Consider the following 112,969-nt stretch of genomic DNA (forward strand, 5'->3'; position numbering starts at 1 on the left):
GTGCGGATGTGATCCATGTCGTGGAGGCCGGTCGCATCGTGGAGAGCGGGACACATGCCGACCTGCTCGCAGCAGGAGGCTCGTACGCCCGGCTCGTCGCCCACCAGCAGGAGGCTGCGCTGTCGTCGCTGTAAGGATCGTCTCGGCCGCGCCGCGCCGCGCCGCGCGGCGAGGTTCCCTCGACGCTTGCCGTCGCGGATGCCCGCTGGGATGCTGGGATCGCGTGAGCTCCCGTATCCGCGGGCCGCGCGTGAAGGGAAGACCATGGCCGCCAGGTTCGACTTGGACACGACGACTCTCGGGCAGCTGCTCGATGACCCCGAGGCGCGGGCCGTCATCGAGGAGCTGGTGCCGGAGCTGCCCGGTCATCCGATGATCGGGATGGCCAAGGGGATGCCGGTGAACACCGTCCTCTCCTTTGCGGGCGGGCAGATCGACCCGCAGCTGGTCGCCACGCTCAAGGAACGCATCGCCGCGCTCTGAGCGGTGTCCACTGGCGCCGCATGTGCCGCCGCCGCTGTCACCGAAGCGGCGCAGCACTACGCTGAGGGCCCATGAGCGATGTCACCCAGCCGGCGCGCCCGGCCGGTGTGCGCGAGGTCGCCCGTCTGGCGGGGGTGTCGACCCAGACGGTCTCGCGGGTCATCAATGACTACCCCCACATCCGTCCCGAGACGCGGATCCGCGTGCTCGACGCGATGCGCGTCCTCGACTACCGGGTCAACAACGCCGCTCGGGCGCTGGGGACCGCGTCGACGCGCACGATCGGTGTCATTGCCACGGATGCCACGCTCTACGGCCCCACCGTGGGGATCACCGCGCTCGCGGAGGCAGCGCGGGAGGCTGGTCGCTGGATCGCCACGGCGTACGCGGATGCCAGCGACCCCGCCGCGATCGACAGCGCGGTCGCCCACGTTCTGGCTCAGGGCATCGACGGTCTCGTGCTCGTCGCGCCGCATGCGCGGATGGTTTCCCTGCTTCGCGAGCGCGCGCTGGGCGTGCCGGTGGCCGCGTTGCACGCTGACGAGGGTGCGGCAGCGCAGCACGAAGGGGCGGCTCTGGCAGCGAGGCATCTGCTCGACCGCGGTCATCGCAGGATCGGGCGACTGGGAGGCCCGGTCGACTGGCTCGAAGAGGCAGCGCGCGCCGAGGGGGCAGTTGCCGCGCTCGAGCGGGCCGGTACAGCGCTGTCCCACCAATGGCGCGGTGACTGGTCGGCGCGATCAGGTGCCGCGGTGGCGCGGGAGGTCGCTGCGGCGGTGCGCGCGGGCGAACTGACGGCTGTCCTGGCCGCGAACGACCAGATGGCGCTCGGTCTCATGGCCGGGCTCGCCGAGGAGGGCATCCGGATCCCCGACGAGCTCGCCGTCGTCGGGTTCGACGACAACCCGGATGCTGCCTTCTATTCGCCCGCGCTGACGAGCGTGCGCGTCGATGTGCTCGGCGATGCGCGTCGTTGTGTGGCGCATGTGCTGGGCTCGGCCCGTCCCGCCGCGCCCAGGCACGCGTCGGGGCGGGAGGGTGCCCCCCGCCTCGTCGCTCGCGCCTCCAGCGAGCCCGGTCGGGGATAGGCCTTTCCCGGTCTACTCCGGCGGACTGGTGCGTCCGATGTGTTACCGGTAACATTCCCAGGGAGCCTGGTCGGCGCATCGACGCGCGGCGACGAGGGCGTCTCGGAGGGAAAGCAGCCATGACCGAACTCGACAATGACCTCGCCGCCGCGATCACGCGTGTACGGGCCGACGTCGCACGGCTGCACAGCGAGCTCGTCCGCTACGGACTTGTCGTCTGGACCGGCGGCAACGTCTCGGGCCGCGTCCCCGGCGCCGACCTGTTCGTGATCAAGCCGTCGGGCGTCTCGTACGATGACCTCGCCCCCGAGAACATGATCCTCTGCGACCTCGACGGCAACGTCGTGCCCGGAAGCGAGGGCAGCGAGCGCTCGCCCTCCAGCGACACCGCCGCTCACGCCTACGTGTACCGCCACATGCCCGAGGTCGGCGGTGTTGTGCACACCCACTCGACCTACGCCGTCGCGTGGGCCGCGCGCGGCGAGGAGATCCCCTGCGTCATCACCGCGATGGCCGATGAGTTCGGTGGACCCATCCCCGTGGGTCCCTTCGCGATCATCGGAGACGACTCGATCGGCCGTGGCATCGTCGAGACGCTGCGCGGTCACCGCTCGCGCGGCGTGCTGATGCAGAACCACGGCCCCTTCACGATCGGATCGAGCGCGAAGGATGCCGTCAAGGCAGCCGTCATGCTCGAGGATGTCGCCCGCACCGTGCACATCGCGCGGCAGGCGGGACCCGTGATCCCGATTCCCCAGGAGGCGATCGACAGTCTCTACAACCGATATCAGAACGTGTATGGCCAAGCGACGGATGACCGTCGATGAGCGCTCTGGACACCGCATCGGCCCGCGATGCCATCGCCGCGGGACGCGCGAGCCTGGGGATCGAGCTCGGCTCTACGCGCATCAAGGCCTGTCTTGTCGCTGCCAACGGCGCCGTGCTCGCCGTCGGCAGCCACGAGTGGGAGAACAGCTTCGTCGACCGGATGTGGACCTACCCTCTCGACGAGGTCTGGGCGGGCCTCCGCGCTGCCTACGCGGCACTGGCCACCGCGGTGCGAGAGCGCTACGACGTCGCGCTCGAGTCTTTGGCGAGTGCGGGCGTTTCGGCGATGATGCACGGTTACCTGGCCTTCGACGCGCGCGGCGAGCTCCTCGTTCCCTTCCGCACCTGGCGCAATACCACGACAGGTGCCGCCGCCGAGGAGCTCAGCGAGCTCTTCGGGGTCAACATCCCGCTGCGTTGGTCGATCGCCCACTATCGGCAGGCGATGCGCGACGCCGAGCCGCATGTGGCTCGCATCCATCGGCTGACGACGCTCGCCGGGTACGTGCACGAGGCGCTCACCGGTCGTGACGTTCTGGGGGTGGGGGATGCCTCCGGGATGTTCCCGATCGATCCCGCCACCGGCAGCTACGACGCGGAACTCGTCGCGCGGTTCGATGCCCTTGCCGGGGATACTGCCCCGCGACCCTTGCTCGAGCTGCTGCCCGAAGTGCTCACGGCCGGCGCGGACGCGGGGGAACTCACGCCCGCAGGCGCCGCGTTGCTCGATCCGGCGGGCGCGCTTCGACCCGGGGCGGTGTTCTGTCCACCCGAGGGCGATGCGGGGACGGGGATGGTCGCGACCGGCGCCGTCGCTCCCCGCACCGGCAATGTCAGCGCCGGCACGAGCATCTTCGCCATGATCGTGCTCGAGCGTCCGCTGTCCGCTCCCCACGACGAACTCGACATCGTCACGACTCCGGCGGGAGACCCCGTCGCCATGGTGCACTGCAACAACGGAGCGTCCGAGCTTGCCGCGTGGGTCGGGGTCTTCCAGCGCTTCGCCGACCTCATCGGCTCGCCGTTGCCGCCGGATGTCGTCTACCAGGCGCTGTTCACCGAAGCGCTTGCTGCCTCTCCGGATGCCGGTGGCATCCTGTCGTACAACCACCTCTCGGGAGAGCCGATCGCCGGCCTGGAGGAGGGACGCCCCCTCGTCCTGCGGACGCCGGACAGCGAGTTGACACTCGCGAACTTCCTGCGTTCGCAACTGTCCGGGGTGTTCGCCACGCTCAGCCTCGGCATGCGGGTGCTCGACGACGAGGGTGTCGAGGTCGACCGGATGCTGGCTCACGGCGGGATCTTCCGCACCGCCGGGGTGGCGCAGAAGGTGCTCGCGGCCGCCCTCGATGTCGCCGTGTCGGTCGAGCGCCGCGCCTCCGAGGGTGGAGCGTGGGGAATCGCCGTCCTCGCCGCCTACACCGCCGCCCGCCGCGGGGGCCAGACGGATGCCTCGCTACCCGACTACCTCAGTGAGGTCGTCTTCGCGGACGCCCAGTTCACGACCGTGCAGCCCGACCCTTCCGATGTCGCCGGCTACACCTCCTACCTCGAGCGCTACCGCGCGGGCCTCGCGGCCGAGCGTGCGGCAGTGACCGCCCTGTGATTCCCCCTTACCCCTCACCGAAGAAGGACCCCATGACTTCTCTTCACACGTTCGCCGCCCGCGAGGTCTGGTTCGTCACCGGCAGCCAGAACCTCTATGGGGAAGAGACCCTCCGCCAGGTCGCCGAGCAATCGAAGGCCGTCGTCGCCGGTCTCGACGGACTGCCGATCCGCGTCGTGTGGAAGCCCGTCCTCAAGGATGCCGACAGCATCCGCCGTCTCGCGCTCGACGTGAACGCGCGCGACGAGGTCATCGGGATCATCGCGTGGATGCACACCTTCAGCCCCGCCAAGATGTGGATCGGTGGGCTCGAGGCGCTGCAGAAGCCCCTGCTGCACCTGCACACGCAGGCCAACGTCGAGCTTCCCTGGGCGGAGATCGACTTCGACTTCATGAACCTCAACCAGGCTGCGCACGGCGACCGCGAGTTCGGGTACATCCAGACCCGGCTCGGGGTGCCCCGCAAGACCGTCGTCGGTCACGTCTCGAACCCCGCCGTGCGCGACCAGATCGAGACGTGGCAGCGTGCTGCGGCGGGCCTTGCCGCCATCCGCAGCCTCAAACTCGCGCGATTCGGTGACAACATGCGCTACGTCGCAGTCACCGAGGGCGACAAGACCGAGGCCGAGATCCGCTTCGGTGTGCAGGTCAACACGTGGGGTGTCAATGAGCTCGCCGACGCCGTCGCGGCGGCATCCGACACCGCGGTGGATGCCCTCATCGACGAGTACGAGGAACTCTACGACGTCGTTCCCGAGCTGCGTCGCGGTGGCGAGCGCCACCAGTCGCTGCGCGACGGTGCGGCGATCGAGGTCGGGCTGCGGTCGTTCCTCGAGGCCGGCGGCTTCGGGGCGTTCACCACGAGCTTCGAAGACCTCGGCGCCCTGAAGCAGCTCCCGGGTCTGGCAGTGCAGCGCCTCATGGCCGAGGGCTACGGTTTCGGCGCCGAGGGCGACTGGAAGACCGCGATCCTCGTGCACGTCGCCAGCGTCATGGGCGAGGGGCTGCCCGGGGGAGCGAGTCTCATGGAGGACTACACGTACGACCTCGTCGCCGGAGACGAGAAGATCCTCGGCGCGCACATGCTCGAGGTCGCCCCGACCCTGTCGAGTCAGAAGGCGAGCCTCGAGATCCACCCGCTCGGCATCGGCGGTAAGGACGACCCGGTGCGCTTGGTCTTCACGGCCGACCCCGGCCCCGCCGTCGTGGTCGCCATGAGCGACATGCGCGACCGGTTCCGTCTGGTCGCCAACGTCGTCGAGAACGTCGCTGCGCCCGATCTTCCCCGACTCCCCGTCGGACGCGCCGTGTGGAAGCCCGCCCCCGACTTCGCGACCTCGGCCGCGTGCTGGCTCACGGCGGGGGCTGCTCACCACACCGTCATGTCGACCGCGGTCGGGATCGACGTCTTCCGTGACTTCGCGGAGATGGCCCAGACCGAGCTCCTCGTCATCGACGAGGACACGACGGTGCGCGGCTTCCAGAAGGAAGTCCGCTGGAACCAGGCGTACTACCGCCTTGCGCAGGGCCTGTGAGCGGCGCGGAGACCGGTGAGCTCGCCGTCGGGCAGACTGGGGACATGAGCGTCGAATCCGCAGCGGTGGTTCCCGCATCCGGGGTGCAGCACACGATCACCGCCGGCGACTACGAAGCGACGATCGCGAGTGTGGGCGCGACCCTTCGCACCCTGACCTATCGCGGACGCGATCTGGTCGTGCCGTTCGAGGCCGACACGGTGCGCCCCTTCTTCCGCGGCGCGACCCTCGCGCCGTGGCCCAATCGGATCGTGGATGGGCGCTACGAGTTCCGTGGGCGGCCGTACGAGGTGGCTCTCACCGAGCCCAGTCGCCAGCAGGCACTGCATGGCCTGGCATCCTGGTTGGACTTCTCGCCGGTGGAGAGCGCCGACAGCTGGATCACTCTGAGTGCGACGATCCAACCGCAGCAGGGCTACCCCTGGCGCATCCGGGTCGACACCACGTTCGCGCTCGGTGCCGATGGACTCACCCAGCGGGTCACGGCGACCAACCTCAGTCGCGATTTCGCGCCGTGGGGAACCGGACCGCATCCGTATCTCGTGGCTCCGCACGGGGAACTCGACGAATGGTCGCTCACGCTCCCCGCCGCGCACGTGCTCACCGTGACGCCCGATCGGCTTTCGCCCGTCGGCCTGCAGCCGGTCACCGCGGATGCCGAGCGATTCGACTTCCGCGAGGCCCGAACGATCGGTGCCGTGAAGATCGACCATGCCTACACGGACCTGGTGCGGGACCGTGACGGGCTCGTCACGGTGAGGGTGGCTGACGCGCAGGGCGCGGGGGCCTCGATCACGTGGGATTCGCGGTGCCCATGGGTGCAGATCCACACCGCCGACCAGCCCGGCGGCGCAGGCGCGCCCGGTCACCGCGCGGGACTTGCGGTCGAGCCGATGACGTGCGCGCCGGATGCCTTCAATGACGGCCGCTACCCCTTCGATACCGGGCTCGCGGTGATCGCACCGGCCGACTCCCACAAGGCATCCTGGCGGATCTCGGCGCTTTCCTGAGAGTTCGCTGGAAGCCGAGACGGCTTTCCCTCTAGGCTGTGGCTCATGCTTGCAGCTTCCATCACCGATCAGGCCAGTCTCGCGTCCGCCTGGACGTCATCGATCATCGGCCTCGCGTTCTACGTCGTCATTGCGGTCGCACTGTGGCGCGTCTTCACCAAGGCGGGTTGGCCCGGCATCCTCGCCATCATCCCGATCGTCAACCTCTTCATCCTGGTGAAGATCGCCGGCTACTCGGCGTGGCTGGGTCTGCTCTACTTCATCCCGATCGCCAACCTGATCCTGATGATCATCGTCGCCATCAAGGTCGGCGCGGCGTTCGGCAAGGGCGGCGCCTTCTCGTTCTTCTTGCTGTTCCTGCTGCCGTTCATCGGCTACCTCATCCTCGGCTTCGGCGACGCCCGCTACAGCAAGCCCGCCTGAGCTTCACACCCTCGATGCCGCAGGCCCCCGAGCGATCGGGGGCCTGCGGCGTTCGTCCGGGACGCTGGCGCCCGCCGCCCGATACCCTCTATCGAGGAGGTGGCGATGGGAAAGACCGCCGACGCGATCGCGGAGGGCGTCATCATCGCTATCGCGGCGGCCCGCCTCGCCATCCGCAACCGGATCCTCGTTGACGCGATCCGGCACGACGCGACCTTCTCGTTCGACGCTCTCAAACCGTTCGCGCGCCAGACTCTTGAGGCGCTCGCCGACGAGCAGTCCGCTGCAGCCGAGCGCGCCCGCGCGGACTGGCGGCGGGCATGGGGGCGGCAATCCGATCCGAGCGGCACGCACGACTATCGAGGGCGGGACTCCCGAAACCTGCGTCGGCGGGCACGGCAGTACACGGGCGTCGCGAAAGAACTCAGACTGCGCGCGACCGACGATGCAGCGCTGGAACAGCTGATCGCTCAGGCGCGCGATGCTGCGTGGGGCGATGTCGAGTCGAACCTTGAGCGGCGCCTGATCGTCGAGGCGATGAGACCAGACCTCGATCCCGATTACGGTGCCATGCGGGCGGCGCGCATGCAGTCGATCAGGCTCATCGATCTGCCCCGGCTCGCGTCGCATCAACGGCGATTCAGCACCCCTGCGGCGCGGGCGCCGATCACGGATGCCGACGACGCGGATCGTTCTCGGGACCTCGATCTGCCGGAAGCGGAATGACCCGCGGCGAGAACCGCCACGATTCGCTGTCAGGGGCATTCGTGGGGTAACCTGGACGCTGGTTTGCTCGCGAAAGCGCGCAGATCATGCGCCCGTAGCTCAATGGATAGAGCATCTGACTACGGATCAGAAGGTTAGGGGTTCGAGTCCCTTCGGGCGCGCGTCTGGTTGAGACAGGATGCGGTCCCTGAGTCTATTGCTCGGGGACCGCATCGTTTCGTTCCGGCTCACCTCGTTCAGGGAAGCTTGCCCCGTCGGGACAGGACCAGTGTGACGGTGCCGTAGCCGACCGCGAAGCCGCCGACCATCGTGAAGACGTGCAGGAACGACGGACCGCCCCAGATGTCGCCGAGCAGGCACAGGATGCCGACGATCAGCCCGCCGACGATCAGCCCGAGCGCAATGCCTTCTTGGTTCTTCATGCGCGAGAACGTAGTGAATCCGCGCTCTGAAGGCACCCCCCTTGCGTCTGGATCACGTCTGTGTCAGAGGATGCTGACGGTGCGGAACCCGCGCACCCCGAAGGTCTCGGCTTCGGTGCGGTAGCCGCCGTCCTCGCTACAGTGAGGAGAGCATCTCCGCAACAGAGCGAGGAACCGGATGCCTGGTCCGATGCCCCTGGACGGCGTCATCGTCGCCGACTTCAGTCGTGTGCTCGCCGGACCGCTTGCCACCGTGACCCTCGCCGATCTCGGCGCTGACGTGATCAAGGTCGAGCGTGCCGGATCCGGCGATGACACGCGCCAGTGGGGCCCGCCATGGACGGACAACTCCTCGTCGTACTTCGAATCCGCGAACCGAGGGAAACGTTCGATCGCGCTCGACTTCGACGACCCCGCTGATCTCGACCTCGCACATCGTCTCGCGGCGCGCGCCGATGTTCTCGTCGAGAACTTCCTTCCGGGCACTCTCGACCGCTTCGGCCTGGACTACGGATCGGTGCGGAAGGCGAATCCCGGCGTCGTGTACGCCTCGATCACCGGCTTCGGCAGCGGCGCCGGTTCGCACCTCGCCGGATACGACTTCCTCATCCAGGCCGTCGGCGGGCTGATGGACATCACGGGCCCACCCGACGTGCCCTCCAAGGTCGGTGTCGCCATCGTCGATGTCCTGACGGCGAAGGACGCCACCGTCGCGATCCTCGCCGCCCTTCACGAACGCTCTCGAAGCGGCCAGGGTCAGTATCTGGAGGTTGCGCTCCTGACGAGCCTCCTGGCAGCGCTTGTCAATCAGGGATCCGCCTACCTTGCCACCGGTCACTCGCCGCACTCGCTCGGCAATCGGCATCCCTCGATCGCGCCGTACGAGACCCTCCGCACCGGAGACGGCGTCCTCGCGCTCGCCATCGGTAACAATGCCCAATTCGCGCGTCTGTGCGAGGTCCTCGACGCCGATGACCTCGCCGCTGATCCGCGTTTCGCATCGAACGCGCAGCGGGTCACGCATCGAGACGCCCTCGCGACGGCGCTGGAGTCGCGACTGCTGACCGACTCGGCGGCCTCATGGGCGGCGCGGCTGATGGATGCTGGTCTTCCGGCGGGAACGATCGGCACCGTCGCCGACGGATTCGCGCTGGCCGAGCGTCTCGGCCTCTCGCCACGGGCTCCGGTGGCCGAGGGGACCGATCAGATTCGGTCTCCCCTTCGGTTCGACCGCACGCCGATCACCCGGTATCGACGCCCGCCCCGGTTCGACGAGCACGGCGACGACATTCGCCGGTGGCTCGCTGCCGATGCTGACACTCCTGCTCACTCGACTGGATCTTCCGAAGGAGAAGCCCGTGGCATCCCTGCATGAGGCGATCGACATCGCCGATATCGACGCGTTGCTCAGCGACGACGAGCGGGCGACCCGTGATGCCGTCCGCGAGTTCGTGGAACGTCGCGTCACGCCCTCCATCGCCGAGTGGTTCGAGCGTGGGGAGATCGATGACCTTCGGGGTCTCGCGGCCGACCTCGGGCACCTCGGCGTTCTGGGCATGCACCTGGAGGGCTACGGCTGCGCCGGGATGTCGGCGGTCGAGTACGGCCTGGCCTGTCTGGAGCTGGAAGCCGCGGACTCCGGCATCCGCTCCCTCGTCTCGGTGCAAGGGTCGCTCGCGATGTTCGCGATCTGGCGCTGGGGGAGCGAGGAGCAGAAACAGCGATGGCTGCCTGCGATGGCGGCGGGCGAACTGATCGGATGCTTCGGTCTGACCGAACCCGATGCCGGGTCGGATCCGGCCAGTATGCGCACGTACGCACGGCGCGACGGTGACGACTGGGTGCTGCAGGGCCGCAAGATGTGGATCACGAACGGTTCCGTCGCCGACGTCGCGGTCGTGTGGGCCCAGACGGATGACGGCATCCGCGGGTTCGTGGTCCCGACGGATGCCGCCGGCTTCTCGGCGCCGCGGATCCACCACAAGCTGTCGCTGCGCGCATCCGTCACCTCCGAACTCGTCCTCGATGGCGTGCGGCTCCCCGCCGACGCCGTCCTCCCCGAAGTAGTCGGCTTGAAGGGTCCGCTCAGCTGCCTCAACGAGGCTCGATACGGCATCACCTGGGGCGCGCTCGGTGCGGCCCGGTCGTCGCTGCTGGCGGCCCTTGCCTACGCGGGGGAGCGGGTGCAGTTCGGCAAGCCGATAGCAGCGTTTCAGCTCACTCAGCAGAAGCTCGTCGACTGCGTCGTCGAGTACGAGAAGGCCCTGCTGCTGGCCTTCCATCTCGGTCGCCGGAAGGATGCCGGGCTGCTCACGCCGCAGCAGGTGAGTCTGGGCAAGCTCAACAATGTTCGGGAGGCTCTGGAGATCTGCCGCACGGCTCGCACGATCCTGGGCGCCAACGGCATCTCGCTGGAGTACCCGGTGATCCGGCACGCGGCGAACCTGGAGTCGGTGCTGACATACGAGGGCACCGTCGAGATGCACACCCTCGTGCTCGGACAGGCGCTCACCGGCGTCCCCGCGTTCCGCTGACCGGCCGGAACTGTTCGCTCACGGCGATGATCTCGCGCACCCAGACACCTGGCACTCGAGGGCTGCGAGTGCTAATCTGAGGTCAGTTGAGTCACCACGACTCAACTTTCAGAACTCGGCCGGATGTGGCATCCGGCCCCGCTCACAAAGGAGACGAGATGGCAACCTATGACCCGCTCCGCGAGATGGAGCGATTCGCGAACGCACTCTTCGACGGCAACCGGCGCGGCCCGCGTCAGATGCCGATGGACCTGTACCGTGACGGCGACCACTACGTGCTCTCGGCCGACCTGCCGGGCATCGACCCGGGATCGGTCGATGTCGACGTCGACGGTCAGCTGCTGACCATCCGCGCCGAGCGCACGCTCACCTCGCAGGAGGGCGTCAAGTGGATCACGCGCGAGCGTGAGGCCGGCAGCTTCCTGCGCCAGCTGAGCCTGGGACAGGGAATCGACACCGAGGGGATCGCGGCCAGTTACGCGCACGGCGTGCTGACGGTCACGATTCCGGTGAGCCCCAAGGCCCAGCCCCGCAAGATCGAGATCGCGACGGATGCCCCCGCCACGATCACGGTCGACGAGTCCAAGAGCGAGATCCAGGAGACCGGCGCGAGCGCCTGATTCCCGTGACCGACGTCCCCGGCACCGCGCGACGGTGGCGGGGACGTCTCCGTGCGGGGCGGCCCTGAGCGGGTCCGCGACCGGTGGTGGTCTCGCGCGTAGGCTGACGGCATGCCCGAGTACGCCGTTCCTGCACCCAAGCGGAGGCGGGGACGACCGCCCGGCGCGACGTCGACCGCCCGGGAACGCATCTTGGCGGCAGCGATCGACGAGTTCGGTGACCACGGATATGACGGTGCCACCATGCGCGCGATCGCGGCGCGGGCAGAGGTCGATGCGGCCCTCGTGCACCACTACTTCGGAACGAAGGCCGATCTCTTCAGCGAGACCATCGGTGCGCCATTCCGTCCCGATCTTGAGCTGCCCCGGATCCTCGCCGGCCCCCGCGACGGGGTGGGTGAGGGCATCGTGCGCTTCGTTCTCACCGCATGGGACAAGCCGGAGGTGCAGCGCCGCGGCGTCGTGCTCATGCGCGCTGCGCTGGGAAACAAACTGACGACTCCGCTGCTCACCGGCTACCTTTCCCGCGAACTCGTCGGTCGGATCGCCCGCGAGCTCGGGTCCGCGGATGCCGAGTTGCGCGCAAGTCTCGCGGCATCGCAGATCGCGGGCCTGATCGTCGCTCGATACATCGTGAAACTCCCCGGAGTCGCGGGTGCATCGATCGATGACCTCGCGTCGCGGGTCGGCCCCGCGGTGCAGCGCTACCTCCTCGGCTGAGGAGACTGCCCGGGGTCGAAGCGGCCCTCGATCAGCAGTCGTCGACGACGCGGGGTCGGCGCAGCTTCGTGGTCAGGGAGCGCAGCTGCCGGAGTTCGTCGTCGCTCAGACTCGACATCCGTTCGGCGATCGACCGACCATGAGCTGCCGCGACCTTCCGAAACAGCGCGGCGCCGTGGGGCGTGGCCGTCACGATCGCTCCCCGGCCATCGTCGGGGTCCGAGCACTTGGTGACCAGGCCGGAGGCGACCATCCGGTCGACCAGTCGGGACACACTCGGCTGGCTGATCAGCATGTTCGCGGTGACATCCCGCAGCCGCGCCGACATCTCGGGCGCGCGCGTCACGGTGAGCAGCACGTCGTACTCAGCCTGGGTGAGTTCTCCCACGACGAAATCCCCGCTGATCTCGGCGAGGACCTCGTGCTGCGCGCGGAACAGGCTTTCCCAGGCGTCGATCGCCAGTCGCCGGTCCGTCATGCACACCAGAGTACGACCCCAGCGGCGCCCTAGGCTGATCACATGGCAGCCCGGATACTCGTGCGGCGATCCCTCGGTGCCGCCGCCGCAACCCTCGCCGCACTGCTCACCCTCGTGGCGTGCTCCTTCAGCGTTGCGGTCGGCGACAGTGCGGCCGCGGTGTCGACCGACGTCGACGACTTCACGTTCCAGAGCATGGACGCCGACTACACGCTCGGACGCACCGACGACGGGGTGAGCACGTTGCGGGTCGTCGAGACCTTCGTCGCGGTGTTCCCCGAGTACGACCAGAACCGGGGGATGCGTCGAATCCTTCCTGACTCGTACCTGGGCGCGCCGCTGCATCCCGAGCTCGTCTCCATCACCGACGGCGAGGGAAACCCGCGACCTGCGGAGGTCGAGAGCGAGGATGGCGTCTACGCGATGACCTCGCGGTCCGATGACTATGTCCACGGCTCCCAGACCTACGTCTTCACGTACACGCTCGAGAATGTCACGCGCTTTTTCGAGGACACCGGCGTGGACGAGTTCTACTGGAACGTCAACGGCGTGGATTGGGCTCAACCCTTCGGAACGGTGACGGCGACGCTGCACGTGCCGGCCGAGCTGGCGCCCGAGCTGACGGGGGCGCAGGCCTGCTACGCCGGCAGCGCCGGTGCGACCGACCCCTGCTCGATCGCCTCGACGACGGATGCTGACGGCGGCGTCACGGTGACCGCATCCGCCACCGATCTGCAGCCCTCCCAGACCGTCACCGTTGCTGTCGCGTTCGCGGCGGGCACCTTCACGGCGTTCGACAGCTCCTACTTCGCCTCGCCCTACGGCTGGCTGCAGCTGTTCGCCTTCACGGCTGCCATCGGATCTTTGGTGTGGGCGATCGTTTTTCGGGTCAAGAGGCTGCGGGATGAGCCGGGCAGGCCGACGATCATCGCCGAATACACCCCGCCGCCGCGCATTGATGCACTCGAGAGCGCGGTACTTCTCGGCAAGTCGGCCAAGGCCATCCCCGCCGAAGTGCTGGAGCAGGCGGTGGTCGGCAGCATCCGCATCGAGGAGGCGGGACGCAAACTCTTCGGCGGAGTGAAGCTCAAGGCGGTACTGCGGGATCCCTCGCGTGCGGATCGCGACGGCGTGCTCCTGCTTCAGGGTCTGTTCCCGCACATGACCCCCGGCGACGAGTACGAATTCGGATCGAATGACACGCGGCTCTCGTCTGCCGCGCGGCGCATCATCAAGGCTGCCGAGGAGGAACTCAGCGCGGGAGGTCTTCGCCGCGTGGTCCCGAGCGCCGCGAGGTTCTGGCCGATGCTGGGGTCGATCGTCTTCGGCATCCTGACGATCGTGTTCGGGTTCATGGCATTCGGAGCCTTCGTGGACTCGCCGATCGTGTTCTTGTTCATGGTCGCGGCATTCGTCATGGTCTTCGTGGTCGCCGCCCTCGTCTCGCGCAAACCCCTGACTGCGGCGGGCGCCGAAACGCGCGACCACCTCAAGGGGCTGCAGATGTTCATCGAGTGGGCGGAAGCGGATCGGATCCGGATGCTGCAGTCTCCGCAGGGCGCGGAGCGGGTCGCGGTGGACGACCAGGGTGCGCGTGTCGACCCCGCGAACCCCCGCCAGATGCTGCGGATCTACGAGACGTTGCTGCCGTACGCCGTGGTGTTCGGGCAGGAGAAGGAATGGGCCGAGCGCCTGGCTGTGCTCTATGACCAAACCGGTGTCCCCGGCTGGTACATCGGGACCGCGGGCTTCAACGCGGCGGCCTTCTCCTCAGCGATCTCAACGCTGTCGACCACGACCACGTCGTCCACCTCGGGGGGCTCCAGTGGCGGCGGCAGCGCCGGCGGCGGTGGCGGTGGCGGTGGCGGTGGCGGCGTCTGACCCACGCCGGCGGCGATCAGGGATGGCCGCCGCGTCGTGACAAAGTAAGGGCCGGTCGGAGAGGCTTCCGACCGGCCCTTGTCCCTTGCACCAAGAGTGTCCTGCAATCACATGCCGGTAGCTGCCACAGCAAAACAACTACCGTGCAAGCACTCTATAACGGTGAGGTAACGGAAGGGAAGACCTTGCCGTTATCTTTTTGTGATTCTCTGCCACCCATGCCGCGGTCAGGGTTCGTGGAGGTTTCGTTCAGGAACAACACCCAGACTCGGACACTTGTGTGCCATCCCGAGGCACCCTCGTCCGGGCCCATCGATGCTGCCCGCCCCGATTCCCCTCATCAGGAAGCCGCTGACCTTCGTGCGTACACGCCCTTCGTCATCCATGTCCGCCTCTCACCCTCGCGCCCGGGCCGTTGCCACAGCAGCTCTCGGTCTCACCCTGCTGTTGGGAGCTCCGTCCACTGCCGCGTTCGCGCAGACGACAGCGCCGGGGAGTGCACCGCGGGCAGACAGCGCTCCGCCGTTGCCCGCGTCGATCCAGCCCGTCTCGGCCACGGTCCAGTCGCTGACCACGGATGCCGAGGCTGCACTCGCTGCCGCGGCATCCGTCATCGCCGACGCCGCCGCGCTCAACAGTGAGGTCGCTGCGTCGGGGCTGACCGTCGACGGGCCGACCACGGTGTCGGTCTCCGCGGTCGATGCGGCAGTTGCCGACCTCGACGACCTGGATCTCCTTCCGATCGTCCTTCTGCCCTCGCTGACCGCAGCGGTCGCCGATGTCGTCGCCGAGGCCGAGAAGGACGTCGACGGACTGCGCGAGCGGCTCGCTGCGGCAGTGGCTGCCGAGGAGGCTCGCCGCGCTGCTGAGGAAGCCGCGGCCAAGGCCGCCGCCGAAGAGGCTGCACGCGTTGCCGCCGAGGAGGCGCGGCGCGCCGCAGCGGCTGCCGCTCCGGCCGTGTCGGGGCCGGTGGCCTCCACCGGCGACAACTCACCGGGCGCTGCGCAGGCAGCGGCTCGCGACATCATGGCTTCCCAGTACGGCTGGGGCGACGGTGAGTTCTCGTGCCTCGTGTCGCTGTGGAACAAGGAGTCCGGCTGGAACTACGCCGCCTACAACTCCTCGAGCGGCGCGACCGGCATCCCCCAGGCCCTACCGGGCAGCAAGATGGCCTCGGCCGGCGGCGACTGGGCGACCAACGCCGTCACCCAGGTGCGCTGGGGTCTCGGCTACATCGCCGGACGCTACGGCTCGCCGTGCAACGCCTGGGGTCACTCCCAGTCGGTCGGCTGGTACTGATCGCGGTCGGTGTCGATCCCGTCGTGACAAAGTAAGGGCCGGTCGGAGAGGCTTCCGACCGGCCCTTGTCCCTTGCACCAAGAGTGTCCTGCAATCACATGCCGGTAGCTGCCACAGCAAAACAACTACCGTGCAAGCACTCTATAACGGTGAGGTAACGGAAGGGAAGACCTTGCCGTTATCTTTCTGTGACTGTCTTCACTCGACCCGCAGCGGCGCCAGGGCGGTGCCCGGCGGGTAGAAGCTCCCGAGCAGGAGTGAGCCGTCCACGGTCAGTCGCACGCCCTCCTCGCCGATCGTTGCGAACGGCACCCGGGCTCCCCGGCGGCCCGCGAGCGTCAGGCGGGTCCCGTTCTCGTCCAGCCGTGGTTGCGCGATGAGCCAGTCCATCAGCCCGCCGTGGGCGACAAACCGGACGAAGCCGGTGAACGCTCCCTCGAGTGAACCGTCTGCGGGGAAGACGACGTCATCCCCGTCCAGCCGCGCCCCGTCGCCGGCCTCGATCGTTCCCTCCGAGGAGCGCACATAGTCGTGCAGGCTCTGTTTGACGCCCCAGCGCAGCGCGCCGGTCATCAGCGCACCCGCCGGTGCACGGACTGGTAGGTGAGGTAGGCGTGCAGGCCCTCGATGCCGTACTCGACCCCGAGGCCCGAGTCGTGGCGACCGCTGAAGGGGGCGGCGTGGTTGGAGGCGAAAAAGTTCACGCCGATCGACCCCGTGTCGATGCGCCGCGCGACCTCGAAGGCGCGGTCCTCATCGGCGCCGAAGACGATGCCGCCGAGCCCGAACGGCGTGGCGTTCGCGATCGCCACGGCGTCGTCGATGTCCCGCGCCGGGATGATCGAGAGCACAGGCCCGAAGATCTCCTCTCGGGCGATGCGCATGTCGGGGGCGACGTCGGCGAACACGGTGGGGGTGACGAAGAACCCCTCGGCGATCGCCGGGTCGACGTCTCCTCCCGTTACCGGACGGGCGCCCTCGGCGATGCCGCTGCGGATGTAGCCGCGCACGATGTCGCGCTGAGCCCGCGTCGCGGACGGGCCGAACACCGTGGCGCCGTCGAGCGGATCGCCCTGGACCGCTTCGCGGATTGTCGTGGCGACGGCCTCCACGACCTCGTCGTAGCGCTCGGGCGTGACGATGAGGCGCGTCGAGATGTAGCAGGTCTGCCCCGTGTTGCGCATGCACGAGCGGATCAGCACCCGCCGAAGGTGATCGAGGTCGGCATCCGGCAGCACCAGCGCCGCCGACTTGCCGCCGAGCTCGAGGGTGACGGGGCGCAGGAGTTCACCGCAGGCAGCGGCGATGCGGCGGCCGACCGGGGTGGAGCCGGTGAACGCGACCTTGTCGACATCCGGATGCCGCACCAGGCGATCGCCGACCTGACCGTCCCCCGTGACGAGGTTGATGACGCCGTCGGGGATGCCCGCTTCCACGGCGGCATCGAGCACGAAGCGGATCGACAGCGGAGTGGGCGACGCGGGCTTGATGACGACGGTGCAGCCGGCGATCAGCGCGGGCGCGAGCTTGATCACGACGAGGTTGATGGGGAAGTTCCACGGGGCGATCAGCGCGCACACGCCGACCGGGTCGCGACGCACTGTCGTGGCCTGTGTGGGGTCGAGAGGGGCGATGCGGATGTCGTCCTGCTCGAGGAGGGGCGCGAGCTCCGCGAAATAGCGGATGATGCCCGCCGCGTTGGCGGCAGCTCCCGCCGTCTCGGAGATCGGCGAACCGTTCTCGAGGGTGCTGGTCACTGACAGTGGCCCGGCGCGGCGCTCGAGCGCGTCGGCCCAGCGGCGCATCCGTTCGGCGCGCTCGCTCGGCGACACGGCAGCCCACGCGGGGAACGCCGCCCGTGCGGCAGCGACAGCGCGGTCGACATCCTGCTCCGACGCCTTCGGCACCGACGCCCAGATCTCCCCGGTCGCCGGGTCCACCACCTCCTCGACGCCGTCGCTCGCATCGGACCGGCGGTAGTGGCCGCCGACGAACACATCGTCCACGTACCGGTAGGGGAGGGTCAGCGCCGCGGCGCGGTGGCTCGCCATCATCGGCGTTGCGGATGCTTCCCGCAGTGCGTCGGACATCGTCAATGCTCCTTGGTCACAGCAGGTCGATCTTGAGCAGCTCGATCGTGCGTCCCATCTCGGCCTCGGCCATGCGCCTGCCCGAGGCGGTGATGAGCTCGTCGAGCACGACAGCCTCGAGGTTCGCGACGATCTCCCGCGGCGTGACCCCGAACCACTCGGCAGAGAACGCGGTTCCGGTCGGCGTGAACCGCCAGAGCCGGTCGGCGTCGCGCACGATCGCGTCCTCGAGCGAGTGGTGGTCCAGCCGGGTGTCGTGCCCGTCGATGATGTCGGTGACCTGCGTGATGAACGCGTCGTCGAAGCCGAGTCCCGGCAGCAGTTCCCGGGCGATGTTGCAGCCCTCGATCTCGTGCTGGATGCGGGCGTCGGAGGTGCGCCAGTTCTCGGACCGGAACCCTTCGGCGATCGTCTTGTCCGCGTCGACCCGCGCCCACCCCGTGTCGTGCAGCAGGATCGCGACCCGGGTCACGAGCTCATCGGCGTCGGGATAGTCATCCAGCAGCAGCTCGGCGAAGTAGAACGAGAGCGGGATGTGGACGTCATTGCGTCGCGCCCGCATGTAGGGCTCGGCCGCGCGCCACAGGTCGTCGAGATCGGTGTAGCTGCGCCGCGGCGTCTGCCCGTTTCCGACGGTCTGCACCGAGTCGAACGTGTTCACATACTGGGTCATGAGGCCTCCCGTTGTGCCACCAGCGGTTCGGTGATCGACTGCTTCAGGGGTGTGGACAGGTCGGCTGCCGCCTCCGGCGCGATGGTGTGCCCCTTGCCGAGTGCCCCCCGGATCGCGAGGAACTCGGCCGGCTGGTTGACGCAGTCCGCCGCGATCAGCCGCCCGTCCCGGTAGTAGAGCACCGCGAAGCGCTCATCCTCGGGGCGGCCTCGCACCACGACCCTGTCGTATCCGGTGCTCAGTCCCGCGATCTGCAGCTTCAGGTCTGCCTGGTCCGACCAGAACCAGGGCACCGACCGGTACGTCGGGCGCTCCCCGAGCAGGCTCGCGGCAGCAATCTTGGCCTGTTCGAGGGCGTTGTTGACGCTCTCGATGCGGGTCGGGCCCGGGATCCCGAGTGCGTAGGGGTTGGGCATGACCGTGCAGTCGCCGGCGGCCACGGTGCGGCCGTCCGAGGCGAGGGCGTGCTCGTCGACGACCACTCCCCGGTCGACCTCGAGGCCGAGCTGGACGGCGAGTTCCGTGCGGGCGATGACCCCGATCCCGATCACGACGAGGTCGGCGGGGATCCTGGTGCCGTCGGCGAACTCGACGGCCACGACGCGAGAGCGTCGGCCGGCGGCATCCGCTACCCCGCCGACGATGCGCGTGAGCGAGGCGCCGAGAACGACCCTGGTCCCGCGGCGCCGGTGCGCGGCGAGGTAGAACGCGCTGGTCTCTTCGGACACGACACGCCCGATCAGGCGCGGCGCTGCCTCGAGGACGGTGACTTCCTTGTCCATGCTGCGGGCCACGGCGGCGATCTCGAGGCCGATGAAGCCGCCGCCGATGACCACGATGCGCCGGTGCGCGGGGTCATGGAGCGCTGCTTCGAGGGCGAGGGCGTCGTCGGCGTCGCGCAGGTAGTGCACCCCGTGGAAGTCGGTCCCGGGTATCGTCAGGCGCCGCACCGAGGATCCAGTGGCAAGGGCCAGACGGTCGAAGCCCAGGCTCCGGCCGCCCTGGGTCGTGGCGATCCCGCTGCCATCCAGATCGCGGTGCACCGTGACGACCCGGTCACCGCTGATGAGTTCGACGCCCTGCGCGTCGTACCACTCGCGGGTGCGCAGAATCACGTCGCCCGGGACGAGCTCGCTCTTGAGCCATTTCTTCGACAGCGGTGGTCGCTGATACGGACGATGCGGCTCCTCGCCGACCAGCACGATCGGGTCGGTGTCGCCGAGTTCGCGCAGGGTCGCCGCGATCTGGACACCGGCCTGCGAGGCGCCGACGATGAGCGTGGTGCCCATCAGATCTGCGCCTTCGGGGTGCGGACGCGGTACTCGACGCCTTCCTGCAGCGTGATCTGGCACGACAGCCGCGAGGTCTCCTCGCGCTCGACCGCGGTGCCGTCGAGCATGTCGTCCTCGAGGGGACCCGCGGGCCCGCCGACGAGCGCGAAGGTCTCGGGTTCGACGAAGACGTGACAGGTCGCGCAGGAGAGGCTTCCGCCGCACTCGCCGACGATCCCCTTCACGCCGTTGCGGACGGCGGTCTCCATGACCGAGTCGCCGGGGCGTCCCTGGATCGTCGTTTCGGTGCCGTCGTCGGCGATGTAGACCACAGTGCTCACGGGTGCTCCTTGTCAGATGAACTGCTTGCCGCCGTCGACGACGATCGTCTGCCCGGTGATGTAGGCGGCGTCGGGGGAGGTCAGGAAGAGGGCGGTGCCGACGATGTCCTCGGGAACGCTGGCCCGTTTGATCGCTCGCGCCGCGACACCGTAGGTCTCGGCATCCTCGATCTGAGCCAGGGACGCCTCGGTGAGGGTGAAGCCGGGCGCGATGACGTTCGCGGTGATCCCGAGCCCGCCGACCTCGCGGGCCAGCGTCCGGGTCATCCCGATCACGGCGCCCTTGGAGGCGACGTAGTGCATCCACTGCGGGGAGCCGCTGAAGACCGTCGCCGAGGCGATGTTGACGATCGCGCCGCCCTCGCTCATGCGCGAGACGGCGGATGCCGAGCACAGCCACGTGCCCTTGACGTTGACCGCCATGACCCTGTCCCACTCGTCGGGATCGATCTCGGCGAACGGGGCGCGATGGATGGTCGCGTAGATCGCGGCATTGTTGACGAGGGCATGGATGCTGCCGAACCGGTCGACAGCGGCATCCATGAGCGCGTCCGTCGAGGCGCGGTCGGTGACGTCCGTGCGCACCGCGAGCGCCCCGACGCCCCGCGCCCGCACGAGCTCGGCCGTCTCGGCGGCGCCCGGCTCGTTGACGTCGGCGATGACGACGTTCGCGCCGCGCTCCGCGAATCCGAGGGCGAACGCGCGGCCGAGGCCTGCCGCGGCGCCCGTGACCACGACAGTGCGGTCGGCGTGGGTGGTGCTCATGCGTCCAGCTCCCGGGGGGTCGTCTGGGTCCACTGCGGGCTCTCGGTCATGCATTCCCACGCGAGGAATGCGCGTGACATGGCTTTGGCTTCGGGGGTGAAGAGGTCATCGACCGCGCGGGAGGCGTTGAGGATCGCCGACTCCTCACGGGTCAGGCCGAATCGCGGGACGGCGACGTCGATGCCGTGCGGGGAGACCCGCCAGACCTTGTCGGCATCCTTCACGACCGAGTCGTTGAGACTGATCGCGGTGAGCCGGGTGTCGTGCCCGTCGATGATCGCGACGACCTCCTCGATCACCGCCGGCGCGTGCCCGAGGCCCCCGAGCACCTCGCGGGCGATGCGAGCGCCTTCCTTCTCGTGCTGGATGACGATGTGGTGCAGGCTGCCGTCCCGGTCGGGGGCGATCGCGTTGAACGCAACGACTTCATCGACAGTGGACCACCCGGTGTCGTGCAGGATGATCGCCGGCAGGACCACATCGGGGTCGGCATCCGGGATCATCTCGCACAACGCCCGGGCGATCCCATACGACACGAGCGTGTGGGCGTCGTTGTCGCGGGTGCGAAGGAAGGGGAGTGCGGCGTTCCAGACGGCGTCATCCCGCTCCCTCATCTCGAACATGCCCTTGGTGGCGTCGCGCGACGGGATGTGCGCGGAGACGTCTCGTCCGAGCAGATTGACGGGGGAGCGGGATGTACGCGTCATGGTGTTCGCCTCCTGACCCTCAGTCGAGGATCGTGACCTTGCCCTGGTTGCCGTCCACCCGCAGGCGGGTGCCGGTGGTGATGGTGGTCGACGCCTTGCCGGTACCGGTGACGGCGGGGACGCCGTACTCGCGGCAGACGATCGCGGCGTGGCTCATCATGCCGCCGATGTCGGTGACGGTCGCCGCGATCTTGCCGAACACCGGTCCCCAACTGGGGGCCGTGACCGGGGCGACGAGGATCTCACCCTGCTCGAGTTCGCCCAGCTGCGACGCGTTCGTGATCACCCTGGCGCGACCCTCGACGACGCCGCCGGAGGCAGCCATGCCGGTCAGGACGCCTTCTTCGGCGTCGTCGGTTCCCAGCCACTGCTGCACCTGCTCGGTGGTGATACCCCACAGCATGACGGTGAAGGGCTCGCTGATCTGGGCGGGCGGCGTGTTGAACGCCGGCTGCGGGCGTTCCTTCTCGAGCGCGGCGACGATGGCGCGACGGCGTTCGATCTCGGCAGGCCAGTAGGTCGGGCCGATCGGTTCCGTACCCACCGCCCACGCGCTGGCATAGTCGAACAGCACGGGGCGCACCTCGTCGCGGCTGAGGTAGAGCAGATCGTTGGGCTGCGGCCAGAAACCCTGCTCGTGCAGCAGGTTCGACAACTGGCGGACCTTGCGCCAGAACACGCCCATCGTCCAGTGCTCGATGTAGAAGTTGTGGTCTTCCACGTACGGGTAGACGGTGCGGGCAAGGCCCAGCTTGCCCTCGAACGTGGCGCGGGCCTCGTCGTCGAGCACGGAGGCGTACTCCTCGGCGATCCGGTCGCGCTCGGCGAGCAGCTCCTCCTTGGGCCGGCCGAGCGTCTCGCCTGCCGCCACCCGTTCGACGTAGTCGCGGATGTAGCCCATCGGGATGTCCAGGTCGTCGCGCCAGTACTTGTCGTCGCCGTAGAAGCCGTTCCCCGACGTGTAGTTGAACCACGGGTCCTGCGCGGCTTCCCATGCCTGGATCCACTCCTGACCGCCGGCGGTCTCGCGCAGGAGGGCAAGCGTCGCCTCGGCATTGCCGTCGCCCTGGGCGAAGGCATCCTGCACGCCCAGCTCGACGGCGAGCTCCGACAGCTTCTTGAGCTCGTCGTCGGGACGGAACAGCACCGAGTCGACGCCGGCGACCATCTTCGCGATCGCCAGGTCGGGGATGCCGGGGAAGGCCTCCTTGCAGAACTGGAACAGGTCGAGGTAGGCGACGTATCCGAGGTTCAGGAACTCCATGTGGTGCTCCCAGTTGCGATAGGCCAGCGCGAGGAGCTTGTCGTATGCCTCAAACAGGTCCACCGAGGGGTCATAGCCGACGCCGTCGGTGATCGTCTCCATCGGCACCATCTCGGGCAGCGGCGTGAACTCGATCGCCTCGAGCTCCCTGATGTTGTCGGTCACCTTGGTGTGCCAGTTCTCCAGCAGCGACTCCCAGTTCTGGAAGTAGTGGCCGGCGCGGGCCAGGAAGTGCGGCACACGATCGGCGATCTGCTCGGGCGGCACCGGTACGGGGCTGAAGTAGGTGTAACCGTTGTGGATGCGGTAGTCGATGCCGTTGGCCGGCGGGACCAGGTAATGCCGGGTGTTGTACGCGCCGAGGTTGCGGCTGGCGAACTCGACCGCGGTCACCTCGAACGGCTTGAACACGTTCGGCCAGTGCTGACTGTCGCAGAACCAGAAGCGGCTGTCTTCCTTCTCACGCAGCTCCTCGCGGAAGACGAGGTTATAGGGGTACAGCGACTCCCAGCCCTCCGACCCCGCTGGCGCGGTGAGTTCATACGGGGAGGGGAAGGACTTGGACGTGGTTGCGGTGTCGGACATTGCATCTCCTTCGATACGTCCGCGACGTGCTCGGCGAGCGACGTCGTCTCGGGTGGTGTGGGCGGTGGAGCAGTACGCCGGGTCAGCGGATGCCGAGACTCGAGAGCATCGAGGTGGCGATGGCCGCGATCCCGGAACCCTTCGACGTGATCGTGATCGTGTTGGTCGTCGACTTCGGCGACCAGATCGTCTCGGGGCGGGCCTGAAGCAGCAGGACATTGCCGCCGGCCGGAAGGTCGGCGTCGATCGCCCACTCGATGTCCTGCGGCCGGCCGTAGTGCTTCTCGGCGGCCTTGGCCAGGCGCGCGACGGCCATCAATTCGTCATCGCTCAGACTCGGGGCACCGGCCCGGTCCTCCGCCACGGCCCGGCGCACGATTCCGCCGCGGCCGTTGGGGACGAGTTCCTCGCCCTTGTGGCTGATCGCGCGGGTGACCACGGTCATCATGACCTTGTCGAGGAGGAAGTTGTCGGGGGTGACCTCGCCCGAGACGACCATTTCGCCGAGTCCCCAGCTGGATTCCACGACGATCTTGGTGCGATCGCCGGTCTGCGGGTCGAGGGTCATCGCGACGCCGGACGAGCGCGAGTTGACCATCTTCTGGACGGCCACAGCCATCGACAGGCCCTCGTCGGGGATGCTGTTGCTCAGGCGGTAGGTGATCGCGCGAGCCGTGTAGAGGCTTGCCCAGCACTCGCGGATCTTGTGCATGACGTTGTGTTCACCCACGATCCATAGGTAGGTGTCCTGCTGTCCGGCGAAGCTCGCATCGGGGAGGTCTTCGGCTGTCGCGCTGGAGCGCACAGCGACGGCGACCTCGCCGCCGCAGTGCTCCATGAGTGCCCGGTAGGCACTTACGACCTCTTCGCGGACGTCATCCGGGATCTCCTGCGTGAGGATGAGCTCGCGCACGTGCTCGGCGCGGCGTTCGACCTCTGCCACGTCGGCGACGTCGTGAACGTTGAGATCCGCGAGGATCTCGAGGATGCGCTGACGCAGGCCGGTGCCGTCCATGACCTTGTCGAAGGCATCGGTGGTCACGGCGAACCCGGGCGGCACGGGCATGCCGGCGGAGGTCATGATGGCCAGGCTGTTGCACTTGCCGCCGAGACGCCCGATCGAGGGCTGCTCGCCGGAGTCGAACGCGAAGGTGTAGATCTGGGGGAGGGCGGGACTCACGGCGATCAGCTCCAAAGGACGGGGACAGCGTCGGGAACGCGGAAGGACAGGTTGTCGCCGAACGTGATCTGCACGTCCGGTACGAGGCGGAGGTTCGGAAGGCGGCGGGCGATCTCCTCGACGGCGATCTTCGTCTGCAGCTTGCCCAGCATGTTGCCGATGCAGTAGTGGATGCCGTAGCCGAACGACAGATGCGAACGGGCATTGCTGCGTGTGATGTCGAACGTGTCGGGGTCGGGGAAGACCGCGGGGTCACGGTTGGCGGCGCCCATCAGCAGCAGGACTTTGGCGCCGGCGGGGATCGTGACGCCGGCGATCTGCCCCTCCTTCTCGGCGTGACGGCGCCAGGCGATGATGCTGCCGCTCACCCGCAGCACCTCGTCGATCGCCCCGGGGATAAGGGAGGGGTCCTCACCGATGCGGGCGAACTCGTCGTTCGCGAGCAGTTCGCGGACGGTGTTCGAGATCAGGGTCGTCGTCGTCTCATGACCGGCGAAAAGGAGGCTGTAGAGGAAGGAGGCGATCTCGTGATCGCTGATCTCGTCGCCCTCGGCCTGGAAGCGGACCATATCGGACACGAGGTTGTCGCCGGGGGAGGTCTTCGCGTCGGCCACGAGCTGGCGGCAGAAGCGCCAGTACGCCACGAGGTTCTCGGCGTGGGGAACCTGCTCCTCGTCGGTGAGGTCGCTCCAGGTGATCGCCGTGCGAGAGCTTGCCCACGCCTTGACCGTCTCGATCATGTCGACCGGCACGCCGATGAGGGTGAAGATCGTGATCGTGGGCAGATCCCAGGCGATGTCGGTGAGGATGTCGCCGGGCTCGCCCTTCGCGACCATCCGATCGATCAGCACGTTGACGTTGTCGCGGATGAAGGGCTCGAGCACCTTGTAGCGGCGCGGAGTGAAGGCTTTGGTCGCGATCGCTCGAATGCGTGTGTGCTCCGGAGGGACGCGCGCGGAGAGCCCCGAGTAGGCGGTGAAGTCGCCGTCGGCGAGCACCTTCTTGGCCGCTTCGCCGAGCGGTCGGATGGGCTGCTGCGCATTGGCCGACGAGAACGTCTCCCAGTCGTCGAAGACGCCCTTGACGTCCTCGTAGCGGGACACGACCCAGTAGCCGATCCGATCGTCGTAGAAGACAGGTGCCTCCTCGCGGAGCGCCTTCCACGACCCGAACGGATCGGTGAGCTTGAACGGTTCGAACCCGTGGTAGTCCCGTGCCGCAGTCGGTGCGGTCCTGCTCATGCTGTTCCTCCTCGAACGAGTGCCTCGACTCTTCAACGAGGATCGACGGCGTGCAACCGGGTTTTCTCACCGCCTGAGAAAGATGCGGCCTGGGGAGCGATGCGTCGCATCACGGCGCCGGCGCTTCCTCCGCGCATCGCACGGCTGATCTTGTCAGCGGTGCCCTTGACCGCGGGGCGGAGGCGCTCGATCTCGCCTGCCTGGCTGATGTCGAACACCAGGGCGACCGAGGCCACGGTCTCTTCCTCGTACACGATGGGGGCTGCCAGCGAGATCGCGCCGAGCCGCATCTGCTCGTACGTGACCGACAGACCCTCCCGCCGGACCGTGTGGATGATCTCGGCCAGTTCCCCGGGGTCGGTCACCGTGCTCGGGGTGGGGCTCTCGAGCTCGCGGGCGAGGTAGGCGTCGACGAACCAGTCGGGTTGTGCGGCCAGGAGCACACGCCCGACCGCCGTGGCGTGCAGGGGCAGCCGGCCCCCGATCCGTGACACGATCGGCAGCTTGCGTGAGTTGTAGACCTTGTCGATATACAGCGAGTACAGCCCGTCACGAATCGCGAGATGAACGTTCTCGTGAGTCAGGTCGAAGAGGTCCTGCAGGAACGGATGAGCTCGGTCACGCAATCGTCGTCCGGCCTGCTGGCCCAGCGACCACAGCCGGAAACCGATCTGATATCGCCCGTCGGAGCCCTTGCGCAGCGCTCCCCAGCCCTCCAGTGACGCCACGATCCGGTACGTCGTCGAGACGGGCAGCCCCGCCCGCTGGGCGATGCCGGCCACGGTGAGGGAACCCGTGGTCCCTTCGAAGGCGGCGAGGACGGCCAGGACGCGGTCGATCACGCCGTGGGGTCCGTGTTTGTCCTCGGCGTCCGTCATCCTGGCTCCTCCATCGCGCTCACGTCGCTGCCGGCACCTCGACGAGCTCGGGGTCGGGCTTGCGGATCTCCGCGTGCGGGTCGATGCCGAGATCCTCGGCGATCTGGTGCCAGGCATTGAGCGAGCTGCCGCGGCCGATACCGGAGCCGGAGTGGACGTTGGACGAGCAGTTGTACAGGTTCGGCAGGATCGTGCGATAGCCCGCGAGTTCGGGGATCGGGCGGAAGCGTCCCAGCTGGCTGGCCAGATGCGCTCCCTCGACGTAGCCGCCCTCGATCATGTCCGGGTGTGTGGAGCGCACGCGAGGCGGAAGGAACCACTCGATCGCGGCGATGTTGTCGGCGGTCATGTTCTTCGCGTACGTCGGCCACTGGGCGCGGATGCGCGCGTCGAACTCCTTCTCGAGGCGGGCCCAGCCGTCATCGTCGAAGAACCGGATCGGGGCTGTGAACTCCTCGATGCCCGTGATGTGCTGGCCCTTCGGCGCCCGGGTGGTGTCCCACTGCGAATCCGTGCTCGAGAGCATCAGCATCCTGGGCGAGATGCCCTCCGAGAAGATGTGTGCCTGATAGCGGGTCGCGAACCAGTCGGGATCCTTCGGACCCCAGTACAGGCGGGGCTGCGCACCGGCCTCGGCGACGCCGGTGGTGCCCGCGTAGTCCGGAGCCTCGTGGGTGACGACGTTGGCCCACACGAGCTGGCCCCGGTCGTACACGACGTTGCGGAGGCGGTGACGGATCCGCTCGGCCACCTCTCCGTGGCGCATGAGCTGGAGCACGGTCTGGGGTAGGCCCAGGTCCGAGACGACGATGTCCGCCCCGACGAACGAGCCGTCGGCGAGTCGGATGCCGGTCGCCCTGCCGTTTTCCTGCACGATCTCATCGACGCGCGCACCGGTGACGTACTGCACCCCGCGCATCCTGCCGGCCCTGACCAGAGCCGCGGTGATCGCCCCCGTTCCCCCGATCGCGATCGCCGCGGGTTCGAGCGAAAGCACGAGCGCGAGGTTATGGATGAACCCCTGCAGGCCAGGAACGTCATCCGGGTAGCACCCCGTGGAGGTGACCCCCGCGCGCATGAACAGCGTGCGCAACTCGTCGGACTCGAACATGTCGTAGGCGAGCTGACGCATCGTCATGAACTGGTGCACGGGTTCGATGAGCGACCCGGGCACGTCGATCAAGGCTTCGAGCGGGTCGGGGGTCCCCCACGGTGGCGGCGGAGTGAACCGCTGCCGACCGAATGCGCCTTTGATATGCGCGGAGTAGGCCTCGTGCACCCGCAGGTACGTGTCGGCATCCCGGCTGCTGAAGGCGCGGATGTTGGCCTCGGTGCGGGCGACGCCCTCATCCCACGGTTCTGCGCGGCCGGACTCGTCGACCACGCGGGCTGCGGAGTAGCCGATGAAGACGGAGCCGTCGTCGAACACCATGGCTTCGTTGCCTTCGGGGAAGACGTAGCTCAGGCCGAGATCGCCGAGTCCGAAGTCCTTATAGGCCGGATGCCCGTAAAAGCGCGTCCAGTGCGCACAGGGGTTCTGCGTCACCCCCGCCGTGGGCCCGGGCATGCTCTGTGCGCCGCCGCCGAGGTGCGAGCGCGCCTCGAAGACGGCGACGCTCAGGCCCGCCCGCGCCAGGTACGGCGCGATGATCGTTGCATGGTGTCCGCCGCCAATGATGACGGCGTCAAAGTGATCGGTCACGTTTCATCCTCGAAGTCGCGATCTGGTTCGTCCCTGGTAGGGCGATCAACGTAAACCGACCGCGTGTGCCGTGACCACGGCCCTTCTCATCATATGAGAACGGCTGTTGCCCCTGCCATGGGGTCCCCGCACGATGGTGCCTCAACCAGAAGGAGGGCGACGTGGCCCAGGAACCCCTGAGCTGGCAGCAGCTGCTCGACCTCGTCACCGCTATGGACGGCGGTCACTACGACGAGGTCGCGATCACGTGGGGCGAGGTGTCGGTGCGGCTCTCGCGCACCGGGCCCATCGATGCGCCGGTTGCGCCATCCGTCACAGCCGCCCCGGCGCCCGCCATGGCCGCGTCCCCTGCCCCCGCGTCTCCTGCCCCCGCGTCGCCCGCGCCCGTGTCGCCCGCGCCGGCCCCCGTCGTCGACGCCGCCGCGACGGAGAGCGCCGTCGGAGCGGCGATCACGGCACCGATGCTGGGCGTGTTCTACCGCCGACCCGCTCCCGGCGCGGCGCCCTTCGTCGAGCCCGGAGACGCCGTCGAGGCCGACACCACGATCGGGATCATCGAGATCATGAAGCTCATGAACCCCGTCGTGGCAGGTGCCGCCGGCACGATCGCGGCCTTCGAGGCGGAAGACGGCGCGCAGGTGCAGTTCGGTCAGGTCCTCGCACGGTTCGAGGCGTGACCGGTGAGTGCTGACCGACCCGTCGTCCTCGTCGCCAACCGGGGCGAGATCGCGGCGCGCGTCGTGGCCGCGGCGCAGCGGATCGGCGCCGAGGCGGTCCTGGCCGCCAGCGCCGCCGACACGGACTCGCTCGCCGCGCGCGCGGCCGATCGGGTCCTCGTGATCGGTCCTGCACCGTCGGCGCAGAGCTACCTCAACCCCGAACTGATCGCCCAGGCCGCCGTCAACGCCGGCGCGGATGTCGTGCATCCGGGGTACGGCTTCCTCAGTGAGCAGCCGCGCCTGTGCGAGCTGCTCGAGGAGGAGGGGATCGCCTTCGCCGGGCCCCGCCCCGAGACCCTCCGCGCGGTCGGCGACAAGGGCAGCGCGCGGGCTGTGGCAGTGGCGGCCGGTGTACCCGTCGCCCAGGGCAGGGTCATCAGCGACGTGCACGACGTCGCGGCCCTCGGCGCCGAGATCGGCTACCCGCTGCTGGTGAAGGCCATTCACGGCGGCGGCGGGCGCGGCATCCGTCTTGCCACCACCGAAGCCGAACTCGTCGCGCTCGCTCCCCAGGCGGCGCAGGAAGCCGCGGCGGCCTTCGGCAACGGGGACCTCTACATGGAGCGGTACTACGGCTCGGCCCGCCACGTCGAGGTGCAGGTCTTCGGCGACGGCGAGGGCGGCGCGCTGATCTTCGGTGATCGCGATTGCTCGGTGCAGCGGCGCCACCAGAAGCTCATCGAGGAGTGCCCGGCCCCCGGGATCTCGGTGGAACGTCGCCGCATCCTGCACGATGCCTCCCGGGCGCTGGTGGCAGCCCTGCGCTACCGCGGCGCCGGCACCGTCGAGTTCCTCGTCGACACGCTCAGCGACGATGTGGTCTTCCTCGAGGTCAATGCCCGCATCCAGGTCGAGCATCCCGTGACGGAGGAGGCCTTCGGGGTCGACCTGGTCGCCGCGCAGTTGCTGCTGGCCCTCGGCCTGCCCACCGGTCTGCCGGTGCCGCCCGCCGTACCGCCTGCGGCGGCGATCGAGCTGCGCATCAACGCCGAGGACCCGGCCGCAGACTTCCGGCCGAACGCGGGTCGGGTCACCCACGTGCGGTGGCCCCGCGGCCCCGGCATCCGCATCGACACGCAGATCGAGTCCGGATTCGACTTCCCGCCCTACTACGACAGCCTCGCCGCCAAGCTCATCGTCCGCGCCCACGATCGCGCCGCGGCCGTCGAGGCGGCCCTCGCGGCGGTCCGCGGCACCCGGGTGGAGGGGCTCACGACCACGCTGCCGATGCTCGAGGCGGTCCTCGCGCACAAGGACTTCCGGGCCGGCCCCGTGCCGACGACCTGGTTCACCCGGGAATGGGAACGCATGAGGGAGGACACCCGATGACGGAGCACTCGCGCGCCGCCCACCTGTCGCCCCTCGGGGGCCGTCGCACCCGGGGACCCGTGCGCATCGTCGACACCTCGCTGCGGGACGGAAACCAGAGCCTGTGGGGCGCGACCGGGATCACGACCGGGATGGCGGAGGCGGCGGCGGTCGATCTGGGACAGATGAACCTCGCTGCCATCGATTTCACCAGCTCCACGCACCTGTCGGTCGGGGTGAAGTTCCATCAGGAGAATCCCTGGGAGCGGCTCGACCGTGTCAGCGCCGCGGCGCCCGGCGCCCTGCTGTCGGCGATCACGACCGGGATGCGCTTCATGTCGTGGGAGAAGGCCAGCGAGCCGGTCATGCGCCTCGCGCTGCGGATGCTCGCCACCCACGGGGTGCGTCGCCTGCAGATCGCCGAGCCGATGAACGACCGGGATGCCACCATCCGGGTGGCCCGCTGGGCGAAGGAGGAGGGCTTCACGCAGATCGTCGCCGGAGTCGTCTTCACCGAGAGCCCCGTGCACACCGACGAGAGGTACCTGGCCAACGCCGCCGCTTACGAGGCCGAACCCGCGATCGACCGCGTCTACCTCAAGGACCCCGGAGGGCTGCTGACGGTGGAGCGGGTCCGCGATCTCGTCCCGCTCCTGCGGGGCGCTGTGCGCAAGCCGCTGGAACTGCACAGTCACACGACCACCGGGGCGGCATCCCAGCTCTACGTGACCGCCGCCGCCCTGGATGTCGATGTTCTCCACACCGGACTGGGTCCCCTTTCCAACGGCACCGCCCAGCCGAGTCTCGAGCACCTCCTGACCAATCTCGACGCCGTCGGGATCCCCGTGGACATCGACCGGGATGCCGCGGCACGCGCCGCAGAGACGCTGTGGGCGATCGCTCGCTCTCAGGGGCTCGCGGCGGGCGCGCCGACCGAGTTCGATCTGGGCGCGCACGTGCACCAGGTGCCCGGCGGGATGATGGGGACGCTGACGCGCCAGCTCGGCGAGATCGGGATGGCCGACCGCCTGCCGCAGGTGCTCGAGGAGTGCGTGCGCGTGCGCGCCGAGTTGGGGTACCCCATCATGGTGACGCCGTTCAGCCAGTTCGTCGGCAGCCAGGCGCTCATGAACGTGCTCGCCGTCGAGAGCGGGCAGCCGCGGTACAGCCGCATCCCCGATGAGGTCGTGCGGTTCGTGCTGGGGCACTTCGGCGTGCCGGAGGGGGCGATCGACCCCGATATCGAGGAGCGGGTCCGTGATCTGCCGCGCGCCGCGGAACTGGATCGCCCCGTGCCCGAGCCGTCGCTGGAGGAGCTGCGCCGGATGCACTCCGAGCGGCTCGGACGGGCGCTGTCGGATGAGGACCTGCTGCTGGCGATCGTGCTGCCGCACGACCAGTTGGCCGCGATGTATGGCGCCGGCCCCGCGCCGCGCTGGTCACCGACACCGTCGGTGCCCCCGCCCACCGATCTCACGTCCTTCGTGGCAGCCGCGAACGCCCTGCCCCGCTGGCGCTCGCTGCGCATCGACGTCGGCGGCACGCGCATCGCCCTCGATCGCCCCGCTGAGGAGGACCGATGACGTCCCACATCCTTCCCCGGCTCGCCGCCGTCGACGGCGTCATGTTCGATGTCGACGGATGCCTCGTCATCTCTGACGGTCCCGCCGGCCAAGGGGGAACCGCCTTGCCCGGCGCGGCGGAACTGATCGACCAGGTGCGCGCGTCGGGCCGTGCGGTCTGCGTGTTCACCAACGGCACCGCCCAGGCCCCCGAAGACATCGCCGCCCACCTGCGAGGGCTCGGCCTGGATGTCGCCGACGCCGAGGTGCTCACGCCCTCGGTCGCGGCAGCCCGCGCACTGCGGGAGCGCTACGGCGACCAGCCTGTGCTCGCGTACGGCGGCGACGGGGTGATCCCCGTCCTGCGTGACCACGGGGTGAACGTCATCGATCCCGCCGAGCACGCCTCGGGCGCGGCCACCGGTGCCGCAGCGATCCTCGTCGGTTGGGACACGGAGTTCACCAAGCCGAAGCTGCAGTTCGCCGCCGAGGCGATCCTGGCCGGCGCCGCGCTGTACTGCACCTCGGACGCCCCCGCGTTCGCGAGCAGGGATCGCCTCAACGTCGGCGTCTCGGGCTTCATCGTGGCGGGGCTCTCGCACGTGACCGGTCGGCCGTGGACCGTGCTCGGCAAGCCCTCGCCGTTCGCCCTCGAGACGGTCTGCTGGGCACTGGGAACCACTCCCGAGCACACGCTGGTGCTCGGTGACGACGTCTATCTCGAAAGCGGCATGGCCCGTCGCGGCGGCGCGGTCGCGGGCATCGTGCTCACGGGCATCACGACTCCCGAGAAGCTCGCCGACACCCCGGCATCCGACATGCCCGACCTGGTCGTGGCCTCGATGACAGAGCTGGCGGCCCTGCTCGCCGATGCGGACGGGCTGCGGATGCCGGTCTCCTCCGGGTCGGAGCGATGACGGTGCCGGCGCACGGCGGGGCGGCGCACGAGGTGCTGTATCGTCCGGCGGCGGTCGTGCGCGATGCATCGGTGATGGCGCAGTTCCTGCGGTGGCTGGAGCGCGAGCGCGGTCTCTCGTTCGCCGATACCGCGACCCTGCACGCCTGGTCGGTGCGGGAGCTGGAGGCGTTCTGGCAGAGCGTCTGGGACTTCTTCGAGGTGCGCGCGCACGCCGCACCGCGTGCGGTGCTGTCAGGACAGGCGATGCCCGGGGTCTCGTGGTTCGAGGGCGCCGAGCTCAACTACGCCGAGCACTGCCTCCGCCATGATCCGGGCAGTCTCGCGATCTTCGCCACCTCGCAGACCCGGGGGGAGATCGCGCTGACCTTCGGCGAGCTCGCCGAGCAGGTGCGTCGGGCGCGGGCGGGGCTTCGCCGGCTCGGGGTCGGGCCCGGCGACCGGGTCGTCGCCTACCTGCCGAACATCCCCGAGACGGTCGTCGCGTTCCTGGCGGCGGTGAGCCTCGGAGCCATCTGGGCCAGCTGCGCCCCGGAGTTCGGCGCGCGCGCGGTGCTCGACCGGTTCGGACAGCTCGATCCCGACATCCTGCTCGTCACCGGCGGATACCGGTTCGGCGACAAGCCGGTCGACAAGACCGAGGATGTCGCGGCCCTGCGCGCCGGGCTTCCCACCGTGCGGCACGTGATCGGGGTCCCCTATGGTGAGTTCGACGTCGAGGCCGACGTGGCGTGGGCAGAGGTTGCTGCGCCGACCGAGGAGCCGCTGACCTTCACCCCGGTGCCGTTCGCGCATCCCCTCTTCGTCCTGTTCTCGTCCGGCACGACGGGGGCCCCGAAGCCCATCGTGCACGGCCACGGCGGCATCCTGCTCGAGCACCTCAAGACGCTCGGACTGCACTGGGATCTGCGGGCCGGGGATCGGCTGCTGTGGTTCACGACGACGGCGTGGAGGATGTGGAACACCCTCGTCTCCACGCTGCTGCACGGTGCCGCGGCGGTCCTGATCGAGGGAAACCCGCTCTATCCGGACCTCGATGCCCAGTGGCGTCTGGCCGATCGGACCAGGGCAAGCCTCCTGGGTCTCAGCCCCGGATTCGTGACCGCCTCGCGCGCTGCCGGGCTCACTCCCACGGCGACCCACGACCTGTCGTCGGTGCGGCAGGTCGGGGTCGCCGGCAGCCCGCTGACGGCGGAGGGCTTCGTGTGGATCCACGACCAGTTCGGTGACGACGTCGTGCTCAACGTGGGAAGCGGCGGCACCGACGTCTGTTCGGCGATCGTGCAGGGCTCGCCGTTGCACGACGTGTGGCTGGGCGAGATCAGCGGTGCGTCCCTGGGGGTGGATGCCGCAGCGTTCGACGCCGACGGCGCAGCCGTGGTGGACGAACTCGGCGAGCTCGTCATCCGTCGCCCGATGCCCTCGATGCCCCTGGGCTTCTGGGGCGATGCGGACGGCAGCAGGTTCCGCGAGGCCTACTTCGACATGTATCCCGGGATCTGGCGCCATGGCGACTGGGTGCGATTCGGGCCCGGCGGCAGCTGCGTCATCGCCGGACGGTCGGATGCGACCCTCAACCGGGGCGGCGTGCGCCTGGGGACCTCGGAGTTCTACCGGGTCGTCGAGGAGCTTCCCGATGTGGCCGACAGTCTCGTCGTCCATCTGGAGGACGCGGATGGCGGACCCGGCGTGCTCGTGCTGTTCGTCGTCCCCGCCCCGGGAGCGGGGAACCGGCCCGGCGAGTCCGCGGTGCGCAGCGGGTGGGACCACGAGCAGCGCGTTCGCCGCATCAACGCCGCTCTGCGTTCGGCGCTGACCCCCCGGCACGTGCCCGATCACATTGCCGTCGTCTCCGCCATCCCGCGCACGAAGACCGGGAAGAAGCTCGAGGTGCCGGTCAAGCGCGTGATGCAGGGAAGCGATCCGGTGGAGCTGGCCGCGCTGTCGTCCCTGGACGACCCGCACGCTCTTGAGGAGTTCGCGGCCTTCGCCCGCGCGCACGGTCTGCTTCCGGAGCGGTAGTCCGGCCGGGTCCGGTGCGCCGCGGCCGAGCTGTCGCCTACGGATGCTGCGTGTTCGCGCGGGGTCAGTCGGCGTCGGTTGGCCCGGTCCTGTGTGCCGACGCGTAGCGGTCGGCGAGCGTCGCGAAGGCCGCGGTGAGCTCGGCCGGACCGACGACCTCCAGCTGCGCCTCGAACCTCCCGAACCACGCCGCCAGCGCTCCCCATGACCAGGATCCCGCCTCGAGGCTGCAGGTGTGCTCATCGATGGCCGTGACCGTTGCGTCGCCGGCGAAGGGGAGGACCTCGCGGGCGGGGAGGTGCACGATGACGCTACCGCGGCACGGCCAGGCGTTGACGTCGGCCCCCTTGAAGCGGGCTGCGACGAGGTCCTCGACATCGCCCCCGGGAACCGTGCGCGGCGCGAAACGCGGGCCCAGCGGGATACGCGGGCGCATGCGGTCGGCCCGGTAGAGGCGCCAATCGTCGCGATCGAGGTCCCAGCCGAGGAGGTACCAGCGTCCGTGCGAGGAGACGAGGTGGTGCGGTTCCACGCGCCGGGCCGGACGGGAGTCCTGGGGGGTTCCGCCGCCCGGGCCGGTGCCGGTGTCGCCCGAGGCCGAGTAGTCGAAGCGCAGTGTCTCCCGGTCGCGGATGGCATGGGCGATCGTGACCAGGGTCTCCAGCGGGATGTCGGTGGGCGCCGCCTCGCCGGGCCGGGCGACAGTGGTGACCTCGAGGGCGTCGAGGCGGTGGCGCAGGTGCGAGGGCATCATCTGGCGGATGGTGCCGAGGGCGCGGACCGCCGCCTCGGCTATGCCCGCGCCCATGGCTGGTGCCGTTCTCAGGGCGAGGGCGACCGCGAGTGCCTGATCGTCATCGAGCAGAAGCGGGGGCAGCTCGCTGCCCGCGTCGAGGCGGTATCCACCATCCGGGCCCTTGGTTGCCTGGACGCGATATCCCAGCTCGCGAAGACGGTCGATGTATCGGCGCACGGTGCGGTCGCTGACATCGAGGCGCGCCGCCAAGACCGACCCGGGCCAGTCCCGGCGGTTCTGCAGCAACGACAGCAGGGCGAGCAGCCGCGATGTCGTCTCCATGTCAACGACCCTAGATCCCATATAGGACAGAAGTTGACCTATACGGGTGCGAGCGTGGAGGTGTCGAGCCGATCGGGCCGACTCTCATCAAGGAGAAGACATGACCATTCAGACGACCCCGCACCTGAACTTCCGTGGCGATGCGCGCCAGGCGCTGGAGTTCTACCAGTCCGTCTTCGGCGGCAACGCCGTGATCAACACGTACGCCGACTTCGGCATGCCGGCCGAGCTGCCGGGCGCCGAGAAGGTGGTGTTCGGTCTGCTAACGGCAGAGAACGGCTTCCGGGTGATGGGCTATGACATCCCCGGCCAGACCGAGGGCTCGATCGCCGGCGGCGGCTCGACCCGCCGCGAAAACAACACCACCCTCACCGACCAGGCCCTGTTCGTCTCGATCGGGTCCGACAGCTTCGACGAGCTCCAGGGATACTGGGACGCGCTGGCGGTGGACGCCGTCATCGTCGAGCCGCTGGCCGCGTCGGCGTGGAGCGCCGGCTTCGGCATGCTCACTGACCGATTCGGGGTCACCTGGAGTGCCAGCGTCACCGCATGAGTCCCGTCGTCGCGGCGTGGGCTCACCGGGCCCGCGCCGCGGCGGACGGCCCCGCCGCGGCCCCGGCACGGGGGCGGGGACCGTAAACTGGCGCCGCGTAGCCGACCGAGGAACGAGACGATGAGCAGCCAGACGCACGCCCAGGATTCATCCCCGCTGGCCCACCGCCCGTGGCTGGCCGCGTATGCCGACGGCGTGCCCGCCGAGATCGACCCCGTCGATCAGACGCTCGTCGACCTGCTCACGGCATCCGTCGCCCGCTACGGCGATGCTGTCGCGCTCGAGTTCTTCGGGGCGACGACGACCTACAAGGAACTCGGCGAGCAGGTCGAACGGGTCGCGAACGGTCTGCGCAGGCAGGGCGTGAAACCCGGCGACCGGGTCGCGCTCGTGCTGCCGAACTGTCCGCAGCACGTGGTGGCCTTCTATGCCGTCCTGCGGCTGGGTGCGATCGTGGTCGAGCACAACCCGCTCTACACGGCGCGCGAGCTGCGCCACCAGTTCGAGGTGCACGGCGCGGTCGCCGCGATCGTGTGGGACAAGGTGGCCGACACCATCGCCGAGATGCCCTCGGACATCAGACCCAAGGCGATCGTGCCGGTCCGGATGCCTGACGCCCTGCCGTTCGTGAAGCGTCTGGCCCTCCGGCTGCCCTTGCCCGCGGCGCGCAAGACCCGCGAAGCGATGACGGCCGCTCCGACCGCCAAGAGGCTTGTCGCATGGAAGAGCCTCGCCGGTTCCCGCCCGTTGCCGGCGAAGGTCGCCACCCCGGGCCTTGATGACACGGCACTGCTGCAGCTGACCAGCGGGACAACCGGCATGCCCAAGGCGGCGATCCTGAGCCACCGAAACCTGCGATCGAACGCCGCGCAGGGCCGGGCGTGGGTGCCGGGGCTGAAGGAGGGCGCCGAGACGTTCTATGCGGTGCTGCCGCTGTTCCACGCGTACGGGCTGACGTTGTGCCTGACGTTCGCGATCTCGATCGGGGCGCGTATCGTGCTGTTCCCGCGGTTCGACGTCGACTCGGTCATCGCTGCCGCGAAGTCGTCGCCGCCCACCTTCCTGCCTGCCGTTCCGCCGATCTACGACGCCCTTGCGCGGGCTGCCGCTCATCGCCGGATCGATCTGCGCAGCATCCGATTTGCGATCTCGGGTGCGATGAGCCTGCCGATTCGCACCGTGACCCGGTGGGAGGAGGCCAGCGACGGGCTCCTGGTCGAGGGGTACGGGATGACGGAATCCTCGCCGGTCGCCCTCGGCAACCCCATCGGGCCCACCCGTCGCCCCGGCACCGTCGGCGTGCCGTTCCCCAGCACGGAAATCCGTGTCGTCGATCCCGAGGACCCGCGAACCGATCGCGCCATCGGCGAAGCCGGGGAGCTGCTCATCCGCGGACCGCAGGTCTTCCAGGGCTACTGGCAGCGCCCCGACGAGACGGCGGCGACGCTGCTGGAGGGCGGGTGGCTGCGCACCGGCGATATCGTGACGGTCTCGGAAGACGGCTTCGTCACGGTCATCGACCGGGTCAAGGAGCTCATCATCACGGGCGGCTTCAACGTCAGCCCGAGCGAGGTCGAGCAGGTCCTCACGCTGCATCCGGATGTCGATTCGGCCGCGGTCGTGGGGCTGCCGCGGTCGTCGGGGGGCGAGGATGTCGTCGCCGCCGTCACGATGCGCGACGGAGCTCACTTCGATTCGACCGCGCTACGTGACTTCGTGCGGCCGCACCTGGCCGCGTACAAGGTGCCCAAGCGCATCGTCGAGGTACCCGATCTGCCGCGCTCGCAGATCGGCAAGGTGCTGCGCCGCGTGGTGCGCGAGAACCTCATGTCTGCGTGAGTCCCGCCCCCGGGAGGATGGCGTTCCAGCGTGGCCGCTGCGCCGTGGAGTCGATGTCGGCGAGAATCGCCGCCGCATCCGCTACCGGGAACATCGTCACGATGCGCCGGCCCGTCGTCGGCGTCTGCAGCGCGTAGGCCAGCGCCGCCGCACCGTGCGTGCGGGTCAGGGCGATGTGGGCGATCACGTCGCCCAGATCCTGCATCCGGCACAGGTGTCGATCCAGAACCGCCTGTCCGGCTGCCGTGACTCGTTCGAGCAGAGTGCGTCGACTCGCCCAGGGGATGAAGCTGCTCGAAGGAAGGCCGCACAGGGCCGCGAGCTCGCCTCTCGTCCACCGTTCGTGCTTGCGTCCGAACGGCGTCATGACCGGCGACAGGAGATAGCCGTAGACGTGGAGGAGTCCGGCGTTGCCGACGGGCCACTGTGCGTCCAGGCGCGCACGTTCATGCAGTGCCGCGAACAGTTCACGGCTCAGCACCGGCTCGCGGGTGTTCTCGTCGATCACGGTGGATCGGCCCCACACGACGAACCGGCCGGCCGCTGCGTCGGCGTCGATCGCTTCACCGAGCCAGGGCTCCGAATCGAGAGCGGCGCCCGGGTCGTGGATCGCGAGCGCGGACGCGGCCTCCAGGATCTCCGGCACGCCCCCAGCGTAGACGGCCAGCGGGGGGCGCACCGCCCCGGATTTCACGAGCTGTTCACCTTCTCATGGCCGAAACGTCCACATGATGATGCAACCATGGACGCAACGTCCCAATCGTTGCGGGCGGGAAAGCAGATCTGTGACAGCGACAATCGTGTTCGACTTCGACGGTACTCTCGCCCTCGGTACGGGGCCGATCGTCGCCTTCGCCCGGGCTACGGCCCGCCTCGCGGGAGACCCCGGCTTCCTTGACCGAGCGCTGATCGCGCTTGCGGCCTTCGAGGCCGGCAACGCGGATTACCGCGACGGATATGACGTCGTCGGCTCGCTCGCGGAGGACGCAGGAATCGACGCGAGCGTCCTCAGCGAGTCCTACTTCGCGTCGCGCGCCCTGCTGGGGTCGGCTGACGCGCCCGTGGCGGCTCCCACGGGTCTCGCCCCGTTCCTGACGCGGATCACGCGTCATGCGCAGATCCTGTTGGCGACGAACGCGCCCAGCGACAGCATCCTTCCCCTCCTGTCCACCTGGGGGGTTTCTGAGGCCTTCGATGCGCTGCACTTCGCCGTCGGCAAGCCCGACGGGCTGCGGCCGATCCTCGCTCACGCCCTCGAGACGGGCCCCGTGCTCTCGGTCGGCGACATCGTCGACCTCGATCTGGCGCCTGCCATGGACCTCGGCGCTGACACCGCGCTCGTCGGCGCGACGGCGTCGCGCGCCACTGCCCCCGTGACGATGCGCGGGGCCACACTCCACGACCTCTACCCCGATATCGAAGCCTGGGCCGCATCCGCGGCATCCGGGTCCTCCCGCACCATCCCACTCGAAAGGCACTTCTGACATGCGCAAGTCCCTGATGGTCACGGGCGTCGCGGCCGTTGCCGCCCTCGCCCTCGCCGGCTGCTCCGCAGCCTCCGACCCCTCCGCGTCCGGCTCGACCGACACCGCCTGGCCCGAATCGATCACGATCTCGCTCGTCCCGTCCGTCGAGGGTGAGGACCTCGCGGAGGCGCTCGACCCACTCACGACCTACCTGTCCGAGAACCTCGGGATCGAGGTCAACGGCGTCGTCGCGACCGACTACGCCGCGACTGTCGAGGCGCTGGGAACCGACCAGGCGCAGGTCATCATCACCGACGCGGGTTCGCTCTACAACGCGATGAACCGCTACGACGCAGAGCTCATCCTGCGTGACGTGCGCTTCGGGGCTACCTCGTATGCGTCGGTCGCGTTCACCAACAATCCCGACAAGTACTGCGCCGAAGCGCCGATCATGTCGACCTACGCGGCCAGCGGGATCGAACTGTCGTACTGCAACGGCATCGAAGGCGACGGCGAGAACGCCACCGGGCAGGGTCCTGCGGCGCTGGATGCCCTCGAGAAGATCGATGAGGGCACGAAGGTCGCGCTGCAAGCGGCGACCTCGCCTGCCGGATACCAGTATCCGGTGGTCGCGATGCGCGAGGCAGGGATCGACACCGACGCGGGAATCGTGCAGATCCCCGTCGAGGGCAACAACAACGCGGTCCTGGCGGTCTACAACGGCGACGCCGAGGTGGGCTTCGCCTACTGGGACGCGCGCACCACGGTCGCCGAAGAGGCCACCGACATCGCCGACAAGGTTGTGGCCTTCGCCTACACCGACATGATCCCCAACGGCGGTGTCGCGGTCTCCTCCGCGCTCCCGGCTGACCTCGTCTCGCAGCTCACGGAGCTCATGGACGGCTACGCCGACTCTTCGGAGGAGGCCAAGACTGTCATGTTCGACCTGGTGGGCCTCTCGGACTGGACGGACCAGACTGCTCCGGAGGAGATCACGCGCTATGGCGAGATCCTCGCGCAGTTCCAGAACTGATCGAACCGCGCGGTTCCCGCACAGAAAGTCGCGGTGCATGCACACTGATCCGCAGCGCGCGGAGGCCGAGGACACCCCCTCGGCCTCCGCGCCCGCGCCGTCGCCCGCCGCGTGGGCGATCGGTCTCAAGGACGTCTCGGTCGTCTACCCCAATGGCACTCGTGCGCTGCGTGGCGTGAGTCTGGAGATCGCCGCCGGCGAGATGGTGTCGATCGTCGGTCTGTCGGGATCGGGCAAGTCCACCCTCATCCGCGCGATCAACGGCCTGGTGCCGGTGACGGACGGGCAGATCACGGTCGGACCATCGGTGGTGACGGGCATGCGGGGCAGGCAGCTGCGCCGGTTGCGCGGTCACATCGGCATGATCTTCCAAGGATTCAACCTCGCCGACCGGGCGAGCGTGTACCGCAACGTGCTCGTGGGGCGCTTCGCGCACACGCCGACCTACCGCACCCTTCTCGGACTGACGAGCGCCGCCGACCGCGAGCTGGCGCTTCGCTCGCTCGATGCCGTCGGGATGCTCGAGAAGGTGTGGGTGCGCGCCGGTCAGCTCTCGGGGGGACAGAAACAGCGCGTCGCGATCGCCCGCGCCCTCACCCAGCAGCCGAGCATCATGCTCGCCGACGAGCCCGTCGCAAGCCTTGACCCGCCCACCGCCCACGCCGTGATGGACGACCTGCGCCGGGTGAACGTCGAGGACGGCCTCACGGTGCTGGTCAACATCCACCTCATGGACCTGGCGCGCCAGTACACGACGCGCATGATCGGTCTTCGCGCTGGTGAACTCGTGTACGACGGCCTGGCCGCCGACGCCACGGATGCCGACTTCGAGCAGATCTACGGGCGTCCCATCCAACCGATCGATCGGCTCGACCGGTGAGCCAGGCGCTCTCGCGATACACGCTCCCCGCGCGTCCGCACGCGCGGGGACGGACAGCGCTGATCGTGCTCGCGGTCGTCACCTTCACGGTCGCGACCTGCATCCCGGCGATCGGCGGGATCGAGCTGGATTTCGGTGCGATCATCCGGAACTGGAGCAACGGCTCCGGCCTCCTCGCCCAGTTCCTGCAGCCCGACTTCTCGTTCCTTCCGCGCACGATCGGGCCGATGCTCGAGACGTTGCAGATGGCGGTTGTCGGCGCGTTCTTCGCGGCGCTCGTGTCGGTGCCGCTGACCCTGTGGGCGGCAGTCCCGACGAATCCCCACGCGATTTCGCGCCGTCTGGTGCGCGCCGTGATCAACGTCATCCGTTCCGTGCCGGATCTGGTGTACGCCACCGTGCTGGTGGCGATCATCGGCGTCGGCGTGCTGCCGGGTGTGTTGACCCTCCTTCTGTTCGACATCGGCATCGTCGTCAAGCTCGTATCCGAAGCGATCGATTCCGCCGACCACGCGTACATGGAGGCGGGGCGGGCCGCGGGCGGGACCCAGACGCAGATCAACCGCACCACTGCGCTGCCGCAGACGTGGCCGCTGTTTGCCAACCAATGGCTTTACACTCTCGAGCTCAACGTCCGCATTTCGGCGATCCTCGGCATCGTCGGGGCGGGCGGAATTGGTCGGCTGCTGGATGAACGGCGGGCGTTCTACGCGTACGACGACGTCTCGGTGATCGTCCTCGAAATCCTCGTCGTCGTCGTCCTGATCGAGGTGTTCTCGAACTACCTTAGAAAGCGGCTGACATGAGCGCATCCGCTTCCGCGCGCGAACTCGGGTTGGAGCTTCCTCCGCCACCGTCTCGCCTCGCCTCGACGCTCACCGCTGTCATCGTGGGTGCGGTCGTGCTCTGGGCCACCGCCGGGCTGCCGATCGACTGGAGCGACCTCGGCGCCATTCCCGGAGAAATCCTCCACTACGGCGCGCTGATGTTCGCCGATCCCAACTGGGAGAAACTCCCGCGCGCTCTGTTCGAGACGTGGCGGTCGATCTCGATGGCCTGGATCGGTGCGATCCTCTGTGTACTGGTCTCCATCCCGCTCGGGATGCTGGCAGCTCGGGGTGTCGGTCCCGCCTGGATCCGGCTGCCGCTTCGGGGCGTGTTCGCCGTCATCCGTGCCGTCCCGGAAGTGATCATCGCCCTGCTTCTGCTGACCGTGACCGGGCTGACGCCCTTCACGGGAGCCCTCGCCCTGGGGATCGCGGGAATCGGTACCCAGGGTAAGTGGGTCTACGAGACCATCGAGTCGGTCGAGGAGGGCGCCTCCGAGGCCGTCCGCGCGGCGGGCGGCGGCACGGCGGAGGTCACCCGGTGGGCGCTGTGGCCGGCCGCGGCTCCTGCGCTGATGTCGTTCGCGCTCTATCGCTTCGAGATCAACATCCGCACATCGGCCGTGCTCGGGCTCGTCGGTGCGGGCGGAATCGGAAGCATGCTGGCCAACTACACCAACTTCCGGCAATGGGATACCGTCGGAATGCTGTTGATCGTGGTGGTCGTCGCCACGATGACGATCGATGCGATCTCGGGAGCGATACGCCGTCGGATCACGCAGGGGGCCCGGGTGCGCGGAATCAGACGATCCTCGAAAGGACGCCAGGATGTGGTCGGGATCCGCTGAGACGCCGCCGACGATGAGAATCGCGATGCTCGCTCCGTCTCTTCAGCCGACCGAGCGCCGAGTCGCAGAGTCCATCGTCGCCGACGTGGAGGCTGCGATCGAGCGCACAGCGCAGGAGATGGCAGATCTCGTGGGCGTCGGGCGGGCAAGCGTCATCCGCACCGCGCAGTCATTGGGCTACGAAGGGTACCCGCAGCTGCGGGTCGCGCTGGCTCGTGAGGTATCGCTGGGTGGTGCTCCCGTCGCGCCATCCGATGGGACGATGCTCGGCGCGCTGCGCGGGGCGGTTGACCGGTTCGCGTCGCGGCTGAGTCACACCGTGTCTGCCCTCACCGAGGCGGGACTGGAGGCCTTCGTCCGCGAGATCGATCAGGCGCAGCGGTTGCTCGTCGCGGCGAACGGGCTTTCGTCGCCGCTGGGCATCGACCTCGCGATGCGGTTGACGTCCGCGGGCCGCCCGACGGAGTACATGCCCGACACACTCGGTCAGCAGATCGCCGCGAAGCAGCTGGGGCCGACCTCAGCGTGTCTGGTCGTCTCGGGCTCGGGGGCGAACCGTGCCTCGCTGGATGTCGTCACCGAAGCACGTGCGAGCGGGGCGCGTGTGCTCGCGATCACGTCCTTTCCGCGTTCCCCGGTCGCCGAGGCGGCGGATGTCTCACTCATCGTCGCTCCGGTCAACGACTCGTTCCACGAGGAGTTGGTCCACACGTCGCGTGCGGCCCTCATGCTCGTGACCGAGTCCGTGGTGGGTCTGCTCGTCGCCCGTCGCGGCGACAGCGCCCGAGCCGCCCAGGCCGCCACGCTCTCGGTCCTCAGCCGCTCGCTGTCCGAGTAGCGTCACGATCTCGCCCGCGGCATCCGGGGAGGCAGACGGCAGACCGACCCGGTGTTACCGTGGTGCGCAACGACGACGAGCGGAACGGTGGGTGCCATGGACCTTGGAGCGTTCTCCCTCAGCCTCGCGGTAGCCGACCTCGACGCCTCACGCGAGTTCTACGCGCGTCTCGGGTTCGAGGCCTTCGGCGGCGAGGCGGAGCAGGGCTGGCTGATGATGCGCAATGGGAGCGCGGTGATCGGTCTGTTCGCCGGAATGTTCGAGCGCAACATCCTGACATTCAATCCGGGATGGGATGAGAGCGGTCAGGCGGTGGATCCCTTCTCGGATGTGCGCGACATCCAGCGGCGTCTGCGCGAGAGCGGCGTGGAACTGCATGAGACGGTCGACGAGGAGAGCTCGGGGCCGGGGTCGATCGTCGTGGTCGATCCCGACGGAAACCCGATCCTGATCGATCAGCATCGGTGAGCCGCCCCGGTCAGCTCCTCGGGATGTTGCGCAGCCGCGCCCTCTCGTCGGCATCGAGGTGTTCCGAGGCATAGCTCAACGTCGTCCGCGACATGGCGCCGGCATGCTCGTCGAGGAACGCGACGAGTTCGGCGTGACTGACGCGTTTGCCGACTTCGCGCAGCATCCAGCCGGTGGCCTTGTGGATGAGGGGCTGGTCGTCTGCCCGGAGAGCCAGCGCCACCCGAAACGCGGGCCGGGGGTCACCCGCGCGCGTCCAGGCCAGCGTGGCGATCGTGGCGATCCGTCGTTCCCAGAGGCTCTCGCTGCCGAGGAGTCGATCGATAACGCTGCGTGCTACCGCATCGGGCTGGTCGCGCAGCCATGACCCGACGAGAACTTCGGCGCTCGAATCGACGATGTCCCAGTTGTTCACAGAGCCGCGCGTCGCTGCGGTCAGGTACGCCTCGTGCAGACGAGCACGTGCGCCCTCATTCCGGCTTCGCGGCCTGCTCGCCTGCTCGAACTGCCTGACCATCACCAGCACTGCGGCCAGCCGAAACTCGTGAATCGGGCTGGCGAGCAGCTTCTGGGTCTCCTCGAGCGGCAGGCGATCGAAGACCTTCACGGCGCCGCGGAGTGCGGGCAGACGCACCCCGAGGAACACCTCGCCCTCGCCGTACTCTCCCGGCCCGGTCTTGAAAAAGCGCCGCGACGTCTCGGCGTCGCGATCGCTCGCCGCCGACTCCAGCGCCGCGGCCAGCGCCGCGGCTGTCATCGAAGCGGTGCCCACGCCGCGAGCGTAGCAGCGCGTGATCGAGCGTCTGGCTCTGTGTAACCCGGGCGAAACGCTGCGCGCGTATCGTGACGAGCAACGCTCATGAAAGCGAAAGCCCACACCGGGTGGGCGAGTGGAAAGCATGAAGCGGCTCGAGAAGGAGTTGCTATGACATTCCAGGTTCCCCTCGTGGACATCACCGCCTACGTCGTAGACGGAACACCCGAGGCCAAAGCGGAGGTCGCCCGGCGCATCGACGATGCGTGCCGCACCGTCGGGTTCATCCAGATCACCGGCCACGGCATCCCGGATGCCGTCATCCGCGGGCTCACCGAGGCGATGGATGCCTTCTTCGCGCTCGACCTCGAAGCGAAGAAGGGGTACCGCACGCCGCCTCAGATCAACCGTGGGTACAGCCCGCCGAAGTCAGAGTCTCTCAGCCTCAGCCTCGGTGTCGAGCAGGCCAGTCGCATGAACGACTTCTTCGAGGCGTTCAACATCGGAGCATCGGCCGCCACGTATCCTCACATGGCGGAGCTCCCGCAGCCCGACTACGCCGAGAACATCTGGCCCGCGATCGACGGATTCCCGTCTCAGGTGCAGGCCTACTTCAGCGAGGCTGCGCGCGTCGCCCGTGTCATGACGCGGATCTTCGCCGACGCGCTGGGGCTCGACCCGGAGTTCTTCGCCTCCCGGACCGACCACTCTCTCGATGTCATGCGTATGAACAACTACGCGCTCCCGCCCGGCACGGATGTGACCCTGGACGGTGATCTGGTCGGTATGGGAGAGCACACCGACTACGGGATCGTGACGATCCTGTGGGCCGATCAGGTCAAGGGTCTGCAGGTGCTCGGCGCGGACGGCTCATGGAACGATGTGGCGCCGGCCGACGACGCGCTGCTGATCAACCTCGGCGATGTGACCGCTCGGTGGACCAATGAGCGGTGGATGTCGACGCTGCATCGCGTGAAGCCGCCCGTGATCGACGGCACCATCGAGCGGCGACGGTCCGCTGCGTTCTTCCACGACGGCAATGTCGATGCACTGATCGAAACGCTGCCCTCGTGCGTAGATGCGGACCATCCCGACCTGTACGAGCCGATCACGGTGGGAGAACACATCGCGGCAAAGCTCGCCGGATCCCGTGCCGGCGTGCGCAACGACTCGGCCGCGCGTGAGTACGCCAGGGTGCTGGCCAGCCAGCGGAGCTGAGCCGGGTCAGAGCCGCCGTCGGCGTTTGCCCGCCGCTGCGGCAAGGCCGGCTCCGGCGAGGACGATCAACGCCGCTGCGGGAAGCAGAACCGCGGGACTCTCGCTCGGTCCGGTCGCACTGAGCGAGGCCCGGGTGTTCACGGCTGCGGGAACTGCTGAGTCGGCTGCGACGCTCACGCCGGTCCATCCGAGCAGCGTGCCGTCGGCCGCGAGCACCGCGAGCCGGTGAGCGCCCGCCGGCACCGTTGCGGGGATCGTGAAGGTCGCGGTGCCTGACGCGCCCGTCCATGCCCATCCGAGCGACGTCGGCGTCGAGTACAGGTATCCGGACACCCAGTTCAGGGGAGGGAGGCCGGTGACGGTGACGCTGTCTCCGACAGTCAGCGCGCTGGGCGAGGCTGCGATACCTCCGGTGCCGCCCGGTGTCAGCGAATCAGGTGTCGGTGGCGTGGGTAGGGGGGTCGGTTCCGGCGGGCGCGGTGTCGTCACGGATGCCGTCACGCCCGTGCCGGCGTAGCCCTCGCCGTCGACGACCGAGACGGTCACCGCGTAGGAGGTCTCCGGGTTCAGGTCGGCGTAGGTGACGGCGGTCTCGTCGTCGGCGAGGGTTGCCGCATCGATCAGTTCGTCGCTCGAGCGCAGCTCGACGTGGTAGCCGCTCGCGGTCTCCACGGCATCCCAGCTGACGGCGATGCTCGTGGCCGCGATCGCCTCGGCGCTCAGTCCCGAGACCGTGGGCGTGGGAAGTGCGGCGAGCGTTCCGTAGGCGTCGGCCAGGCCGGCTCCGAACACCTCCTCATCCGCAAGGTACTCCGGAAAGGGGTTGGTCATCCCCGCGGCGGTGTCCAGGATCGCCGAGATGATCTCGTCGGCGCTGGATTCCGGTGCGTACTGGGCGGCGAGCGCGTGGATCGCAGCGACGTGCGGGGCCGCCGCTGACGTCCCGGAGAAGCGATGCTCTCCGTCGGTGGTGTCGGCAGGGAAAAAGCTCGTCTGCGTCGCGTCGACGCCCGTGATCGACGGTGCGGGTACCGTGACAAGCTCGTCGTACTCCTCGGACGGTTCACCCGAGGCGGGGTCCACAGGGGCGAACCGCAGGAATCCCGGGCCGGGGGAGGTGAACGACTCGGGTGAGCCCGCCCCGTCCCACGGCGCGGCGGCGACGCCCACCGCATCGCCGTGAGCAGGGTGGCCGAAGCTGACCGGTCCCACCAGGTCGTCTCCGGCGCTCTCGTCGTACTCGAGCCACGTCAGGTTCTCGACTCCGGTGAAGAACGTGATCCACACGGCGGGCGAGGTCACGTCTTCGTCAGCGAGGCCGGTGAGATCCCGCATCAGCACGAGCTGATAGTCGGCAGTGTCGGCATCCTCGGTGAAGCCCGACAGCTGCACCGGGACGGCAGGATCCACGACGCTCGGCGCGCTGACCGCGCGAGGTTCGGCATCCGTCGTGTACGCGAAGAGCCCGAACTCCGTCGCCACCGCGTACTGCGGTTCTGCCCAGCTCAGCTGCAGGACCGGTGCCGTGCTCTCGAACAGGCCGAACGTCAGGGTGGGGTCCGCGCCGACGCCGGGGTCGAAGTCGAGACAGTCGTAGCGCTCGACGCCTGCCCCCGGGTCCACCCAGTCAGGGCAGTCCATCCCCCGGTAGGCCGTCGTCTGCCAGGAGGAGATGGGCTTGCCCTCGCTGGGGGTGCCCTCGGCGCCCTGGACACCACTGTTGCCCGCGGAACTGTAATACGCCACTCCCTGATCCCGGACCTGGGCGATCGCGAGCGACACGACACTCTGCTGGTAGTACGGTTCGTCGGCGAATCCGAGGTCGTCGACGATGATGTCGGCTCCGGCGTCGGCGAGGTCGAGGATGGCATCGGCGGTCGCGGCACTGCCCGCGTAGCCGGTCGCGAAGACCAGTTCTGCGCCCGGCGCGATCCCGTGGATCAGCTGCGCCATGGCGCGACCCTCGTCCTTGCCCTCCTGCGAGTCGTCGAGCACGCGGACGGGTGTCTCGTATCCGCACGGGTTGCCCGGTCCCGGCAGCAATCCGGCGGCGACGTCCTCCTCGGGTGTCGTCGTCTCCGTGAACCGTGCGTAGGAGTCCGAGATGATACCGATCGTGATGCCGCTCCCGTCCACGCGATACACGTCGCGGGCACGATCGGAGCGGTGCGGCTCGTCGGCCTCGACGGGAAGGCTGCGACAGGATGCATCGGCGCTGGCGAACGGAGCAGCCCGCGTGAACTCGCTCCAATCGCCGGGCGGTAGGGCGCCGGCCGCCGCCTCGCGCCCCGTGCTCGGTCGGACGACCGGCACGACCGAACTCACTCCGGGCACCGCTGCGAGCGCATCGAGGTTCTGTGGCTCCACGGATGCCTCGACGGTCGGGGTCAGGCGGTGCACCCGGTTGACGGAGCCGATCGCTTCGACAGCGGCGATGTCTGCCGCTGTGGGACGCGAGGTGAAGGTGACGGTGACGGTCAGGCGGCCCGCACTGTCCGCGGCAAGACTTCCCGCGCCCTCGACCGGAAGCGCGGCGGCGGCGGACAGCTCCTCGGCAGAGGTCGCGCCCGCGCGGGTGGCCTCGGTGATCCTCTCCAGGACGGTGCTGGGTGCGGCGCCGGTGTCTTCGGGGTCGGTGGTGGCGGCCGCGGGGTGGGCGACACACACGCTCACGGTCAGGGCAGCGGCGGCTGCGGCGGTCGCGAGCGCGCGAGTAGCACGATGCATGACGATGTCCCCCCGAAAATGACTGCAGGCATACTCTTCCATAGGGCGAGCCGGCCGGTGAACAACTCCACGCGGGAGCGGCGAGCCGGGACAGGGACCTCCGCCCCTACATGTGGCCTGACCACAGCGGTACCGTGCCGATGTGCGCACGATCGAAGACACTCTCGACCTCCAGGCCGACGCCGCCCTCCACAAGATCGAGGGGATGCGGCATCCGATGCGGTTCGCGGTCTCGGGAATGCTCGCCGGCGCCTACGTCGGCGTGGCGGTCGTGCTGATGCTCAATGCGGCCGGACCGCTCGCCGAGGCGGGGGAGGGGTGGGCCAAGCTCGTCAGTGGCCTCGTCTTCGGCGTCGCGCTGACCCTCGTGGTGTTCGCGGGCGCCGAGCTGGTGACCTCGTCGATGATGACACTCACGCAGGGCACGCTCATGCGCGCCACGTCGCCCGGTCCGGCGTCCGGCGCGCTCGGGTTCACGTTCGGTGCAAACCTTCTCGGCTCCGCGCTGTTCGGGCTCCTCGTCGCGACCTCCGGTGTCCTCCACGCGAATCCCGCCGCTGGCGCGATGCTCGAGGGGATGCTCGATGCCAAGGCGCACGAGTCGCCGATCGAACTGTTCGTGCGCGGCATCCTCTGCAACGTGCTCGTCTGCCTCGCGATCTGGATGGTGGCCCGCTCCACGACCGACGGTCCGAAGCTCGTCGTCATCTTCTGGGCTCTGCTGGCGTTCATCACCTCGGGTTTCGAGCACGTGGTGGCCAACATGACGACGTTCACGCTGGGACTTGCGACCGGCGTTCCGAGCGCCACGTGGCTTGCCTTCGGCACGAACATGCTGTGGGTCGGGCTCGGAAACCTCGTCGGCGGCGCGGCGGTCGTCGGGCTCGCCTACTGGGTCGTCGGCGGTTCACCGCGCTGGCCCGAGGCCCACGCGCTCACTCCGGCCGATGCGGAGGCATCGGTGTGACGGATGCCGCCAGCTGCGACATCCGCCTCTGACGCATCGCCAGGAACAGCGGGAAGGTGAATGCGAACGCGGTGAGCCCCGACGCGAGGATGTACAGCCACGCCCCCCGCATCCCGAGCCGTCGCGCTTCGACCACGATGAAGACGCAACCGGCGATCGCGACCACCAGCAGATCGACCGTGATCGACGAGACCGCGGGCCCACTTGTGACGAGGTCGCCGATGAAGTCCCGCAGCTGGATGATCGCGAGGGTGTTGAAGTACCAGGTTCCTCCCAGGCCGGCGACCGCGAGCACGAGATAGGCGACGGCGAGGGGACTCCAGTGGCGGTTCATGGCTCGATCCTGGCAGGTGCGCGCCTCGGGCAGGATGGAGGCGTGACCGATGACCCCGCCGCCCGAACTCCGTCCGAGCCGACCGACCTCGATGCTCTGGCCGGCCGAGGCAGCGAGATCCGCCTGATCGCGGTGGACATGGACGGCACCCTGCTCGACGGCGACGGAAAGGTTCCGCCGGGGCTGTGGTCGATGCTCGACCGGCTGCGGGAGGCCGGGATCGCCTTCGCCCCCGCAAGCGGCAGGCAGCACGCGACGCTGCGCCGCGAGTTCGGAGCCCACGGTGACGAGCTCGTCTTCATCGCCGAGAACGGCACTCTCGTGACGCGTGGGGACGACGAGCTCAGCTCCGATCCCATGGACCGCGTGTTCGTCGACGAGCTCCTCGAGGACATCCGCGGTTTCCGCCACGACGTGGGGGTCGTCCTGTGCGGCAAGGCTTCGGCATACATCGAGCGGACGGATGCTGCCTTCCGCAGCCAGGCCGAGAAGTACTACGCCCGTCTGGCTGACGTCTCCGATCTGACCGCCGTAGACGATGAGATCCTGAAGGTCGCGGTGTTCGATGTCGAGGATGGCGAGAAGCACACGGCTCCTGCGCTCGAGCGGCACCGACTGACACACCAGGTGGTCGTATCGGGTCACCACTGGGTGGATGTCATGAACGCGGGCGTCTCCAAGGGCCGGGCCCTGCGGGCGATCCAGGATCTGCTGGATGTCACCCCTGAGCAGACCGCCGTGTTCGGGGACTACCTCAACGACCTCGACATGATGGACGCCGCCGACTTCTCATTCGCGATGGCCAACGCGCATCCGGACATCGTCGCGGCCGCCCGCTACCGCGCACCGTCCAACCTCGACCACGGCGTCATCCGGGTCCTCGAGCGCCTGCTGGGCTGACGGCCCTTCCTGTCGGCGCAACGCGGCAGGATGGAAGCATGATCTCGATCCCCACCGTGACCCTCGCCGACGGCAGCGCGTTTCCCGAGCTCGGTTTCGGCACCTACAACCTGCGCGGTGCCGATGGCACGGATGCGATCGTTTCGGCGATCCAGGCCGGCTACCGGTTGCTCGACTCGGCCGTCAACTACGAGAACGAGCGGGAGGTCGGTGAGGCGGTGCGCCGCAGCGGCCTTGACCGCGACGAGCTGATCGTGACGACGAAGATCCCGGGCCGTGACCACGGATACGACCAGGCCCGCCGCAGTGCGCGCGAGTCCCTCGAGCGACTGGGCCTCGACCGCATCGATCTGTATCTCATCCACTGGCCGAACCCGAGTGTCGACGCCTACGTCGACACGTGGCGGGCGATGATCGACCTTCGGGCCGAGGGTCTCGTCCGCTCGATCGGGGTATCCAACTTCACGGAAGCCATGCTCGACCGCCTCCAGGGCGAGACCGGCGTGATGCCGGTCGTGAACCAGGTCGAACTGCACCCCTACTTCCCGCAAGCGACGTTGCGCGCGTATCACGCCGAGCACGGCATCCGTACGGAGAGCTGGAGTCCCCTCGCGCGCCGCTCCGAACTGCTGAGCGAGCCTGTGATCACGGGCCTCGCGGCGGACCTCGGGGTCAGCCCCACCCAGGTCGTCCTGCGCTGGCATGTGCACCTGGGCTCGACGCCGATCCCCAAGTCCGGTCACGCGGGGCGTCAGCGCGAGAACGCGGATGTCTTCGGCTTCTCGCTCACCGAGGAGCAGGTCGCGGCGATCTCGGCGCTCGAGCGAGGGCGTCTCTGGGACGGGGACCCCGACACGCACGAAGAGATGTGACGGTCGGAGCCGGACGCCACCCACGGGTGTCAAGGCCCTCCCCGCGCTCGGTACCGTCGCGCACGCTGGTGCGATACCCGCTGCGCGGACGGCGCCAGGCGGGGGAGGGAGCCGACATGACAGACAGTGCCCGCGATCCGCTCGAGGAAGCTGACGTGGTCGAGCAGATCGCGCCGATCGAAGGAGCGGACTCCACGGTCGATCCGCAGCGTTCGTCGGAGGACGGTTCCGTCGAGGATGCCACGGTGGACATCGATCCCGATGTCCAGGCGAGCGGGGAACGGCCGTCAGACTCCGCAGCGGCGTCAGGACAGCACAATCCTGCGGCTCAGCCCGATGCGGAACCGGCATCGGACGTGCAGCCGGAGACGCAGGGGGAGGATCCCCTGCACGCCGACCTGGGCGAGATGGGACAGGGAGACCTCGCGCCGGAGGACGAGGCGTAACCTCGCCCGAAACTCAGCGGAAGCGGTGGTCTTCGGGGTGAAGCCGGGCGCCCCGCCTCGGCTCCCGGGGACCGCCGGACGCCAGGAGACGGATGACGCGCTGCCGATGACCTTCCCACGGGGCGAGGAGTTCGAGCATGCCGTCATCGTCGGTGCGCGATCCGGTGAGCGCGTAGCCCACGTCGTGCGCCAGGTGATAGTCCCCGACGCTGACGGCGTCGGGATCGCCGAACGCTTTGATGCGCGTTTCGGCCGCGGTCCACGGGCCTATCCCGGGCTGGCTGAGCAGGATCCGATCGATCTGCTCGGCATCCGGGGCTCCCAGAACGGCGCGGACGACCGATGCGCCGCGCTCAGCGATCCGCGCGATCGTCCGAGACTGCGGGGGTTCGAGGCCGGCGCGGTGCCATGCCCACGAGGGCACGCGTCGCCATCCGTCGATCGCGGGGGGTGCGAACAGTTGCCGCGGAGTCGGTCCCGGCGCTGGCGTTCCGTGCGTCGTCACGATCCGGCGCCAGGCGGCGAACGCCTGCAGTCCGGTGACCTTCTGCTCGACGATGGAGCTCACGAGCGCATCGAAGACGAGGTCGGTGCGGCCCAGTCGAAGGCCCGGGTTGCGGTGTGCGAGGTGCGCGACGACGGGATGCCGAGCGGCGTCGAACCCCGTCGTGTCGTCCTGGGCGCCGCACAGCGCCGGCGCCTGGTCGAGTGCCCATTCCGCTCCCGCGCCCCACGCTGCCACGCGCACCGAGCCGTCGGAAGCGCCACGCAACGCGATGGTCGCGACGCCGAGCGGCGTGCGGCTGGCGCGCCAGATGACGGAGCCCTCGACCGTCATTGTGGGGTCGTGCGCCCCGCGTCGCTGGAATCCGACCGTCGCGCGCAGGTCCAGCGGGTGTCGCGGGTGATAGACGGTCTCGATCGGACGTGCCTCACGCGCGCCGGTTGCGGCGCGCCGGTCGCGGCGTGCGCTCAGCGCTGCCGTCGCGGGAGTCGGCGCGAGCGATGTCATGCGATCACGATACGTGCGTGCGGAGACATCCGGCGGTGTGGCGATCGTTCGGTCGCGTCGTCGTGTGGGTGCGGGGCAGCGAGATCCGCGTCAGGGCGCGACCGAACCGAATGCATGGTGTCGCGCGTGCACCCGTGCGCTGCCAGGAGCGCTCAGAACCGGTCGGGCGAGGGGGTGCCGTGGCCGTAGCGGATGACGACGTCGGCATGGCGGTCGAATCGGTATCCGACGCCGCGCACCGTGCGCACGATGTCTTCATAGCGCCCGAGCTTGGAGCGCAGTCGGCGCACGTGGACATCGATCGTTCGCTCGCCGGGAACCTCGCCGTCCTCACCGCTCTGCCACAGCGACGACACGAGCTCAGACCGCTCGATCGTGCGCCCCTCGCGGAGGACGAGGTACTGCAGCAGTTCGAACTCGGTGAAGGTGAAGGGCGCTGTCTCCCCGTCGATCACCACGCGCTTGCGGGAGATATCGAACACCACGCCGCGAGCCGAGCGGTCAGTGTCCTCGGGTTCGGTCGCAGCGGTGACCGCGGCTACTGCGGAGGGCTCGCGCAGGGCGCGGCGCACGACGTCGACATCGCGGCCGCCGGCGCCGCGGGGAGCGAGGGCGACCGTGGCATAGGTCTCGGCGTCGGGAGCGAGCTCCGCGAGCGTGCGGCGGAGCGCATCGACGAGCACCGGGAGCGATACGCCCGCGGCGGCGGCTTTGGCTTCGTCGAGTCCGACGTAGAGAGCGAAGCCGCGCGGGGTGCGGGCGGGCGGTTCCTCGGTGATCGCGGGAACCGCGTGCAGGTGACGGGTGGGAGCGGGGCGGGTGAGAAGGGCGGTGTTCGACATGGGGATGATGGTCCTTGCGGAGGGCCCGGACGGTTCGGGCAGAGGTGTTGCGGTGACCCGTGAGGTCGGTGTCGAGCGGATCGGAGGGACGCGCTCGGGGAAGGGGCGAGGGGTCGCGCGATCTGGAGTGCAGAAGGCGCCCCGCTGACGTGTCGTCAGCGACACATTCGACAACACATGACTGCGCGGCCGGCCATCATCATGCCGGCAGTTCCGTTCGCCTCCCAGGCGGACAGGACATGCGCGTTGTCAGTCATGCGGCCGATTATGACCGAACGCGTCGAAGTGCGTCAAATCGCCACAATTGCGCCCGGAGCGGCGCCTCATCCTCACGCAATGTGCTCACTCCAGCCTCCTGGGGGTTCACATCTTGCGGACGGTCCCCGCGGGCGTGGCTCCGCGATGGGTCCGCCCGCCGGCGATCACGAACGCATCACGGTTTGTTGTTCATGGAGACAAAAGGTTGCGCTCGGCATCTTCTGTGCATAACATCGCCGTCGAAGCGTTTAGCGAAGCGCTTCGAGTACCCGGTAGGACAACAGCGGAGTCGTCATGGCGAAGATCAACGAGGTGGCAGAGGCTGCCGGCGTGTCGATCAGCACCGTGTCGTACGCACTCAGCGGAAAGCGCCCCGTATCGCCGGCGACCCGCAAGAGGATCGAAGACGCCGTCGCCAAGCTCGGGTACAGCCCGAATGCGAGCGCGCGGATGCTGGCGGGGCGCCGCACCAACATCTTCGCGCTCACCGAGCCGCTGCGCACCGACACCCATGTGCCGACTCACATGGCGTTCGTGCTGGCGACCGCGGTTGCCGCGCGTCGCCATGACTACGACATCCTGCTGCTGACCGAGGAGCAGGCCGTGTCGGGGATGAGCCGCGTCGCCTCGAGTGGTCTTGCCGACGCGATCCTGGTCCTGGATGTCGCGCCCGACGACGAGCGCGTGGCGTTGGCGCGCAGTATCGCCACGCCCACCGTGTTCATCGGCGTGCCCGACGACCACGACGGATTGGTGTGCGTCGACCTCGACTTCGAGGCGGCGGCGCGCACTGCAGTGGACAAGCTTGCCGCCCTCGGCCACACGCGCATCGGCATGCTCGGCATGACCGAGACGGCCTACGACAAGTCCAACTTCCCGCCCCGGGTGAGAGCAGCGTACGAGCGCCGGGCGGCTGAGCTGGGCGTCGAGACGTTCTTTCGGGCCAGTGGGCGGGTCCAAACCGATCGAAACGGATGTCGTGCAGCGCTGTCCGAGCTCCTGGCTGCCGGGGTCACGGCGCTGATCCTGCACTCGAACGAGGACGCGCACGCCATCGTGCTGTCCGAGCTCGATCAGCGCCAGATCAGCGTGCCGTATGACCTGTCACTCATCTCGGTCGGCAACAGCTTCGACATCGACACTCTGGCTCGACCGATCGACGCGCTTCCGCTCATCCCTGCCGAGTCCTGCAATCGTGCCGTCGAGCTCGCGCTTGAGAGCCTTGATGGAGACCGGCCGGAGCCGGGGCTTCACCTTGTTGCGCCCACGTATCTGTCCCGCGACTCGATCGGGCCCCGGGTCCGGTCGGCGGACGGCGCCTCGGAGACGGTCGCGGGTCCGTGAACCCACCACCGACCCCGCCCACGCGTGTCGTTTGTCGAAACGCTTCGATGACTTTCCACCCACAACTTCACAGCCCTTCCGATAACACCCGACCGACGCAGGTCACCAAGAAAGGAGTGCCACCGATGGCACGCTTCACCCGCACCACACAGCGAACACTGGTCGCCGCGAGCGCGATGACCGTAGCCGCACTCGCCCTGGCCGGATGCTCGGGCTCCTCCGAAGGCGAGAGCGGAGACACTCTCGTCCTCTGGCACTACGAAGGCGAAGACAGCGCGATGGGCAAAGCCTGGGATGCTGCGATCGAGGTCTTCCAGGAGGAGAACCCCGACGTGACCGTCGAGTTTGAGGCCAAGGGCTTCGAGCAGATCCGCTCCACCGCCAGCCAGGTCCTCAACTCCGACGAGGCCCCGGATGTCATGGAGTACAACAAGGGGAACGCGACCGCGGGCCTGCTCGCGAGCCAGGGTCTGCTGACCGACCTGAACGAGGTCGTCGCCGAGTACGGCTGGGATGAGCTGCTCGCGCCGTCGCTGCAGACGACTGCGAAGTACAGCGCCGACGGCGTGATGGGTGGCGACACCTGGTACGGCGTGCCCAACTACGGCGAGTTCGTCACGGTGTACTACAACGAGGACATGTTCGCGGCAGCCGGCCTCGAGGTGCCCACGACCTACGACGAGTTCATCGACGTGCTCGACGCGTTCGTCGCAGAGGGGATCACGCCGCTGGCCGAGGCCGGCGCTGAATACCCCCTCGGTCAGCTGTGGTACCAGCTCGCCCTGAGCCAGGCAGATCGTCAGTGGGTCGATGACTACCAGCTCTACGCGAACCCCGTCGACTGGCAGGGCGAGCAGATCTCCTACGCCACCGAAACCCTCAAGGAGTACATCGACGCCGGCTACATCTCGGCGGATGTCGCGGGCATGAAGGCCGAGGATGCCGGTACCGCATTCATCGCCGGGCAGTACCCGATCTTCGTGTCGGGCAGCTGGTGGTACGGCCGCTTCCTCAGCGAGATCACCGACTTCGAGCTCGGGCTGTTCCCCTTCCCGGGCTCTGACCTGAGCCTGGGCTCCTCGGGCAACCTCTGGGTCGTTCCCGAGAACGCCCAGAACAAGGAACTGGCCTACAAGTTCATCGACATCACGATGCGCCCCGAGATCCAGGCGATCATCGGCAACAACGGCGGTCTTCCCGTGGCCGCGAATGAAGCCGACATCACCGACGAGGCGAGCCTGAAGCTCATCTCCGCCTTCAACGCCGTGACCGCGCAGGACGGCCTCGCGTTCTACCCCGACTGGCCGACCCCGACGTTCTACGACGCCATCGTGGCGAACCTCCAGGAGCTGGCCAACGGAACGGCCACACCCGAGCAGGTGCAGACCTCGCTCGGCGAGGAGTACGACTCGTACGCCGAGCAGTACTGGCAGTAACCCGGACGCGGTGGGGGCGGGCAGCCCCCGCCCCCACCGTGCCACTTCCCCGGCCGGCCGCCCGGCCCCCCATCCACCCGAGGAATCGGAACATGACCGCAGCAGTCCCCTTCGTCCGGCGCAGCCGGACCCCGCGGCTCCCTCCAGAGGAGCCCCTGATCCCCCAGCGGGGACGCGCCCGCTCCGGTTCGTACTGGCTCTATCTGCTGCCGGGACTCGTGCTGCTGCTGGTGGTCGTGATCATCCCCCTGGTCTGGAACTTCTACCTCACGTTCACGGAGTGGCGCGGCATCCGCCCGCCGATCTGGATCGGACTGGAAAACTGGGCCGCGCTGATGCAGGACCAGAAGTTCTGGACGTCCTTCGGCAACAGCATCTGGATGATCGTCGCGATGGTCGTCGTGCCCACCGTCATCGGACTGATCCTCGCTGCGGTCCTCTTCGACCTCGTCGGCCGGAAGTTCGGGGGCCGCTTCGCGAGCTTCCTGCGTGCGACCTATTACCTTCCGCAGATCCTGCCGGTCGCCGTAGCCGGTATCGTCATCGGCTGGATCCTGCGCCCCCAGGATGGTGCGCTGAACACGATCCTCGAGAACATCGGCCTGGGCTTCCTCGCCCACAACTGGCTGGGAAGCCCCGACACGGCTCTGCCCAGCATCATGGTCGTCCTCATATGGGTGCAGATCGGGTACCCGGTCGTCATCTTCATGGCGGCGCTGCAGCGCGTGGACCCCGAGCTGTATGAGGCGGCCGAATTGGACGGAGCGAACTGGTTCCAGCGATTCCGCGCCATCACGGTCAGCATCATCCGTCCCGAGATCTATGTCGTGACCCTCACCACGACGATCGCTGCGCTGAAGGTGTTCGGTCCCGTCTATGTGCTGACCCGCGGTGGCCCCGGCACCTCCACGATCGTCCCCGCCTATTACGCCTACTCCGAGTTCTTCCAGGCTCAGCAGGTCGGCTACGGCGCCACGATCGCCACGGCGCTCACTCTCGTCATTGGCGTCATCGCCGTCGTGTTCATCCGGGCCCAGACGGCCTCGGAGCGCAAGGAAAGGGCGGGGCTGTGATGGCGACCGCAACCATGACCACCCCCGGAGCCAGAACGCCCCGGCGTCGTCGAGGCGGCATGAACACGCCGCGCGGGATCGACTGGCTGATGGTCGCGTTCGTCGTCATCGGCGCGCTGCTGGTCGTCGCGCCGTTCTATCTGATCATCGTCAACTCGTTCAAGTCACCCGCGGAGTATTCCAACAGCGGGCCGCTGTCGATTCCGACGGAGTTCTACGTCGACGGCCTCGTCGCCTTCTGGGAACGGGTCAACTTCCCCGAGAAGCTGTGGAACTCCTTCTTCGTCTCGGGCGCCGTGGCCGTGCTCGCCGTCCTCATCTCGATGCTCAACGCGTTCGCGATCGGGATCGGCCGCGTCCGCGGACGGAGCTGGATCGTGCTGCTGTTCCTGCTGGCGAACCTCCTGCCGCAGGAGGCGCTGCTGTACCCGCTGTACTACATGGCCAAAGCAGTCGGGCTCTACAACACCGTGTGGTCGGTGATCATCATCTTCACCGTCATCCAGGCTGCCTTCGGGACGTACCTCCTGGCATCCGTCTACGGCACCTTCCCGAAGGAAGTGCTCGAGGCGGCATCCATGGACGGCGCCTCCCGGTGGCAGATCCTGTGGCGGGTCGTCTTCCCGATCAGCAGGCCGACCCTCTCGGTGCTCCTGATCTTCTTCTTCATCTGGACCTGGAACGAGTTCCTCATCCCGTTGACGTTCCTCGTCTCCAACGCGACCCAGACGGTACCGGTCGCCATCAGCGTCCTGCAGGGCGACCGTCTCATGGACGTGACCACCACGAGTGCGTCGGCGCTGCTGGGCATCCTTCCGACCCTCCTCTTCTTCCTCATCTTCCAGCGCACGCTGACACGCGGCATCACGGCAGGAGCAGTCAAGTAATGAGATTCACCGACGGGTTCTGGCAGTTGCGCCCGGGCGTCACCGCGCTGTACGCGCAGGAGGCCTACGACATCTGGCAGGCCGTTCACCCCCAGGACGGCGACGCTCTGACCGTCACCGCTCCCACCGTCCGGATCGCCAAACGCGGCGACGTCCTGAACCGGCCGACCCTCACCGTCACGCTGTCCTCGCCGCTCGAAGGTGTCGTGCGCGTGCGGATCGCCCACCACGAGGGCGGGCACTGGCACGGCGGGTTCGCGCTCCCGGGTGCGACCGGCGGCGCGGGGACGGCTGTCGTGACGGATGCCGAAGGCACCCTCTCGACGGGAGCCCTCACCGCGCGAGTGACCCACGGTGCCCCGTGGTCGCTGTCCTTCGAGGTCGACGGCGTGCCCGTCACCGCGAGCGGACACAAGTCGGCCGGCTACATCCGTCTGGCGCCCGATGCCGACGTCGCGCACGGTGTGGCAGGAAACGCGCGCACGGGGCTTGCCGCCCCGGCATCCGACACCTACGTACACGAGCAGCTCGACCTCGGCGTCGGGGAGCTCGTGTACGGCATGGGCGAGCGGTTCGGCCCGCTCGTCAAGAACGGGCAGTCGGTGGAGATCTGGAACGCCGATGGCGGAACCTCCAGCGAGCAGGCCTACAAGAACGTCCCGTTCTACCTGTCCAACCGCGGCTACGGCGTGCTGGTCAACGACCCCGGACACGTGTCGTTCGAGGTCGGCTCGGAGGCTGTCGAGCGCGTGCAGTTCTCGGTGCCCGGCGAGGTCCTCGAGTACTTCGTCATCGCGGGACCGACCCCGGCCGACGTGCTCGGTCGCTACACCGCGCTCACCGGTCGCCCCGCGCACGTGCCGGCGTGGTCGTACGGGCTGTGGCTGTCGACCTCGTTCACGACCGACTACGACGAGCAGACCGTGACCTCGTTCATCGACGAGATGGCTCGGCGTGAGCTGCCCGTCTCGGTGTTCCACTTCGACTGCTTCTGGATGCGCGAGTTCAACTGGTGCGACTTCGAGTGGGATCCGCGGGTCTTCCCCGACCCCGACGGTATGCTCGCGCGCCTGCACGAGAAGGATCTGCGCGTGTGCGTGTGGATCAACCCCTACATCGCGCAGCGCTCGCCGCTGTTCGCCGAGGCCGCTGAGCAGGGATACCTGGTCACCCGTCCCGACGGATCGGTCTGGCAGTGGGATCTGTGGCAGGCCGGTATGGGGCTCGTCGACTTCACCAACCCCGACGCGACAGCGTGGTACCAGTCGAAGCTGCGCCGCCTCATCGACCAGGGGGTGGATGCCTTCAAGACCGACTTCGGCGAGCGCATCCCCCTCGATGTCGACTACTTCGACGGCTCCGACGACGAGCGGATGCACAACCTCTACACGCAGCTGTACAACCGCGCCGTGTATGACGTGCTCGCGCAGGCCCGGGGAGAGGGCGAGGCCGTGCTGTTCGCGCGGTCGGCCACGACCGGCGGACAGTCGATGCCGGTGCACTGGGGCGGAGACTCGACCTCGACGTTCACGTCGATGGCCGAGACGCTGCGCGGTGGGCTGTCGCTGGCGATGAGCGGCTTCGCGTTCTGGAGCCACGATATCGGCGGGTTCGAGGGAACCCCCGACCCGGCGGTGTTCAAGCGCTGGACCGCGTTCGGCCTCCTGAGCTCGCACTCGCGCTTCCACGGCTCGGAGTCCTACCGCGTGCCGTGGGCTTTCGATGAGGAGGCCGTGGACGTCACGCGGCTGTTCACGCGGCTGAAGATGCGGCTCATGCCGTACCTGTTCCAGGTGGGTCAGGATGCGGCATCCACGGGTCTTCCCGTCATGCGCCCGATGCAGCTCGAGTTCCCGGGCGACCCGGCCGTCGCCTACCTGGACCGTCAGTACATGCTCGGCTCCGACATCCTCGTCGCGCCCGTCTTCAGCGCCTCGGGTGAGGTGAGCTTCTACCTCCCGCCCGGAACCTGGACCCACCTGCTGACGGGGGAGCGGGTCGAAGGCGGCGGATGGCGCACCGAGGTGCACGGCTTCGACAGCCTGCCGCTGTACGTGCGGCCCGGCGCAGTGCTCCCGTGGGGTGCTCGGGACGACCGTCCCGACTACGACTATCTCGACGGACTCGCGATCCGCGTCTTCCCGGGGGGAGAGGGGATTGCTAGCGTCACCATCACGAACCCCGACGGTCACACCGAGACCTTCTCGGTCGACCGCGCCGCCGTCACCGAGCACGGACCGGTCGACGGGGAGCGCGCATGACCCCCGATGACGCACGCCTCAGCACGAAGGACACCCCCACGATGATCGGTTCCGCCGACTACCGGGATTCCGGTCTGGTCTTCCCGCAGGACTTCACGTTCGGTTCCGCGACCGCCTCCTACCAGGTCGAGGGCGGGTTCGACGAGGACGGGCGCGGTCCCTCGATCTGGGACACGTTCAGCAAGACGCCAGGCAAGGTGTGGAACGGCGACACCGGGGATGTGGCGTGCGACCACTACCACCGGTGGGAGAGCGACCTCGATCTGATGGCCGAGCTGGGTCTGGACGCCTACCGGTTCTCGATCGCGTGGCCGCGGATCGTGCCCACCGGTCGCGGAGAGGTCAACCCCGCGGGACTCGACTTCTACTCGCGCCTGATCGACGGACTGCTCGCGCGGGGCATCAAGCCGGTCGCGACGCTCTATCACTGGGACCTGCCGCAGCCGCTCGAGGATGCCGGCGGCTGGGCGAACCGCGCGACGGTCGACGCCTTCGAGGAGTACGCGCGGGTCGTCGGGGAGGCCTTCGGCGACCGGGTCCACACCTGGACGACCCTGAACGAGCCGTGGTGTTCGGCGTACCTCGGGTACGGCCAGGGTGGTCATGCTCCGGGCCGCCATGAGCCGGCCGCCGCGTTGGCTGCCGTCCATCACCTCAACCTCGCCCACGGTCGCGCCCTGCAGGCGCTGCGCGCGACCTCCACCGGCGACCCGCAGTACTCGGTGACGTTGAACTTCCACGTGCTGCGCGGCGAGGGCGAGCGTGCGTCGGAGGCGATGCGCCGGATCGATGCGCTCGCCAACCGGGCGTTCACGGGACCCATGCTCCGGGGGGAGTACCCGGCGGATCTGCTGGAGGATACGGCGTCGGTCACCGACTGGTCGTTCGTGCACGACGGCGACCTCGCCGACATCCACCAGCCGATCGATGTGCTCGGGGTGAATTACTACTCCACCGCGACCGTCCGGATGTGGGATGGCATCTCTCCCAAGCAGCAGAACGACGGGCACAAGGGCGCGGAGGGCGGCACCGCGTGGCCGGGCAGCGACCAGCTCGTCGAGTTCGTGGAGCAGCCCGGGCCGTACACCGCGATGGGGTGGAACATCGCTCCGGAGGGTCTCGAGGAGCTTCTCGTGTCGTTGCACGAGCAGTTCCCTGAGCAGCCGATGATGGTCACCGAGAACGGCGCGGCCTTCGACGACGCCGTGGCAGAGGACGGCTCGGTGCCCGACCCCGAGCGTCTGGACTACCTGCGGCGCCACTTCACCGCAGCCCATCGCGCAATGGCCAGGGGCGTGGACCTGCGCGGTTACTTCGTGTGGTCGCTGCTGGACAACTTCGAGTGGGGCTACGGCTACGCCAAGCGCTTCGGCATCGTGCGGGTCGACTTCGACACCCTCGAACGCACCGTCAAGGACAGCGGGCGCTGGTACCAGGAGCTCGTGCGTACACGGGTGCTCCCCGCGTCGCGCCCGACGACGTCATGAGGCGCAACACCGGCCGCGGGCTGGTCCCGCAGGCGTAGCCTGGGGGCATGAGCGAGACACGGTTCGCGAACGAGACGGATGCCTCCCGCTACACGCTGCACGTGGGCGATGACCTCGTCAGTGCGCTCGACTACAACGATGACGGCCGCTCGATCGCCCTGACGCGCGCATACACCGTTCCGACCTTCCGGGGGCACGGGTACGCCGCCGAGATCGTCGCGCGTGCCGTCGCCGAACTCGAGGAGCGCGGCGACCGCGAGGTGATCCCGGTGTGCTGGTATGTCGCTGAGTGGTTCGACCGGCACCCCGAGCACGCCGGCATCCTCAAGCCCCGCGTCTGAGCGTCCGATCGGGCGCCGTCAGGCGGGAACGCGCGCCGCGGCGAGTTGCCGCGTGAGCCACTGGACTCGAGCCGCTCGAGCCTGCTGGGAGAGAACCGCCTCCGGAGCCAGCGCATCGAACCCGTGCACGCCGCCGGCCCACACGTGCAGTTCAGCCTGTCCGCCCGCCGCCCAGATGCGTTCGGCGTAGGCGATGTCCTCATCGCGGAACGTCTCGGCACTGCCCACGTCGATGAATGTCGGCGGCAGTCCCGAGAGATCCTCCGCCAGGGCGGGGGAGGCGTAGGCAGAGATCTCGCCTGGTTCATCGCCCAGGTACGCCGACCAGCCCGTATGGTTGGCCACGCGATCCCACGCACCCCTCCCCGCCATCTGGTGACCGGATGCCGAGTCGTTGCGCGCATCCAGCATGGGGCACAGCAGCATCTGCGCGAACACCGCTGGCCCTCGCCGGTCGCGGGCCAGCAGCGCGGTCGCCGCAGCGAGCCCCCCGCCGGCGCTCACGCCGTGGAGCACGATCCGATCGGGATCCATGCCCAGCGAGGCCGCGTGCTCCGAGATCCAGGACAGGCCGGTGTACACATCCTCGACGGCCGCAGGAAAGGGGTGCTCGGGGGCCAGCCGATACGTCACCGACGCGACGGCGACCCCCGTCTGCGCGGCGAAACGCGCGAGGGCCGGCAGTTCGTCGTACGGGGTGCCGACGATCATGCCTCCGCCGTGGGCGTGGAACAGCACCGGCAGCGCCCCGTCGCGGGCCACCGGCCGCAGCAGAACCACCTCGGTGGCGGGGTGCCCGGCACGGGCGGCCAGATGCACCGTCAACTCGAACGCGCCCGACATCGTCATATCGTCGAGGCTCGGGCGCACGGCCCGTTCCCGAAGTGCGGTGATCTCGTGAGGGTGCAGTGTCGTCACGACATCCGGCGTCGATGCCAGCACCTGCTGGAGCTCGGGATCGATCGGGGGAGGTGTGCTCACCGCTCAGCCTTTCACGGAGCCCTGAAGCAGCGCCGAGACGAACTGACGCTGGAAGATCAGGAAGACGATGAGGGTCGGGGTCAGGATCAGCAGCGAGCCGGCGCACAGCAGCGGGATGTCGGTACCCCACTGCCCCTGGAACGCGCCGAGAGCGCCCGCCATGGTTCGCTTCGTCGGGTCGTCCACCAGCACGATCGCCAACAGGAACTGGTTCCACGTCCACAGGAACAGCAGGATCCCGAGCGAGGAGATCGCCGGCAGCGAAAGCGGAACGTGGATGCGCCAGAACAGCTGCCAGGTGGTCGCGCCGTCCATCCGGGCCGCCTCCGACAGGTCCTGGGGCATGTTCACGAAGTGCGCGCGCATCCAGGTGACGGCGAACGGCATGAACAGCCCGATCAGCGGCAGGATGATCGCCCAGCGCGTGTTGAGCAATCCCATGTCGCGGATCTGGTAGTACAGCGGCACGATGACGCCCTCGAAGGGCAGCGTCAGGCCCAGCAGGAACACGATGAACACGATGCGTCCGCCGACCGGACGCAGGTGTCCGAGAGCGAAGCCGGCCAGCGTGGCGATGATGATCGCGATTGGAACCACGCCCAGCTCGATGAGGATGCTCGACCACAGCAGGGCGGGCATGTTGGCTGCGTTGAAGGCGAGGAGGAAGTTCTCCCAGTGCGGCGTCTCCGGCAGGCTCAGGCCACTGGGATAGGTGCCGGGCTCGTGGAGCGCTGTCACGAACAGGCTGATGAACGGGACGATCGTCACGAGCATCATGAACACGAGCAGGATCCGGCCGAGCCACTTCTCGGTCGTCGAGACGATCATCCGTCGCGTCCTCTCAGTAGGCGTTGCAGCGGCAGCACGACCAGCAGCACGAGCGCCATGAGCGCGATACCCAGCGCCGAGGCGGTGCCGATCTCGCGCTCGAAGAAGGCCAGGTAGTAGATCTGCAGTCCCGGCACCAGAGTCGCGTTGCCCGGGCCGCCCTGCGTGGAGATGTAGATGATGTCGAAGCTTGCCAGCGCGGCGATGACGGTGATCGTGATCGCCACGGCGAGCTCCTGGCGCAGGCTCGGCAGGGTGATCGAGACGAACTCGCGCACCGGGCCGGCGCCATCGATGCGGGCCGCCTCATAGAGGTTGGGGTCGATCTTGGTCATTCCCGCCAGGAGGAGCAGCAGACAGAACCCGAACTGCACCCATGCTCCGATGACGCCCACGGCGGGCAGCGCCGTGGCGAAGTCGCCGAGCCAGGCGCGCGTGATCCCGCCGAGTCCGATCGCTCGCAGCAGCTGATTGACCAGACCGTCGGTGGCCAGCAGCCAGGTCCACATGATGCCTGCCGCCACCAGAGGGATCACCTGCGGCAGGAACAGGACGGTTCGGGAGACCCCGGCCAGACGCGAGGCGGCGATGCCGCGGATGATGTTCGCGGCGAACAGAGCCAGAACGACGGGGATGATGCTGAAATACAGGATCAGCTCGAACGAGTTGAGGATGGAGCCGACCAGCTTCGGGTTGGTGAAGACCTCGACGTAGTTGTCGAACCCGGCCCACGTCGCGGGGCCGATACCGTCCCAGTGATACAGCGAGTACTGCGCCGTCCGCCCGATCGGCAGGAGGACGAAGGTGACGTAGAAGAACGCGGCGGGAACCACGAGGAGGTAGATCCCCGCCGCGTTCCGAAACCGACGCGCGGGCTGCGTCGGGGTTCGGGGGAGTTTCGTGGCGGGGGCCGCGCCGGCGCGCGGCGCGGCCCCCGTGGGACGAGAGGTCATGAGCGTTACTCGCTCACTTCCTGCTCATAGTCGGCCTGCACGTTGCTGAGCAACGTCGCCGCATCCTCTTCACCGGCGGCAAGGCGCTGGACGTTCGGAGTCCAGCTCTGGGCGTAGATCGACCCGGTCGCGTTCGCGATGAAGTCCATCGCTCCGTTGACCTCGTTGATCGTGTTGCCCGCGGCCAGGGTCGCTGCGGTGACCGAGTCGGGGTCGACCTCGGGCATGAACGCGTCAGCGGGACCCATGGGGTGCGAGCCGCCGACCTCGACCGTGATGGTGCGCGCCGTCTCGTCGGTCGCGATCCAGTTGAGGAAGTACGCCGCGCAATCCGGGTGCTCCGCGCCGGCCGCGATGCCGTAGGTCAGCGGCGCGGACATCGCGCCCATCTGGCTGCTGCCCTCGAGCGGCGGCATCAGGAAGAAGCCGGCGTTGCCGGGCATCTGGGCGTCGAGGTTTCCGGACTCCCAGTCGCCGCTGAAGACGAACACGCTCTCGCCGCCGATGAACCGGCTCATCATCTGCGAGTAGTCGAGCGAGTTGATGTCGGGCGCGAAGTACCCGGCATCCACCCACTTCTGCAGGTGCTCGGCAGCGGCAAGGTTCTCGGGAGTGTCGATCGTGGCTCCGGGAGCCTGGAAGATCCAGTCGTTGATCGGCGCGGTGGGCCCGTATGACGCCATGAGGGCCTGGAGCGGGAAGAGCAGTCCGCCGGTAGCGCCGCCGTTGAACTGAGCCATCGGGGTGAGTCCGGCGTCCTTGGCCGCCTGCAGGTAGGAGTCGAACTCTTCGAGGGTCTGAGGAGGCTCGTCCATACCGATCTGCGCGGCCAGCTCCTTGTTGTAGAACACGCCGGTCATGGAGAAGTTCAGACCCATGCCATAGAGCGGGCCGGTTCCACGGCGGCCGTCCTCGTCCACCCGCAGCTGCTCGAGCTGCGACTCGGGCCAGTCGACCCAGCCGTAGGCCTCGGCGTACGGGTCGAGATCGAGCAGGAGACCGCCCGAGGCGAGCTCGGACATCTGCGGCAGGCGCATGAGGTCCGGCGGCGAGTCCTGCAGGACGCGGGGCGCGTTCTGCGTGATGACGGCGAACTGGTCCTCGCGGATGTCGAACGTGACGTTCGGGTGCTGGTTGGTGAACTCGGCGGCGAGCTCCTTGGGGAGGGGGAAGCCCGTCTCGATGTACATGTCGAGGACGACGTCATCGGTGCCGCATCCTGCGGCGGGGTCCACCGAAGCGGCGGAGGTCGGGGCGCTGTCGCCGCCGGGCGGGGCACAGGCGGTCAGCGCCAGGCCTGCGGCTGCGCCGACGGCGAGGATCGCGAGGGCTCGGGAGCGTGGGACTCGAGACATCGGTGTCTTCCTTCCGGTTGCGGGGAGGTACGGCGACGGCGCCATGGCTGTGTAACTTTCTGCGTCCGCGGAAGCGGATGCGGCATCCCTCGTCGTGCTAAATCGGATTAGCAAGGCCATCCTCCGTCACATCCACCGTTCTGTCAACCGCGGCGACCATACATCCCCGCGCACGGCCCGCGCGGCTCTCTCTGGCCCGGCGCTCTAGGATGCTGCGAACGAAGGAGATTCGTCGTGAAATCGAAGCGCGTGACCCTCGCCGATGTTGCTGCGGCGGCCGGGGTGTCCCGGACGACGGCTTCGCTCGTGCTGTCGGACCGCGGCGACGAACTGCGCATCTCGGAGGCGGCGCAGCAACGTGTGCGCCGCGTCGCCTCAGAGCTGGCCTACCGCCCGAACATCCTGTCATCGGCGTTACGCGGTGGGTCCAGCCGCACGATCGGTTTCGTCTCCGACACCGTGGCCACGTCACAACTCGCCGGTGACCTCATCAAGGGCGCTCTCGAGCACGCGCACCGTAGCGGCTACATGCTCTTCATCGGTGAGACCGAGGGTGCCCCCGATGAGGAGCGCCGGCTCGTCCAGGGGATGATCGATCGTCAGGTCGATGGGCTCATCATCGCGTCGATGTTCACCCGTGTGCGTGCGCTGCCGGCGGGCGTTGACCCGCGCAGCGCGGTCCTGCTGAACGCGCTGCCCGAAGACGGTGCCGCGGGGAAGGTCCCCGCTATCGTGCCCGACGAGTATTCCGCCGGACGCGCGGCGGTCGACGTGCTCCGGGCGGCGGGGCACTCCCGCATCCACCTCTTGGGTGCCGGTCCCGGCCTCGACGACGTCCCCGTGCAGACCGTCGCCGGAACCGAGCGGCTGCGGGGAATCCTCGATGCGCTGGCCGATGACGGTCTTGAGCCCGCCAGCGCCCGGCTCTGCTCGGTGTGGCTGCCCGAAGACGGGTGGGCGGCCACCCGGTCCCTCCTGGACACGGGTGCGCGCGGCGAGGCCCTCATCACCTTCAACGACCGCCTCGCCTTCGGTGCGTACCAGGCGATCCAGGAAGCCGGACTGTCGATCCCCGGGGATTTCTCGATCGTCTCGTTCGACGACCACCAACTCGCGAGCTGGCTGCGGCCACGGCTGACGACCTTCGCGCTGCCGCACTACGAATTGGGTGCCCTCGCGCTCCAGGTCTTGCTCGAGAACGACCCCTCGGAATGGGGGAGCATCCGGCGGGTGCCGATGCCGCTGCGCTCACGCGAGTCGGTGGCTGCTCCCGGGGCATGATCAGTCTCCGCGCCTGTCTCGTAGCCGCATCCCCGTGAGTCTTGGAACGGATGTCGGAGGCGCGCCGTAGCGTGTGAATATGCGCATCCTGCACACCTCCGACTGGCACATCGGGAGGTCGTTTCACGGCCACTCGACGCTGCCCGCGCTGCGCGAGGTGCTCGCCGCACTCGTCGGCCAGGTACGGGAGAACGCTGTCGATCTCGTCATCGTCGCGGGCGACGTCTTTGACTCCTCCACGCCACCCGCTGAGTGCTACACGCTCCTCACCGATACTCTCTCCGCACTGGCCGGCGCCGGAGCCACCGTCGTTGTGACCAGCGGCAACCACGATTCGGCGGCCCGGCTGGGGTTCCAGTCCGCTCTCCTGCGCGAGGGTATCCACGTCCTCACCGATCCTGCCCGCCTGAATGCCCCGGTCACGCTGGCCGACGCGGATGGACCCGTCCACGTCTACGGCATCCCCTTCCTCGAACCGGCGCTGCTGCGACGGGTGTGGCCCGGGGAGCCGCTGCGCACGCAGCACGACGCGATCGCCCATGCGATGCGGCTCATCCGTGCAGACCTCGCTACGCGGGGCGGCCGGTCGATCGTCGTGTCGCACTGTTTCACCGCGGGCGTCGATCCCACTCCCGGCCTCGAGCGAGACATCCAGCAGGGCGGACTCGATGTCGTCCCCCTCGCCGAGTTCGACGGCATCGACTATGTCGCTCTCGGGCACATCCACGGGCGCCAGCAGCTCGCGCCCTCGGTCCGCTACGCCGGCGCGCCCCTGCACTACAGCTTTGGCGAGGCCGACAAGCCCCGCGGCTCGTGGCTTGTCGATATCTCGGCATCCGGTGAGGTCTCGGCAGCCTGGCTCGATCTGCCGATTCCGCGCCGCCTCGTCACGATCCGGGGGACGCTCGATGAGCTGTGCTCCGCCGCCGAACACGAGCACGCCGCGGCCGCGTGGGTGCGCGCCGAGTACACGGATGCCACGCCGCAGCGCGACCCGTTGCGCCGGCTGCAGGAGCGCTTCCCGTTCTGCGCGTCGATCGTCCATGCGCCGCGACGGCAGCTCGATCACGATGGAAAGACGTACGCCCGTCGTGTGCGCGCCGCACGAACGGATGCCGACCTCATCGACGCCTTCCTCTCGCACGTCCGCGAGGGTGAGGGCGCAACCGATGCCGAGTCATCGTTGATCGCGCAGCTGCTGGAGGATCGCACCGTCGCGGAGGCCCTCGCGTGAGGATCCACCGGGTACAGATCGAAGGCTTCGGTCCGTTCCGCGAGGCGCAGCAGGTCGATTTCGATGCTCTGGCTCCGTCCGGTGTGTTCGTGATCGCGGGCCGGACGGGTGCGGGCAAGTCCAGCATCCTCGACGCGATCTGCTTCGCCCTCTACGGGACGGTCCCCCGCTACGACGGAGCCGAGCGCCGGCTGCGCAGCGATCACTGCGGCCCGGACGACCCGACGCGGGTGACCATGGAGTTCACGGCGGGAGCCGATCGATGGCGCATCACCCGTTCGCCGGACTACGAGCGCCCCAAGCGCCGCGGCACGGGCATGACCGTCGTCGCGGCGGATGCGTTGCTGGAGCGGCTGGAGGGGGTCGCTGCCCCGGATGGAAGCGGTGCAGAGCACTGGGTCGGCTACGCGGCGGGCCCGCGAGACGTGGGTCACGCCATCGACGACGTGGTCGGTCTTTCCCACCAGCAGTTCCTGCAGGTGATCCTGCTCGCGCAGAACAGGTTCTCGCAGTTCCTGCTGGCAGGAAACGCCGACCGGCAGCGGGTGCTGCGGACGTTGTTCGGAACGCAGATCTACGAGGACTACGAGAAGCGTCTCGACGAGCGTCGGCGAGAGTCCGAGCGTGAGCAGGAGCGGGATGCCGAGCATCTCGAGCGCCTTCGTCGTGAGCTCGAGACCCTCGGACGCGACTCGGGGTGGCTTCCCGAAGAGACGCCGATCGATCTCGAACGGATGGCGGCGCGCGCCGCCTATGACCTGCAGACCCGCGAGGAAGCTGTCGACCGCGCCGACGCGGCGCTGGCTGCCGCCGAAGCCGAGCATGCCCGCCTGCGGGCCGTGCGCGAACAGCAGCAGCACCGCACGAGCGCACGCGAACGTCTCGCGGCTCTGGAGCTCGAATCCGACGCGCTGGCGCCCGATCGCGCGCGCCTCGAGCAGGCCAGGGCCGCCGAACACCTGCGCGCGCCGGTGGAGCAGGCTCGCCGGGCCCATGCCGATGCCGACTCGGCCGGCAGTGTCGAGACGACCGCCGTTGCGGATGCCCCTGCCGATCTGGACACGGGACTCGATGTCGATGCCCTCGTCTCACTTGCACAGCACCTCACTGGCGAGATCGCGCGGTGGCAGGACGTGCAGACCGTCGAGCGGGGACTGGCGGCTGACCGTGACGAGGCCGACCGGGTCGCGAGCGAAAGACAGGCGTTGCGGGCGGCGTTGGCCGCGATGCACGATCACCGCGTCGACGCACAGGATGAGTTGACGCGTCTGGGCGAGCAGATCGAGCGGCTGTCCATCGCGGCCGCGATGCTCGAGGCGGCACGCACCGAGAGCGACGACGTGGCAGCCCGGCTCACGGCCGCGCGCGAGGCCGATGCATCAGCGCAAGAGCTCGCCCAGGTGACCGCTGATCGCCTGGCGGCATCGCGCGGGGTCGAGGATGCGGTAGCAGCGTGGGGACTGCTCATGCGGCGGCGCCTGGCGGGGTTCGCCGCGGAGCTTGCCGCAGAGCTCGATGACGACGAGCCCTGCCCCGTGTGCGGCTCGGTGGATCATCCCGCGCCCGCCCCGAGCGAGCACGACCCGGTCACGGATGCGGCGCTGGCCGAGGCGGAGGCCGCCCGCGATCGAGCCCTCGAATCCGACCGAGAAGCCGCTGCCCGCCACGCGGACGTCGCATCGCGCGTCGAGGCTGCCCGGGGCCGGGCGCGGGGAACCGTCGACGAGCTGGTGGAGAGGGAGCGCGACGCGCGCGCCCGGCTCCAGGCGGCCGAAGAGGCCGCGCACGCCCTGAGCGATGCCCGTCGTCGCCGTACGGAGCTCGATGCGCGCGAGGCGGATCTGCAGCGGGAGATCGACCATGCATCAGCCCGCATCGTTGACCTCGACACCGCGCACGCGGTGGTCTCGGGGCGCATCGAGCAGGCCGAGCACGCTGTCGCGGCTGCTCGAGGAACGTTCCCCACCGTCGAGGCCCGAATCGCCGACGCGCATGCGCGCCGCCACGCCGCCCAGCAGATCGCTGACGCACGTCGCGCCCACGCGGTGGCCCTCGATCGAGTTCGCGAGGCCGACCGCGCCCTCGACGAGGCAGTGGCGGGATCCACGTTCCCGGATGCCGAGTCCGCGCGTGCCGCATTGCTGTCGCCGGCTCAGTTCGAGGCGCTCGCCGCACGACTGACCGACCACGACGCCGCGATGAGGATCGCGAAGGAGCGGCTCCTCGAGCTCGAACTTCACCTTGCCGACGCGCCGGAAGAGCTCGTCGACATCGACGCGTCACTGCACTCGGCGGCGCAGGCCCGCGAGGCGTGGCAACGCGCGGTGGCCGAGCTCGCGACGGTTCGCGAACGCGTCGCGCGTTTCGGCGACCTGCGGGCAGCCGTCGAGGCTCTCGACCGGGACGGCGAGGTGCGCCGCGAACGCCACCGGACGCTCGTGCGTCTGGCGGACACCCTCGCTGGGCGTGCCCCCAACACGATGCGGATGACGCTCGAGACGTTCGTCCTGGCGGCCGAGCTCGAAGAGATCGTGGCAGCGGCCAACCTTCGTCTTTCCGATATGTCGGACGGCCGCTATCGCTTGGAACACACCGACGCCCTGGCGCGTCGCAATGCCGCCTCCGGGCTCGGGCTCCACATCCACGACGCGTACACCGGCCGTACCCGCCCTCCGCAGTCGCTGTCCGGGGGTGAGACGTTCCTCGCGTCCCTTGCCCTCGCGCTGGGACTCGCGGAGGTCGTCACGAGCCGGTCCGGCGGCATCCGTCTGGACACGCTCTTCATCGACGAGGGGTTCGGATCACTGGATGCCGAGACGCTCGATCTCGCCCTGCGAACCCTCGACGAGCTGCGCTCGGGCGGCCGCACGATCGGCGTCATCAGCCACGTCGAGGCAATGAAGGAACAGCTTCCGATCGGCATCCTGGTCGAAGCGACCCCCTACGGCCCGAGCGTGATCACCGAGGCGGTGCCCCACCTGCTCTGACCAGACGCGTCTCGATCGGAGCCCGTCGCCGGTCGGGGGGCATACGCTGGCAGGATGGGTGCGGATTCCGGGACGACATCACATCCCCGAACCACCGACATCGCGCTCACCAATCCCGCCCGGTGGCGGGCGTTCGGGGTGGCGGCCGCCGTAGCAGCCATCACGATCCTGGACCTCTCGAAAGTCAACGTCGCGCTGCCGTCGATCGAACAGGCTCTGGGTGCGGGGTCGACCGAACTCCAGCTGATCGTTTCGGGCTACGTGCTCACCTTCGGCCTCTTCCTGGTGCCCATGGGGCGCCTGGGCGACCAGCGCTCACGGCGAGCGCTGTTCCTGGTGGGCCTCGTCCTCTTCACGCTCTCGAGCCTCGCGTGCGCGCTGGCCCCGAACATCATCGTCCTCATGGTCTGCCGGTTGCTGCAGGGGGTTGCTGCCGGCATCCAGATGCCCCAGGTTCTCGGACTGATCCAGCAGATCTTCCAAGGCGCCGAGCGGGGGCGCGCGTTCGGCCTGTTCGGCGCGACGATCGGGCTCGCGACAGCCTTCGGCCCGACACTGGGCGGACTTATGATCGCTCTAGGCGGGCCGGATGACGGTTGGCGCTGGATCTTCTGGATGAACGTTCCGCTGGGCATCGCCGCCATCGCCGCCGCGGTGTGGGTCTTGCCGACCACGCGCGTCCACACCGGGCGGCGGGTCGCGCTCGACCCCGTCGGCGTGATCCTGTTCGGGATCACCGTGCTCGCATTGATGTGGCCCTTCCTGTTCACGACCGGGTCGCCCGATGACGACCCGCGCCGGTGGTGGCTGCTGACCGTGTTCCTCCTGTTCGCGGGCCTGTTCGTCGCCTGGGAACGGCGGTACGCTGCCCGGGGAAACGCGCCCCTGATCCCGTTCTCGCTGTTTCGCATCGGGTCCTACCGCAACGGCACCCTGCTCGCGACGTCGTACTTCGCTGCGCTGCCCGCACTTTTCCTGCTGACGACGCTGTATCTGCAGACCGGACTGGAGCTCGAGCCGGTCTTCGCCGGGATGGTCACGATCGGCTTCGCCATCCCGAGCGCGATCGCCTCGTGGGTGGGCGGCAATCTCGTGAGCCGCGTCGGCCGACCGCTCGTGGTCGGCGGGCTCATCATGGTGCTCGTCGCGGCCGGGGGCCTGGTCCTGGTGGCGGTCTTCGCCTCACCCGCGGCGACGCCCTGGATCATGGGAGCTGTCATGATCCTCGGGGGCCTCGGCGGCGGTCTCGTGCTCTCCCCGAACCAGACGCTCGCTCTCGCGGATGTTCCGGTGAGGGAGGGGGGTCTGGCCGGTTCTGTCGGGCAGCTCGGCCAGCGGATCGGCACAGCTGTCGGTACCGCGGTGGCGCTCGCGCTCTTCTACGCCACGATCTACCGGGAAACCGGCACGCGCGACTCGCTCGTCGTGTACCACGACGCGTACCTCATCGGAATGTCCTCCGTCGCGGTGTTCATCGCGCTGGCGTTCATCGTCTCGATCGTCGATATGTCTCGTCGGCGGGCCGCGGCGCGTGAAGAGGCGTCCGAGGACGAGCAGTTGCGCGCCGGCCCGACCTGACCGCTGGCGTTGGCGCTGAGGCCGACCACGGCGCCGAGGATGACGTCGGCGGCTCGGGACCTACAACCCGTAGTCGTTGCGGATCCGTTCCCGGAGCAGGGCGCTGCACGCATCCGTTGACTCGCCCCAGTCCGCCAGTGCCCCGTCTCGGGCGCGATCGGACACCGCCTTGAGGACGCGGATCGGCACGTCGTACTGCTGTGCGACCCACACGTACGCGTATACCTCCATGTCGACAAGGGATGCGCCGAGGGCCTGGATGCCGGCGGCGACCTCGGCGTCATCGATGAAGTGGTCGCCCGTCGCGATGGTGTGGCCGTCCTGGCCCAAGGTGAGCACGGCGGGAAGAGACACGTGCTGTCCGACGACGTGATCGAGGTCGGTGACGTCGTGTTGGATCGCGGATGTCACGTCGTGGACCGTGGCCTCGACATCCTCGTGGATCGCGCCCGCGGTGCCGACGACGACGATCTCTTCGTACCTCGTGCGTTCGAGCGCTCGGGTGAGAGCGTGGGTGGCCTGAAGCTTGCCCGGACCGGTCACGAGGCGCTCGAACCCCGGTAGTTCGGCGGGGAAGGCGACGAGTTCGCGCTCGAGCGCTGCGACGAGGAGTCTCATGGCTCCATTTTGCCTGGCGGACTCGGCTGGCCCCTGCTGCTCGTACGCGGGAGGATGGAGGCGACGACAGGAGGACGCGAGTGAAGTCTGTGCTGCTGGAAACCCCCGCCGGAATCGACGCGAGGTTGGGGTGGGACCCGTCGATGAGCGAACACGATCGCAAGCGGGTGCTCGCGAGGGAGCTGGTCGCCACGAGACTCAAGATCGACCCGAAGGACGTTCGTGTCGAGCGCGAGGCGCCCGCCCAGTTCGGCTTCCACACGCAGCTGTTCGCGAGCGTCGACGGTCAAGAGCTGTCGTTCCAGATCCGCAATGCCAGCTTCCGGGCGGCGACGGTGGTCGCTCTCACCGATCAGCCCTACACGATCGGACTCGACATCCGCGACCTGCACCCCGACGACTCGACGATCCATGAGATGCAGCGTCACTCCCACCTGTTCGACGAGAGCAACATCCTGAACCTCATCGACCACTGGACGCGCGTGCAGGCCGTCCGAGAAGCCGACGGTCGAGGGGCCCGGGTGGTTCCGGATGTCGTCAAGCTCGACGCGACCCGGGTGCGCGGCTGGATCCCCGACCGCAAAGCGCAGTACACGATCGCCGATCTCTCTCGCGACGGCTTCGTGATCACCCTCGCCTTCGCCGACGCCGAAGACGCCCGCACTCCCGTGTGAGGTGACGTCAGGCGTCGGATGCCGGACTGAGCGCGGCATCCAACTCTGCGAGCCAGGCTCGGGCATTGCCGTCGGAGGGAGCGCGCCAGTCCCCGCGCGGGGACAGCGACCCGGCCGGCGAGACCTTGGGCCCGTTCGGGATCGCCGAGCGCTTGAACTGCGCGAAGCCGAAGAACCGCTGCAGGAAGACCCGCAACCAGCGGACGACAGCGTCGCGATCGTAGGCGAAGCGCTCATCGAGCGGGAACCCGGGCGGCCACTGCCCGGCATCCGGATCGCGCCACGCCCGTTCGGCGAGGAAGGCGATCTTCGAGGGCCGGATTCCGTACCGCAGCACGTGGAAGAGCGTGAAGTCATGCAGCGCGTAGGGACCGATGCGGTCTTGCGTCGACTGGATCTTGCCGTCCTCGCCGGCGGGGACCAGCTCCGGGCTGATCTCGGTGTCGAGCACCGACTGCAGCACGGCAGTCGCCTCGGCGCTGAGAGCGGCGGCGCCCTGCGCCTCGTCGTGAGAGATGACCCACCGGATCAGGTGCTGAATGAGGGTCTTCGGGACTCCCGCATTCACCGCATAGTGACTCATCTGGTCACCGACGCCGTAGGTCGCCCAGCCCAGCGCGAGCTCCGACATGTCGGAGGTACCGATGACGATCCCGCCGTTCTGGTTCGCGAGACGGAACAGCAGATCGGTGCGCGCACCCGCCTGCACGTTCTCGAAGGTGACGTCGTAGACGGGCTCGCCCTGGCTGAACGCGTGCCCGATGCCGCGGAGGATCTCGGTCGCTGTGGGGCGGATGTCGATCGTCTCGACCGAGGCGCCGATGGCCGCCGCGAGCGCGATCGCGTTGGACTTGGTGTGGTCGCTGGTCGCGAAGCCGGGGAGCGTGTAGGCGAGGATGTCGGAACGCGGACGCCCCATGCGGTCCATCGCGCGCGCGACGACCAGCAGGGCGTGGGTCGAGTCCAGCCCGCCGCTGACGCCGATGACGGGCTTCGGGTCGCCGATCGCTCGCATCCGCTGGACGAGACCCTCGACCTGGATGTTGAACGCCTCGTAGCAGTCCTGCGCGAGGCGGGCGGGGTCATCGGGGACGAACGGGAAGCGATCGAGGTGACGACGAAGCCCGACATCCGCTGCCGGCGGATCGAGGATGAACTCGACGGTGAGGAACTCGTCGCGCGGGAGCGTGCCACGGTTGTCGTCGAAGGTTCCCTGACGGATGCGATCCTGACGCAGCCGGTCGAGGTCGACATCGGCGACGCTGCGGCGCGGGCCGTCGGGGAAGCGCTCGGTTTCGGCCAGCAGAGTCCCGGCTTCATAGATCATCGTCTGGCCGTCCCACGAGACGTCGTTCGATGATTCGCCCACTCCCGCCGCCGCATACACGTAGGCGCTCAGGCACCGCAGCGACTGGGACTGCACGAGGGTGCGCCGGTCGTCCGCGCGGGCGATCGTGATGGGGCTGCCGGACAGGTTCGCGAGCACCGTCGCGCCCGCCAGCGCCGCCCGCGAGGACGGGGGGACGGGGACCCAGACGTCTTCGCAGACCTCGACGTGCAGCACCAGACCATCGACGTCTCGAGCATCGAAGAGAAGGTTGGTGCCGATGACGGTCTCGTGAGCGCCGATCCGTATTGCCTCGCCCGACCACTCCTGGCCGGGGGCGTACCAGCGTCGCTCGTAGAACTCGCGGTACGTCGGCAGGTACGCCTTGGGCACGACGCCGAGGATCTCGCCGCGATGGATCACCACGGCGCAGTTGTAGAGGCGGTTGCGGTGCTGCAACGGTGCGCCGACCACGAGCACGGGGAACAGATCCACGGATGCCGCCACGAGGCGTTCGATCGCGGTCACGACCCCGTCCAGCAGCGCGTCCTGCATCACCAGGTCATCGATCGCGTATCCCGACAAGCACAGTTCCGGAAAGACCGCGACGGCCACGGCATCCTCATCACAGGCGCGCGCGGCGGTGAGGACCGCCTCGGCGTTCGTGACGGGGTCGGCGATCGCGACCGGAATCGTGCACGCCGCCACCCGCGCGAAGCCATGGCGGTACGCGCTCTCGAACGGCAATGTCGTGCTCACCGTCCCAGTCTCGCACCTCGCGTCCCTCGGCGTGCGGGCGTCATCGAGGGTGTCGGATGCCCCGACTATCGTCGGAGGCGGAAAGGCATCATGCGATACATCGAGCAGGAGCGTCGATTCGTCTGGAGCGCGAGCGACCTCAAGGCAGCAGCCGAGTGCGAGTTCGCCTGGGTTCGGGCCGTCGACGCGAAACTCGGCCGGATCGATCCCGTCGAGGATCCGATCGACCTCACCCTGGAGCGGGCCGGTCGGCTCGGCGGTGTGCACGAACGCCGCACACTCGCCGCGTACCGGGAGCGATTCGGTGCCGCCGTCGTCGAGATCCCCGAAACCTCCTCGTCGGATGCAGACGCGCTCGCGCGCGCCGTTTCGCTGACGAACGAGGCCCTGCGCTCAGACCGCGCGGCCGTCATCTACCAGGCGACGTTCGCCGACGACGAGTTCGTCGGCTTTGCCGACTTCCTCCTGCGCGGGTCGGACGGGCGCTGGGTCGTGCAGGACACGAAACTTGCGCGCCACGCCCGGGTCACGGCCCTCATGCAGCTTGCGGCATACGTCGACCGCCTCGACAAGCTCGGGGTGCCGCGGGCGGATGAGGTACAGCTGCTGCTCGGTGACGGGACCACCAGTACGCACCGGGTCGACGATCTCGCTCCTGTCTATGCGCTCCGCCGCGACCGCCTGCGCGCCTTGCTGGCCGACCGGCAGGCGGCATCCGTCCCGATCGCGTGGGACGATCCCCGCGGCGAGCTGGGTGTCGTCGCCTGCGGACGGTGCCCCACATGCGAACTCGAGGTCGTCGCGACGCGGGATCTGCTTCTGGTCGCCGGCATCCGTCCCGTGCAGCGAGAGCGCATGCACGCCGCGGGCATCCGCACGATCGACGAGCTTGCTGCGGCTGACGCGGCACCCTCGGGGATGAACCCCGACACGTTCGCGATGCTGCGGACGCAGGCTCGGCTGCAGCTGCAGACTCCCGCCGGCGTCGGAGCCTTCGCTGCGCCCGCAGGCGCGGTCGGGGAGCGCCCGGGACCCGGTGCCGCAGACGGCGGTGACCCCGTCGCTCACATCCCCGCGCCCCCTCCGTACGAAGTGGTCGCGCCCGCCGCCCTGGCGGCGCTGCCGCGGCCCGACCACGGCGACCTCTTCTTCGATTTCGAGGGCGACCCCCTCTACACGGAGTCCGGCGATCGCGACCCGTCCGGCCGCGAGCAGACGATCTCCTGGGGTCTGGACTACCTGTTCGGCTGGGTGGATGACCGAGAGCAGTACAGCGCCCTGTGGGCCCACTCGTTCGATGAGGAACGGGCCGCGCTCGAGGCCTTCCTCGACATGGTCGCGCTGCGCCGGCGTGCGCATCCCGACATGCATATCTACCACTACGCGCCCTATGAGCCGACGCACCTGCTGCACATGGCTGCCCGCTACGGCGTGCGTGAGGCCGAGGTCGACCGGCTCCTGCGGGATGGCGTCTTCGTCGATCTCTACCCCGTCGTTCGGCGCGCTCTGCGCGTGGGTTCGCGATCGTATTCGATCAAGAAGCTGGAACCCCTGTACATGGGGGCCGAGGTGCGCACGAGCGATGTGCAGCGCGGGGATGATTCGATCGTGCGCTATGTCGAGGCGCGCGCCCTTGCGGAAGACGGCGACACGGATGCGGCCGGTCTCATCCTCGACGACATCGCCGAGTACAACCGCTATGACTGCGTCTCGACCCGGCGGCTGCGCGACTGGCTGGTCGATCGCGCGCGGGAGACGGGTCGGCGTCCCGCCGCCAACCCCGAGCCCAGCGAGACGGGCTACGAGCCCTCGCCGCAGGCGACGACGCTCCTGCGCCTGGCCGGCGAGACGACGTCCGAGGCCGACGCTCAGGCGCTGCGCCTTGCCGCCGCGGCGATCGACTACTACCCGAGAGAGGCCAAGTCGTTCTGGGCCACCCACTACCTCCGGCTGCGCGAGCCGATGTCGCTGTGGGAGGACACACGGGATGTGGTCGCGATCGACCCCGGGCGATCCCGCGTCCGCGAGGACTGGCACCGGCCCGAGGGATCGCGCTCGGACCGGCGCATCATCGAGGTGCGGGGCGAGCTCGCGCCGGGTACGCGCCTGCGGCCCGGCGCCGAACCGTTCGCGATCTACGAGCTTCCGGCTCCGTTCCCCTTCGAGGCTTCCCCGCGGTGGATCCACGCCGACCACCGGGTGAGCGTCATCGAGGAGCTCGAGGACGGCGTCGTCATCGAGGAACGCGCGGTCGAGGGACTGACGTGGCAGGACCTGCCGATCGCGTTGACGCCCGCCGCGCCGCCTCGAGCAGCGAACCAGCAGACGGCGATCGATGCGTGGGCTGCGGCGGTCATCGATGCCTCCCCCGGTTTCCCTCGGGACCCGGCATCCGACATCCTGCGCCGCCTCCCCGCACGCTTCGTAGCCGATGCCGTCGGCAGCGCCGCCGCGTCCGTCCCCGCCGATCCGAGCGCCGCGAGCGACGACGTGGCTGTCCTCGTCGATGCGGTGCGGCGGCTCGATCACAGTGCCCTGTCGGTGCAGGGTCCGCCCGGCACCGGCAAGACCTACGTCGGATCGCACGTCATCGAGCGACTCGTGTCCGGCTACGGCTTCCGCGTGGGGGTCGTGGCCCAATCGCACGCGGTCGTCGAGCACATGCTGGCGCGCGTGATCGCCGCCGGGGTCCCCGCTTCTCGCGTCGCGAAGGCGCCGAAGGATGCCGACGCCGATGCCCCGTTCACCGTGATCCCCAAGAACGGCATCCCGGCGTTCGCCGCGGAGAACGCCCAGGGTGGGTTCGTCGTGGGCGGTACCGCGTGGGACTTCAGCCACGAAGGACGAGTGCCGCGCGGAAGCCTCGACCTCCTCGTCATCGACGAAGCGGGTCAGTTCTCGCTGGCGTCCACGATCGCGGTCTCGGTCGCCTCCCCGCGGCTGCTGCTGATCGGTGACCCGCAGCAGCTTCCGCAGGTCAGTCAGGGCACGCATCCGGAGCCGGTGGACACCTCAGCGCTGGGGTGGGTGATGGACGGCGAGGATGTCATCCCCCCGAGCTTCGGCCGTTTCCTCGCCGCGACTCGGCGAATGCACCCCGCCGTGACCGATCCCGTGTCCGGGCTCTCGTACCGGGGAGCTCTGCGGGCACACCCCAGCACGGCGCTGCGTCGCATCGAGGGGATCGCGCCCGGGGTCCGACCCGTCCCGGTGCGGCATCGCGGCCGCGCCACGCAGTCACCGGAGGAGGCCGAGACCGTCGTCGCGATCGTGCGCGACCTCATCGGCCGGTCGTGGACGGATGTCGAGGTCGACGACGATGACCGAGCACTCGTGTGCGCGCCCCGGCCGCTGCGCGACACCGACATCATCGTCGTGACGCCCTACAACGCGCAGCAGGTGCTCGTCGAGCGCGCGCTCGCGGCCGCGGGCTTCCCCGAGATCCCGGTGGGGACCGTCGATCGCTTCCAGGGGCAGGAAGCTGCCGTCGCGATCGTCTCGCTCGCAGCATCCTCGGGGCGAGACGCTCCCCGCGGCCTGGAGTTCCTGCTGCTGCGCAACCGCCTCAACGTCGCGATCTCGCGCGCGATGCATACGGCCTATCTCGTGTATTCGCCGGGTCTGCTCGATGACCTGCCGCGCACGCCGGAGGGGGTCGCTCGCCTCAGCGGGTTCGCCCGACTCGTCGGCGCGGTGCCGGGCGATGTCACGCCCACGGCGGGGAGGGGCGCGGCCGTGGCCGGCGCAGCCGCTGTCGTTCCCGGCGGCGATACCGGCGTCGGCTAGGATCCGGCCGAGACGCACACACGTCTCGGACTTCGGGAGTGCACCATGCCAGTGATCGACAGCGCCATCTACGTCGACGGGGTCCGCGTCGAGAGCCCCGCCTCACTGGAGGAGGCGTACCGGCTGCGCCAGGAACTCCACGGCTTCGCGTGGATCGGCCTGTACCGGCCGACTCCCGAGGAGTGGGACTCCGTCTCGCGCGAGTTCGACCTGCATCCGCTCGCGGTCGAAGACGGCTCCACCGGCCACCAGCGTGCGAAGGTCGAGCGGTACGACCGCACCCTGTTCGTCGTGCTCCGTCCGGCACGCTACGACGACGTCCGGGAGCGAGTGGAGTTCGGCGAAGTCCACCTGTTCGTGGGTCACGGGTTCGTGATCAGCATCCGCCTGGCCGAATCGCCGGACCTCGCCGCAGTCAGGCAGCGTCTCGAGCACTCCCCAGAGCTCCTGCGGCTGGGCTCGGAAGCGGTGCTCTACGCCGTGCTCGATCGCGTCGTGGACGAGTACGAGCCCGTGATCGAGGGCATCGAGAACGACGTCGACGAGATCGAGGACCAACTGTTCGGTGAGGGCAACGACGACATGCTGTCGCGTCGCATCTACGAGCTCTACGGCGAGGCCGCGGCGTTCGGACGCGCGGTCCATCCCCTCCTCGGGATGATCGAGTGGCTGCGCCGCGCCTACGAGAAGTTCGACGTCGATCTCGAACTCCGCAGGCACATGCGTGACGTGCTCGACAACGTGACCCGCGTCAGCGAGCGCGTGCAGGCGTCCCAGGCTCTGCTCGACAAAGCCCTCACGGTGCACTCGGCTCTCGTCGCCCGTCACCACACCGAGGTCTCGATTCGGCAGGACGAACAGGTCAAGAAGATCTCGGGGTGGGCGGCGATCATCTTCGCGCCCAGTCTCATCGCGGGGATCTACGGGATGAACTTCGACTACATGCCGGAACTCCACTGGCCGTGGGGCTACCCGATGGCGATCGGGGCGATGCTGGCGTTTGCGGGCGGGTTGTACGCGATCTTCCGCTCACGGAAGTGGCTCTAGCGAACCTCGCCAGAGCCGGGTCAGACCGTCCCGTAGAGGCGGTCGCCGGCGTCACCGAGCCCGGGGACGATGTACCCACGCTCGTTCAGGCGCTCGTCGACGGCGCCGAGAACGAGAGTCACGTCGCGATCGCCGACCAGTTCCTCGATCGCGGCGACTCCCTCCGGCGCCCCCAGGAGGCAGATCGCGGTGACGTCTTGCGCACCGCGATCGAACAGGAAGTCGATCGCCATCCCCAGCGAGCCGCCCGTTGCGAGCATCGGATCCAGCACGAAGCACTGTCGATCGCTCAGATCTGACGGCAGACGTTCCGCGTAGGTCGTCGGCTCGAGGGTCTCCTCGTTGCGGACCATGCCGAGAAAGCCGACCTCCGCAGTCGGCAGGAGCTTGACCATTCCCTCGAGCATGCCTAGTCCGGCCCGCAGAATGGGAACTACGATCGGGCGCGGCTCGCTGATCTTGACGCCGGTCGTCGTGGTGACCGGAGTACGGATCTCGATCTGCGACACCCGCACACTTCGTGTGGCCTCGTACGCCAGCAGCGTCACGAGTTCCTCGGTCAACTGGCGGAACACGGGCGAACTCGTGCGCTCGTCCCGGAGGACCGTGAGCTTGTGCGTGATGAGCGGATGGTCGGCGACGTGCAAGCGCATACGCCTCAGAGTAGTCCTAGGCTCGTGACGTGACCCACGCCGACGCCGACCGTGCGGCGATGGGCCGTGCCCTCGAGCTCGCGCGAGACGCCGCCGCCGCCGGCGAGGTCCCGGTCGGGGCCGTTGTCACGGATACTGCCGGCCGCATCATCGGAGAGGGGCGGAACGCCCGCGCGCAGACGACCGATCCCACCGCTCACGCAGAGGTGGTGGCGCTGCGGGAGGCGGCGCGGGCGACAGGCTCCTGGAATCTCAAGGGATGCACACTCGTGGTGACACTCGAGCCGTGCCTGATGTGCGCCGGAGCGCTCCTTCAGGCCCATGTGTCTCGTCTCGTGTTCGGGGCCTGGGATGAGAAGGCGGGAGCGGCGGGATCGCAGTATGACGTCGTGCGCGACCGCCGGTTGCCGGTGCGCGCCGAGGTGATCGCCGGAGTCGAGGCGGATGCCGCGGCATCCGTGCTGCGGGACTTCTTCGCCGCTCGGCGCGACGGCTGATCCGGCCCGGGACGAGGGCTAGCGAGGCAGGTGCGGCAGGATCTCGGTGCCCAGCTCGTCCAGTTGCTCGAGATCGGTCAGATCCATCTGCTGGAAGTAGATCCGTGAGGCTCCGAGCGAGGCCAGGCGTTCGACCTTCGCGGCGATCTGCTCGCGCCCGCCGAGGAACATCGCCTCACCCTCCACGCTCGACCTCTCGCGGCCGATCGCGGCCAGGCGGCGATCCAGCAGGACATCGTCGTGCGCAACGACGGTCGGCAGCGCCACCGACAGCCTGAGGGAGTCCGGATCGCGGTCGATCTGCTCACATGCGGCCCGCACGCGCGCGAAGCTCTCCGCAATGCGGTCTTCGTGCTGGAACCCGATATTGAACTCCGTCGCAAACAGCGCGGCCAGCGCCGGCGTTCGCGCGGGGCCCGCACCGCCGACGATCACCGGAACCGGCGACTGAATCGGCTTGGGGAGTGCCGGCGAGCGCTCCAGTCGGTAGTGGGCGCCGTCGAAGTCGAAGGTCGACCCCACCGGCGTCTGCCAGAGTCCGGTCACGATGGCGAGCTGCTCTTCGAGCAGACCGAAGCGTCGTGACGGGAACGGGATGCCGTATGCGCTGTGCTCCTGCGCGAACCAGCCTGCGCCGAGTCCGAGCTCGGCGCGGCCGTTCGACATCTCATCCACCTGCGCGACCTGGATCGCGAGGACACCGGGGTGACGGAAGGTGACCGGCGATACGAGAGTGCCCAGGCGCACGCGCTCGGTCTCCCGCGCGAGTCCTGCCAGCGTCGTCCAGGCATCCGTCGGTCCTGGAAGCGGGTCACCGTCGCCCATCGCGAGATAGTGATCCGATCGGAACCAGCCGTCGAATCCGTGCCGCTCGGTCAGCTGGGCGCTTGCCACCTGCTGCGCGTACGAGAACCCCTGCTGGGGTTCGGTGAAGATGCAGTACTCCATGCCGGTCTCTCTCAGGGATGCGTGCTCGTGCGGTCGGTCACGGTGGCGTCGTGGGCTCCGGCATCCGTTCGCGGTTCCCCGGGTGCGTGGTAGATGTCGGGTTCGAAGTAGATGACGCGAGCGATCGGGACCGCTTCGCGAACCCGCGCCTCGATGACGTCGATGTCGGCGGCGACCTCGCGGAGCGTCTTGTCGGGCGCGAATCCGAGCTTGCCGGCGACCATGAGCTCGTCGGGTCCGAGGTAGAGCGTCTTGAGGTGGATGAGTCGCTCAATGCTGCCGCTGTTCTCGATCGCCGCGACGATGTGGTCCCGGTCAGCCCGCGTCGCCCCCTCACCGACCAGCAGGCTCTTCGTCTCGATCCCGAGCGTGAGGGCCACGAGGATCAGCAGGGTGCCGATCATGAGCGTTCCGATCGCGTCGAAGACAGGATTGCCGGTCAGCCACGACATTCCCACGCCGAACAGCGCGAACACGAGCCCGGTCAGCGCTGCGACGTCCTCGAGCAGCACGACCGGCAGTTCCGGCGCCTTCGCGTGGCGGACGAACGAGACCCAGGATTGGCCCTTCGTCCGCACGAGGTTGCTCTCGTGGATGGCCGTGCGCAGCGAGTACGACTCCAGGACGACGGCGATCAGCAGCACGGTCACCGGGAGCCAGACGTTCTCGAGTTCGTGGGGGTGCGTCAGCTTGTCCACGCCCTCGTAGATCGAGAACAGGCCGCCGACCGAGAACAGGATGATGGACACCACGAACGCGTACACATAGCGCTCGCGGCCGTAGCCGAACGGGTGTTCCGCGTCCGCCGCTCGGCGCGATTGGCGCCCGCCCAGCAACAGGAGAAGTTGGTTTCCCGAGTCGGCGACCGAGTGGATGGCCTCGGCGAGCATTGCGGCCGACCCCGAGAAGAACCACGCGGCGAACTTCGACAACGCGATCCCCATGTTGGCGAGGAACGCCGCGATGATCGCGCGGTTGCCGCCCGATGCGCTCATGCGCGCGATTCTATGCCCGCCGCGTGACAGGGCGGAGACAGATCAGTCGGCGGAGCGGAGGATGATCGTCTCGGTGGCCGGCAGCGACGTGGGCGGCTGACCGACGTACCCGATGACCTTCAACAGCGCCGCGCGGACATCGGCTGGGCGCTCGAGATGCGGCGAGTGTCCGACGCCCTCGAGGCTCAACTCCTCGACGTGACCTCCCGCGGCGGCGTATGCCTCGAGCACATCCCGCGTCTGGGACACCATCTGTTGCGCGGGGGCGACGTCTTCCCCAGGCCACCCGGGCACGACCCCGATCTGTCCGAGGTAGTTCAGGTCATAGAACGACGTGTCCGACACGATCGCGTCGGCGGTGCCGTGGACCCACAGGATCGGCGGCTTCGGCTCGAGGTCCACAATCGACGAGGTGTTGAAGTACTTCGGGGCCATGGTGTTGAGCACCCCGACGGTCCCCGCGGCGAAGCCCGGCCAGTTCTCGCTGGGAACACCGTCGCCGGGGTAGTTGCCGGATGCGGTGGAGGTCGTCAGCATTGACTGCACCCACACATCCTCGTGCTCGCTGCTGTAGCCGGGTGCGACATAGCCGGAGCGGAAGACGCTGCGTGGTGATGTCTGTGCCTCATCACTCGTGTCACCGGCGTTGAGCCGCTCGACGAAGTCCGGGTTGCCGCCGCCGCCGCCCGTGCCGGCGTCGTCGTCGGTCAGGCGGCTGCCGTCACGGCGGGTCCCGCCGAAGCCGTAGGGGGAGACCGGCGCCTGGAGCGTGAGGCTCAGCACCGGGTGGTCGAGCGCGTACTGCATGACGACGCCGCCCCCCATCGACCAGCCGACGAAGTGCGCGGTCGGGATGCCTAGAGCCTCCATGGTCGCGAACACGTCGTCGCTGAAGTCCCGGACGCCGCGCGTGGCATCCACGGGCAGGCTCTCGCTGCCACCGAAGCCGCGCAGATCGATCGCAATGACGCGAAGGTCCGACGGCAGGTCCTGCATCATCTCCTGCCAGAACAGTGCCGACGACACGTTCCCGTGGACGAACACGACAGTCCGGTCGGCGGGCGTCGCCGGATCGTCGCCGGTGCGCTCCAGGATGTTCACGGCAAGGCGGGGGGTATCGATGGTGCGGGAGACGATCCCATCGAAAAGCGTCATAGCGGATCCTTGGTTCTCGAGTGCCGCTGGGTCCGGGGTGATCCAGGGCGGATGCGGTGCGACCGGTGCACCGCCTCTTCCGACGATAGCCCGCACCTGCCGCCGGAGGGGAGACGCCGAGCGTGAATATTGACAGAATGCGCCCGCCTAGGATGTCGCCATGACCTTCCCCGCGCTCTCTCCCGTCGTCGCCGTCCTCGGAGCAGGATCCATGGGGGGCGCGATTGCGCGGGGGGTCGCCGCGTCCGGATCTGCCGACGTCATCGCGACCAATCGGTCGCGGGAGAAGGCCGCCCTGCTCGCCGGTGTCCCGGGCATCCGCAGCTACGCACTGGGCGAGCATCCCGAGCGCAACCGCACCTCTGCGGCCGAAGCGGATGTCGTGCTCGTGGGAGTCAAGCCCGCGATGGTTCCCGATCTGCTCCGCGAGATCACCCCGTCACTGCGCGCGGGGACGATCGTCGTGAGTCTCGCGGCAGGGGTCACGACCGCCACGTACGAGGCGATCCTGCCGGAGAGTGTTTCCGTGCTGCGCTCGATGCCCAACACCCCCGCGCTTGTCAACCGTGCCGTCACCGGGCTCGCTGCCGGAAGCCGCGCGAGCGCCGACGACGTGGCAACGGTCCGCGCGCTCTTCGAGACCGTCGGGGTCGTCGTCGAGCTGGACGAGGAGCAGATCGACGCGCTCGGCACGATTTCGGGCTCCGGACCCGCGTACGTCTACCTGCTCATGGAGGAGCTCTCTCGCGCGGCCGAGGCCAAGGGTTTCACCCCGGAACAGGCGCGACTTCTGGTGGAGCAGACCTTCATCGGGGCAAGCGCGCTGCTGGAGGCATCCGGGGAGACACCGCAGGAGTTGCGACGGCAGGTCACCAGCCCCAACGGCACGACCGAGCGGGCGATCGCCGTGCTCCAGGATGCAGGGCTGAGCGACCTGTTCGGCCGGGCGACGGATGCGGCGCTGGCCCGATCTCGCGAGTTGGCCGCCGGCGCCTGACCGGGCACGCGGTCACGCCGTCGCGTCAGATCTGAGCGCGGCGTATGCTTCTCGATCGTGGCGGCGTCGGGCTGGTGGTTGGGACGCTCCGCGGTGACCCCGCCGGGACGACGTGGCCGGTGGCGTCCGCACCCGGCGCAGGTGATCGTGTTCGGATTCGCCTGCGCTGTCCTGGCCGGTACTGCCCTGCTGCTCCTGCCGATCTCAACGGTCGACGGGCGCAGCACGGATGTCATCGACGCCCTGTTCACGGCAACCTCGGCGGTGTGCGTGACCGGTCTGACGGTCGTCGACACGGCGACCCACTGGACCGGGTTCGGGCTCGCGGTGATCATGCTGCTGATCCAGCTCGGCGGTCTGGGGATCATGATCTTCGCGTCGATGGTCGGTTTGCTCATCGCCCGGAGGTTCAGCGTGCGCGCGCGGATGACCGCTGCCGCCGAAGCGGGTGCGCTCTCGACGCGGGATGTGAAGGGACTCGTCCGCGGAATCGTGCTGATGTCCCTCGCGATCGAGGCTGTCGTCTTTCTCTTCCTCTTCGCGAGGTTCCTCTTCGGATACGGGTACGGAATCGGGGAAGCCGCCTGGCACGCGCTGTTCCACGCCGTCTCGTCGTTCAACAACGCCGGCTTCGCGCTCTACACCGACAACCTCATCCCGTTCGCGACCGATCCGTTCATCGTGCTGCCGATCTGCGCCGCCGTGATCCTCGGTGGACTCGGGTTTCCCGTGCTGCTGCAGCTGCGCAAGGAGTTTCGCAGGCCGCTCCACTGGAGCATGAACACCCGCATCATGCTGTGGGGCACCGTCATCCTGCTGGTGGTCGGCACCGTCTACATCACGCTGCTTGAGTGGTCGAACGAGCGCACCTTCGGCACGTACCCGCCGGCGGCCCGCGTGTTGATGGGATTCTTCCACTCGGTCCAGACCCGCACCGCCGGATTCAACTCTGTCGACATCGGACAGATGCACGACGAGACCTGGCTCGGGATGGACGTGCTGATGTTCATCGGAGGCGGCCCGGCGGGAACCGCCGGTGGCATCAAGGTCACGACCTTCGCCGTCCTGTTCTTCATCATGTGGACCGAGCTGCGGGGCGAGGGAGCGGTGAACGTCTTCGGAAAGCGCCTGTCGCGTGCTGTTCACCGGCAGGCGATCACGGTCGTCCTCATCGCGCTAGGGGCGGTCATGGTCGGCACCATCACGCTCATGATCATGACGGGACGGGGGTTTGACGAGGTCCTCTTCGAGGTCATCTCCGCGTTCGCGACGGTGGGTCTGAGCACGGGCATCACCGCCGATCTGCCACCCGGCGGCGATATCGTCCTCGTGATTCTGATGTTCCTCGGTCGCCTCGGTCCACTGACTCTCGGTTCCGCGCTCGCGCTGCGTGAGCGCCGCATCCTCTATGAACTCCCCAAGGAAAGGCCCGCCATTGGTTAGGTTCGCGCTCTTCGCCGACTCCTCCCGACGCATCGCGGAGGCGGACTCCGTCGCAGTGATCGGACTCGGACGGTTCGGCAGCTCCCTGGCCAGGGAGCTCATGGCCGCCGGCACGGAAGTGCTCGGCATCGATACGGATGAGGACCTCGTCCAGGCGCACAACGGCGAGCTCACGCAGGTCGTGCGCGCGGACTCCACCAAGGTGGAGGTGCTGCGCCAGCTCGCCGTGGACGAGTTCGACCGCGTCGTCATCGCGATCGGTCAGGACCTCAAGGCGTCGATCCTCACGGCATCGCTGCTCATCCAGTTGAAGGTTCCGGTCATCTGGGCCAAGGCCGTCGACGACCAACACGGTCGGATCCTCGAGCAACTCGGCGTCCACCATGTGATCTACCCCGAGAAGGACATGGGTCGCCGTGTCGCGCACCTCGTTCGCGGTGCGGCGAAGGACTACCTCGAGATCGAGCCGGGGTACTCCCTGGCCAAGATCACGACACCGGACCTGGTGGTGGGGACCCCGCTCGGTCAGACCACCCTCCGGCGCAAACACGGTGTGACGGTGACCGCCTTCAAGCACGGTGACGAGCCCTGGATGAACGCCGACAACGAGACCGTGCTCGCCCATGGCGACAGCATCCTCATCGTCGGCCCCACCGACCGAGTCGAGGCTTTCGCGCAGCTGCGCTGAGGGCCTTGCGAGTCGGGTTCCGCGGCGCAGATGCGGGGCTCAGCGGTCGAGGGCGGCGAAGCGCTCGATGTCGCTGTTGGTGCCCGACACGATGATGAGGTCGTGATTGGTCACGACGGTGTTCGCCTCCGCGTACCGGAACGGCTTGCCGGGGCTCTTGACCCCCACGACGGTGACGTTGTACTTCGTTCGAACCCCGGACTCGCTCAAGCCGACACCGCGGATGAACTTCGGGGGATACATCTTGGCGAGGACGAAGTCGTCGTCGAACCTGATGAAGTCCAGCATCCGCCCGCTCACGAGGTGGGCGACGCGCTCGCCGGCTTCGCGTTCGGGGTAGATGACGTGGTTGGCCCCCACACGAGCGAGGATCTTGCCGTGTGACTGGGAGACGGCCTTCGCCCAGATCTGCGGCACCTTCAGGTCCACGAGGTTGGCGGTGATGAGCACGGATGCCTCGATCGAGGACCCTACCGCGACCACCGCGACTTGGAACTCCTGAGCGCCGATCTGCTTGAGCGCGTCGATGTTGCGCGCGTCGGCCTGCACGGTGTGCGTGACGCGCTCCGACCACTTCTGCACGAGCTCGAGGCTCTCGTCGATCGCGAGCACCTCGCGTTCGAGTCGATCCAGCTCGCCGGCGCAGGCGGCTCCGAACCGCCCGAGCCCGATGACCAGGACGGGGGAGTCGCTCCGGATGCGCTCAACCAACGATGGGCCTTTCCACGGGCAGCGAATACAGCTGCGAACGGGATGTCGCGGCCACGGCCGCGGCGAGTGTCACTGTACCAACGCGCCCCATGACGATCGTCACGGCCAGCACGTATTTCGCCGAGTCCGGCAGCTGCTCGGTCAGTCCGGTCGACAGTCCGACGGTCGCGAACCCCGAGATGACGTCGAACAGGACCGATGCGACATCGGCCTTCGTGATCTGCAGGATGATGACCGTCGACACCGCGACGATCGTCGATCCCCACGCGAGCACCGAGAGGGCGACGCGGAGCACGTCGCTCGGGATGCGGCGGCGAAACACCTGGGTCGAGGTGCGCCCCTTCGCCTCCGACCACACGGCCAACGCGATGACCGCGAGAGTCGTGACTTTGATGCCACCGGCTGTCGAGGCGGATCCGCCACCCACGAACATCAGCATCATCGCGACGATCTGGCTCGACCCGTTCAGCTCTGACATGTCCAGTACGGCGAAACCGCCCGATCGGGTCATCGCGGAGAGGAAGAACGACTGCATCGTCGTGTCTGCGGCATCGAGGCTGCCGAGGGTCGCGGGATTGTTGAACTCCAGCCCCAGGAAGATGAAGCCTCCGGCGAAGAACAGGGTCGTCGTCGTGATCAGCGTGAGCTTCGTGTGCAGCGGCCAGCGGCGGATATGCCAGAGCTCGCGGCGCAGCGCGAAGATCACCGGGAAGCCGATGGACCCGAGGAAGACGCCGCCCATCAGGACGGTGAGGACCCAGTAGTTGTCGGCGAAGGCCGCCACGCCCTCGACGTTGGGTGTGAAACCGGTGTTCGTGAACGCCATCGCGGCGTAGAAGGGGGCCTCCCAGAGGGCGACGTTCCATTCGATCCCGGATGCCAGCATGCCGGGGTACAGGAGGATCGCGACCACCAGCTCGATGACCAGGGTCGAGAGAGCCACGACGCGGAGCAGGGAGCCGATCTCCCCGAGTCTTACCGTTTGGCTCTCGTTGACCGGCCCGCCATGGCTGCGCAGGGGATTGGTGTCGCCCGCGGCGAGGAGTTTCGCCCGCAGGCCGAGTCGCCGTGAGATCACCAGGCCCAGGATGGAGGCGAGAGTCAGCACACCCATCGCGCCGATCTGCACACCGATGAAGATGATGACATGCCCGAACGGCGACCAGTGGGTGGCCATGTTGACCGTGGCCAATCCCGTCACACAGATCGTCGAGACTGCGGTGAACAGTGCGTCAGCCAGCGGCGTCACCTGACCGTCGGCGGCGGCGATCGGCAGGGAGAAGAAGCCCGTGAAGATCAGGATGAGGCCGACGAACACGAAGATCGCGAACCGCGAAGGGGAGTTCTGCGCGAGCGTGCGGAACACGTCGAACAGTCGGTGTCCGAGGGTGCGCAGGGGATGCGGCGTTGCACGCACGCCTTCGGACATCCCCACCCTCCCTGGTGTCGTGCTGGTCTCTCGCTCGGCCGGATCGCCCCCTCATGCTACTGCCGGGCGCGGGCGCGACTACCCTGAACACATGGCGGACATCTTCGACGTGATCGCAGACGGCACCCGGCGCGACATCCTGCGGCTCTTGCTCGACCGCGAGTCGGACGCGGGGACGAGCGTGTCCCAGATCGTGAGTGAGCTCGGGGTGAGCCAGCCCACCGTGTCCAAGCACCTCAAGGTGCTGCGTGATGCCCACCTCGTGTCCGTCCGCGAAGAGGGGCAACACCGCTACTACAGCCTCTCGCCCGAGCCCCTCGATGAGGTGGATGACTGGCTGATGCCGTTTCTCACCACCGACGATGATCTCGAGGTCGATCTGCCCCTCGCGTTGCCCGAGTCGGCGGTGCACGCCGCCGAGGCGGTCGGACGCGCCGCGGCATCCGCGCGCTACGCCGTCACCAACGCGTGGCGCAAGCTCCCCGGCCGCCAAGCCGAATAGCAGTCGGCGCAGCGGCGGTCAGCACATCCGTCTCAGCAGTCACACCGGTTTACACGCGTCTCGCGCAGGCTCTAGAGTGTTCGCTACTGCCGGTCGCTTCGGATGCCGGCGGGCGGTGTGCGGAAAGGGAGGCCATGGCAGAGCTGCCGGACGTGCGCTTCCTCACGGTCGCTGAGGTGGCGGAGCTCATGCGCGTCTCGAAGATGACCGTCTACCGGCTCGTGCACAGCGGTGAACTGCCCGCGGTGCGCTTCGGGCGCAGCTATCGCGTGCCGGAATCGGCGGTGACAGCCGCCCTTCAGCGGCCGATCGCCGACGTCGGCTAGACTAGTCCGAGGCATTTTTCCATTCATGCCCGTTCCCGGGCGAGAGCGCACGCAGCGCTCGACGCCCAGACCCCGACATTGTGAGGTTCTCCGTGGGTTCTGTCATCAAGAAGCGCCGCAAGCGCATGGCGAAGAAGAAGCACCGCAAGCTGCTTCGCAAGACTCGCCACCAGCGCCGCAACAAGAAGTAAGTCGCGGCCACTACACCAAGCGCCTGTCCGATGGACGGGCGCTTCGTGTTTGCGTGGTGCCCATGACGGCATCCTGCACCGTTCACCCGCGGTACCCGCCGCATGGAGGAAGGCGTTCTCGCCGACGTAGGACAGCCTCGCGCCGAATCGTCCTACCGGGCCGATTTCTCCTGCCTCGGCGACTCCTGGCGGGCCGGCTCCTCGTCACCGTCGCCGTCGGGGTCGCCATCCTGGACGGGAATCGCGTTGGTGTACTGGGCGGCACGCGCGTCTCCTTGCGCGCTCCCCGAGAACAGCCCCTCCGCCGCGCCGGTGTTCGTACTCTCGGCTTCGGTGGCCTCGGCCGGCTGCGTGACCAGAATTCGCTGCACCGGGAGGGCGTCGGGATTGGTGCGGCGCACCCAGGCCACCATCTCCTCGCGGACCAGGCACCGCAGGTCGAACAGTGTCCCCGCATTGGCAGCCGTGACCAGGATGCGCACCCGCACCAGTCCGCCGGTGGCTTCGGTCACCTGCAGCACGGCTGTGCGACCGTCCCACAGCTCGGTCTCGCCGACCACGCGCTGCAGGTGTTCGCGCATGCGGGCGGTGGAGATCCGCCAGTCCACGTCGAGTTCTACCGCTCCGAGCAGTTCGCTGCCCTTGCGTGTCCAGTTCTCGAACGGCGTTGTGGTGAAGTACGTGCACGGGAGGATGAGGCGGCGGTCGTCCCAGAGGTCGAGCACGACGTAGCTGAGGGTGATCTCGCCGACCCGACCCCACTGGCCATCGGCGACGATGACGTCATCGACCCGCAGCGCCTCGCTGAATACCAACTGGATGCCGGCGAACATGTTCGCGAGCACAGACTGCGCTGCGAGCCCAGCGACGATCGAGGCGATACCGGCGGAGGCCAGAACGCTCGCGCCGAAGGCCTGGATCGACGGGAACGTCAACAACGCGGCGCCGATCGCGAGGACGACGATGATCACCATCGCGACGCGTCGGAGGATCAGGACCTGGGTGCGGATGCGCCGTGCCACGCGATTGTCGGGCACGTCGATGCGGTAGTGGCCGAGCGCCATCTCGGTCGCAAATCGCACGAGCTCGATGAGCAGCCACGCGGCGGCGGCGATCGATCCGATCGCTGCCACGCGGTCGATGACGACGTCCCACGCGGCGTTGTCGGCACTATCGCCCCCGGCCAGTCCCAGCGGGAAGTACTGGTCAACGGCGATCCACAGCGCGATGATCAGGACGATGGTGCGGAACGGGCGACGGGAATGGCGAACGAAGCTCGACCCCCACGACCGTTTCCGCAGCGCCAGCCCCACCACCCCCGACACGATCAGGCTGAGGACAAGCCCGGCGGCCAGTGCGATGAGAACTGCGATCGCGAACACCATCCATGGGCCGAGCACCGTTGCCGTGGCATCGGCGACGTCGACGGCGGCTCGCCACCCGAGCGCGTGCTGGTCAAGCATCCGTTCCCCTCTCGTGGGTCTTCGTCCACGCTACGTGGCGCTGCCCGGGGTCCCGCAACCCGGCTCCACGGATACCGAGGCACGGGGACGCAGCTGCCCGGGATGCGACGACAGCGGTGTACGGGTCAGGTGAGGCGTCGGCGGAGGGTGTCGACGTCGTCGTCCGTGAGGCCGCTTGAGCGGAGGTAGTCGGCCGAGCCACCGTGCTCCGCCGCGACCCACTCCAGCGCGGTGACGATGGCGGACGGCGGGGTCGCGGCGACGAGGTCGTCAAGTGCAGGCGTGCGAGGCAGGCCCATCCCCTCGAGCATGGCGAACATTCGATCCGTCCACGGGCCCGCGAGGTTGCGCTCGGAGATGGAGTAGTCGGCGACGATCGCGTCGCGCTCGACCCCGATCGCGTCCAGGATCAGGGCGATCGCGACGCCGGTACGGTCCTTGCCCGCTGTGCAGTGCACGAGGACAGCGCCCTCGGAGCGAGCGACGGTGCGTGCCGTCTCGGCGAAGGCGCTCCCACCGTGCGTGAGCATCGACACGTAGAGGTCCGGGAGGGGCGGGATCTGCGCGAGCGCCTCATCGATGATGCGCGAAGCTGCCTGCGGGTCGCCGGCCGCCGAAGCGGAACGCAACACGCGCTGCGCCATCCCTGCCATCGCTCCCTCGAGTACGCCGAGCTGGACGACGTGTGGCGGGCGCGATGCGGGGAGCCGGTCCGGCGCCATCTGCTGCTCCATTGCCGTACGGAAATCGACAACGACGCCGATATCCGAGCCCGCGAGCTGCTCGAGGCCTCGATCGGTGAGCGCGCTGAGCGCATCTGACCGGTACAGGACCCCGGTTCTGGTCGCGCCGCCTGCCGACAGCGGCAACCCTCCGATATCGCGGAAGTTGTGCGTTCCTTGGGGGGCGAGGTCGGAGAAGTCGGATGCCGAAACCGAGGTCATGCCTCCAGCGTAGGCGCGGCGGGACCACGCTTCGGGGTGCCTCGGGACCTCGCGATCTGGGGCAGATCTAGGATGGGTGCGTGATGACCCTCACTCTCATCGGCCGCGACGGGTGCCACCTGTGCGAGGTGGCCCGCGGCGTCATCGACCAGGTGCTCGCTGATCTCCCCGACAGTCGCGCCGATCAGATTGAGCTGGTCGACGTGTCCGTCGACGCCGATCCGGCGCTGAGGGAACAGTGGGGGGAGAAGGTTCCCGTGATCCTCGTTGACGGACGGCTGCATTCGTATTGGCGGGTCGACGCGACCCGGCTGAAGGAGGCACTCGAGCCGAGTCGGGAGCCGGTGTCATGACGATCCGACACATCGTCGTCTGGTCGGTCACGGGAGACGATGACCGTGCCCGCGCCGAGAACGCGCACGGGATCGCCGAGCGGCTCCGGTCCCTCGAGGGTGTCGTTCCGAGCATCCGTGCCCTCAGCGCCGGACCCAACGTGGCCTATGCCGAGGTGAATGCCGACGTCGCTCTCGTCGCCGATTTCGACGACGTCGCCGGGCTCGATGAGTACCAGCGCCATCCGGCGCACCTGGAGGTCGCGGGCTTCATCCGCAGCGTCGCATCCGCGCGGATGGCCGTCGATCTCGAGGTCTGAGCCGCGGGTTCAGCGTCCGGTGTCGCGCGACGTCGGCCGCACGACGACCGGGGCGGGGAGTAGCTGTATCGCGACGGGTTGGTCGTATTCGACGCGTTCGGCGGCGGGGTGCCGGACGCGGACGAGCGTGCCGTCGTCCGTTCTGACGAGGGTCCGCCGGAAACTGCCGAGGAACGTGCTCTCCTGCACCCGTGCCGGAGTACCGGACTCTGCCGCCGGGGCGATCCTGACGTTCTCGGGGCGCACGAACACCTCGACCTCGCCGGCGGGTTGCGCGGCGTCGTGGAGGGGGAGGCGCTGACCCCAGACCGTGACGGTGTCGCCTGCCACGACGCCGGGCACGACGCTCGAGACGCCCACGAAGCTCGCAACGGTCGCCGTCGCCGGACGCAGGTAGAGGTCCTCGGGTGAGCCGATTTGCTCGATGCGTCCCGCGTTCATGACCGCGATCCGGTCCGACACCGCGAGGGCTTCCTCCTGATCATGCGTCACGAACACCGTCGTGATCCCCAGCCGCAGCTGGATGCGGCGGATCTCGTCGCGCAGTTGCACGCGCACCTTCGCATCCAGCGCCGACAGGGGCTCGTCCAGCAGGAGCACGCGGGGCTCGGTGACGAGGGCGCGTGCGAGCGCGACCCGCTGCTGTTGACCGCCCGAGAGCTGATGCGGGTATCGATCGGCGAGGTGCCCGAGACCGACGAGGTCCAGCGCGTCGGCGGCACGTCGCGCGGCGGCGGCCTTACCCAGCCCCCTCCGGCGCAGCCCGAAGGCCGTGTTGTCGATGACGCGCAGGTGCGGGAACAGCGAGTACGACTGGAAGACCATGCCGATGTCGCGCTTGTTGGTCGGCGTGCTCGAGACATCCGAGCCGCCGACGTAGACCGCTCCGCCTGTTGCGCTCTCGAGACCTGCCAGAACGCGCAACGCGGTCGTCTTTCCGCACCCCGAGGGCCCCAGCAGCGAGACGAACTCGCCGGGCGCGATGTCGAGGTCGAGCCCGTGCAGCACCCGTGTGCTGCCGTAGTCCTTGACGATGCCGCGGAACTCCACACGGGTTCCTGCGCCCTGTTCGGCGAGAAGGAGATTGTCGGCGGTGCGGGGGAGTGGATGCGGGGAGGTGTCGGTCATGATGTCGGGGTCCTTTCGGGACGGCCGCGCCCGACGCGACCGATGACGAGCAGCAGCAGGAAGACGAACAGGAGCGCGAGGAGCGTGAAGATCGCCGCCGCAAAGCCGTCGATCCGACTGACGACGAGAATTCCGGTCTGGAACACCTGGCGGTTGAGCAGCGACGCGATCGTGAACTCGCCGAGTACGACGGCGACCGAGATGAGACACGCCGCCAGCAGGCCCTGGCGCAGGTTCGGGGCGAGTACGCGCAGCAGCACCGTCCACCAGTTCGCGCCGAGCGAGCGGGCCGCCTCTGACAGCGTCCGCATGTCGACCGCGTCCATGTTCGCCTGGATCGAGCGGTACGCGAACGGGAGCACCGTGATGCCATAGGCGAAAGCGAGCGTCCAGGCGCCCGTACCGAGGGTGCGCCCGATCTGCAAGTAGATCGGCGCCAGACCGACCACCAGTACGATCGCCGGGATGGAGATGGGAAGAAGCACGAGGAACTCGAAGACCGGCTTGAGCGTGGCGAAGCGCAAGTTGATGAGCACCATCGTGGGCGCAAGCAGGAACAGCACGATCGCCACGGTCACGACCGCGAGGACGAGCGAGTTGGCAAGGCCCGTCCAGATCGGCTGGTAGAGCCGAGGGTCCGCAGGGTTGAACAGGTCGACCCAGTGCGCGAGGGTCAATCCGCCGGTGGTGTTGTCGCGCAGCGTGAACAGCAGTGTCGCGACCACCGGCACCACGAAGAACGCGCCGACGGCGATCGCGATGATCCACCGGGTCAGGGCTGAGGGGCCGATGCGCGTCATGACTGCCACCTCGCTGCACGTCGCTGGACGAAGGAGTACGCCGACATCACGATCGCGATCACGATGATCATCCCGAGCGCGAGGGCACCGGCGAGGTTCTCGCGCCCCAGCACCGTCTCACTCGTGAGTGCGGTGCGGATCTGCAGGGGAACGATTTGCGAGCCCTGGCTGGCGAGGGCCGCTGCCGTGGCATACGACGAGAAGGCGTTCGCGAACAGCAGCAACAGGCTCGCGAAGAACGCCGGCGCCAGGACCGGGAAGCCGACGCGCAGCCAGAAGCTCGTGGAAGTCCCGCCCAGGACGAGGTTGGCCTCCGCCCACTGGGGTCGCAGGGCTGCGAGAGCGGGCATGAAGGTGATGACCATGAGTGGGATCTGGAAGAACACGTAGGGCAGGATCAGGCCGGGCAGCTCATAGATCCAGGGGCCTCCCGCGAAGATGTCGATCCCGAGCACGTCCTTCAGAAAGAGGGTGACCATGCCGTTGAGGCCGAGGGTCGCGATCCACATGAACGCCAGCATCACGCCGCCGAACTGCGCGAATACCCCGGATGCGGCATCCACCGTGACACGCACCGGGTTCTCGTCGCGGAGGGTGAGCATCGCGTAGCAGACGAGTGCGCCGATGACGGCGCCGAGAACCGCCGTCAGCGCGGACAGCCAGGTCGAGTTCCAGAACGTGCGAAGGATCACCGGGTCGGTCAGGGCGGCGACGTTCTCGAAAGTGAACTCGCCATCGGAATCGAAGAATCCGGACCCGAGGGCAAGAACGGTGGGCAGGGCGAGGAAGACGAAGAGGTAGACGACGAAGGGGGCGAGGCCGAGCCACGCCCAGGCGGCGGAGCGGAGGGCGGACCTCCGCTGCACCGGGACCGAGGACCCCGGTGCAGCGGAGACGAGTGTGTCGGAGGTCACTGAACCGCCGCAGCCCACTCCTGGCCGAGCAGCTCGCCGGCTGCCGTGCTCTGCGCCTCAGTCGGGACGACTGTCTCGGCGGGGGCTTCGGGCAGTGCGGCTGCCAGCTCGGCGTCGATCGTGCCGGCCTCGGTCATCGCCGCCATGCGCACGGGGCGCGCGCCACCGGCGAGCCAGAGGTTCTGCACCTCGTCGCTGTACAGGAACTCCTGCCACAGGCGCGCCGCCGCGGGGTGCGGTGCGTCGATGTTGATCGCCTGGTTGTAGTAGCCCGCGTAGCCCACGCCGGGGAAGACGACGGTCTTCCAGTTCGGGTTGTCGGCGGTGTGGGTCGCGTTCAGGTAGTCCCAGTCGAACACGACGGGGGTCTCGCCGCTGGCGATCGTGGCCGTCGTCACGTCGACCTTCAGCAGGTTGCCTGCCGCGTTCAGCTCCGAGAAGAAGTCGATGCCAGGCTGGAAGTCGTCGAGGGTGCCGTCGTTCTGGACGGTCGCCAGGCCGACGGCCGCGAAAGCCGCGCCGGCCTGGGTCGGGTCGCCGTTGATCGCGACGGCACTGGTGAAGTCGGAGCCGAGCAGGTCCTGGATCGTCTCGGGCTCGGGGTAGAGCGACGAGTCGTAGCCGATCGACATGTACCCTCCGTAGTCGGCGACGAACAGACCCGAAGGCTCCTTGAGCGCATCCGGGATCTCATCCCAGGTCTGCACCTGGTACGGCGCGAACCAGTCGGTGTTCTGCAGAGCGACCGTCAGCCCGAGGTCGAAGACGTCGGGAGCCGTGTCCAGCCCTTCGTTGGTCTCGGCCGCCTGGATCTCTTCCGCGCTCGAGATGTCGGGCGAGAGCTCATTGACGGCGATGCCGGGGTAGGTCTCGATGAACAGGTCGATGATCTCGCCGTAGTTCGCCCAGTCCCGGGGGAGGGCGATGACGTTGAGCTGGCCTTCGGCCTCGGCGGCGGCGACCAGGTCCTCCATGGTGCCGAAGTCGGCCAGGCTCGTCGCCGTCGCCGCGTCGACGCCGGACCCGGACTCCGTCGCGGTTCCGGAGCAGCCGGCGAGGACGAGGCCGGCGAGGGTGACAGCGGCGGCGGCCGTGGTGAGTCGGCGCGCGCTGGGCAGGGTGATGCGCATGGGATTCCTCTCGTGGTGGATGCCCCGAGTGCTCGCGAGAAGCGGGTCGCGGGAGGGGGTGAGAGGAAGCTACCGAGCGTGAGTGACGTACTCGCTTGCTTCGGGTGAACGACACGCGCGGAGCCGGTGACGAGCTGGTCGGCCGCTCGCGCGCCGTTCACCGCGATGTCGGCGGCGAAGACTCAGGGGGCCAGGCGTGTGGGGCCGCGGAACAGGAACGTCACCTCGCGGATAGAGGATTCGCCCAGCAGCAGCATCAGCAGGCGCGCGAGGCCCATCCCGAAGCCGCCGTGGGGCGGCACGCCGTAGCGGAAGAAGTCGAGGTAGTGCTCAAGGCCCGCGACATCCAGCCCCTTCTCGACAGCCTGCTGCTCGAGCACCTCGACGCGGTGCTCGCGCTGGGCGCCCGTCGTGATCTCGGTGCCGCGGTACAGCAGGTCATAGCTCTTGGTCATTCCGGTCTCGGGATCGCGCATGTGGTAGAACGGGCGGATCTCGGGGTGGTAGTCGGTGACGAACACGAAATCGTGGCCGTAGGTCTCCTTGACGTATGCCGACAGCTGGCGCTCACCCTCGGGGTCGAGGTCGCCGTCGGCGCGGGGGATCTCATAGCCGCGCTCGGCCACGATGCGGCGCGCCTCGGCCAGCGGGATCCGCGGGAAGGGGAGGGTCGGCACTGTCACCTCGAGGCCGAACAGCTCCTCGATCTCGGCACCGTGCTTGTCCTTCACTGCCTGGATCGCGACCTGCAGCAGCTCCTCCTGCATCCGTGCGACGTCCTCGTGGGAGTCGACCCAGCTGATCTCGGCGTCGATCGAGGTGAACTCGGTGGCGTGACGGCTCGTGAAGCTCGGGTCGGCGCGGAAGGCGTCGGCGATCTCGAACACCTTGCCAAAGCCCGCTGCCTGCGCCATCTGCTTGAAGTGCTGCGGGCTCTGGGCGAGGTAGGCGGTCTGGTCGCCGAAGTACTCCAGCGAGAACAGTTCGGCGCGCGACTCGGCGGGGCTGGACATGAGCTTGGGGGAGTGGATCTCGATGTAGTCGCGCTCGACCCAGTACGTGCGCATCGCGTGTTCGAGCGTCGTCTGCACGCGGAAGATGAGGTTGTTGCGGGCCTGACGCAGATCGAGGAAGCGCCAGTCCATGCGCTTGTCGAGACCGCTGTCGGCGGCGATCGGGGTCTCGGGGTCGGATGCCGCGGCGATGTCGAGCTCGGCGATCTTGATCTCGACGCCGCCGAGCTTGACGCGCTCGTCGTGCTTGAGCTCCCCGGTGACGGTCAGGAACGTGCCCGTCGACAGGGCCGAGATCGTCTCGGTCAGCGTGAGAGCGCTGCGCGCCGCGTCGTCGGCATCCTCCGGCAGCTCGCGGGTCGCGGGATTCACCAACTGCACGGCACCGGTCTCATCGCGCAGGATGACGAACTGCACCTTCTTCTGGTCGCGCACCGTCTCGACCCATCCGGAGACGGAGACGGTGCCCGCGGGCAGTTGCTTCAGCTGGTTCACCAGGACGCGTTCACTCACGAGCGCCCAGTCTACGGGCCGGTGCGGCCGCAACCCCCGGAGCCCTAGGATGGGCCCGTGAGCGACCCCAAAGATCCCGTGTTCCGCATGGATCCGAGCACGTTCCGCGTGCAGGAGCCGGCACGGAGCGAGCACACCGAGGTGCCCACCGAGACGGATGCCGGTTCCGCGGCCCCCGGCAACGGCGACGCGGATGCTGCTCTCCCGGTCGCTCCCCGGACACGCAGGCCCCGCCGCCCGATCCGGTGGGCGGACATGATCGTCTCGATCGTGCTGCTCGTCCTGCTCGCGGGGGCCGCGGTGACGGCATCCGTGTTCGGGGCCTTCCTCTCTTTCGCCTCCGACTCCTGCGGCGTCACGGGGTGCAACTTCAGCGTCATGAGCATCGGTGTCTGGTTCGCGGTGCTTTCGCCGTGGGTCGTCTTCCTGATCGCGCTTGCCGGCACGATCGTCATGATCGTGCTGCGCCGGATCTCGTTCTGGATCCCGATCACCGCGTTCGTCCTGATCGTCGCGCTGTGGCTCATCGGCGCCGTGCTCGTGTGGGCGGGAACCTGACCTGACCCGCCCTACACAGCGCGCACCCAGCCCGCCGTAACCTGGCGCCCGTACCGTAGCCGGGTGCACACCGAGACAGCAGACGGCTCGTGGATGACGCATCTGATCGACTGGTCGGTCTCGCTCATGGAGATCATCGGACCGGCGGGTGCCGGAGTCGCGATCGCGCTTGAGAACGTCTTTCCGCCGCTGCCGAGCGAGGTCATCTTGCCCATGGCCGGCCTGTCAGCCAGCCGCGGGTCGTTCTCGCTTGCCGAGGCCCTGATCTGGACGACGCTGGGCTCGCTCGTGGGGGCTTTCCTTCTGTACGGCATCGGAGCGTGGCTCGGTGTGGACCGACTGCGCGCGATCGCGGCGAAGGTTCCGCTGCTGCATCCGGAAGATATCGACCGCACCGTCGCGTGGTTCCAGCGCCACGGCGGCAAGGCCGTCTTCTTTGGTCGGATGGTGCCGATCTTCCGCAGCCTGATTTCGATCCCGGCGGGGGTGACCCGGATGCCGCTGTGGAAGTTCGGTCTACTGACCGTGGCAGGCAGCGCCCTGTGGAACACGGTCTTCGTTCTCGCAGGCTTCTCCCTTGGCGAGGCGTGGCCCGTCGTTGAGCGGTACGCGGACATTCTGCAATACGTCGTGATCGCCGCTGTCGTGATCGGTGTCGCCTGGTTCGTCTATGTCCGCATCCGAGGCCTGCTCGCTTCCCGCAATGGCAGCGATCCGGCAGCGTCGCCCGACTGATCAGCGGGCGCTCTCAGCCCGTGCAAAGCGAACCCCCACGTAGACTGGGGGTGTGCCCGCTGACCGTGTCCATCTCGTGCGTCACGGGGAGGTCTTCAACCCGAATCGGGTTCTGTACGGACGGCTCCCCGGCTACGGGCTGAGCGAAGACGGGCAACGGATGGCGCAGCAGGCCGCCGACTGGATCGGTGGACTGGAGCGTCCCCTCGCCGCGCTGCTGGTCTCTCCGCTCCAGCGCGCGCAGGAATCGGCGCAGCCCTTCGTCGACAAGTTCGGGCTGCGGGCGACCACCGACGAGCGCGTGATCGAGCCGACGAACGTCTTCGAGGGAAAGCGAATGAAGCGTGCCCTCGCGAACCCGCTGAACTGGCGCTACCTCGCCCGTCCCGCCGTGCCGAGTTGGGGTGAGCCGTATGCCCAGGTCGTCGCCCGCGTGGACGCCGCGATGACGGATGCCTGGGGCGAGGCCGACGACGGCGATGTCGTGATCGTCTCCCATCAGCTCCCCATCTGGGTCACCCACCTCGCCGTGGCGGGCCTTCCCACCCAGCATGATCCCCGCCATCGCCGCTGCGCGCTCTCGAGCGTGACGAGCTTCGAGCGCTCCGGAGACGGGTGGGTCGAGGTCGACTACGTGGAGCCGGCTTCGACCTCCCACGCCATCGACGTAGGAGCGGTCTGACATGGTGATCCGTCGCGGCCGGGGGCCGGCATCCGTCGCGCTGGCGCTGTCCGGTCTGCTCGTTCTCGGGGGCGCACTGGCGGCGTGCACGGCCGATCCGCTTGCCGAGCAGTACCGCGCGGGCGACAACAAGGGGTTCATCGCCGCAGACGGGCTCGAGACCGTGGAGATTCCTTCCGAGCAGCGGTCGGCACCGCTGGAGTTCACGGGCGTCAGCGATACCGGCGAAACGATCACGAGCGAGGACTTCCGCGGCCAGGTGCTCGTCGTGAACTTCTGGTATGCCGCGTGCGGCCCGTGCATCGTCGAAGCGCCGGAGCTCGAAGCCGCCTACCGTGAAGTCGGCGGCCCCGACGTGGCGTTCCTGGGCATCAACACGGCCGATCAAGCCGCGACGGCCCGCTCGTTCGCGAAAGACAACGGCATCAGCTACCCGAGCCTGATCTCGGTCGGAGACCGGGAGCTCAAGCTGGCGTTCGCCGAGGCGACCCCCCTGAACGCGACTCCGGTGACCCTCGTCGTCGACCCCGACGGGCGCGTCGCCGCGCGCGTCATCGGGGCAGTCTCCGACGCATCGATCCTCACGACGCTCGTGAAGGACACGCTCGCGGAGAACGGATGAGCGTCGGCGAACTCATCGGCGGCGGCGCTCTCTGGGTCGCGCTCCCGATCGCGCTGGCTGCGGGCCTGCTGTCCTTTCTGTCGCCGTGCGTCCTCCCGCTCGTGCCCGGCTACCTCGGTTTCATCGGCGGATCGGTGACGACGGCTCGTGATGCCCAGGGGGTTCCGGTGCCCACCCGCGGCCGGCTGCTGTGGGGCGTCGCGCTGTTCATTGCGGGGTTCACGATCGTGTTCATGGCGATCACGATCCTCGGTGGCGCGCTCGGACAGTTCTTCATCCGCTACGGCGACGTCATCACGCGCATCCTCGGGGGCGTGATCGTCTTCCTCGGGCTCGTGTTCATCGGGCTGTTCGGCTTCGCGCAGCGCAGCGTCCGCCCCCAGGTGCGCGGCAACCTCGGCCTCGTCGGAGCCCCGTTGCTGGGCCTGGCGCTCGGTCTCGGGTGGGTGCCCTGCATCGGTCCGACACTCGCGGCGATCACCTCGCTGTCGTGGAATCTCGGCGACCCCGGGCGGGCGGCGGTCCTCGGTCTTGCCTACTCCCTCGGACTCGGCATCCCCTTCATCCTTCTCGCGCTGGGACTCGGCTGGGCGACCACCGCGGTCGCCTTCCTCCGGCGCCACATCCGCGCCATCAACATCGCGGGAGGCATCCTGCTCGTGCTGCTGGGCGTCCTCATGCTCACCGGTGTCTGGACGACGCTGATGATCTCGCTGCAGGGGGTGTTGGCCAATGTCCCCCTCCCGCTCTGAGGACGCGGTCGTCGATCCGCTCCGACCCGCTGATCACGCCGATGCCGGTCGCGACGCCGCCGACGACGCCGTAGGTGCGTCATCCGGAGACCGTTCCCCGGACGGCGGGGTGACCTCCCCCGCGCTGGGCCCGGTCGGGTGGGCGCGGTGGGGATGGCGGCAGCTCACGAGCATGCGCACCGCGCTGCTGCTGCTTCTTCTGCTGGCGATCGCGGCGATCCCCGGCTCTCTGGTTCCGCAGCGCAGCGCGGACCCCAACGGCGTGACGCAGTACTACGCCGACAACCCCGACCTGGCCCCCGTTCTCGACGGGCTCCAGCTGTTCGACGTGTACACGTCGGTGTGGTTCTCGGCGATCTACATCCTGCTGTTCATCTCTCTCATCGGATGCGTCATTCCGCGCACGCAGCACCACTGGAAGGCGTTGCGGGCGCGGCCCCCGCGCACCCCGGCGCGGCTCGAACGACTCGCCGCCTACCGCGAAAGCCTCGTCGAGGCAACGGATGTCGAACCCGCCGCGTACGCCGAAGAGGCCGTCGCGATCGCTGAACAGCAGTTGCGGCGGGGCGGATACCGCACGGAGCGCTACGACACAGGGCGTCCGGCCGGGTCGAGCTTCAGTGTCTCGGCCGAGCGCGGTTACCTGAAGGAGACGGGAAACCTGGTCTTCCACGGCGCGCTCGTCGGCGTGCTCATCGCCGTGGGAGTGGGCGGCGGATTCACCTACACGGGTCAGACGGTCATCGTTCAGGGCGACACCTTCACCAATGCGCTGGTGGATTATTCGTCGTTCAACCCGGGCCGTTTCGTCGACGAGAACGCGCTCGTTCCCTACGCGCTCACGCTCGACGAGTTCGGTGTGACGTACGTCGCGCCCGATCAGAGCGGAGCGGGGCAGGCCGGGGACTTCGTGGCCCGGCTCACCACCCAGCTCGCCGGGCAGGAGCCCACCCAGGGCGATGTCCGCGTCAATCAGCCACTCGATGTCGCGGGCGACCGCATCTTTCTCATGGGTAACGGATACGCGCCGACGATCACCGTGCGCAATGCCGACGACGAGGTGGTGTACTCCGCATCCGTGCCCTTCCTGCCGCAGGACCGGAACCTCACGTCGCTCGGTGTCGTCAAGGTGCCCGACGGGTTGCCCGAACAGATCGGCCTCGTCGGCTTCTTCTATCCAACGGTCGCCGAGCTCGAAAGCGGCGCTCTCACGTCCGGTTGGCCCGCGCTGGTCTATCCCGAGCTCACGTTCAACGTCTTCGAGGGTGATCTCGGCATCGACGGTGGCATCCCTCGCTCGGTGTACACGCTCGACACGACCGACATGACGCAGTTGACCGGAGGAGACACCGGGGTCGACTCGATTCGCTTGCGGCCCGGTCAGACCGCCGAGATTCCGGGGGGACGCGGCACGATCACCTTCGAAGACGATTCGGCCGTCACCCCGGTCGGTGAACCGGTCAAACGATTCGTGTCGCTGTCGATCCACCGGGATGCTGCCGCGACGTGGGTGCTCGTGTTCGCCTCGCTCGCCGTCGCAGGGCTGCTTGCCGCCCTGTTCGTCCCGCGCCGCCGGGTCTGGGTGAAGGCGACAGTCCAGGGACCCACTGTGCGGATCGAGTACGCCGGCCTGGCGCGCGGTGAGGACCCGACCCTGGCCGCGACGGTCGATCGGGTCGCGCGAGACCACGGCGCCGCCCTCGCGGGACGCCGCTCCGGCGAGCCCACGTAAACTGGGTCCATGCCCGTCGATTCCGCGTTGTCCCTCGAGTCGGTCTCGTTCCTCCTCGTGTGGACCGCGATCGCGATCTATGCGCTCGCGTTCATCGCCTACGTCGTCGACCTTTCACGCCGGTCGGTCGCCGCGGTGGACGCCCGACCGGCTCAGCGCGAACTCGTCGCCGTCGGTGCCGGTGAGGCTGGGGCCTCTGCGGGAGCCGCGGATGCCGCATCCGCCGTCGACAACCTTCGCGCGCAAGAGCGAGCCGCTGAAGACAACCTGAACGCCGCGCCCGGACGTCGCGCGCGCCTGCTGTGGGCCCGCATCGGCACGAGTCTGACCTGGCTCGCGTTCCTCTTTCACCTCGGCGGCGTCATCACCCGAGGCATCGTCGCCGGCCACGTCCCCTGGTCGAACATGTACGAGTTCGCGCTGACAGGGACGATGCTCATCGTCGCCGTGTACCTCGTCGTGCTCTTCCGATACGACCTGCGCTTCCTCGGCTCGCTCATCACGGGCATGGTCGTGCTCATGCTCGGTGGCGCGTCGTTGCCGTTCACGTTCTACGTCGAGGTCGTCCCGCTTGCGGATCCGCTCAAGAGCGTTTGGCTCGTCATCCATGTGTTCGTCGCGTCGCTCGCGACCGCGCTGTTCGCCATCGCGTTCGGACTCTCGGTGCTTCAGCTGATGCAGGCTCGCCGGGAGCAGCGCGCGATCGCCGCGGTCGGCACGGGCGCGACGGTGCGGTCCGGCCCCGGGTTCTTGCGCACCCTCCCCGGTTCCGAGGCGCTCGAGTCGCTCGCGTACCGCTTCGCGATCATGGGCTTCGTGTTCTGGACCTTCACGCTGATCGCCGGATCGATCTGGGCGAACGACGCGTGGGGCCGCTACTGGGGCTTCGATACGAAGGAAGTCTGGACCTTCGTCATCTGGGTGCTCTACGCCGGCTACATCCACGCTCGCGCGACACGCGGCTGGCGCGGGGCGCGTTCGGCGTGGCTGTCGATCGTCGGATTCACTGCCGTCATCTTCAACTTCACGATCGTGAACATGTTCTTCAAGGGTCTGCACGCCTACAGCGGCCTCAGCTGAGGTCTGCTCGCCCGACGTGAACTGCGTCCGCACTGAGGCGTGGCGTTGCGGTTAGCTCGCGGCCGACGAGGCGAGGATGGCGCGGGCTGTCGTCGTGCGGCGTGCGGCGACCGCGAGGATGGTCGCAACGAAGGCCAGGCCGCCCCAGATCAGGAGACCCGCGACCCCGGCGCCGACGCCACCCGAGCCGGTGAGGGCGCCGAGCATCGCGTTGTAGGCCGGTGAGATGGGCAGGACCGTGTCGATCGCCGTCAGCACCCCGGGAACCGTGGACACGATTCCCGTCGCGACCGCGAGCACGCCGATGAGCGCCGCGATCCAGCGTCCTGCGCCGCCGAAGACGGCCACGAGCGCCTGGTTCACAGCCGCGAAGGCGACACCGGCCAGGATGCTGACACCGGCGAAGATCGACCAGTCACCCCAGTCATATCCCGCGGAGATCTGCACAATCCCTGCCACGAGCAGACCCTGAACGGCCCCGATCGCCGCCGCGGGCACAAACGAGCGCAGGGCGAGAAGGGGCGAGGCCGCCCGGGAAGCGAGGGTGCGGGCCGGGAAAGCCCGGAGTGCGACGAACGAGCCGAGCGCGCCGAACCACAGCGCGAGAGCCGTCAACAGCGGAATCGCGGATGCTCCAAAGAGGTCGGAGCCGACGCCCTCCGCTGCCACGGGGTCGGCGACGACCTCCGCGAGGCTCGCGGCTTCGGCATCCGTGTACGAGGGGAGTTCCTCGACGGCTGTGTGGAGCCCGTCCGCGAGGGAGGTTGCGCCCCCCGCGAGCTGTGTCAATCCGTCGGTGAGGCTCGTGGCGCCGGTCGCGGCCTGCGCGGCGCCGCTCTGCAGGCTCTGCGCGCCGGATTGCGACTGCGTGGTGCCGTCGGCCAGTTGCACCAGTCCGTCGGCGAGGCTCTGCGTCTGGGTGGCGACCTGTCGCAGGCCGGCGCTGGTCTGCGAGATGAGGGTCGAGATGCCCGGAACGACATTCTCGCCGTACCCGGCTGCCGTCCCCGCTGCAGTCGCCGCCGCTCCAGCATTCTGTGCGACCGTGGCGGCGTTCGCTGCGGCCGCGGCGACCTCCTGGCAATACCCGACCGAGCCGTCGCACGTTGCGGCGAGTGCCCCCAGTTTCTGCGCGAGCGCGAGCGCGCCGGGCTTGCCGTCCTCACCCTGCAGGACGGTCACCGTCTCTGCTGCGGCCGACTGCATGTAGCCGTACATCTCGTTCGCGGCCCCGGGAAGCGGCGCCGCATCCAGCCCGTCCGCGATCTGGTTCTGGGCAGCTGCCAGCTGCGCCGCACCGCCCGCAGCCTGAGAGGTCGAGGTGGCGAGGGTTCCGAGACCCGAGCCGAGCGCGCCGGCCCCGGAAGCGAGCTGGTCGATGCCGCCCGCGAGCTCCGCGGACCCGTCCGCCGACTGCCGGATGCCGTCGGCGAGCTGATCGGCGCCGCCCGCTGCCTCGCCGAGCTGATCGCCGAGGGTCGTGAACCCGAGGAACACGTTCTCGAGGTACTGGGTCGAGATCTGCTCCCCGGTCAACGTCGCCGCGGTCGAGGTGATCTGAGCGGTGATGGCGTCATCGACGATGAGGCTGTCGGGGGGAGTCGTGACCTCGATCGTCGCCTGCTCGGGGGTTTCGCCCGGCCGCGTGGAGGTGGCTGCGGCGGAGAAGTTCTCGGGAATCGTGACGACCGCCGCGTAGGTGCCGTCGGCAAGCCCCGCGGCGGCGTCGTCGGCGTTCGAGATGGTCCAGGTCAGGTTGCTGTCGGCATCCCCCGAGCCTTCGACGAGCCCGGCCGAGAGCTGGCGCCCCAGCGGAACATACTGGCCGTCGATCGTGACAGGTTCGTCCTCGTTCACGATCGCGGCGTTCATCGTGTCCAGTCGCGTGGTCGGGTCGTACAGGGCGACCACGAGGATGCCGCCGATGACGGCGGGTAGCAGGATGACGCCGAGGATCGTGAGCCACGTGATGGGCTTGCGGCTCCGGGCGCGTTCGACGGACATACTCATGCGTGCTCCTCCGCGGGTGCGGGAACTGTCGTTTCGTGCCGCGAGCTCAGCGCGAGCGAGCTCACAGTGACGCGGCGGGCTTCGGTCATCAGCGCGCGGGCGGCGTCCTCGCGCTGCGTCGAGGCAAGGATCGTCAGGGCCGAGGACCCATTGCCCGGGCGCTCGCGGCGCGTGAGCGCGGCGTCACGCAGGAGCGCTGCCGCCTGGTCGCGCATCGCCTCGCTCTCCAGCCTGTCAAGACCGTCGATCACGATGATCTGGGCGGATCCGCGCAGGGGATGGGCAAGTTCCGCGATCGGATCGTCGGCATCCGCGAGGAGGGCGACCCCCACGTGCGAACGCACCCAGGCCGCGCGCTCGGGCAGCAGGTGCCCCGACACGCGGAGGCGGCCCCCGGTCGGGGCCAGGCGCCCGGCGATGGCCAGCAGGAAGGCGCGTGTTGCTCGCGGATCGCCGTCGACGAGCACGGTGTCGCCGAATTCCACGCGGGTGCTCACGCCCGAGAACACATCAACATCGCTTCCGTGCCGTCGCCCGAAAGCGTGCAGTGCGAGGTCTTCCGCAACAACGGCGGCCGTCGTGTTCGGCTCGGGCCAGTTCCGCAGCGAGAGCTCGCGCTCCACGGCTTCGCCCTCGATGTCGAAGTGCGGAAGCACGCGATGCATCCACCGCGGCATCCACCACGCGTGCTGCCCCAGCAGCGCCATGACGGCGGGGACGAGCGTCATGCGCACGAGGAACGCATCGATCGCGATGCCCGCCGCAAGGCCGAGCGCGATGGGTTTGATGTTGATGTCGCCCTCGGGGACGAATGCGGCGAACACCGCGAACATGATGACGGCGGCGGCGGTGACCACGCGGGCTGACGCGGTGAAACCCGACCGGACGGCGCTGATCGCGCTCGCGCGGTCGGCGCGTCCGCCGCGGGCCCGTCGCAGGTGCACATAGTCCTCCCGCATCCGGGACACGAGGAAGACCTCGTAGTCCATGGCCAGTCCGAACAGCACGCCCATGAGGATGATCGGCATGAAGCTGATGACCGGTCCGGTCTTGGACACGTGCAGGGCATCGGCGAACACGCCCCACTCGAACACGAGCGCGACGATGCCGAACGCGGCGGCGACCGAAAGCAGATAGCCGGCCGCCGCCTTCAGGGGCACCCAGATCGATCGGAACACGATCGTCAGCAGCACCAGCGACAGCCCGACGACGAAGATGCCGAACGGGAGGAGGGCGCCGCCGAGGCGGTCCGAGATGTCGATGGCGATCGCGGTGAAGCCCGTCACCTTCAGGTCGACGCCATACTCGTCGAGGAGTCGGTCGTGCTGGGCGCGCAACTCGCGCACGAGCTCCGCGGTGGCGGGGTCATCGGGTGCCGTCTCGGGAACGATCTGCACGATGCCCGTGTCGGCGGTGCGGTTCGGAGTCGCCAGGGCCACCTCCTTGACCCCGGGGATCGTCGCGATGTCGTCGCCGAGATCCTGCATGAGCGTCAGTGGATCGGTGGAGGTGACGATCGTGCCGGTCATGATCAGGGGGCCGTTCGCGCCGGCGCCGAAGTGTTCGGCGACGAGGTCGTAGCTCTGGCGCGCCTCGTTGTCTTCGGGCAGCATCCCCGCGTTGGGAAGAGCGAGCGCGAGGCTCCCCGCCGGGATCGCGAGCGCCGCCAGCAGCGTCACGACAGAGACCGTGGTGACGATCGGATGCCGCGTGACCAGGGTCACCCATCGGTTCGTCCTTTTCCCGGCCCCGGCCGGACTGGCGGATGCGGGGGCCGCCGTCTCAGCGCCCGCCGCCGCCTCATCGAGAGGAGCAGCGGCAGTGCGCGCCGACGCCTGGCGCCGCCGCTGCGTCCGAGTGCGGCGTCGGGGCCAGCCCACCACGCGACCCTTGACGAATCCCAGGAAGGCGGGGGTGAGGGTCACGGCGATCGCGACGGCGATCGCGACGGCCACCGAGGCCGCGATCCCCATGGTCGTCAGGAACGGGATGTTCGCGAACGAGAGGCCGATGAGGGCGATCAGCACCGTGGCGCCGGCGAAGACGACAGCCGACCCCGCCGTTCCGGTGGCGCGCGCGGCCGCTTCTTCGGGGTCGACGCCCTCGCGCACGGCATCCTGCTGGCGGGAGATGATGAACAACGCATAGTCGATGCCGACGGCCAGCCCCAGCATGAGGGCGAGCATCGGCGTCGTCGACGAGATCGTCGCGAAAGCCGTCGAGATGAAGATGAGCGCCATCGACAGGCCGACGCCCAGGATCGCGGTGATCAGCGGGAGTCCTGCCACGACGAACGAGCGGAACGTGACGATCAGCACGACCAGGGCGAGTGCGACACCGAACAGCTCGACGATCGAGAGGGTGGGCAGGGACTGCGAGAACAGGTCTCCGCCGAGCGCCACCGTCGTCCCCGCGGGAAGCTCGGCCTGCAG

The 112,969-nt window shown here is 68.6% G+C and carries 106 protein-coding genes and 1 tRNA gene (2 of these 107 running past the window's edge); 65 read left to right on the forward strand and 42 right to left on the reverse strand.

Annotated elements, in window-relative coordinates; genetic code table 11:
* The 10 genes from ACSGC5_RS00780 to ACSGC5_RS00825 form a co-directional block, all read left to right on the forward strand.
* On the forward strand, window positions 1-134 hold the end of the coding sequence (locus ACSGC5_RS00780) for an ABC transporter ATP-binding protein (RefSeq protein WP_434968860.1). It extends 1,726 nt beyond the left edge of the window; only the last 134 of its 1,860 coding nucleotides appear in the window; its start codon lies beyond the left edge, outside the window; the stop codon is at window positions 132-134.
* A gap of 130 nt (window positions 135-264) precedes the next feature.
* The gene (locus ACSGC5_RS00785) at window positions 265-483 is read left to right on the forward strand and encodes a hypothetical protein (protein WP_434968723.1); all 219 of its coding nucleotides are present in this window, start codon (window positions 265-267) and stop codon (window positions 481-483) included.
* Between the two features lie 71 nt (window positions 484-554).
* Window positions 555-1,571, forward strand: a complete 1,017-nt coding sequence (locus ACSGC5_RS00790; protein ID WP_434968724.1) for a LacI family DNA-binding transcriptional regulator — start codon at window positions 555-557, stop codon at window positions 1,569-1,571.
* A gap of 119 nt (window positions 1,572-1,690) precedes the next feature.
* The gene (locus ACSGC5_RS00795) at window positions 1,691-2,398 is read left to right on the forward strand and encodes an L-ribulose-5-phosphate 4-epimerase (protein ID WP_434968725.1); all 708 of its coding nucleotides are present in this window, start codon (window positions 1,691-1,693) and stop codon (window positions 2,396-2,398) included.
* Window positions 2,395-4,005, forward strand: coding sequence for a xylulokinase (locus ACSGC5_RS00800; RefSeq protein WP_434968726.1), 1,611 nt, complete (start codon window positions 2,395-2,397; stop codon window positions 4,003-4,005). Before ACSGC5_RS00795 ends, ACSGC5_RS00800 begins: the two co-directional genes overlap by 4 nt.
* A gap of 32 nt (window positions 4,006-4,037) precedes the next feature.
* Window positions 4,038-5,540: an L-arabinose isomerase gene (gene araA, locus ACSGC5_RS00805; protein ID WP_434968727.1), complete on the forward strand. Its 1,503-nt coding sequence runs from the start codon at window positions 4,038-4,040 to the stop codon at window positions 5,538-5,540.
* A gap of 44 nt (window positions 5,541-5,584) precedes the next feature.
* On the forward strand, window positions 5,585-6,550 hold the full coding sequence (locus tag ACSGC5_RS00810; protein ID WP_434968728.1) for an aldose 1-epimerase family protein: 966 nt from the start codon (window positions 5,585-5,587) through the stop codon (window positions 6,548-6,550).
* Between the two features lie 45 nt (window positions 6,551-6,595).
* Window positions 6,596-6,973, forward strand: a complete 378-nt coding sequence (locus tag ACSGC5_RS00815; RefSeq protein ID WP_434968729.1) for a DUF5684 domain-containing protein — start codon at window positions 6,596-6,598, stop codon at window positions 6,971-6,973.
* A 105-nt stretch (window positions 6,974-7,078) separates the two neighbouring features.
* On the forward strand, window positions 7,079-7,699 hold the full coding sequence (locus tag ACSGC5_RS00820) for an asparagine synthase (protein ID WP_434968730.1): 621 nt from the start codon (window positions 7,079-7,081) through the stop codon (window positions 7,697-7,699).
* Between the two features lie 88 nt (window positions 7,700-7,787).
* Window positions 7,788-7,860: transfer RNA gene (locus ACSGC5_RS00825), tRNA-Arg, on the forward strand.
* 75 nt (window positions 7,861-7,935) lie between these two features.
* Here the strand turns inward: ACSGC5_RS00825 and ACSGC5_RS00830 are convergent.
* Window positions 7,936-8,121 (reverse strand): hypothetical protein, encoded by a 186-nt coding sequence (locus tag ACSGC5_RS00830; protein ID WP_434968731.1) that lies wholly within the window; start codon window positions 8,119-8,121, stop codon window positions 7,936-7,938.
* Between the two features lie 178 nt (window positions 8,122-8,299).
* Here ACSGC5_RS00830 and ACSGC5_RS00835 point away from each other — a divergent pair, with 178 nt between their 5' ends.
* From ACSGC5_RS00835 to ACSGC5_RS00850, 4 genes are all read left to right on the forward strand, one after another.
* Window positions 8,300-9,496: a CaiB/BaiF CoA transferase family protein gene (locus ACSGC5_RS00835; RefSeq protein ID WP_434968732.1), complete on the forward strand. Its 1,197-nt coding sequence runs from the start codon at window positions 8,300-8,302 to the stop codon at window positions 9,494-9,496.
* Complete coding sequence (locus tag ACSGC5_RS00840) at window positions 9,480-10,655, forward strand: acyl-CoA dehydrogenase family protein (RefSeq protein ID WP_434968733.1); 1,176 nt, start codon at window positions 9,480-9,482, stop codon at window positions 10,653-10,655. Before ACSGC5_RS00835 ends, ACSGC5_RS00840 begins: the two co-directional genes overlap by 17 nt.
* 158 nt (window positions 10,656-10,813) lie before the next feature.
* Complete coding sequence (locus ACSGC5_RS00845; protein ID WP_434968734.1) at window positions 10,814-11,275, forward strand: Hsp20/alpha crystallin family protein; 462 nt, start codon at window positions 10,814-10,816, stop codon at window positions 11,273-11,275.
* A gap of 111 nt (window positions 11,276-11,386) precedes the next feature.
* Window positions 11,387-11,995 carry a TetR family transcriptional regulator gene (locus ACSGC5_RS00850; RefSeq protein ID WP_434968735.1) on the forward strand — a complete coding sequence of 203 codons (609 nt, stop codon included), beginning with the start codon at window positions 11,387-11,389 and terminating at the stop codon, window positions 11,993-11,995.
* Window positions 11,996-12,026: 31 nt separating this feature from the next.
* Here the strand turns inward: ACSGC5_RS00850 and ACSGC5_RS00855 are convergent, their stop codons facing one another.
* Entirely contained in the window at window positions 12,027-12,473 is a 447-nt protein-coding gene (locus ACSGC5_RS00855) for a MarR family winged helix-turn-helix transcriptional regulator (protein ID WP_434968736.1), read from the reverse strand.
* Window positions 12,474-12,515: 42 nt separating this feature from the next.
* On the opposite strand from ACSGC5_RS00855, the gene ACSGC5_RS00860 reads away from it, so the two are divergent.
* On the forward strand, window positions 12,516-14,354 hold the full coding sequence (locus ACSGC5_RS00860) for a DUF2207 domain-containing protein (RefSeq protein ID WP_434968737.1): 1,839 nt from the start codon (window positions 12,516-12,518) through the stop codon (window positions 14,352-14,354).
* 384 nt (window positions 14,355-14,738) lie between these two features.
* A complete protein-coding gene (locus ACSGC5_RS00865; RefSeq protein WP_434968738.1) occupies window positions 14,739-15,653 on the forward strand; it encodes a hypothetical protein in 915 nt (304 codons plus the stop codon).
* Between the two features lie 198 nt (window positions 15,654-15,851).
* Here the strand turns inward: ACSGC5_RS00865 and ACSGC5_RS00870 are convergent, their stop codons facing one another.
* The 12 genes from ACSGC5_RS00870 to ACSGC5_RS00925 form a co-directional block, all read right to left on the reverse strand.
* Window positions 15,852-16,226 (reverse strand): HtaA domain-containing protein, encoded by a 375-nt coding sequence (locus ACSGC5_RS00870; RefSeq protein ID WP_434968739.1) that lies wholly within the window; start codon window positions 16,224-16,226, stop codon window positions 15,852-15,854.
* Entirely contained in the window at window positions 16,226-17,743 is a 1,518-nt protein-coding gene (locus ACSGC5_RS00875; protein ID WP_434968740.1) for an aldehyde dehydrogenase family protein, read from the reverse strand. Before ACSGC5_RS00875 ends, ACSGC5_RS00870 begins: the two co-directional genes overlap by 1 nt.
* Before the next feature lie 16 nt (window positions 17,744-17,759).
* On the reverse strand, window positions 17,760-18,416 hold the full coding sequence (locus ACSGC5_RS00880) for an HD domain-containing protein (RefSeq protein WP_434968741.1): 657 nt from the start codon (window positions 18,414-18,416) through the stop codon (window positions 17,760-17,762).
* On the reverse strand, window positions 18,413-19,705 hold the full coding sequence (locus ACSGC5_RS00885) for an NAD(P)/FAD-dependent oxidoreductase (RefSeq protein WP_434968742.1): 1,293 nt from the start codon (window positions 19,703-19,705) through the stop codon (window positions 18,413-18,415). The genes ACSGC5_RS00880 and ACSGC5_RS00885 overlap by 4 nt, the downstream gene beginning before the upstream one ends.
* A complete protein-coding gene (locus tag ACSGC5_RS00890) occupies window positions 19,705-20,028 on the reverse strand; it encodes a 2Fe-2S iron-sulfur cluster-binding protein (protein WP_434968743.1) in 324 nt (107 codons plus the stop codon). Before ACSGC5_RS00890 ends, ACSGC5_RS00885 begins: the two co-directional genes overlap by 1 nt.
* A gap of 12 nt (window positions 20,029-20,040) precedes the next feature.
* A complete protein-coding gene (locus ACSGC5_RS00895) occupies window positions 20,041-20,793 on the reverse strand; it encodes an SDR family NAD(P)-dependent oxidoreductase (RefSeq protein ID WP_434968744.1) in 753 nt (250 codons plus the stop codon).
* Entirely contained in the window at window positions 20,790-21,500 is a 711-nt protein-coding gene (locus ACSGC5_RS00900) for an HD domain-containing protein (protein WP_434968745.1), read from the reverse strand. The genes ACSGC5_RS00895 and ACSGC5_RS00900 overlap by 4 nt, the downstream gene beginning before the upstream one ends.
* Before the next feature lie 19 nt (window positions 21,501-21,519).
* Complete coding sequence (locus tag ACSGC5_RS00905; protein ID WP_434968746.1) at window positions 21,520-23,349, reverse strand: PEP-utilizing enzyme; 1,830 nt, start codon at window positions 23,347-23,349, stop codon at window positions 21,520-21,522.
* Between the two features lie 82 nt (window positions 23,350-23,431).
* Window positions 23,432-24,529 carry a PEP/pyruvate-binding domain-containing protein gene (locus ACSGC5_RS00910; protein ID WP_434968747.1) on the reverse strand — a complete coding sequence of 366 codons (1,098 nt, stop codon included), beginning with the start codon at window positions 24,527-24,529 and terminating at the stop codon, window positions 23,432-23,434.
* Window positions 24,530-24,534: 5 nt separating this feature from the next.
* Window positions 24,535-25,770: a cytochrome P450 gene (locus ACSGC5_RS00915; protein WP_434968748.1), complete on the reverse strand. Its 1,236-nt coding sequence runs from the start codon at window positions 25,768-25,770 to the stop codon at window positions 24,535-24,537.
* A gap of 32 nt (window positions 25,771-25,802) precedes the next feature.
* Window positions 25,803-26,648 carry an IclR family transcriptional regulator gene (locus ACSGC5_RS00920; protein ID WP_434968749.1) on the reverse strand — a complete coding sequence of 282 codons (846 nt, stop codon included), beginning with the start codon at window positions 26,646-26,648 and terminating at the stop codon, window positions 25,803-25,805.
* 19 nt (window positions 26,649-26,667) lie between these two features.
* The gene (locus ACSGC5_RS00925; RefSeq protein WP_434968750.1) at window positions 26,668-28,350 is read right to left on the reverse strand and encodes a phytoene desaturase family protein; all 1,683 of its coding nucleotides are present in this window, start codon (window positions 28,348-28,350) and stop codon (window positions 26,668-26,670) included.
* Between the two features lie 161 nt (window positions 28,351-28,511).
* On the opposite strand from ACSGC5_RS00925, the gene ACSGC5_RS00930 reads away from it, so the two are divergent.
* Genes ACSGC5_RS00930 through ACSGC5_RS00950 form a run of 5 tightly spaced genes read left to right on the forward strand, consistent with a single transcriptional unit; the run spans window position 28,512 to window position 34,877 of the window.
* Window positions 28,512-29,027, forward strand: coding sequence for an acetyl-CoA carboxylase biotin carboxyl carrier protein (locus tag ACSGC5_RS00930; protein WP_434968751.1), 516 nt, complete (start codon window positions 28,512-28,514; stop codon window positions 29,025-29,027).
* Window positions 29,028-29,030: 3 nt separating this feature from the next.
* The gene (locus ACSGC5_RS00935; protein WP_434968752.1) at window positions 29,031-30,398 is read left to right on the forward strand and encodes a biotin carboxylase N-terminal domain-containing protein; all 1,368 of its coding nucleotides are present in this window, start codon (window positions 29,031-29,033) and stop codon (window positions 30,396-30,398) included.
* The gene (locus ACSGC5_RS00940) at window positions 30,395-31,960 is read left to right on the forward strand and encodes a pyruvate/oxaloacetate carboxyltransferase (RefSeq protein ID WP_434968753.1); all 1,566 of its coding nucleotides are present in this window, start codon (window positions 30,395-30,397) and stop codon (window positions 31,958-31,960) included. The genes ACSGC5_RS00935 and ACSGC5_RS00940 overlap by 4 nt, the downstream gene beginning before the upstream one ends.
* Window positions 31,957-32,856, forward strand: a complete 900-nt coding sequence (locus ACSGC5_RS00945; RefSeq protein WP_434968754.1) for an HAD-IIA family hydrolase — start codon at window positions 31,957-31,959, stop codon at window positions 32,854-32,856. Before ACSGC5_RS00940 ends, ACSGC5_RS00945 begins: the two co-directional genes overlap by 4 nt.
* Complete coding sequence (locus tag ACSGC5_RS00950; protein ID WP_434968755.1) at window positions 32,853-34,877, forward strand: acetoacetate--CoA ligase; 2,025 nt, start codon at window positions 32,853-32,855, stop codon at window positions 34,875-34,877. The genes ACSGC5_RS00945 and ACSGC5_RS00950 overlap by 4 nt, the downstream gene beginning before the upstream one ends.
* 64 nt (window positions 34,878-34,941) lie before the next feature.
* Here ACSGC5_RS00950 and ACSGC5_RS00955 read toward each other — a convergent pair whose 3' ends face one another.
* Window positions 34,942-35,955, reverse strand: a complete 1,014-nt coding sequence (locus tag ACSGC5_RS00955; protein WP_434968756.1) for a helix-turn-helix transcriptional regulator — start codon at window positions 35,953-35,955, stop codon at window positions 34,942-34,944.
* A gap of 100 nt (window positions 35,956-36,055) precedes the next feature.
* Here ACSGC5_RS00955 and ACSGC5_RS00960 point away from each other — a divergent pair, with 100 nt between their 5' ends.
* Both ACSGC5_RS00960 and ACSGC5_RS00965 read left to right on the forward strand, forming a co-directional pair.
* The gene (locus ACSGC5_RS00960) at window positions 36,056-36,508 is read left to right on the forward strand and encodes a VOC family protein (protein WP_434968757.1); all 453 of its coding nucleotides are present in this window, start codon (window positions 36,056-36,058) and stop codon (window positions 36,506-36,508) included.
* Between the two features lie 120 nt (window positions 36,509-36,628).
* Entirely contained in the window at window positions 36,629-38,347 is a 1,719-nt protein-coding gene (locus tag ACSGC5_RS00965) for a long-chain-fatty-acid--CoA ligase (protein WP_434968758.1), read from the forward strand.
* On the opposite strand, the gene ACSGC5_RS00970 is transcribed toward ACSGC5_RS00965, so the two are convergent.
* The gene (locus ACSGC5_RS00970) at window positions 38,334-38,993 is read right to left on the reverse strand and encodes an amino acid deaminase (protein WP_434968759.1); all 660 of its coding nucleotides are present in this window, start codon (window positions 38,991-38,993) and stop codon (window positions 38,334-38,336) included. The genes ACSGC5_RS00965 and ACSGC5_RS00970 overlap by 14 nt on opposite strands.
* Before the next feature lie 139 nt (window positions 38,994-39,132).
* Between ACSGC5_RS00970 and ACSGC5_RS00975 the strand changes: the two genes are divergently transcribed.
* The 7 genes from ACSGC5_RS00975 (at window position 39,133) to ACSGC5_RS01005 (ending at window position 44,707) form a co-directional block, all read left to right on the forward strand.
* Window positions 39,133-39,831 (forward strand): HAD family hydrolase, encoded by a 699-nt coding sequence (locus tag ACSGC5_RS00975; protein WP_434968760.1) that lies wholly within the window; start codon window positions 39,133-39,135, stop codon window positions 39,829-39,831.
* Window position 39,832: 1 nt separating this feature from the next.
* Entirely contained in the window at window positions 39,833-40,846 is a 1,014-nt protein-coding gene (phnD, locus tag ACSGC5_RS00980; RefSeq protein ID WP_434968761.1) for a phosphate/phosphite/phosphonate ABC transporter substrate-binding protein, read from the forward strand.
* 37 nt (window positions 40,847-40,883) lie between these two features.
* Complete coding sequence (gene phnC, locus ACSGC5_RS00985; protein WP_434968762.1) at window positions 40,884-41,726, forward strand: phosphonate ABC transporter ATP-binding protein; 843 nt, start codon at window positions 40,884-40,886, stop codon at window positions 41,724-41,726.
* Window positions 41,723-42,532 (forward strand): phosphonate ABC transporter, permease protein PhnE, encoded by an 810-nt coding sequence (gene phnE / locus ACSGC5_RS00990; RefSeq protein WP_434968763.1) that lies wholly within the window; start codon window positions 41,723-41,725, stop codon window positions 42,530-42,532. Before phnC ends, phnE (ACSGC5_RS00990) begins: the two co-directional genes overlap by 4 nt.
* A complete protein-coding gene (gene phnE, locus ACSGC5_RS00995) occupies window positions 42,529-43,401 on the forward strand; it encodes a phosphonate ABC transporter, permease protein PhnE (protein ID WP_434968764.1) in 873 nt (290 codons plus the stop codon). The genes phnE (ACSGC5_RS00990) and phnE (ACSGC5_RS00995) overlap by 4 nt, the downstream gene beginning before the upstream one ends.
* Window positions 43,402-43,426: 25 nt before the next feature.
* Window positions 43,427-44,239 (forward strand): MurR/RpiR family transcriptional regulator, encoded by an 813-nt coding sequence (locus tag ACSGC5_RS01000; RefSeq protein WP_434968765.1) that lies wholly within the window; start codon window positions 43,427-43,429, stop codon window positions 44,237-44,239.
* Between the two features lie 96 nt (window positions 44,240-44,335).
* Window positions 44,336-44,707 (forward strand): VOC family protein, encoded by a 372-nt coding sequence (locus tag ACSGC5_RS01005; RefSeq protein ID WP_434968766.1) that lies wholly within the window; start codon window positions 44,336-44,338, stop codon window positions 44,705-44,707.
* A gap of 10 nt (window positions 44,708-44,717) precedes the next feature.
* Here the strand turns inward: ACSGC5_RS01005 and ACSGC5_RS01010 are convergent, their stop codons facing one another.
* Window positions 44,718-45,479 carry a DNA alkylation repair protein gene (locus ACSGC5_RS01010; RefSeq protein ID WP_434968767.1) on the reverse strand — a complete coding sequence of 254 codons (762 nt, stop codon included), beginning with the start codon at window positions 45,477-45,479 and terminating at the stop codon, window positions 44,718-44,720.
* Between the two features lie 153 nt (window positions 45,480-45,632).
* Between ACSGC5_RS01010 and ACSGC5_RS01015 the strand changes: the two genes are divergently transcribed.
* Window positions 45,633-46,679: an isopenicillin N synthase family dioxygenase gene (locus ACSGC5_RS01015; protein WP_434968768.1), complete on the forward strand. Its 1,047-nt coding sequence runs from the start codon at window positions 45,633-45,635 to the stop codon at window positions 46,677-46,679.
* 6 nt (window positions 46,680-46,685) lie between these two features.
* Here ACSGC5_RS01015 and ACSGC5_RS01020 read toward each other — a convergent pair whose 3' ends face one another.
* Window positions 46,686-49,406: a S8 family serine peptidase gene (locus tag ACSGC5_RS01020; RefSeq protein ID WP_434968769.1), complete on the reverse strand. Its 2,721-nt coding sequence runs from the start codon at window positions 49,404-49,406 to the stop codon at window positions 46,686-46,688.
* Between the two features lie 142 nt (window positions 49,407-49,548).
* On the opposite strand from ACSGC5_RS01020, the gene ACSGC5_RS01025 reads away from it, so the two are divergent.
* Entirely contained in the window at window positions 49,549-50,373 is an 825-nt protein-coding gene (locus ACSGC5_RS01025) for a formate/nitrite transporter family protein (RefSeq protein ID WP_434968770.1), read from the forward strand.
* On the opposite strand, the gene ACSGC5_RS01030 is transcribed toward ACSGC5_RS01025, so the two are convergent.
* On the reverse strand, window positions 50,342-50,707 hold the full coding sequence (locus ACSGC5_RS01030) for a DUF2834 domain-containing protein (RefSeq protein WP_434968771.1): 366 nt from the start codon (window positions 50,705-50,707) through the stop codon (window positions 50,342-50,344). The two genes, ACSGC5_RS01025 and ACSGC5_RS01030, sit on opposite strands and share 32 nt — an antisense overlap.
* 42 nt (window positions 50,708-50,749) lie before the next feature.
* On the opposite strand from ACSGC5_RS01030, the gene ACSGC5_RS01035 reads away from it, so the two are divergent.
* The 3 genes from ACSGC5_RS01035 (at window position 50,750) to ACSGC5_RS01045 (ending at window position 52,925) form a co-directional block, all read left to right on the forward strand.
* Entirely contained in the window at window positions 50,750-51,607 is an 858-nt protein-coding gene (locus ACSGC5_RS01035) for an HAD family hydrolase (protein WP_434968772.1), read from the forward strand.
* A 38-nt stretch (window positions 51,608-51,645) separates the two neighbouring features.
* Window positions 51,646-52,479, forward strand: coding sequence for an aldo/keto reductase (locus ACSGC5_RS01040; RefSeq protein WP_434968773.1), 834 nt, complete (start codon window positions 51,646-51,648; stop codon window positions 52,477-52,479).
* A gap of 116 nt (window positions 52,480-52,595) precedes the next feature.
* Complete coding sequence (locus tag ACSGC5_RS01045) at window positions 52,596-52,925, forward strand: hypothetical protein (RefSeq protein ID WP_434968774.1); 330 nt, start codon at window positions 52,596-52,598, stop codon at window positions 52,923-52,925.
* 13 nt (window positions 52,926-52,938) lie between these two features.
* Here ACSGC5_RS01045 and ACSGC5_RS01050 read toward each other — a convergent pair whose 3' ends face one another.
* Both ACSGC5_RS01050 and ACSGC5_RS01055 read right to left on the reverse strand, forming a co-directional pair.
* Complete coding sequence (locus ACSGC5_RS01050) at window positions 52,939-53,937, reverse strand: DNA-3-methyladenine glycosylase family protein (protein WP_434968775.1); 999 nt, start codon at window positions 53,935-53,937, stop codon at window positions 52,939-52,941.
* A gap of 152 nt (window positions 53,938-54,089) precedes the next feature.
* The gene (locus ACSGC5_RS01055; RefSeq protein WP_434968776.1) at window positions 54,090-54,779 is read right to left on the reverse strand and encodes a winged helix-turn-helix domain-containing protein; all 690 of its coding nucleotides are present in this window, start codon (window positions 54,777-54,779) and stop codon (window positions 54,090-54,092) included.
* A gap of 552 nt (window positions 54,780-55,331) precedes the next feature.
* Here ACSGC5_RS01055 and ACSGC5_RS01060 point away from each other — a divergent pair.
* The 7 genes from ACSGC5_RS01060 (at window position 55,332) to ACSGC5_RS01090 (ending at window position 63,866) form a co-directional block, all read left to right on the forward strand.
* Entirely contained in the window at window positions 55,332-56,381 is a 1,050-nt protein-coding gene (locus ACSGC5_RS01060) for a LacI family DNA-binding transcriptional regulator (protein WP_434968777.1), read from the forward strand.
* A 125-nt stretch (window positions 56,382-56,506) separates the two neighbouring features.
* The gene (locus ACSGC5_RS01065; protein ID WP_434968778.1) at window positions 56,507-57,817 is read left to right on the forward strand and encodes an ABC transporter substrate-binding protein; all 1,311 of its coding nucleotides are present in this window, start codon (window positions 56,507-56,509) and stop codon (window positions 57,815-57,817) included.
* 92 nt (window positions 57,818-57,909) lie between these two features.
* On the forward strand, window positions 57,910-58,890 hold the full coding sequence (locus ACSGC5_RS01070) for a carbohydrate ABC transporter permease (protein ID WP_434968779.1): 981 nt from the start codon (window positions 57,910-57,912) through the stop codon (window positions 58,888-58,890).
* On the forward strand, window positions 58,890-59,777 hold the full coding sequence (locus tag ACSGC5_RS01075; protein ID WP_434968780.1) for a carbohydrate ABC transporter permease: 888 nt from the start codon (window positions 58,890-58,892) through the stop codon (window positions 59,775-59,777). The genes ACSGC5_RS01070 and ACSGC5_RS01075 overlap by 1 nt, the downstream gene beginning before the upstream one ends.
* The gene (gene yicI / locus ACSGC5_RS01080; protein WP_434968781.1) at window positions 59,777-62,038 is read left to right on the forward strand and encodes an alpha-xylosidase; all 2,262 of its coding nucleotides are present in this window, start codon (window positions 59,777-59,779) and stop codon (window positions 62,036-62,038) included. The genes ACSGC5_RS01075 and yicI overlap by 1 nt, the downstream gene beginning before the upstream one ends.
* On the forward strand, window positions 62,035-63,525 hold the full coding sequence (locus tag ACSGC5_RS01085) for a GH1 family beta-glucosidase (RefSeq protein WP_434968782.1): 1,491 nt from the start codon (window positions 62,035-62,037) through the stop codon (window positions 63,523-63,525). The genes yicI and ACSGC5_RS01085 overlap by 4 nt, the downstream gene beginning before the upstream one ends.
* 47 nt (window positions 63,526-63,572) lie before the next feature.
* A complete protein-coding gene (locus ACSGC5_RS01090) occupies window positions 63,573-63,866 on the forward strand; it encodes a GNAT family N-acetyltransferase (RefSeq protein WP_434968783.1) in 294 nt (97 codons plus the stop codon).
* Window positions 63,867-63,884: 18 nt separating this feature from the next.
* Here the strand turns inward: ACSGC5_RS01090 and ACSGC5_RS01095 are convergent, their stop codons facing one another.
* From ACSGC5_RS01095 to ACSGC5_RS01110, 4 genes are read right to left on the reverse strand one after another with little or no spacing between them, the layout of a single operon-like run.
* Window positions 63,885-64,847, reverse strand: coding sequence for an alpha/beta hydrolase (locus ACSGC5_RS01095; RefSeq protein WP_434968784.1), 963 nt, complete (start codon window positions 64,845-64,847; stop codon window positions 63,885-63,887).
* A gap of 3 nt (window positions 64,848-64,850) precedes the next feature.
* Entirely contained in the window at window positions 64,851-65,675 is an 825-nt protein-coding gene (locus tag ACSGC5_RS01100; RefSeq protein WP_434968785.1) for a carbohydrate ABC transporter permease, read from the reverse strand.
* Window positions 65,672-66,628, reverse strand: coding sequence for a carbohydrate ABC transporter permease (locus ACSGC5_RS01105; RefSeq protein WP_434968786.1), 957 nt, complete (start codon window positions 66,626-66,628; stop codon window positions 65,672-65,674). The genes ACSGC5_RS01100 and ACSGC5_RS01105 overlap by 4 nt, the downstream gene beginning before the upstream one ends.
* A 5-nt stretch (window positions 66,629-66,633) precedes the next feature.
* Window positions 66,634-67,983 carry an ABC transporter substrate-binding protein gene (locus tag ACSGC5_RS01110; RefSeq protein ID WP_434968787.1) on the reverse strand — a complete coding sequence of 450 codons (1,350 nt, stop codon included), beginning with the start codon at window positions 67,981-67,983 and terminating at the stop codon, window positions 66,634-66,636.
* Window positions 67,984-68,217: 234 nt separating this feature from the next.
* On the opposite strand from ACSGC5_RS01110, the gene ACSGC5_RS01115 reads away from it, so the two are divergent.
* The 4 genes from ACSGC5_RS01115 to ACSGC5_RS01130 all read left to right on the forward strand — a co-directional run bounded on the left by ACSGC5_RS01115 (window position 68,218) and on the right by ACSGC5_RS01130 (window position 75,063).
* Entirely contained in the window at window positions 68,218-69,264 is a 1,047-nt protein-coding gene (locus ACSGC5_RS01115; protein ID WP_434968788.1) for a LacI family DNA-binding transcriptional regulator, read from the forward strand.
* A 79-nt stretch (window positions 69,265-69,343) separates the two neighbouring features.
* Window positions 69,344-70,498 (forward strand): exonuclease SbcCD subunit D, encoded by a 1,155-nt coding sequence (locus ACSGC5_RS01120; RefSeq protein ID WP_434968789.1) that lies wholly within the window; start codon window positions 69,344-69,346, stop codon window positions 70,496-70,498.
* Window positions 70,495-73,485 (forward strand): AAA family ATPase, encoded by a 2,991-nt coding sequence (locus ACSGC5_RS01125; protein ID WP_434968790.1) that lies wholly within the window; start codon window positions 70,495-70,497, stop codon window positions 73,483-73,485. The genes ACSGC5_RS01120 and ACSGC5_RS01125 overlap by 4 nt, the downstream gene beginning before the upstream one ends.
* Before the next feature lie 54 nt (window positions 73,486-73,539).
* The gene (locus ACSGC5_RS01130) at window positions 73,540-75,063 is read left to right on the forward strand and encodes an MFS transporter (RefSeq protein WP_434968791.1); all 1,524 of its coding nucleotides are present in this window, start codon (window positions 73,540-73,542) and stop codon (window positions 75,061-75,063) included.
* Between the two features lie 60 nt (window positions 75,064-75,123).
* Here the strand turns inward: ACSGC5_RS01130 and ACSGC5_RS01135 are convergent, their stop codons facing one another.
* Window positions 75,124-75,681 (reverse strand): nucleoside phosphorylase, encoded by a 558-nt coding sequence (locus ACSGC5_RS01135; RefSeq protein ID WP_434968792.1) that lies wholly within the window; start codon window positions 75,679-75,681, stop codon window positions 75,124-75,126.
* A gap of 80 nt (window positions 75,682-75,761) precedes the next feature.
* On the opposite strand from ACSGC5_RS01135, the gene ACSGC5_RS01140 reads away from it, so the two are divergent.
* Window positions 75,762-76,355 carry a hypothetical protein gene (locus ACSGC5_RS01140; RefSeq protein ID WP_434968793.1) on the forward strand — a complete coding sequence of 198 codons (594 nt, stop codon included), beginning with the start codon at window positions 75,762-75,764 and terminating at the stop codon, window positions 76,353-76,355.
* Between the two features lie 7 nt (window positions 76,356-76,362).
* On the opposite strand, the gene ACSGC5_RS01145 is transcribed toward ACSGC5_RS01140, so the two are convergent.
* On the reverse strand, window positions 76,363-78,441 hold the full coding sequence (locus tag ACSGC5_RS01145) for an NAD(+) synthase (protein WP_434968794.1): 2,079 nt from the start codon (window positions 78,439-78,441) through the stop codon (window positions 76,363-76,365).
* 90 nt (window positions 78,442-78,531) lie between these two features.
* On the opposite strand from ACSGC5_RS01145, the gene ACSGC5_RS01150 reads away from it, so the two are divergent.
* Together ACSGC5_RS01150 and ACSGC5_RS01155 are read left to right on the forward strand one after the other, a co-directional pair.
* Complete coding sequence (locus tag ACSGC5_RS01150) at window positions 78,532-82,227, forward strand: TM0106 family RecB-like putative nuclease (RefSeq protein WP_434968795.1); 3,696 nt, start codon at window positions 78,532-78,534, stop codon at window positions 82,225-82,227.
* 45 nt (window positions 82,228-82,272) lie between these two features.
* Window positions 82,273-83,274 carry a magnesium and cobalt transport protein CorA gene (locus ACSGC5_RS01155; RefSeq protein WP_434968796.1) on the forward strand — a complete coding sequence of 334 codons (1,002 nt, stop codon included), beginning with the start codon at window positions 82,273-82,275 and terminating at the stop codon, window positions 83,272-83,274.
* A gap of 20 nt (window positions 83,275-83,294) precedes the next feature.
* Here the strand turns inward: ACSGC5_RS01155 and upp are convergent, their stop codons facing one another.
* Complete coding sequence (gene upp / locus ACSGC5_RS01160; protein ID WP_434968797.1) at window positions 83,295-83,927, reverse strand: uracil phosphoribosyltransferase; 633 nt, start codon at window positions 83,925-83,927, stop codon at window positions 83,295-83,297.
* A 59-nt stretch (window positions 83,928-83,986) separates the two neighbouring features.
* On the opposite strand from upp, the gene ACSGC5_RS01165 reads away from it, so the two are divergent.
* Window positions 83,987-84,424: a nucleoside deaminase gene (locus ACSGC5_RS01165; protein WP_434968861.1), complete on the forward strand. Its 438-nt coding sequence runs from the start codon at window positions 83,987-83,989 to the stop codon at window positions 84,422-84,424.
* Window positions 84,425-84,442: 18 nt separating this feature from the next.
* Here ACSGC5_RS01165 and ACSGC5_RS01170 read toward each other — a convergent pair whose 3' ends face one another.
* Genes ACSGC5_RS01170 through ACSGC5_RS01180 form a run of 3 tightly spaced genes read right to left on the reverse strand, consistent with a single transcriptional unit; the run spans window position 84,443 to window position 87,522 of the window.
* The gene (locus ACSGC5_RS01170) at window positions 84,443-85,372 is read right to left on the reverse strand and encodes an LLM class F420-dependent oxidoreductase (RefSeq protein ID WP_434968798.1); all 930 of its coding nucleotides are present in this window, start codon (window positions 85,370-85,372) and stop codon (window positions 84,443-84,445) included.
* 11 nt (window positions 85,373-85,383) lie between these two features.
* Complete coding sequence (locus ACSGC5_RS01175; RefSeq protein WP_434968799.1) at window positions 85,384-86,367, reverse strand: cation diffusion facilitator family transporter; 984 nt, start codon at window positions 86,365-86,367, stop codon at window positions 85,384-85,386.
* Between the two features lie 42 nt (window positions 86,368-86,409).
* On the reverse strand, window positions 86,410-87,522 hold the full coding sequence (locus tag ACSGC5_RS01180) for an alpha/beta fold hydrolase (protein WP_434968800.1): 1,113 nt from the start codon (window positions 87,520-87,522) through the stop codon (window positions 86,410-86,412).
* Between the two features lie 160 nt (window positions 87,523-87,682).
* On the opposite strand from ACSGC5_RS01180, the gene proC reads away from it, so the two are divergent.
* From proC to ACSGC5_RS01195, 3 genes are read left to right on the forward strand one after another with little or no spacing between them, the layout of a single operon-like run.
* Entirely contained in the window at window positions 87,683-88,519 is an 837-nt protein-coding gene (gene proC, locus ACSGC5_RS01185; protein ID WP_434968801.1) for a pyrroline-5-carboxylate reductase, read from the forward strand.
* A gap of 57 nt (window positions 88,520-88,576) precedes the next feature.
* Window positions 88,577-89,962: a TrkH family potassium uptake protein gene (locus ACSGC5_RS01190; RefSeq protein ID WP_434968802.1), complete on the forward strand. Its 1,386-nt coding sequence runs from the start codon at window positions 88,577-88,579 to the stop codon at window positions 89,960-89,962.
* On the forward strand, window positions 89,955-90,650 hold the full coding sequence (locus ACSGC5_RS01195; protein ID WP_434968803.1) for a potassium channel family protein: 696 nt from the start codon (window positions 89,955-89,957) through the stop codon (window positions 90,648-90,650). Before ACSGC5_RS01190 ends, ACSGC5_RS01195 begins: the two co-directional genes overlap by 8 nt.
* A gap of 39 nt (window positions 90,651-90,689) precedes the next feature.
* On the opposite strand, the gene ACSGC5_RS01200 is transcribed toward ACSGC5_RS01195, so the two are convergent.
* Window positions 90,690-91,361 carry a potassium channel family protein gene (locus ACSGC5_RS01200; RefSeq protein WP_434968804.1) on the reverse strand — a complete coding sequence of 224 codons (672 nt, stop codon included), beginning with the start codon at window positions 91,359-91,361 and terminating at the stop codon, window positions 90,690-90,692.
* A complete protein-coding gene (locus ACSGC5_RS01205; RefSeq protein ID WP_434968805.1) occupies window positions 91,354-92,790 on the reverse strand; it encodes a TrkH family potassium uptake protein in 1,437 nt (478 codons plus the stop codon). The genes ACSGC5_RS01200 and ACSGC5_RS01205 overlap by 8 nt, the downstream gene beginning before the upstream one ends.
* Window positions 92,791-92,881: 91 nt before the next feature.
* On the opposite strand from ACSGC5_RS01205, the gene ACSGC5_RS01210 reads away from it, so the two are divergent.
* The 3 genes from ACSGC5_RS01210 (at window position 92,882) to ACSGC5_RS01220 (ending at window position 93,809) form a co-directional block, all read left to right on the forward strand.
* Complete coding sequence (locus ACSGC5_RS01210) at window positions 92,882-93,292, forward strand: ArsR/SmtB family transcription factor (protein ID WP_434968806.1); 411 nt, start codon at window positions 92,882-92,884, stop codon at window positions 93,290-93,292.
* A 134-nt stretch (window positions 93,293-93,426) separates the two neighbouring features.
* Window positions 93,427-93,618, forward strand: coding sequence for a helix-turn-helix domain-containing protein (locus ACSGC5_RS01215; protein WP_127473071.1), 192 nt, complete (start codon window positions 93,427-93,429; stop codon window positions 93,616-93,618).
* A 92-nt stretch (window positions 93,619-93,710) separates the two neighbouring features.
* Entirely contained in the window at window positions 93,711-93,809 is a 99-nt protein-coding gene (locus ACSGC5_RS01220) for a 30S ribosomal protein bS22 (RefSeq protein ID WP_003792170.1), read from the forward strand.
* 152 nt (window positions 93,810-93,961) lie between these two features.
* Here the strand turns inward: ACSGC5_RS01220 and ACSGC5_RS01225 are convergent, their stop codons facing one another.
* Both ACSGC5_RS01225 and ACSGC5_RS01230 read right to left on the reverse strand, forming a co-directional pair.
* Window positions 93,962-95,209, reverse strand: a complete 1,248-nt coding sequence (locus ACSGC5_RS01225; protein WP_434968862.1) for a mechanosensitive ion channel family protein — start codon at window positions 95,207-95,209, stop codon at window positions 93,962-93,964.
* Window positions 95,210-95,397: 188 nt separating this feature from the next.
* The gene (locus tag ACSGC5_RS01230) at window positions 95,398-96,216 is read right to left on the reverse strand and encodes a tyrosine-protein phosphatase (protein WP_434968807.1); all 819 of its coding nucleotides are present in this window, start codon (window positions 96,214-96,216) and stop codon (window positions 95,398-95,400) included.
* An 83-nt stretch (window positions 96,217-96,299) separates the two neighbouring features.
* On the opposite strand from ACSGC5_RS01230, the gene ACSGC5_RS01235 reads away from it, so the two are divergent.
* Together ACSGC5_RS01235 and ACSGC5_RS01240 are read left to right on the forward strand one after the other, a co-directional pair.
* Window positions 96,300-96,569: a glutaredoxin family protein gene (locus tag ACSGC5_RS01235; protein WP_434968863.1), complete on the forward strand. Its 270-nt coding sequence runs from the start codon at window positions 96,300-96,302 to the stop codon at window positions 96,567-96,569.
* Window positions 96,566-96,868: a Dabb family protein gene (locus ACSGC5_RS01240; protein WP_434968808.1), complete on the forward strand. Its 303-nt coding sequence runs from the start codon at window positions 96,566-96,568 to the stop codon at window positions 96,866-96,868. Before ACSGC5_RS01235 ends, ACSGC5_RS01240 begins: the two co-directional genes overlap by 4 nt.
* 9 nt (window positions 96,869-96,877) lie before the next feature.
* On the opposite strand, the gene ACSGC5_RS01245 is transcribed toward ACSGC5_RS01240, so the two are convergent.
* The 5 genes from ACSGC5_RS01245 to aspS all read right to left on the reverse strand — a co-directional run bounded on the left by ACSGC5_RS01245 (window position 96,878) and on the right by aspS (window position 102,366).
* Window positions 96,878-97,996 (reverse strand): ABC transporter ATP-binding protein, encoded by a 1,119-nt coding sequence (locus ACSGC5_RS01245; RefSeq protein WP_434968809.1) that lies wholly within the window; start codon window positions 97,994-97,996, stop codon window positions 96,878-96,880.
* Entirely contained in the window at window positions 97,993-98,796 is an 804-nt protein-coding gene (locus ACSGC5_RS01250; protein WP_434968810.1) for an ABC transporter permease, read from the reverse strand. Before ACSGC5_RS01250 ends, ACSGC5_RS01245 begins: the two co-directional genes overlap by 4 nt.
* Window positions 98,793-99,710: an ABC transporter permease gene (locus ACSGC5_RS01255; RefSeq protein ID WP_434968811.1), complete on the reverse strand. Its 918-nt coding sequence runs from the start codon at window positions 99,708-99,710 to the stop codon at window positions 98,793-98,795. Before ACSGC5_RS01255 ends, ACSGC5_RS01250 begins: the two co-directional genes overlap by 4 nt.
* Entirely contained in the window at window positions 99,707-100,840 is a 1,134-nt protein-coding gene (locus tag ACSGC5_RS01260) for an ABC transporter substrate-binding protein (RefSeq protein WP_434968812.1), read from the reverse strand. Before ACSGC5_RS01260 ends, ACSGC5_RS01255 begins: the two co-directional genes overlap by 4 nt.
* A gap of 182 nt (window positions 100,841-101,022) precedes the next feature.
* Window positions 101,023-102,366 carry an aspartate--tRNA(Asn) ligase gene (gene aspS, locus ACSGC5_RS01265; protein WP_434968813.1) on the reverse strand — a complete coding sequence of 448 codons (1,344 nt, stop codon included), beginning with the start codon at window positions 102,364-102,366 and terminating at the stop codon, window positions 101,023-101,025.
* A 57-nt stretch (window positions 102,367-102,423) separates the two neighbouring features.
* On the opposite strand from aspS, the gene ACSGC5_RS01270 reads away from it, so the two are divergent.
* The 7 genes from ACSGC5_RS01270 to ccsB all read left to right on the forward strand — a co-directional run bounded on the left by ACSGC5_RS01270 (window position 102,424) and on the right by ccsB (window position 108,527).
* A complete protein-coding gene (locus tag ACSGC5_RS01270) occupies window positions 102,424-102,924 on the forward strand; it encodes a DUF6264 family protein (RefSeq protein WP_434968814.1) in 501 nt (166 codons plus the stop codon).
* A 126-nt stretch (window positions 102,925-103,050) separates the two neighbouring features.
* Window positions 103,051-103,659 carry a DedA family protein gene (locus ACSGC5_RS01275; RefSeq protein WP_434968864.1) on the forward strand — a complete coding sequence of 203 codons (609 nt, stop codon included), beginning with the start codon at window positions 103,051-103,053 and terminating at the stop codon, window positions 103,657-103,659.
* Between the two features lie 52 nt (window positions 103,660-103,711).
* Window positions 103,712-104,341 (forward strand): histidine phosphatase family protein, encoded by a 630-nt coding sequence (locus tag ACSGC5_RS01280; RefSeq protein WP_434968815.1) that lies wholly within the window; start codon window positions 103,712-103,714, stop codon window positions 104,339-104,341.
* 1 nt (window position 104,342) lies between these two features.
* Window positions 104,343-104,963, forward strand: coding sequence for a TlpA family protein disulfide reductase (locus ACSGC5_RS01285; protein ID WP_434968816.1), 621 nt, complete (start codon window positions 104,343-104,345; stop codon window positions 104,961-104,963).
* Window positions 104,960-105,715, forward strand: a complete 756-nt coding sequence (locus tag ACSGC5_RS01290) for a cytochrome c biogenesis CcdA family protein (RefSeq protein WP_434968817.1) — start codon at window positions 104,960-104,962, stop codon at window positions 105,713-105,715. The genes ACSGC5_RS01285 and ACSGC5_RS01290 overlap by 4 nt, the downstream gene beginning before the upstream one ends.
* Window positions 105,696-107,447, forward strand: a complete 1,752-nt coding sequence (resB, locus tag ACSGC5_RS01295) for a cytochrome c biogenesis protein ResB (protein WP_434968818.1) — start codon at window positions 105,696-105,698, stop codon at window positions 107,445-107,447. Before ACSGC5_RS01290 ends, resB begins: the two co-directional genes overlap by 20 nt.
* Window positions 107,448-107,456: 9 nt before the next feature.
* Complete coding sequence (gene ccsB, locus ACSGC5_RS01300; protein WP_434968819.1) at window positions 107,457-108,527, forward strand: c-type cytochrome biogenesis protein CcsB; 1,071 nt, start codon at window positions 107,457-107,459, stop codon at window positions 108,525-108,527.
* 51 nt (window positions 108,528-108,578) lie between these two features.
* On the opposite strand, the gene ACSGC5_RS01305 is transcribed toward ccsB, so the two are convergent.
* A complete protein-coding gene (locus ACSGC5_RS01305; RefSeq protein ID WP_434968820.1) occupies window positions 108,579-110,537 on the reverse strand; it encodes a YhgE/Pip domain-containing protein in 1,959 nt (652 codons plus the stop codon).
* A protein-coding gene (locus ACSGC5_RS01310) for an MMPL family transporter (protein WP_434968821.1) crosses the window boundary here: on the reverse strand, window positions 110,534-112,969 show its 3' portion. The gene runs 462 nt beyond the window's last position; 2,436 of the gene's 2,898 nt are visible here — the last part of the coding sequence; the start codon falls outside the window, past its right edge — the gene reads right to left on this strand; its stop codon occupies window positions 110,534-110,536. Before ACSGC5_RS01310 ends, ACSGC5_RS01305 begins: the two co-directional genes overlap by 4 nt.

It is taken from the genome of Microbacterium sp. bgisy207, from assembly GCF_965345035.1.
In the GTDB taxonomy this organism is placed as follows: Bacteria; Actinomycetota; Actinomycetes; order Actinomycetales; family Microbacteriaceae; genus Microbacterium.

Bases quoted from the DNA above. Each gene is read 5' to 3' on its own strand.
- ACSGC5_RS00785 (WP_434968723.1), top strand. From the start codon at position 265: ATGGCCGCCAGGTTCGACTTGGACACGACGACTCTCGGGCAGCTGCTC.
- ACSGC5_RS00790 (WP_434968724.1), top strand. From the start codon at position 555: ATGAGCGATGTCACCCAGCCGGCGCGCCCGGCCGGTGTGCGCGAGGTC.
- ACSGC5_RS00795 (WP_434968725.1), top strand. From the start codon at position 1,691: ATGACCGAACTCGACAATGACCTCGCCGCCGCGATCACGCGTGTACGG.
- ACSGC5_RS00800 (WP_434968726.1), top strand. From the start codon at position 2,395: ATGAGCGCTCTGGACACCGCATCGGCCCGCGATGCCATCGCCGCGGGA.
- araA (WP_434968727.1), top strand. From the start codon at position 4,038: ATGACTTCTCTTCACACGTTCGCCGCCCGCGAGGTCTGGTTCGTCACC.
- ACSGC5_RS00810 (WP_434968728.1), top strand. From the start codon at position 5,585: ATGAGCGTCGAATCCGCAGCGGTGGTTCCCGCATCCGGGGTGCAGCAC.
- ACSGC5_RS00815 (WP_434968729.1), top strand. From the start codon at position 6,596: ATGCTTGCAGCTTCCATCACCGATCAGGCCAGTCTCGCGTCCGCCTGG.
- ACSGC5_RS00820 (WP_434968730.1), top strand. From the start codon at position 7,079: ATGGGAAAGACCGCCGACGCGATCGCGGAGGGCGTCATCATCGCTATC.
- ACSGC5_RS00830 (WP_434968731.1), bottom strand. From the start codon at position 8,121: ATGAAGAACCAAGAAGGCATTGCGCTCGGGCTGATCGTCGGCGGGCTG.
- ACSGC5_RS00835 (WP_434968732.1), top strand. From the start codon at position 8,300: ATGCCTGGTCCGATGCCCCTGGACGGCGTCATCGTCGCCGACTTCAGT.
- ACSGC5_RS00845 (WP_434968734.1), top strand. From the start codon at position 10,814: ATGGCAACCTATGACCCGCTCCGCGAGATGGAGCGATTCGCGAACGCA.
- ACSGC5_RS00850 (WP_434968735.1), top strand. From the start codon at position 11,387: ATGCCCGAGTACGCCGTTCCTGCACCCAAGCGGAGGCGGGGACGACCG.
- ACSGC5_RS00855 (WP_434968736.1), bottom strand. From the start codon at position 12,473: ATGACGGACCGGCGACTGGCGATCGACGCCTGGGAAAGCCTGTTCCGC.
- ACSGC5_RS00860 (WP_434968737.1), top strand. From the start codon at position 12,516: ATGGCAGCCCGGATACTCGTGCGGCGATCCCTCGGTGCCGCCGCCGCA.
- ACSGC5_RS00865 (WP_434968738.1), top strand. From the start codon at position 14,739: ATGTCCGCCTCTCACCCTCGCGCCCGGGCCGTTGCCACAGCAGCTCTC.
- ACSGC5_RS00870 (WP_434968739.1), bottom strand. From the start codon at position 16,226: ATGACCGGCGCGCTGCGCTGGGGCGTCAAACAGAGCCTGCACGACTAT.
- ACSGC5_RS00875 (WP_434968740.1), bottom strand. From the start codon at position 17,743: ATGTCCGACGCACTGCGGGAAGCATCCGCAACGCCGATGATGGCGAGC.
- ACSGC5_RS00880 (WP_434968741.1), bottom strand. From the start codon at position 18,416: ATGACCCAGTATGTGAACACGTTCGACTCGGTGCAGACCGTCGGAAAC.
- ACSGC5_RS00885 (WP_434968742.1), bottom strand. From the start codon at position 19,705: ATGGGCACCACGCTCATCGTCGGCGCCTCGCAGGCCGGTGTCCAGATC.
- ACSGC5_RS00895 (WP_434968744.1), bottom strand. From the start codon at position 20,793: ATGAGCACCACCCACGCCGACCGCACTGTCGTGGTCACGGGCGCCGCG.
- ACSGC5_RS00900 (WP_434968745.1), bottom strand. From the start codon at position 21,500: ATGACGCGTACATCCCGCTCCCCCGTCAATCTGCTCGGACGAGACGTC.
- ACSGC5_RS00905 (WP_434968746.1), bottom strand. From the start codon at position 23,349: ATGTCCGACACCGCAACCACGTCCAAGTCCTTCCCCTCCCCGTATGAA.
- ACSGC5_RS00915 (WP_434968748.1), bottom strand. From the start codon at position 25,770: ATGAGCAGGACCGCACCGACTGCGGCACGGGACTACCACGGGTTCGAA.
- ACSGC5_RS00920 (WP_434968749.1), bottom strand. From the start codon at position 26,648: ATGACGGACGCCGAGGACAAACACGGACCCCACGGCGTGATCGACCGC.
- ACSGC5_RS00940 (WP_434968753.1), top strand. From the start codon at position 30,395: ATGACGGAGCACTCGCGCGCCGCCCACCTGTCGCCCCTCGGGGGCCGT.
- ACSGC5_RS00945 (WP_434968754.1), top strand. From the start codon at position 31,957: ATGACGTCCCACATCCTTCCCCGGCTCGCCGCCGTCGACGGCGTCATG.
- ACSGC5_RS00950 (WP_434968755.1), top strand. From the start codon at position 32,853: ATGACGGTGCCGGCGCACGGCGGGGCGGCGCACGAGGTGCTGTATCGT.
- ACSGC5_RS00955 (WP_434968756.1), bottom strand. From the start codon at position 35,955: ATGGAGACGACATCGCGGCTGCTCGCCCTGCTGTCGTTGCTGCAGAAC.
- ACSGC5_RS00960 (WP_434968757.1), top strand. From the start codon at position 36,056: ATGACCATTCAGACGACCCCGCACCTGAACTTCCGTGGCGATGCGCGC.
- ACSGC5_RS00965 (WP_434968758.1), top strand. From the start codon at position 36,629: ATGAGCAGCCAGACGCACGCCCAGGATTCATCCCCGCTGGCCCACCGC.
- phnD (WP_434968761.1), top strand. From the start codon at position 39,833: ATGCGCAAGTCCCTGATGGTCACGGGCGTCGCGGCCGTTGCCGCCCTC.
- phnC (WP_434968762.1), top strand. From the start codon at position 40,884: ATGCACACTGATCCGCAGCGCGCGGAGGCCGAGGACACCCCCTCGGCC.
- phnE (WP_434968764.1), top strand. From the start codon at position 42,529: ATGAGCGCATCCGCTTCCGCGCGCGAACTCGGGTTGGAGCTTCCTCCG.
- ACSGC5_RS01000 (WP_434968765.1), top strand. From the start codon at position 43,427: ATGCTCGCTCCGTCTCTTCAGCCGACCGAGCGCCGAGTCGCAGAGTCC.
- ACSGC5_RS01005 (WP_434968766.1), top strand. From the start codon at position 44,336: ATGGACCTTGGAGCGTTCTCCCTCAGCCTCGCGGTAGCCGACCTCGAC.
- ACSGC5_RS01015 (WP_434968768.1), top strand. From the start codon at position 45,633: ATGACATTCCAGGTTCCCCTCGTGGACATCACCGCCTACGTCGTAGAC.
- ACSGC5_RS01020 (WP_434968769.1), bottom strand. From the start codon at position 49,406: ATGCATCGTGCTACTCGCGCGCTCGCGACCGCCGCAGCCGCCGCTGCC.
- ACSGC5_RS01030 (WP_434968771.1), bottom strand. From the start codon at position 50,707: ATGAACCGCCACTGGAGTCCCCTCGCCGTCGCCTATCTCGTGCTCGCG.
- ACSGC5_RS01040 (WP_434968773.1), top strand. From the start codon at position 51,646: ATGATCTCGATCCCCACCGTGACCCTCGCCGACGGCAGCGCGTTTCCC.
- ACSGC5_RS01045 (WP_434968774.1), top strand. From the start codon at position 52,596: ATGACAGACAGTGCCCGCGATCCGCTCGAGGAAGCTGACGTGGTCGAG.
- ACSGC5_RS01050 (WP_434968775.1), bottom strand. From the start codon at position 53,937: ATGACATCGCTCGCGCCGACTCCCGCGACGGCAGCGCTGAGCGCACGC.
- ACSGC5_RS01055 (WP_434968776.1), bottom strand. From the start codon at position 54,779: ATGTCGAACACCGCCCTTCTCACCCGCCCCGCTCCCACCCGTCACCTG.
- ACSGC5_RS01060 (WP_434968777.1), top strand. From the start codon at position 55,332: ATGGCGAAGATCAACGAGGTGGCAGAGGCTGCCGGCGTGTCGATCAGC.
- ACSGC5_RS01065 (WP_434968778.1), top strand. From the start codon at position 56,507: ATGGCACGCTTCACCCGCACCACACAGCGAACACTGGTCGCCGCGAGC.
- ACSGC5_RS01070 (WP_434968779.1), top strand. From the start codon at position 57,910: ATGACCGCAGCAGTCCCCTTCGTCCGGCGCAGCCGGACCCCGCGGCTC.
- ACSGC5_RS01075 (WP_434968780.1), top strand. From the start codon at position 58,890: ATGGCGACCGCAACCATGACCACCCCCGGAGCCAGAACGCCCCGGCGT.
- yicI (WP_434968781.1), top strand. From the start codon at position 59,777: ATGAGATTCACCGACGGGTTCTGGCAGTTGCGCCCGGGCGTCACCGCG.
- ACSGC5_RS01085 (WP_434968782.1), top strand. From the start codon at position 62,035: ATGACCCCCGATGACGCACGCCTCAGCACGAAGGACACCCCCACGATG.
- ACSGC5_RS01090 (WP_434968783.1), top strand. From the start codon at position 63,573: ATGAGCGAGACACGGTTCGCGAACGAGACGGATGCCTCCCGCTACACG.
- ACSGC5_RS01100 (WP_434968785.1), bottom strand. From the start codon at position 65,675: ATGATCGTCTCGACGACCGAGAAGTGGCTCGGCCGGATCCTGCTCGTG.
- ACSGC5_RS01105 (WP_434968786.1), bottom strand. From the start codon at position 66,628: ATGACCTCTCGTCCCACGGGGGCCGCGCCGCGCGCCGGCGCGGCCCCC.
- ACSGC5_RS01110 (WP_434968787.1), bottom strand. From the start codon at position 67,983: ATGTCTCGAGTCCCACGCTCCCGAGCCCTCGCGATCCTCGCCGTCGGC.
- ACSGC5_RS01120 (WP_434968789.1), top strand. From the start codon at position 69,344: ATGCGCATCCTGCACACCTCCGACTGGCACATCGGGAGGTCGTTTCAC.
- ACSGC5_RS01130 (WP_434968791.1), top strand. From the start codon at position 73,540: ATGGGTGCGGATTCCGGGACGACATCACATCCCCGAACCACCGACATC.
- ACSGC5_RS01135 (WP_434968792.1), bottom strand. From the start codon at position 75,681: ATGAGACTCCTCGTCGCAGCGCTCGAGCGCGAACTCGTCGCCTTCCCC.
- ACSGC5_RS01150 (WP_434968795.1), top strand. From the start codon at position 78,532: ATGCGATACATCGAGCAGGAGCGTCGATTCGTCTGGAGCGCGAGCGAC.
- ACSGC5_RS01155 (WP_434968796.1), top strand. From the start codon at position 82,273: ATGCCAGTGATCGACAGCGCCATCTACGTCGACGGGGTCCGCGTCGAG.
- upp (WP_434968797.1), bottom strand. From the start codon at position 83,927: ATGCGCTTGCACGTCGCCGACCATCCGCTCATCACGCACAAGCTCACG.
- ACSGC5_RS01165 (WP_434968861.1), top strand. From the start codon at position 83,987: ATGGGCCGTGCCCTCGAGCTCGCGCGAGACGCCGCCGCCGCCGGCGAG.
- ACSGC5_RS01170 (WP_434968798.1), bottom strand. From the start codon at position 85,372: ATGGAGTACTGCATCTTCACCGAACCCCAGCAGGGGTTCTCGTACGCG.
- ACSGC5_RS01175 (WP_434968799.1), bottom strand. From the start codon at position 86,367: ATGAGCGCATCGGGCGGCAACCGCGCGATCATCGCGGCGTTCCTCGCC.
- ACSGC5_RS01180 (WP_434968800.1), bottom strand. From the start codon at position 87,522: ATGACGCTTTTCGATGGGATCGTCTCCCGCACCATCGATACCCCCCGC.
- proC (WP_434968801.1), top strand. From the start codon at position 87,683: ATGACCTTCCCCGCGCTCTCTCCCGTCGTCGCCGTCCTCGGAGCAGGA.
- ACSGC5_RS01205 (WP_434968805.1), bottom strand. From the start codon at position 92,790: ATGTCCGAAGGCGTGCGTGCAACGCCGCATCCCCTGCGCACCCTCGGA.
- ACSGC5_RS01210 (WP_434968806.1), top strand. From the start codon at position 92,882: ATGGCGGACATCTTCGACGTGATCGCAGACGGCACCCGGCGCGACATC.
- ACSGC5_RS01215 (WP_127473071.1), top strand. From the start codon at position 93,427: ATGGCAGAGCTGCCGGACGTGCGCTTCCTCACGGTCGCTGAGGTGGCG.
- ACSGC5_RS01230 (WP_434968807.1), bottom strand. From the start codon at position 96,216: ATGACCTCGGTTTCGGCATCCGACTTCTCCGACCTCGCCCCCCAAGGA.
- ACSGC5_RS01235 (WP_434968863.1), top strand. From the start codon at position 96,300: ATGACCCTCACTCTCATCGGCCGCGACGGGTGCCACCTGTGCGAGGTG.
- ACSGC5_RS01240 (WP_434968808.1), top strand. From the start codon at position 96,566: ATGACGATCCGACACATCGTCGTCTGGTCGGTCACGGGAGACGATGAC.
- ACSGC5_RS01245 (WP_434968809.1), bottom strand. From the start codon at position 97,996: ATGACCGACACCTCCCCGCATCCACTCCCCCGCACCGCCGACAATCTC.
- ACSGC5_RS01250 (WP_434968810.1), bottom strand. From the start codon at position 98,796: ATGACGCGCATCGGCCCCTCAGCCCTGACCCGGTGGATCATCGCGATC.
- ACSGC5_RS01260 (WP_434968812.1), bottom strand. From the start codon at position 100,840: ATGCGCATCACCCTGCCCAGCGCGCGCCGACTCACCACGGCCGCCGCC.
- ACSGC5_RS01275 (WP_434968864.1), top strand. From the start codon at position 103,051: ATGGAGATCATCGGACCGGCGGGTGCCGGAGTCGCGATCGCGCTTGAG.
- ACSGC5_RS01285 (WP_434968816.1), top strand. From the start codon at position 104,343: ATGGTGATCCGTCGCGGCCGGGGGCCGGCATCCGTCGCGCTGGCGCTG.
- ACSGC5_RS01290 (WP_434968817.1), top strand. From the start codon at position 104,960: ATGAGCGTCGGCGAACTCATCGGCGGCGGCGCTCTCTGGGTCGCGCTC.
- resB (WP_434968818.1), top strand. From the start codon at position 105,696: ATGTCCCCCTCCCGCTCTGAGGACGCGGTCGTCGATCCGCTCCGACCC.
- ccsB (WP_434968819.1), top strand. From the start codon at position 107,457: ATGCCCGTCGATTCCGCGTTGTCCCTCGAGTCGGTCTCGTTCCTCCTC.
- ACSGC5_RS01305 (WP_434968820.1), bottom strand. From the start codon at position 110,537: ATGAGTATGTCCGTCGAACGCGCCCGGAGCCGCAAGCCCATCACGTGG.